The 82870-nt window shown below is 37.7% G+C and carries 71 protein-coding genes, 9 tRNA genes, 1 pseudogene and 2 riboswitches (1 of these 83 only partly in view); of the genes and pseudogenes, 27 read left to right on the forward strand and 54 right to left on the reverse strand.

The window, feature by feature from the left end; translation table 11 throughout:
• The 3 genes from B494_RS0111250 to B494_RS0111260 all read right to left on the reverse strand — a co-directional run.
• Positions 1 to 1466, reverse strand: the 5' portion of a protein-coding gene (locus B494_RS0111250; RefSeq protein WP_017472504.1) for a response regulator transcription factor. It extends 46 nt beyond the left edge of the window; 1466 of the gene's 1512 nt are visible here — the first part of the coding sequence; it begins with the start codon at positions 1464 to 1466; its stop codon lies beyond the left edge, outside the window.
• Positions 1467 to 1503: 37 nt separating this feature from the next.
• Positions 1504 to 3279 carry a cache domain-containing sensor histidine kinase gene (locus tag B494_RS0111255; RefSeq protein ID WP_017472505.1) on the reverse strand — a complete coding sequence of 592 codons (1776 nt, stop codon included), beginning with the start codon at positions 3277 to 3279 and terminating at the stop codon, positions 1504 to 1506.
• 75 nt (positions 3280 to 3354) lie between these two features.
• Entirely contained in the window at positions 3355 to 5628 is a 2274-nt protein-coding gene (locus tag B494_RS0111260) for a glycosyl hydrolase family 95 catalytic domain-containing protein (RefSeq protein WP_017472506.1), read from the reverse strand.
• Between the two features lie 540 nt (positions 5629 to 6168).
• On the opposite strand from B494_RS0111260, the gene B494_RS0111270 reads away from it, so the two are divergent.
• A complete protein-coding gene (locus B494_RS0111270; RefSeq protein ID WP_017472508.1) occupies positions 6169 to 7344 on the forward strand; it encodes an ROK family transcriptional regulator in 1176 nt (391 codons plus the stop codon).
• An 86-nt stretch (positions 7345 to 7430) separates the two neighbouring features.
• On the opposite strand, the gene hpf is transcribed toward B494_RS0111270, so the two are convergent.
• Positions 7431 to 7988, reverse strand: a complete 558-nt coding sequence (gene hpf, locus B494_RS0111275) for a ribosome hibernation-promoting factor, HPF/YfiA family (protein WP_017472509.1) — start codon at positions 7986 to 7988, stop codon at positions 7431 to 7433.
• A gap of 177 nt (positions 7989 to 8165) precedes the next feature.
• Between hpf and B494_RS0111280 the strand changes: the two genes are divergently transcribed.
• The 3 genes from B494_RS0111280 to B494_RS0111290 all read left to right on the forward strand — a co-directional run bounded on the left by B494_RS0111280 (position 8166) and on the right by B494_RS0111290 (position 10990).
• On the forward strand, positions 8166 to 9044 hold the full coding sequence (locus B494_RS0111280; protein WP_017472510.1) for a transporter substrate-binding domain-containing protein: 879 nt from the start codon (positions 8166 to 8168) through the stop codon (positions 9042 to 9044).
• Positions 9045 to 9531: 487 nt separating this feature from the next.
• Complete coding sequence (locus B494_RS0111285; RefSeq protein WP_017472511.1) at positions 9532 to 10233, forward strand: amino acid ABC transporter permease; 702 nt, start codon at positions 9532 to 9534, stop codon at positions 10231 to 10233.
• A gap of 13 nt (positions 10234 to 10246) precedes the next feature.
• Positions 10247 to 10990, forward strand: a complete 744-nt coding sequence (locus B494_RS0111290; RefSeq protein WP_017472512.1) for an amino acid ABC transporter ATP-binding protein — start codon at positions 10247 to 10249, stop codon at positions 10988 to 10990.
• Between the two features lie 361 nt (positions 10991 to 11351).
• Here the strand turns inward: B494_RS0111290 and fliT are convergent, their stop codons facing one another.
• Genes fliT through flaG form a run of 4 tightly spaced genes read right to left on the reverse strand, consistent with a single transcriptional unit; the run spans position 11352 to position 14030 of the window.
• Complete coding sequence (gene fliT / locus B494_RS0111295; RefSeq protein WP_017472513.1) at positions 11352 to 11705, reverse strand: flagellar protein FliT; 354 nt, start codon at positions 11703 to 11705, stop codon at positions 11352 to 11354.
• The gene (gene fliS, locus B494_RS0111300) at positions 11705 to 12103 is read right to left on the reverse strand and encodes a flagellar export chaperone FliS (protein WP_017472514.1); all 399 of its coding nucleotides are present in this window, start codon (positions 12101 to 12103) and stop codon (positions 11705 to 11707) included. Before fliS ends, fliT begins: the two co-directional genes overlap by 1 nt.
• A 30-nt stretch (positions 12104 to 12133) precedes the next feature.
• A complete protein-coding gene (locus B494_RS0111305) occupies positions 12134 to 13654 on the reverse strand; it encodes a flagellar hook-associated protein 2 (protein WP_017472515.1) in 1521 nt (506 codons plus the stop codon).
• Positions 13655 to 13670: 16 nt separating this feature from the next.
• Complete coding sequence (gene flaG / locus B494_RS0111310; RefSeq protein WP_017472516.1) at positions 13671 to 14030, reverse strand: flagellar protein FlaG; 360 nt, start codon at positions 14028 to 14030, stop codon at positions 13671 to 13673.
• Between the two features lie 412 nt (positions 14031 to 14442).
• Here flaG and B494_RS19930 point away from each other — a divergent pair, with 412 nt between their 5' ends.
• Positions 14443 to 14712, forward strand: a complete 270-nt coding sequence (locus tag B494_RS19930) for a thioredoxin family protein (RefSeq protein ID WP_017472518.1) — start codon at positions 14443 to 14445, stop codon at positions 14710 to 14712.
• 226 nt (positions 14713 to 14938) lie between these two features.
• On the opposite strand, the gene B494_RS0111325 is transcribed toward B494_RS19930, so the two are convergent.
• The 13 genes from B494_RS0111325 to B494_RS0111385 form a co-directional block, all read right to left on the reverse strand.
• Positions 14939 to 15619 (reverse strand): ABC transporter ATP-binding protein, encoded by a 681-nt coding sequence (locus B494_RS0111325; RefSeq protein WP_017472519.1) that lies wholly within the window; start codon positions 15617 to 15619, stop codon positions 14939 to 14941.
• Complete coding sequence (locus B494_RS0111330; RefSeq protein WP_017472520.1) at positions 15619 to 16710, reverse strand: ABC transporter permease; 1092 nt, start codon at positions 16708 to 16710, stop codon at positions 15619 to 15621. Before B494_RS0111330 ends, B494_RS0111325 begins: the two co-directional genes overlap by 1 nt.
• Positions 16711 to 17162: 452 nt before the next feature.
• Positions 17163 to 18581, reverse strand: coding sequence for a phospholipase D-like domain-containing protein (locus B494_RS0111335; RefSeq protein WP_017472521.1), 1419 nt, complete (start codon positions 18579 to 18581; stop codon positions 17163 to 17165).
• Between the two features lie 21 nt (positions 18582 to 18602).
• Positions 18603 to 19301 (reverse strand): zinc metallopeptidase, encoded by a 699-nt coding sequence (locus B494_RS0111340; protein ID WP_017472522.1) that lies wholly within the window; start codon positions 19299 to 19301, stop codon positions 18603 to 18605.
• 15 nt (positions 19302 to 19316) lie between these two features.
• The gene (locus tag B494_RS21005) at positions 19317 to 19469 is read right to left on the reverse strand and encodes a hypothetical protein (RefSeq protein ID WP_017472523.1); all 153 of its coding nucleotides are present in this window, start codon (positions 19467 to 19469) and stop codon (positions 19317 to 19319) included.
• 63 nt (positions 19470 to 19532) lie between these two features.
• The gene (locus tag B494_RS0111350; protein WP_017472524.1) at positions 19533 to 20894 is read right to left on the reverse strand and encodes a sensor histidine kinase; all 1362 of its coding nucleotides are present in this window, start codon (positions 20892 to 20894) and stop codon (positions 19533 to 19535) included.
• Positions 20895 to 21566 carry a response regulator transcription factor gene (locus tag B494_RS0111355; RefSeq protein ID WP_017472525.1) on the reverse strand — a complete coding sequence of 224 codons (672 nt, stop codon included), beginning with the start codon at positions 21564 to 21566 and terminating at the stop codon, positions 20895 to 20897.
• A 141-nt stretch (positions 21567 to 21707) separates the two neighbouring features.
• Positions 21708 to 22703 carry a D-2-hydroxyacid dehydrogenase gene (locus tag B494_RS0111360; protein WP_017472526.1) on the reverse strand — a complete coding sequence of 332 codons (996 nt, stop codon included), beginning with the start codon at positions 22701 to 22703 and terminating at the stop codon, positions 21708 to 21710.
• A gap of 119 nt (positions 22704 to 22822) precedes the next feature.
• Entirely contained in the window at positions 22823 to 23785 is a 963-nt protein-coding gene (locus B494_RS0111365) for a LacI family DNA-binding transcriptional regulator (RefSeq protein ID WP_017472527.1), read from the reverse strand.
• A gap of 773 nt (positions 23786 to 24558) precedes the next feature.
• Positions 24559 to 25212, reverse strand: coding sequence for an SDR family oxidoreductase (locus B494_RS0111370; RefSeq protein ID WP_017472528.1), 654 nt, complete (start codon positions 25210 to 25212; stop codon positions 24559 to 24561).
• Positions 25213 to 25321: 109 nt separating this feature from the next.
• Complete coding sequence (locus B494_RS0111375; RefSeq protein WP_017472529.1) at positions 25322 to 25990, reverse strand: HAD family hydrolase; 669 nt, start codon at positions 25988 to 25990, stop codon at positions 25322 to 25324.
• Positions 25990 to 26394, reverse strand: coding sequence for an NUDIX hydrolase (locus B494_RS0111380; RefSeq protein ID WP_017472530.1), 405 nt, complete (start codon positions 26392 to 26394; stop codon positions 25990 to 25992). The genes B494_RS0111375 and B494_RS0111380 overlap by 1 nt, the downstream gene beginning before the upstream one ends.
• On the reverse strand, positions 26387 to 27064 hold the full coding sequence (locus tag B494_RS0111385) for a hypothetical protein (protein WP_017472531.1): 678 nt from the start codon (positions 27062 to 27064) through the stop codon (positions 26387 to 26389). The genes B494_RS0111380 and B494_RS0111385 overlap by 8 nt, the downstream gene beginning before the upstream one ends.
• A 450-nt stretch (positions 27065 to 27514) precedes the next feature.
• On the opposite strand from B494_RS0111385, the gene B494_RS0111390 reads away from it, so the two are divergent.
• The 12 genes from B494_RS0111390 to B494_RS0111445 all read left to right on the forward strand — a co-directional run bounded on the left by B494_RS0111390 (position 27515) and on the right by B494_RS0111445 (position 39271).
• Complete coding sequence (locus B494_RS0111390; protein ID WP_017472532.1) at positions 27515 to 28681, forward strand: glycosyltransferase family 4 protein; 1167 nt, start codon at positions 27515 to 27517, stop codon at positions 28679 to 28681.
• A 372-nt stretch (positions 28682 to 29053) separates the two neighbouring features.
• Positions 29054 to 30070 (forward strand): alpha/beta hydrolase family protein, encoded by a 1017-nt coding sequence (locus B494_RS0111395; protein WP_206536220.1) that lies wholly within the window; start codon positions 29054 to 29056, stop codon positions 30068 to 30070.
• A 193-nt stretch (positions 30071 to 30263) separates the two neighbouring features.
• On the forward strand, positions 30264 to 30512 hold the full coding sequence (locus tag B494_RS0111400) for a hypothetical protein (protein WP_017472534.1): 249 nt from the start codon (positions 30264 to 30266) through the stop codon (positions 30510 to 30512).
• Positions 30513 to 30768: 256 nt separating this feature from the next.
• Positions 30769 to 30870: riboswitch (glycine riboswitch) on the forward strand.
• A gap of 3 nt (positions 30871 to 30873) precedes the next feature.
• A riboswitch (glycine riboswitch) is annotated at positions 30874 to 30949 on the forward strand.
• Positions 30950 to 31119: 170 nt separating this feature from the next.
• Complete coding sequence (gene gcvT / locus B494_RS0111405) at positions 31120 to 32226, forward strand: glycine cleavage system aminomethyltransferase GcvT (RefSeq protein WP_017472535.1); 1107 nt, start codon at positions 31120 to 31122, stop codon at positions 32224 to 32226.
• 52 nt (positions 32227 to 32278) lie between these two features.
• Positions 32279 to 32665: a glycine cleavage system protein GcvH gene (gene gcvH / locus B494_RS0111410; protein ID WP_017472536.1), complete on the forward strand. Its 387-nt coding sequence runs from the start codon at positions 32279 to 32281 to the stop codon at positions 32663 to 32665.
• A gap of 1 nt (position 32666) precedes the next feature.
• Positions 32667 to 34010 (forward strand): aminomethyl-transferring glycine dehydrogenase subunit GcvPA, encoded by a 1344-nt coding sequence (gene gcvPA / locus B494_RS0111415; RefSeq protein WP_017472537.1) that lies wholly within the window; start codon positions 32667 to 32669, stop codon positions 34008 to 34010.
• Positions 34011 to 35468, forward strand: a complete 1458-nt coding sequence (gene gcvPB, locus B494_RS0111420; protein ID WP_017472538.1) for an aminomethyl-transferring glycine dehydrogenase subunit GcvPB — start codon at positions 34011 to 34013, stop codon at positions 35466 to 35468.
• Positions 35469 to 35664: 196 nt separating this feature from the next.
• On the forward strand, positions 35665 to 35967 hold the full coding sequence (locus B494_RS0111425) for an iron-sulfur cluster biosynthesis family protein (protein WP_017472539.1): 303 nt from the start codon (positions 35665 to 35667) through the stop codon (positions 35965 to 35967).
• Between the two features lie 218 nt (positions 35968 to 36185).
• Complete coding sequence (locus B494_RS0111430) at positions 36186 to 37382, forward strand: site-2 protease family protein (RefSeq protein WP_017472540.1); 1197 nt, start codon at positions 36186 to 36188, stop codon at positions 37380 to 37382.
• A gap of 285 nt (positions 37383 to 37667) precedes the next feature.
• Positions 37668 to 38006 (forward strand): ArsR/SmtB family transcription factor, encoded by a 339-nt coding sequence (locus B494_RS0111435; RefSeq protein ID WP_017472541.1) that lies wholly within the window; start codon positions 37668 to 37670, stop codon positions 38004 to 38006.
• A 14-nt stretch (positions 38007 to 38020) separates the two neighbouring features.
• Complete coding sequence (locus B494_RS0111440) at positions 38021 to 39022, forward strand: permease (RefSeq protein ID WP_017472542.1); 1002 nt, start codon at positions 38021 to 38023, stop codon at positions 39020 to 39022.
• An 18-nt stretch (positions 39023 to 39040) separates the two neighbouring features.
• Complete coding sequence (locus B494_RS0111445; RefSeq protein WP_017472543.1) at positions 39041 to 39271, forward strand: thioredoxin family protein; 231 nt, start codon at positions 39041 to 39043, stop codon at positions 39269 to 39271.
• Between the two features lie 218 nt (positions 39272 to 39489).
• Here B494_RS0111445 and B494_RS21730 read toward each other — a convergent pair.
• A pseudogene (locus B494_RS21730) lies at positions 39490 to 39590 on the reverse strand (23S rRNA (adenine(2058)-N(6))-methyltransferase Erm(K)); the annotation flags it as partial.
• Between the two features lie 117 nt (positions 39591 to 39707).
• Between B494_RS21730 and B494_RS0111450 the strand changes: the two are divergent.
• Genes B494_RS0111450 through B494_RS0111470 form a run of 5 tightly spaced genes read left to right on the forward strand, consistent with a single transcriptional unit; the run spans position 39708 to position 44272 of the window.
• Positions 39708 to 40286 carry an RNA polymerase sigma factor gene (locus B494_RS0111450; protein WP_017472544.1) on the forward strand — a complete coding sequence of 193 codons (579 nt, stop codon included), beginning with the start codon at positions 39708 to 39710 and terminating at the stop codon, positions 40284 to 40286.
• Positions 40252 to 41091: a hypothetical protein gene (locus B494_RS0111455; protein ID WP_017472545.1), complete on the forward strand. Its 840-nt coding sequence runs from the start codon at positions 40252 to 40254 to the stop codon at positions 41089 to 41091. The genes B494_RS0111450 and B494_RS0111455 overlap by 35 nt, the downstream gene beginning before the upstream one ends.
• On the forward strand, positions 41075 to 41968 hold the full coding sequence (locus tag B494_RS0111460) for an ABC transporter ATP-binding protein (RefSeq protein ID WP_017472546.1): 894 nt from the start codon (positions 41075 to 41077) through the stop codon (positions 41966 to 41968). Before B494_RS0111455 ends, B494_RS0111460 begins: the two co-directional genes overlap by 17 nt.
• A complete protein-coding gene (locus B494_RS0111465; protein WP_017472547.1) occupies positions 41946 to 43100 on the forward strand; it encodes an ABC transporter permease in 1155 nt (384 codons plus the stop codon). Before B494_RS0111460 ends, B494_RS0111465 begins: the two co-directional genes overlap by 23 nt.
• A gap of 17 nt (positions 43101 to 43117) precedes the next feature.
• Complete coding sequence (locus B494_RS0111470) at positions 43118 to 44272, forward strand: ABC transporter permease (protein WP_017472548.1); 1155 nt, start codon at positions 43118 to 43120, stop codon at positions 44270 to 44272.
• Between the two features lie 229 nt (positions 44273 to 44501).
• Here B494_RS0111470 and B494_RS0111475 read toward each other — a convergent pair whose 3' ends face one another.
• The 10 genes from B494_RS0111475 to B494_RS0111520 form a co-directional block, all read right to left on the reverse strand.
• Positions 44502 to 45881, reverse strand: a complete 1380-nt coding sequence (locus tag B494_RS0111475; protein WP_017472549.1) for a sigma-54 interaction domain-containing protein — start codon at positions 45879 to 45881, stop codon at positions 44502 to 44504.
• A gap of 223 nt (positions 45882 to 46104) precedes the next feature.
• Positions 46105 to 47058: a DUF561 domain-containing protein gene (locus B494_RS0111480; RefSeq protein ID WP_017472550.1), complete on the reverse strand. Its 954-nt coding sequence runs from the start codon at positions 47056 to 47058 to the stop codon at positions 46105 to 46107.
• 27 nt (positions 47059 to 47085) lie between these two features.
• The gene (locus tag B494_RS0111485) at positions 47086 to 48333 is read right to left on the reverse strand and encodes an L-lactate MFS transporter (protein ID WP_017472551.1); all 1248 of its coding nucleotides are present in this window, start codon (positions 48331 to 48333) and stop codon (positions 47086 to 47088) included.
• A gap of 49 nt (positions 48334 to 48382) precedes the next feature.
• Positions 48383 to 49966 carry an acyl CoA:acetate/3-ketoacid CoA transferase gene (locus tag B494_RS0111490; RefSeq protein ID WP_017472552.1) on the reverse strand — a complete coding sequence of 528 codons (1584 nt, stop codon included), beginning with the start codon at positions 49964 to 49966 and terminating at the stop codon, positions 48383 to 48385.
• A 974-nt stretch (positions 49967 to 50940) separates the two neighbouring features.
• A complete protein-coding gene (phnE, locus tag B494_RS0111495; protein WP_017472553.1) occupies positions 50941 to 51744 on the reverse strand; it encodes a phosphonate ABC transporter, permease protein PhnE in 804 nt (267 codons plus the stop codon).
• Positions 51745 to 51760: 16 nt separating this feature from the next.
• A complete protein-coding gene (gene phnE / locus B494_RS0111500; protein WP_017472554.1) occupies positions 51761 to 52576 on the reverse strand; it encodes a phosphonate ABC transporter, permease protein PhnE in 816 nt (271 codons plus the stop codon).
• On the reverse strand, positions 52566 to 53351 hold the full coding sequence (gene phnC, locus B494_RS0111505; protein WP_017472555.1) for a phosphonate ABC transporter ATP-binding protein: 786 nt from the start codon (positions 53349 to 53351) through the stop codon (positions 52566 to 52568). The genes phnE (B494_RS0111500) and phnC overlap by 11 nt, the downstream gene beginning before the upstream one ends.
• A gap of 415 nt (positions 53352 to 53766) precedes the next feature.
• A complete protein-coding gene (locus B494_RS0111510) occupies positions 53767 to 54849 on the reverse strand; it encodes a phosphate/phosphite/phosphonate ABC transporter substrate-binding protein (RefSeq protein WP_017472556.1) in 1083 nt (360 codons plus the stop codon).
• Between the two features lie 432 nt (positions 54850 to 55281).
• Complete coding sequence (locus B494_RS0111515) at positions 55282 to 56109, reverse strand: formate/nitrite transporter family protein (protein ID WP_017472557.1); 828 nt, start codon at positions 56107 to 56109, stop codon at positions 55282 to 55284.
• 265 nt (positions 56110 to 56374) lie between these two features.
• Positions 56375 to 56998 (reverse strand): ECF transporter S component, encoded by a 624-nt coding sequence (locus B494_RS0111520; RefSeq protein ID WP_017472558.1) that lies wholly within the window; start codon positions 56996 to 56998, stop codon positions 56375 to 56377.
• A 772-nt stretch (positions 56999 to 57770) separates the two neighbouring features.
• Here B494_RS0111520 and B494_RS0111525 point away from each other — a divergent pair.
• Together B494_RS0111525 and B494_RS21585 are read left to right on the forward strand one after the other, a co-directional pair.
• Complete coding sequence (locus B494_RS0111525) at positions 57771 to 58409, forward strand: DUF1349 domain-containing protein (protein ID WP_017472559.1); 639 nt, start codon at positions 57771 to 57773, stop codon at positions 58407 to 58409.
• Positions 58410 to 58736: 327 nt separating this feature from the next.
• On the forward strand, positions 58737 to 58862 hold the full coding sequence (locus B494_RS21585) for a hypothetical protein (RefSeq protein WP_017472560.1): 126 nt from the start codon (positions 58737 to 58739) through the stop codon (positions 58860 to 58862).
• A 252-nt stretch (positions 58863 to 59114) separates the two neighbouring features.
• Here the strand turns inward: B494_RS21585 and wrbA are convergent, their stop codons facing one another.
• Positions 59115 to 59726 (reverse strand): NAD(P)H:quinone oxidoreductase type IV, encoded by a 612-nt coding sequence (gene wrbA, locus B494_RS0111535; RefSeq protein ID WP_241211418.1) that lies wholly within the window; start codon positions 59724 to 59726, stop codon positions 59115 to 59117.
• Between the two features lie 239 nt (positions 59727 to 59965).
• Positions 59966 to 60586 (reverse strand): nitroreductase family protein, encoded by a 621-nt coding sequence (locus B494_RS0111540; protein ID WP_017472562.1) that lies wholly within the window; start codon positions 60584 to 60586, stop codon positions 59966 to 59968.
• 615 nt (positions 60587 to 61201) lie between these two features.
• On the opposite strand from B494_RS0111540, the gene B494_RS19280 reads away from it, so the two are divergent.
• A complete protein-coding gene (locus B494_RS19280) occupies positions 61202 to 61555 on the forward strand; it encodes a nucleoside/nucleotide kinase family protein (protein ID WP_144032224.1) in 354 nt (117 codons plus the stop codon).
• A 541-nt stretch (positions 61556 to 62096) separates the two neighbouring features.
• On the opposite strand, the gene B494_RS0111555 is transcribed toward B494_RS19280, so the two are convergent.
• The 10 genes from B494_RS0111555 to B494_RS0111595 all read right to left on the reverse strand — a co-directional run bounded on the left by B494_RS0111555 (position 62097) and on the right by B494_RS0111595 (position 77693).
• Positions 62097 to 62654 (reverse strand): hypothetical protein, encoded by a 558-nt coding sequence (locus B494_RS0111555; protein ID WP_017472564.1) that lies wholly within the window; start codon positions 62652 to 62654, stop codon positions 62097 to 62099.
• Between the two features lie 237 nt (positions 62655 to 62891).
• Positions 62892 to 63518, reverse strand: coding sequence for a hypothetical protein (locus tag B494_RS0111560; protein ID WP_017472565.1), 627 nt, complete (start codon positions 63516 to 63518; stop codon positions 62892 to 62894).
• Between the two features lie 364 nt (positions 63519 to 63882).
• On the reverse strand, positions 63883 to 67101 hold the full coding sequence (locus tag B494_RS20170; RefSeq protein WP_017472566.1) for a leucine-rich repeat protein: 3219 nt from the start codon (positions 67099 to 67101) through the stop codon (positions 63883 to 63885).
• Between the two features lie 96 nt (positions 67102 to 67197).
• Entirely contained in the window at positions 67198 to 68553 is a 1356-nt protein-coding gene (locus tag B494_RS0111570; protein WP_017470474.1) for an IS1182 family transposase, read from the reverse strand.
• A gap of 152 nt (positions 68554 to 68705) precedes the next feature.
• On the reverse strand, positions 68706 to 69299 hold the full coding sequence (locus B494_RS0111575) for a TetR/AcrR family transcriptional regulator (protein ID WP_017472567.1): 594 nt from the start codon (positions 69297 to 69299) through the stop codon (positions 68706 to 68708).
• A gap of 441 nt (positions 69300 to 69740) precedes the next feature.
• A complete protein-coding gene (locus B494_RS0111580; protein WP_017472568.1) occupies positions 69741 to 71033 on the reverse strand; it encodes a TIGR02679 family protein in 1293 nt (430 codons plus the stop codon).
• A 16-nt stretch (positions 71034 to 71049) separates the two neighbouring features.
• Positions 71050 to 73713: a TIGR02680 family protein gene (locus B494_RS19935; protein WP_051128245.1), complete on the reverse strand. Its 2664-nt coding sequence runs from the start codon at positions 73711 to 73713 to the stop codon at positions 71050 to 71052.
• Positions 73706 to 75052: an AAA family ATPase gene (locus B494_RS20175; RefSeq protein ID WP_144032225.1), complete on the reverse strand. Its 1347-nt coding sequence runs from the start codon at positions 75050 to 75052 to the stop codon at positions 73706 to 73708. Before B494_RS20175 ends, B494_RS19935 begins: the two co-directional genes overlap by 8 nt.
• Positions 75052 to 76215: a TIGR02678 family protein gene (locus tag B494_RS0111590; protein WP_017472569.1), complete on the reverse strand. Its 1164-nt coding sequence runs from the start codon at positions 76213 to 76215 to the stop codon at positions 75052 to 75054. The genes B494_RS20175 and B494_RS0111590 overlap by 1 nt, the downstream gene beginning before the upstream one ends.
• Positions 76215 to 77693, reverse strand: a complete 1479-nt coding sequence (locus B494_RS0111595) for a TIGR02677 family protein (protein ID WP_017472570.1) — start codon at positions 77691 to 77693, stop codon at positions 76215 to 76217. Before B494_RS0111595 ends, B494_RS0111590 begins: the two co-directional genes overlap by 1 nt.
• Before the next feature lie 571 nt (positions 77694 to 78264).
• On the opposite strand from B494_RS0111595, the gene B494_RS21010 reads away from it, so the two are divergent.
• Positions 78265 to 78402, forward strand: coding sequence for a hypothetical protein (locus tag B494_RS21010; RefSeq protein ID WP_017472571.1), 138 nt, complete (start codon positions 78265 to 78267; stop codon positions 78400 to 78402).
• Positions 78403 to 78490: 88 nt separating this feature from the next.
• Here the strand turns inward: B494_RS21010 and B494_RS0111605 are convergent, their stop codons facing one another.
• Complete coding sequence (locus B494_RS0111605) at positions 78491 to 79681, reverse strand: GNAT family N-acetyltransferase (protein ID WP_017472572.1); 1191 nt, start codon at positions 79679 to 79681, stop codon at positions 78491 to 78493.
• Between the two features lie 868 nt (positions 79682 to 80549).
• Between B494_RS0111605 and B494_RS0111615 the strand changes: the two genes are divergently transcribed.
• Positions 80550 to 81884, forward strand: coding sequence for an ISL3 family transposase (locus tag B494_RS0111615; RefSeq protein ID WP_017470787.1), 1335 nt, complete (start codon positions 80550 to 80552; stop codon positions 81882 to 81884).
• A 157-nt stretch (positions 81885 to 82041) separates the two neighbouring features.
• Here the strand turns inward: B494_RS0111615 and B494_RS0111620 are convergent.
• From B494_RS0111620 to B494_RS0111660, 9 genes are all read right to left on the reverse strand, one after another.
• Positions 82042 to 82125, reverse strand: a tRNA-Leu gene (locus tag B494_RS0111620).
• A 6-nt stretch (positions 82126 to 82131) separates the two neighbouring features.
• Positions 82132 to 82205 (reverse strand) — tRNA-Cys (locus B494_RS0111625).
• A gap of 30 nt (positions 82206 to 82235) precedes the next feature.
• A tRNA-Gly gene (locus tag B494_RS0111630) sits at positions 82236 to 82310 on the reverse strand.
• 6 nt (positions 82311 to 82316) lie between these two features.
• Positions 82317 to 82391 (reverse strand) — tRNA-Gln (locus tag B494_RS0111635).
• 28 nt (positions 82392 to 82419) lie between these two features.
• Positions 82420 to 82495: transfer RNA gene (locus tag B494_RS0111640), tRNA-His, on the reverse strand.
• A 14-nt stretch (positions 82496 to 82509) separates the two neighbouring features.
• Positions 82510 to 82580, reverse strand: a tRNA-Trp gene (locus tag B494_RS0111645).
• Between the two features lie 29 nt (positions 82581 to 82609).
• A tRNA-Tyr gene (locus B494_RS0111650) sits at positions 82610 to 82695 on the reverse strand.
• A 16-nt stretch (positions 82696 to 82711) separates the two neighbouring features.
• Positions 82712 to 82787: transfer RNA gene (locus B494_RS0111655), tRNA-Thr, on the reverse strand.
• Between the two features lie 3 nt (positions 82788 to 82790).
• Positions 82791 to 82866 (reverse strand) — tRNA-Val (locus B494_RS0111660).
• Positions 82867 to 82870 lie beyond the last annotated feature (4 nt).

The following is an 82870-nucleotide window of genomic DNA, read 5'->3' on the forward strand; positions in this document are numbered from 1 at the left end:
ATTCCAACATATTTTTTGAATTTTTTATAAAAGTAATCCATATTACTATAACCGACTAGCTCAGAAACTTTATAAACTTTATAAGGTTTATCAGAAAGAATCTGTTTCGCTTTTTCTATTCGAATCCGTTCTAGATAAACATGAAAGTATTCACCTGTATGTTTTTTAAACTTCTTCCCTAAATAGGAACTATTATAATTAAATAAGTCTGCCAATCGTTTCAAACTTAATTCTTGATAATAATACTGATCAATATACATGGTGATTTTTCCAATGTTATTTTCAGGTGTAACAACAAAACCCTCAATCTGCTTGGTAACGGTCCACCATTCTTTCAATAAGCGATTAATTAAGGCTTCCAGATTATTTGAATGATAGATGATAGCCAACCATTCATTCTTGTTAGGTAAATCCAGCTCTGGGTATTGCTTTTTGATCCGTTGCAATATAGACAAGACAAATTCAATCATTTCTGCTTGCACCCTAGCTTTCTCAAGTGCACAGCCTTGGAAATACTCGATAATTAATGTCGCTTGTTGCTCCAACGCTTGATAATCTTTAAATTCAAGTGCCTGAATCATTTTTGCTCCGATCAACTCACCATCAAAGGCTGGCACCGTTTCCTTAGCTTTCAAGGGATATTTAAATAACTGATCAGTACTAAAACTGTACGATCGATCTTGCAAATCTTTAATTTGTCTAACCGCTGCCGGCGTTTGTAGGAGGGTTTGATACTGTGCTGATAAATAAACCGATAGCTTTGAATTGAACTGTCGTTTACAAACATGAAAAAGTTGGTTAATTTCACCTTCTATTTCTTGCTCCAATTGCTTATTAAAAAACAAGTACATCATTGAATCTTTAATAATTAGTTTTTTAAAGGCATAATCGGTTGTCGCTAACTGCTGCTTTAGCGCTAGTCCATCCTTCGATCGATTAAAAGAAAAACAAGCGATTTGAAACGGGCCTTGATAGCGCCCGATATTAGGAAAGTTATTTTCATGTTCAATCCGTCCTTCAATTAAGGCTTTCCAGGCCTCTTCTTCAGACAAATCGTGATAAGCTGTTAACTGTGATGATACTTTGCGTTCATCTGCAATGACTGCTCTTATTTCAACTAAAATCTCAATTAACTCCTGCTCATCAATCGGTTTTAACAAATAAGAATGAATCCCTAACTTAATCGATTCACGTGCATAATTAAAACTTGAGTACCCAGAAAGTATGACAAACTTTGCATCACACCCCGCTTGTTTAGCTTGTTTGATAAATTCCATACCTGACGTACCGGGCATACGAATATCAACAAAGATAAGATCTGGTTTTGTCGCATCAATCAATTGCAAGCCATCACGTGCATTTTCACCATCACCAGAAATGGTAAAACCATAATCTTCCCAACTGATTACATGTTTCATGCCTTCACGAATAATCGGCTCATCATCAATTAATAAAACTTTATACACCGATCTCCCCCCTTTAATTTATTTACCGATTTAACACTTATTTTACTATTGGAAGTGTGAGTGTGACGATTGTGCCTTGGTTGAGTTGACTAGAAATCTGTAATCCATAGACTTTACCATAGTATAATTGAATCCGTTGATGAACATTTCTAATGCCAATCTTTTTACCATCATCACCTTCCCCTTCATCAAGACAATCTAGAATCTTTGCTAAACTAGTATTTGACATGCCAACGCCATCATCTTGAACGACAATTTTCATACAGTCTTGCTCACGAAAAGCATTAATTTGCAAATTCCCCATACCTTCCTTTGCCTCCAACCCATGAATAATGGCATTTTCAATAAGTGGTTGAATTAATAGAGGGAAAATTCTACAGCTCGATATTTGCTCATCTATATCAATCGTATACGTTAATTTATTTCCAAAGCGCATGACTTGAATCTCTAAATAAGTTGAAATAATCTCAATTTCATTTACGAGTGGAATAGGTCGGTCTGTCCGTTCCAAGGCAGACCGCATCATTTTACTTAATTTTTGAATTAAGACAGCTACTTCTTTATCTTTATTAACAATCGCCTTCATTCGGATCATTTCTAGTGTGTTATATAAAAAGTGTGGGTTAATTTGACTTGATAGCATTTTAAACTCAGATTCTTTTTGCTGACGACGCCAACGTTCCTCTTTTATTTTATGAACATAAACTTCGTCAATAAGCTGTTGAATACTTTGTGATGTTCGATATAATTCATCATATGCTTCTCCAATCTCATCCTTACCAGCAATAGCAGGCTTAATATTAAATGTGCCGTGAGCCACTTTTGCCATGGCCATCTTTAACGTTTTGATTCGTGAATTAAAAATTTTAATAAATATTTGAAAGGCAACAATTGAAATCGCGAGTGCACCAACCATCATCCAATAGCCACGGTTAAAGATTTGATTCGGCTCTTCCATTAAACTTTCCACTGGAATAATCGTCGCAATTTGGAACTCATTAACGAGTGTTTTATTTGGTTTTAAACGATGAAGATTCACTTTAACATCTTCACCACGGTAACGATGGTCAAACAATATATTATCCGGATCTTCTTGTTCAGGAACAGCAGAAATAAAGCCAGGATATCGGTACATTAAATTATCATCTCGGTTATAAACGATTTCTTGTTCATCAAGAATAATAAAGACATCATGGATCTCACTATCAACCATCTCTTTTAATTTATCTGTCGATAAGTATATTGCTAGCACACCTAACAGTTGATTTTCTTGATCATAAACAGAGCGCGTTAAAGTAAGGAAGCGTTCATTCGTCCAGTGTTCACGCTTAACCATCCATGAAATTCTGCCTTGGTTATCAACGGCTTGTTGATACCATTCTTCTTCAGTAAACGCTACACTCGCATGTATGAAATGTGAGTTAGTGATCATTGGGCGTTTCATATAAAATTGGATATTGTCAATTTCATCATAGTATTTAATATAATCTTCAACGATCGGATATCTTGAATAAGCATTGTACATGTCTAATGTACTTTCATAGTCTGTATTTAATAAATCATCCATATCACGACTTAAATAAATCAAATCGGAAATATGGGTCATTCGATTTAATACCGTCTCTAATTGAATCTCTATTTTATCTAGATTAGATTCTGTTTCAAAAATAGCATTATTCAACATGACATCACGCATCGCTAAGTTCAAGTAGGCGCCAACAAATATTAATGGAATAGCTGTGACAATCAGATAAATCCCCATTAGTTTGTAGCTAATCTTTAAGTCTAATATTTTTCGCCAAAGCCACCTCATCTTGCTTACAACTCCTCTATTTAGGCAAATCTAGATCTAGTCTTTGTCCAGGTTTGATGCTAATGCCATGCATTTTTATAGCTCGATTTCAATATGACTAGGCTGATTCTTATCCAATTGGATAACAGCTTCAGCTTGCGTTTGACCGTGAATGTTAGCTTCTGGGAATAAGGGTAGCTTTACTTTTAACTGATGGTCCAGGCAACTGACGAGTGTTAGTTTAATCACACGTTCAGTTAAATGCCAAGCTAAATCGACAACCTCTATTTGATCTGGCAATTTCACGCCTTTAATAACACCACGATCTAAGTCAACCGGCAAGGCTTGGAGTAAATATAATGTGTCATGATGATAGTCGACTAACATTTCATGTATCACCTGCGGAAAGGCACCATTGCCATCGACATTGAATACTTCCAAGTTATGATAATGACTCATCATTAATGAAGGGTAGAAACAATTATTTTTAATCACAAGCATGATAACTTCTTTTACTAGTTCCGGCATATGAAATTGAGTCGCACATAATGCGGTGTGCATACGTCCATGTGTTGATGTTGTATCACCATCATCGTTTAATAACCAAGCATCCAACCGTTTTTGAAACGCCTGACGACTTGCTTCAAACAGAATTGGATCTGTCTCCGCTGTAAATTCACGACTTTGAAAAATCGGATATAAATGAGAAAAATGACGATGATTATAGTTTTCAGCCTTCGCTGGAGTTGACCATTCTTTTAGAGCACCATCTTCATTGATCTGATACGCTGGTAATTTATCAAGCATTTGACGCCATTTTGCTATTTTTTCTGAATCAATGGCTAGCACTTGATAGCCCTCAATTAAATGGGTCAACACTTCTTTAGCGACGGCAATATCTTGTGTCGCGTTATCACCACAGCCATTCTCGGCAGAATATGAAGGAATAAAGCGGTAGTTACCATTTGGATCTTCAACTAAGAAATCTTCATAAAACTTAGCGACTTCTTCAAGATAAGGGAGTGTTACCTGTTGTAAAAACTGTTGATCACCAGTATAGCGATAATACTGATAATACCAATGTCCAATCCAACCAGCCCCACATGTCCAAAAATGAAGTGGCCATTCTAGATTCCAGTGAAGATGTTGTCCACAATTACTTGCATGAACAGGTATCATAATGCCCTTACAACCATAATAATACTTGGCATTTTCCTTAAACCCAGGTAATAACGAATCAATCAGCTTAAATAAGCCATGTAGCCCTTCGGAAAGATTACTTGATAAGGCAGAAGCAATTGATAATTGTACATTGGTATCGAAAGTATAATCGCCACTCCAAGCCGGTTCAAACGTACCACTCCATATCCCTTGTAAATTGGGGGTCGACTCACCTGAGCTACATATATACATAAATCGACTGGCATCGTAAACTTTTTCAACAAATACTTTAGACAAATTCGGTTGTTGTTTTGCTTCTTCTAGCAAAGTTGTAAAATTCTTAGCTCTTTCATCGTTATCTGCTAGATCTAATTGAACACGGTCGAATTTTTCTTGATGAATCCGTTGGTGGGCTTGATATAAGAGTTGAAATGATGCTGGTTGATCTGCTAACCATTGATCGGATAAATTGGGTATAATCCTTATAAGTAATCTGACTTTATGGGTATTTGTTATCGTTATCACTTGCCCTTGATTATCAATTGAAGCATGCGGTGCAATAATTTGCCCTAAAACCGTATAACCACCACTTCTTTTTGTATATTGATATTGCCATTTAAAATGATTATCTTGAATATAAAAGCTCCCATCTAGTTGTGGTATTTTGTAAATATCTCGTTTAAGCTTTAATTTAAGTGTTCGATTAAAATTTTCAATTTGATAAACAATCAAATGATCTGCTTGCGAAACAAAAGCTCGACTTTGATAGTCGTCATCGTCACCTCGATAACTAACAACCATTTCACCGGTTTGATAATTTAAGCTTCGCTGATAATGATCGACTGCTTTCACACCTGTTTCAATAAATAAATGAAAGGCCGGATGATAAGGATCACTCATCGTTAAACCTTGATACCCTCTTGCCCGTGCTTGTTGATAATGAAAAGCTTTCCCCGCTTGATATCCTTGTTCAGTTATGATTTTTCTTAAATCGGATAACACGTCACTTAAATGAGGCACCGCAAATGGATGCCCCATCGGTAAAAATAATTTGTAATGATTACCGATCAAGGTTTCCCGAATCGGATCGCCATATGTAATTAAACCCATCTTCCCGTTACCTGTTAGATAACCTTCTTCCCACTTGTCTGCTGGTTTATCATGCCATATTCCCTTTAGTGGAAGCTGGTGCTCACGTTTTTTTGTCATGACTTCTACTCCTCGTATCATCAGTTTTCGTTACTGTTTGAACCCATAAAGCGAACCTACACTCAGCGAGCGCTTTATCCGATGGGACGTTGCGTGAATCAGGTCATGTGCGGACGTTATCACCCACCACAATAAATTGGGTCTACGCTCTATTTGATGGTGGATTGATGGACAAAAAGGTTTGCACAGACTTATTAATACCTCCGTCATCAGTAAAAAAATTAATTGATAGCGCTTTCATAAACAACCCTTCAATTAGTGGGCGTTTGCGTTCTCCCCCCACAGGTGGATCTTTGTGTGAATCACAGGACATGTGCACCGTTAACTCCTTGCCCAATAGCTGAAATACGCTCGATTTTGAGGCGGACGTTTGATTGACGATTCTCTATAATGAATGGATGACCTAATGTTTTTCTTTCAAATTATAGCAAGCCTCGTTAACTTTGTCCATATGACAAACAAAGTTTATAGAATTGTCGCTACAATTATGATACAGTATTTATATACTAATAATTTTATAAAGATAGTGAGTGAATAAATATGAATCGAACTTGGAATCAGTACGTCGTCAAGCAAGAGAATAAAACATTAGTTTTATCAACGATTATCGAGCAAACCCCCATATCTAGAGCAAGTGTAGCACAAGTTACTGGTTTAAATAAAGGGACAGTCTCATCTCTTGTAAGTGAACTAATTGATGAGGAGCTCGTCGAAGAATCCGGGCCTGGTGAATCAAATGGTGGCAGACGGCCTGTTATGCTTTTATTTAATGGAAAAGCAGGTTATTCTTTAGCCATTGACCTTGGTGTTGATTATTTATTGGGGACCATTATCGATTTAGATGGTAACATTTTTTATGAAAAAAAACGTCAACTCCAATCAACTGATTTCGATGTGGTATTTCCATTTCTTACTGATTTCATCAAACATTTAATGGCACAAGTACCAAAAAGTCGTTATGGAATTATCGGGATTGGTGTCGGTGTTCCAGCAGTCATTAGTAACCAAGGGGAAATTTTATTAGCTCCTAACTTGAATTGGAAGAAGATTAAACTCAAAGAACAACTAGAGCAACAGTTTAATTTGCCGATCTATATTGAAAATGAGGCGAATGCCGGTGCGTATGGTGAAATGCGTTACGGCTTTGAACAAACGCCAAAACATATGGTTTATGCAAGTATCGGGATCGGCATTGGCGTAGGAATGATTCTTGATGGACAATTGTATAGTGGTTTAAATGGCTTTGCAGGTGAAGCAGGACACATGACGGTAGTAAAGGATGGACGCACTTGCCGTTGTGGCAATCTTGGCTGTTGGGAACGCTATGCTTCTGAACAAGCGCTTATCGATGAAGCGATTGATCGGAAATTAATTGAACACAATCAAGAAGAACCTTTTCATAATCTGATTGAATTAGCCGATCAACACAATCAAGCAGCCATTGATCTTTTTAAAGAAATCGGCACCTACATTGGCATTGGATTAACGAATACAATTAATATCTTCAATCCAGAACATGTGGTGATTGGCAACCAACTTATTGATGCGGAACAATGGATTGCCCCAACGATTGAAGCTTATATCAATGAGCATACCATTGGCTTTCATCAAAATGACCTTAAAGTTAGTTTCGCTAAACTACAAGCTTATTCGACTGTTTTAGGTATGGCAGCATTCACCATTGAAGGGTTCTTACTTAAGCAGCGAGATGCTTGACTAGACGCAAGAAGATCAAAAAGAGAACTGAACACAAGTGTTCAGTTCTCTTTTTGATCTATTATTTCTAAGTATATACTTTACTTTTAGTTTGGCTCAATTAAACCATATTTACCATCATGTCGGCGATAAACAACATTTGTATCACCTGATTCTGCATTTGTAAAGACATAGAAACTGTGACCTAACATATCCATTTGAAGAACGGCTTCCTCAGAATCCATCGGCTTAAGGTCAAAACGTTTAGTACGTACAATGTCAAGACCCTCATCTTCAAACGTTTCACTGCTTTCATCAATTAAATCTTTCTCCATCTCAGCAAAAACATGTTTAGGTGCACCTTTTTGACGTGTTCTTCGATTGATCTTTGTTTTATACTTTCGGATTTGACGCTCTAACTTATCTACTACTAAATCAATTGCTGCATATAAATCCGTGTGCTTTTCCTCTGCTCTAAGTAGTAAATTAGGCATTGGGATTGTAACCTCAATCTCTTGCTCGTCATTATAGACACTTAAATTAACATTTACATCTGATGTTGGAGGTGTTTGGAAATAGCGCTCTAATTTGCTAACTTTTTTCTCAATATAGCTTTTTATAGCTCCAGTCACCTCGATGTTTTCTCCACGAATGTTATATTTCATAAAAGTGTCCTCCTTTCTATATCTATAATTCTCTATTACCCTTAAAATGTCCTGCCTAAACCTTAATATGTAACCGTTTTTTAATATTTATGAATTGACTTAAAAATTATGCCATGATATGATTAAACCTCATTATTCTGATTAAATAACTCAGAATTGAACGAGGGGGAAAATAAAATGAAAAAACATTATTTACTAGCTACCTTTATCGGGTTGCTGTTGACCGGATTAATAGCTTGTAGTATTGATAATAATGAAGTGGAAGATAGTCAAAGACCGACAAATAAACAAGATACAGAAGGTGATGACTCATGGTCGGCAGTTGAAGAAGCTGGCGTACTTGTGGTCGGAACATCAGGCACTTATGCGCCCGTTACTTTTTTTGATGAAGATAATGAACTGACAGGATTTGATGTTGAATTATCAAGAGCAATAGCCGATTATTTAGAAATAGATATTGAATTCTCGACAATGGATTTTGACGGCATTCTACCTGCCCTTCGTAATGGTCAAATTAATATGGCTATTAACGACTTTGCCATAACAGAAGAGCGCCTTGAAACATTTGACTTCACCGATCCATATAAATACTCTTACGGCTCTATTATCATTCGTACTGATGATCTTGATGATTATCAAGATGCACATGATTTGGAAGGTGTGCCTGTTGCTTTAGGGTCATTAACAAGTAATTATGCACGTTTTGCTGAACATATTGGGGCAGATGGCGTTGCATACGATGGAGGTGTTGAGGCTATATTAAGAGATATTCTAAATGGTAATCAAGACGCTTATTTAAACGATCGATTAGTGTTACAACGAACCATTGAAGAATTTGGTGATGACGGGCTCACTGTAGCTGATCAAGTCAAATACCATGCTACGGAAAGTGCAATTCCTGTCTTACAAGGTAATGATGCACTTGTCGACAAATTAAATGAGGCGATTAACGCACTAAGAGAAGACGGGACAATAGCAAAATTATCTGAAGCATTTTTAGGTGAAGATGCCTCAGCACCCGTTAATTCATCCGAAGTTGTTGAATTCGACTTTTAAAAACATTTATCACAGATCCCCCCTGCAAATAGAGAAAATCTATTAAGGAGGGTAATGTTCGACTAACAATTAGTCCGAGGAGAACGACAGCATCCACTGATTGAAATGTCGCGTGATGAGATCTTGAAAAACAACAATTATTAATATAGATGTTACTATTTAGCAGGGGAGATATGTGTAGACTCCTTTGGGAGTAGCGTGAGCTTGAGATCCACTTTGACAAGTGGTTTTGACTTGGCAAAGTTAGCTCAAGCCACGCCCACGGAAAGCGGAACATATTTCCCCTACCCGTCTAAAACGAAAGGTTTATCCCTATGCTTTCTTGGAAATTCAGATGAGAAAGTTGAGTGACTAACTTAAAATCAATGCACTGGGTGATTGACTGAGACGTTGTTTCCTCGGTCAATCACCTTTTTCTTTACATGCAAAAACGAACACATTTCCACGGATACGTCTGTTGGAATCATACAGTAAAGGAGGAATAACAATGTTTGATTGGTTTTATCAAATACAGTGGGAATATCTTTATAACCCAGAACTCGCTTGGCAATCTGTCCCTTTGCTAATGGAAGGCTTAAAAGTCACTATGATTATTGCACTATTTAGCATGTTTTTTGCTCTTGTACTTGGTTTGCTGATTGGAGTAGCCCGAATGTCAAAGTTTTGGCTATTTAAATTACCAGCAAAATTTTATATTTCTTTTATGCGTGGCACGCCTTTACTTGTGTTTATCTTTATTCTATATTACGGTCTCCCTGTGATCGGCATCCAGTTTAACAGCCCAATTGTAGCAGGAATTGTTGGTATTAGTTTAAATTTTGCAGCGTATAATGCCGAAGTGATTCGTTCTGCAATTATGTCTGTTCCACGTGGGCAATGGGAAGCAGCTCAGTCATTGCAAATGAATTACCCACAACTGATGCGACGCATTATTATTCCCCAGGCCACACGTATTGCATTACCACCTACATTTAATATTTTTATGGATATCGTAAAAGGGACGTCGCTCGCTTCTGTTATTACTGTCCATGAACTGCTCTATTCAGCCCGTATTGTTGCTGGACGCACCTACGAAAGTATGACAATGTATATTACAGCAGCACTTATTTATTGGAGCGTTTGTGTGGTTATTGGTTTTTTCCAACAATACCTTGAACGTCGTTACAATCGCTATCTGAATAAACAATGAAAGGTGTGAGATGATGATAAATGTTAGTAATTTAAAGAAAAATTTTGATCAATTAACCGTACTTGAGTCCATCAACTTTTCAGTAACCAAAGGAGAAGTGGTTTGCTTAATCGGCCCATCAGGCTCCGGTAAAACAACACTGTTAAGATGTCTAAACCTTTTAGAAAAGCCAGATGATGGAACGATTCAAATTCATCAAGATCAGCTCAGCTTTTCAGGGGCACCTTTAAAAACAAAAGAGCTGATACGTTTGCGCAAATATACGGGCATGGTATTTCAAGGCTTTCACCTTTTCCCTCATAAGACCGTGATGGAAAATATTATTGAAGCACCCTTAATTGTAAAAAAATACACAAAAAAGAGATTAGTCGAACAAGGTGCACAATTACTTAAAAAGGTAGGTATGCTTGATCATAAGGATAAATATCCGGATTCATTATCTGGCGGTCAACAACAAAGAGCTGCTATAGCTCGTGCTTTAATGATGGAACCAGAAGTCATGTTATTCGATGAACCAACATCTGCTTTAGATCCTCAGCTTGTTCGAGAGGTATTAAAAGTGATTGAAAGCTTAGCAAAGGAAGGACAAACGATGATCATTGTCACACATGAAATGAACTTCGCTCGTCGCATTGCTGATAAGGTTTTATTTATGGACGAAGGATTTATCATTGAGGAAGGATCAGCTGAGCAAGTGCTTGACCATCCAAACGAACCACGAACGCAAGCTTTCCTACAGCTCCTTGACGATGAATAATACACGTATTACTAATTGTATATTTTAAGAACGCTTATCTGTGATAAAGCGAACCTTCAATTAGTGAGGACGTTTTCCAACCAGTGATTGGTGGTTAAGTGAATCAGGACATTGGCGACTGTTAACGCCCACCTTACTCACTATTTACAGGCAGGCATTTTATGGAGGCCTATCTGTAATAAAAGTGAATACAAGACTCACTTAAATTTAGCAAATGGTAGCATCGCTCGCATCACCTAATAGCTTACTGTTGTTAAATCTTGCGTTAATGACATAATAGACTTTCTAAATTCTCTCTCTAATACTACCTTACGCAGAAAAGGCTTAAATGTTTGTTAAAGCAAACATTTAAGCCTTTTCCTTACTTCTTCTTATCCCAATATGAGCCATCATTTGTTGCAACATTTCGATAAGGATCCAGATATTGCTTGGTTGATGTCGTTTTCTTTTTATTATTACGAATATCACTTTTAAGTTCTAAAAACAAATGGTTAAGCCTTAATTGAATCACTTTATCTTGCTCCATAATATCAAGACCCAATTGTTGTTCTTCTTTAGTATAAGGAGGTTGAATAGCCTTTAACAACTGTTCACGGCGATCAAGTTTTTCCTGAACCTCAAGTAAGATTTGATCACGGTTCTTAGCTGAAACAGGTTGTTCAATTAATGCCGCTAAAGCTTCTGTTACATCTTTCAAATCCGTTAGTGCTTCCATTAGGCTTTCGCACCTTGTGTATATTGCTGGGTTCGTGTTTGCTTTAACACTTCTTTCCATGTATCACGAAATTCTTCTACGACACGATTAGCTTCCATTAGTGATTCTAAATCATTTTTAATGTTGGCTTGGATTAAACAATGATTAACATAATCATAGAGTGGCAACATTTCTTTCGCAATTGGCGCACCTTGATCTAACGTCACCATAAGTTCGTTAATGATATTTTGTGCTTTTTGTATATTTGTGTTTTTTAATTGAATATCGCCCTGTTCAATACCTTTTTTAGCATATTTAATAAATTTCAAGCAACCGTTATAGAGCATTAATGTTAATTCCCCAGGAGAGGCTGTATTAACCGAATTATTCTTGTATGCTTGATAGTGTTGTTGCACCATTAAAAGACACTCCTTATCTTATTGCATCACTTACATTTGATTAAACTGTTGGAACATATAATTAGATTGATCATTCATTTGTTGAATCGCACGTTCCATTGCGGTAAACTGTCGCCAATAGCGATCTTCTGTTTGTTGCAAACGTCTTTGAAAATCGACCATGCGTGTGTCCATTTCCTTTAGACGACGTCCTAATGAATATTGCTCTAAATTCGATGTACTACGACCCGCACGCTCATTAATTTGTTTTGCTGTCCGATCAACAGCATCATCTAAGCGTTGGGCAATCCCTCTTGATCCATCATCAGAATTGTTGGTAAATAAGCTTTGAACAGCACGAGAGTCCGTTCTAAGTGCGTCACGCAATTTATCTTCATCAATCTCTAACTTACCACCATCCATGTAATTAGATGTCGTAGTAATCCCTATTTGTGACAAATGGTTAAATGCGCCATCCGTTTCAACAACGCTATTCAAGCTTGAGCGCATTCGACTTAAAGAGGTCGTTAAAATTGAACTACTTCTAAGCATACCACTTTTTGCTTGCTCTTCCCACTGTTCAATCTCAGACTCTGACATTTCTCTTCTTTGTTCAGTTGTTAATGGCGGATAATCACGATTACGTTTTTCTGTTGTCTTTCCATTAACAAACTCAACAAGCTCATTATATTTCTCTACAAACTTCGTAATCGATTCTACTGATTTATCAACATCGTTATCAACAGTAATATAAGCTGGAGAATCCATCACATTGGTAAAGTTATAGTTAATTCCGTTTAAAGTTGCTGAATTCGTTGTTGATGAAAAACCTGTTACACCATTATAACTATATTCAGCATTTGTTCCACCTGTTTCACCATCTTGGGTTAGCCCCAATACTTCTGTGAAGAAATTACTTGATTCATTGCCATCAAAATCAAATTCAATCTCATAGCCACCTTGATTATGATCACCTGTCTTAATTGTTTCCATCACGACTTTATCAGAATTCGCATCATAGAAAGCGCGCACACCATTATTCTGATCTGTTATTTTTTTCAAAATATCATTAAGCGAATCGCCTTCATCGATAGTAATCTCGTGGGTTTCTTCGCCATTATGATAGGTCTTAAAACTAATCGTTTCAGGAAGCTCACTTATATCACCATTTAAGTTGCCCAGTTGGCTTGCCAAATCATCAGATGCGTCAATCTTCGTTCCACCAGAAATACCTTGTTGAGATGCGTTGATCGCATTTCTCGCTAATTGTGTGACTTGAATACTATAGCTTCCGGGTTCAACACCTGAAGATGCTGTAGCAGAAATTGCATCTGGTTGTGAAGAAATAGCTGTTTTACTATTATACGTACTCGGTCGCTTCATAACATCATCTAATAGTAAATTTAACTCTGCATATAGTGCATTAACTTCACGATAAGCATCACGTTCCCATTCTAACAAGGTTTTATCCTGTTCCATCTTATCTAATGGTATACGTTCTGCCGCCATTAAATCTGCAACAATACCATCAATATCCATTCCAGTTGCTAATCCACCGATTCTCATACCCATTTCTTAACACCTCTTCTTAAATTTTTTCGTCAACAATTAATCCCATAAACTCAGCCATAGCTGCATACATATCTAACATTTGCTCAGGCGGAATTTCTCTAATAATTTCATCAGTTGATGAATCTACAACCCTTACATAATATTTCTCTAGTTTTTCATGCATTTCAAACTTAATCGATGTTCTAACAGGCTCTAGAAATTCATTAAGCCCTTCAACCATGCTTTCCAATTCGACACGATCGACAATTTCTGCATGACTACTAACAATGGTTGAGCGAGCTTGATGAGTTGCTTTCTCTCCTGCTTCGCTCACAAGATCGTTTTGGCCCGATCTTTGTGTTAAGCTCGCTCCAGGAACTATTCTACCGACATCCATCGCAATGCCATCTCCTCTACATGTTTACTTTTCCTTTATATCGACACATCTCAAAAATTATTAACTTTTTTTATTGATTTTTATGGAAATCGATTGAGAGTAGCTGGACTAGAAGGCTTAGACGGAGTCTAGTACCTTGAATTGAATGGCTTATGGAATATCATTTAAAAAACCAAAATAGAATAGGAATCATTAATATAATAATTGTTCCTCCAGCAGTTAGGAATATAACTTTAATTAATTTTTTTTTCAAGAAAAAACACCACCTATAAGGATTATTTTAAATGTAATACTATCATTGTTTTTAAAATATTCCTATCTCAGTATATGAGCCACTTTTGGTCAACCTTCGCGATCACGTATCTATTTAGATAGTCAAAATATTGAAGAACATATAAAAAATAAATAGAATATGTGGATATATATCGGGAGACCAACATGTCCAGAATGTGAGAAACTTTCTCCTGTTTTAAAAGAAGGTCTTGAAGAAAACAACAAACATGTTTATTATTACAACACTGATAAAGCAAGCGAAGAAAATGAACAAGAAATGATTACCTTGCTTGAAAAGTTAGAAGTTAAATTAGTTCCTACCATAATTCACTTAAAAGAAGGTGAAATTATAAAAACCAGTGTCGGTTATCAAGATAAGACTAGTCTGGAAAAATTGTTGATTGAGTAGAAATTCTATCTATAAGGATTTCTTAGTTTATTGATATGATAAACTATGGGCGTTGCCAGCAACCTTTCATTACCTTTGCTACTTTTTGATTAGTCATCATTAATAGTGGAATTTTTATTGGGCTGGCAAAGCCTTTTTTCTATGCTCATTACAATAGCAAGATTCTAAAGTTTTCTTTCTATTTTGAGCTGAGTGTTTTATGGACGGTTACCTATGATAAAAAGCGCTATTTTCCCTTTATTAATTTGCCTTGTTCCATCCGATACACGCTGTCACAATACTTTAATAAACTTTCATCATGAGTGACCATTACTGCAGCCTTTTCTTTCTCTTTAACCTCTCTTGCAATTAATGCAACAATTTCATCGCTGCGAGCTTGATCCAGGTTTGCAGTCGGTTCGTCAGCTAAAATAATCTCAGGATTATTCATAAATGCCCGCGCAATCGCAACACGCTGCTTCTCCCCACCTGAAAGTTGATGTGGATAATACTCAGCACGTGCTTTCAAACCAACGCTTTCAAGCAGCTGGCCTAACCACTGTTTGGCTTCACGATCCCAGTTTCCTTTCATCTGAGCAACAAGCTTTAATTGTTCGTTAACCTTTAGATAAGGAACAAGATTAGCTGCTTGAAAGATATAACCAATTGAAGTTAAGCGGACATTGGCTAACTGCTTATCTTTGTAAGAAGCGATCGATTGACTATTGACGAAAACCTCACCATGATCAGGCGTTAACAATGCACCAGCAATTGACAGAAACGTACTCTTTCCCGATCCAGACGGGCCAATCACGGCGGTAAACTTTCCTTTCTCAGCTGTGAAGGAGATGTCTTGGAGTATATTAATGTATTGTTCGCCATCTTTAAATGCTTTCGTCACATTTTCTAACACTAGTGGTGCGATCATTATTCCGTCCTCCCCATTGCTTGTTGTGGATCAACCTTAACAATTCGTATACTTGATAGTAATGAGCCTAATAACGAAACGATTAAAATCATAATTGAATAGCTTGCGATCAATGACAAATCAAATTCAAACGGCATGCCTTCTGGTAAAATATTCGAAACAAATATGGTAAAAGCTGTAGCCAAGATTAAACTAATAACAGTTAAACAGAAGACTTGTAACAATGTTGTCCCGACCAAAAATAAATTTTTTGCTCCAATTGCCTTTAGTACACCAAATTGATTAAGCTTCTGAATGGTTAATATATAAAAGAATGCAGCTAACACAAAGACTGCGATAATAATGAGGAATGCAATCATCATCATAAGGGACATTTGCTCTGAAGAATGACCGGGTACCGCTTGAATAATAGCATCTTTTTCAACCCAAGTCCCATCATTGAGCGTTTGATGAATGTCAGTTTGTAATTCTTCGTTCACTTCTTCAATCACAATCGCATTAGCGACTTGGTGTGGTGTTAAATCTAAGTTATAAAATGCCGTTTCAGCAATATAAATAATCGGTGAATGGCGGTATGTTTGATTTTCAGTAAACCCTACTACGGTAAAAGTTAGGTCTTGATCTGCTTCGTAGAGCGTATCACCAATATTTACTCCATCGGCTTTCATCGTTCGATCAACAACGATTTCTAGCATGTCCGAATCATTTAAATCTTCGCCTTCGATAACACTAGGATAGAGGAAAGCTTCAGGATCGATTGGGATCAATGTGACATCTAATAACGTCTCACTCGATGCTGCATCAAGACGATACATTTGTGTGAGAAGGGGTTGCCACCCTGTATCGCGGGGTATTTCTTCCTCTAATTCATCAATGATATAACCCGATTGATCAAGCCTATTCTCTGCATCTTCCTGCAAATAAAAACGAGTAGCTGCCATATCCTCCAACGCTGCAATATTATCATTTGACAGCCCTTGTGCTAGCCCACTAACAATAAAAACAAGTGAAGCCATTAAAAATAGAATAAATCCAATTAGACTGTATTTCAGTTTGAAAAAATGAATTTCTTTTAATGCTAAGGAAAACATAAACGAATCTCTCCTTTTTAAAACGTTTAGTCATAACGAAACAGTTTAATAAAAATGGGATCATAAACACACAAACATCTTACAAACTATTTTAACCTTTATATATATAAAATGCGAGGCAAACCTGATCGTCATGAATGTTTATCATAAAACGAGGGGCTGGGACAAAAGCGTAACAAGATAAGAAAAATCCAAACATTGTCTGATACATGTAGCGCTTCGGTAAAACACTTCGCTTTGTTCAGAATGTTCGGATACGCCATTTCATTATTTAATTATGTGCCAAGCTCTTAGTGAATCAGGACATTAGCCTCCGTTAGCTACCGCTCACATAGATGAACTCTATTTTCTAATTTGAGTCAGGCATTTTACGGTCACTTATCTGTGATAGAATCTTTTAAAAAACATGATTAAAAGCATGATTTAACAGACGACGTCCATTCTATATTTTTTTAAAGAAGAAATTCTATCAAACGGGTGAACGGCCTAGCCACCAAGGTCATGATACGCTTGATTAATGGAGTCGATTCAAGCTGATTTGTTAAGCTTGCCTCTCCTTGATTTACGAGTAAGCTATTGGAAAGGTAGTCCTCGTTTATCAATGTCATGACCTCATCTGCCAAACCGGGGCTATCGATTACAATCATCGATTCAGTATTGAGAAAAGCACTGCGTGCATCTAGATTAAAGGAGCCAACTGCGGTGATTTGTTGATCAATTATTATTGATTTCATATGTAGTGATTGATCAGGTCCTTGAAACTCATATAATGATAAATCGGAAGCAGCCAGAGCTTGGCGATGATTACGATAACCACTATGCGCGATCATATTAGGAGTAGCAGCTAAGCCATTGGTTAACAGTTTACCATCAACCCTATCCATTCGAAGCTTACTTAAATCTTCACGGATGAGCCGACTCGGGATTACATACGGGCTCTGCACGAGCGCTTGTTGCTCTGCCTGGTCAATCAGTGCTAACATTTCTAGCCAAACATTAGGTTGCTTATAAAATCGATCAATTGAATTATGGACAAAGAAACCACCATTTATCTGATGCGCCTGATCACGCCACTCACTCATCCGCTCACAACGCTCATGTGACGACGTCTGATAGCTCTCGTATGAGGTTTCAAGGTTTGTTTTTTCCGCTACCGCCCGTCGTTCTCCCCATCGAGTCAAGTCTTTATCCGTTTGCAATACTGTAAATTCATGTGACCAAAGATAGTCAAAGTAATCGCTGATTTCCGAGGTTAAGGATGACTGCTGTTGATTTTCATTAACAATTAAAACATCTCGATCATTAGAGCTTCCTTGATAATGATCGGGTGCAAAATATTTGTCACCAATATTGCGCCCCCCGATTAATGCGTATGTTTGATCAGCGACGATAAATTTATCATGAAGACGATTATGCCAGCTCCATGGGCGAGTGGGATCAAATGGCTCATAAAAACTTAAAGACATATTAGGGTGTTCATTAAAGACACGAATAATGTCCCGATCACCAAACCTTATATTATGAAAAATACCATCAATTAAAAAGCGAACCTGTACCCCTCGATCAGCTGCTGCAAGGAGATGAGCATAAAAAAGATCAACAGTCTCCCCGCCTTGCATCGCATAATAAGAAATATCAAGTGAATGTTCTGCTGATTCAATTAAATCAAGCCTCACCCGCCAAGCATCTTGACGATCCTCAATTAAGACAACCTGTTCTGATGTTTCACTGATCCATCGTTGCTGAGTAGAGTCCAAATCGCGTTCAGGTGGCGTGTAAATACCAAAGGCAAATACAGCAGTTAGCAAGACATAAATAAAATAGCCTAACAAAACGTATTTTGTTAGGCTTTTCAAATGTAATTTCTTCACAATATAATCCCCTTCTGCGCTTTAACGACGGCGCCCAAAGATCATAATAAATTTAAGCAACTGTAACACAGCCATTAATGTACTTGCTACATAAGTTAAGGCTGCTGCATTCAATACTCGGCTAATTCCTGCTTGCTCATTATTAGTGACAAAACCGAGTTCCAACAATTGATTTTTCGCTCGCCGACTCGCATCATATTCCACAGGTAAGGTAACCAACTGAAACAATACAGCAGCAGCAAACAAACCAATTCCGATACCAATCACCTGATTTCCTAGCACCGAACCTACACCAAAAAACAGGAAACCAACTAAGAATAAGAGCGGTGCCATTCTTGACCCTAATTGAGCAGCTGGAAATAACGCTGTTCTAAATTTAAGCATCGCATAGCCACGCCCATGTTGAATCGCATGTCCCACTTCATGGGCTGCGATCGCCAAGGATGAAATTGAAGAACCACTATAAACAGGACCTGATAACCGAACAGTTTTAGCCCTAGGATCATAATGATCAGATAGATCACCTCGATTAGAACGTTCAATCGTTACATCATAAAGCCCATTCTGATCTAAAATACGACGAGCGACTTGAAGTCCAGTAATTTGCGCACTCGCTTGGATCCGAGCATATTTATGAAAATTATTTTGTACTTTTGACTGTGCCCACATTGCTAAACCAAATGCGATAAATATTAAAAAATCCATGGGATGAAAAAACATCTTATATCACTACCTTTACTTATTTTTATTTTTTTTACAAACGACAGCATCAACGCCTTCTTCCTCACATAACCATGCTGCAATTCGTTCCATTAAAGACTTTTCTTCTGTTATTAAGTAACCTTTATTATTACGCTCTAGACTTATCATTAAGTCAAAGTTAGCCAACTCAGTCACCTCGTTTTATTGATTTGCTATTAGTATATACGACAATTATGAACTAAGTATGAACTAACGTGAATTTTTTAACTCGGAAGGCAAACGGATAAAGAACGTCGTTCCAACACCAATTTCACTGACTACATCAATGGAACCTCCATGTAATAAAATAATCTTTTTGACAATTGATAAACCTAAACCATTACCTGAACTATTGTTAGAACGTGCCTGATCAACTTTATAAAAGCGATCAAACAAATAAGGAAGTGAATCTTCAGGAATACCGACACCTGTGTCATTAACCCGAATCACATGGTTGTGCTCTTCTAGATAATTAGAGATATGAATGTCTCCACCCTGATGATTATATTTTATCGCATTAACAAGTAAATTCAACCAAACTTGCTCCATCAAATCTTGATCAGCCATAACATCATGATCCATTAAATCAAGATGGATGGTTATATTTTTTTCTTGCCATAATAGCTCTGTTGATAATACAACACGTCTAATCTGTTCAGCTAATCGATAACGCTCTGGTTGATAAGGATGCTTTTCAGAGTCCAATGACGCCATTCTTAGCAAATTATCCGATAATCTTGATAAACGATCGGCCTCTTGGTAAATAATTCGCAAATATTCTGTTTGATTTTCTTGGTCGATTAGTCCATCTTGCAATGCACGAGTATAACCTTTAATTGATGTTAACGGTGATTGAATTTCATGAGAAACGTTACTAACAAATGTTTCACGTACTTCATCCATATTCGCTAATGCCTGAGCCAAATCATTAAAGCTTCTCATTAAACGCCCAACCTCATCTTGTCTTTCAGTCGATAAACGAACAGTAAAATCTCCCGTCGCTAATTGTTCTGCAGCCGTTGTCACTGAACGAATACTTGCCACAAAATAACGTGACACCCAGATAATAAAACTACTACCAATTAAAAGCACAAGTAATAATGCATGTAGTGTACGTCGCCTTGAGCCTGCCATATCATCAGTAAAGTCAACGTTAACAAACAATAAATACGGCTGATCTTGATAATGAATCGTGGTCCCGATAAATCGTTTCATTTGCCGGCGATCTGGAATAAATGTCGTAATCTCAGAATCATCAATAGACTTGACCTGGTCAATCATCTCTTCATTAATAAAGTCGGTATTCATCTCAGGTAAATAAGGCTGCCCCGTGTAATCAAGAATAACGGTTTCAACGCCAGCATCCTCTAACAATTGTAACAGCCTCGGCAAATCCTGGGTATCGACTAATGTTAATAGTTCAGCAATATAATCCGAGGTTTGTTCCATTTCTTGTTGATAGATATATTCATCTTGAAAGAAAAGAGCAGTAATTAAATATGAAGCAAGCAAGCTACCTATTACCCCTGTTATAAAAGTAAAAACAAATTTCCAATAAAGACTTCTGCTCATTTAAGTCACATCCTCTAATCGATAGCCCAACCCTCTAACTGTAGTTATTTTCAATTGCTTAAAAGGCTCCAATTTTTCGCGTAACCGTTTAATATGAACATCGACAGTCCGCTCATCCCCTTCATAATCAAACCCCCAAATTTTCTCAACAAGCTGAGCCCTTGTGAAAATACGCCCCGGCTCATGTGAAAGTTCAAAAAGCAATTCACATTCTTTCCGTTTTAATGCTACCGACTGGCTCTGATCAGATACAGTCAAACGATCTAAATCGACTTCTACATCACCAATGCGATTCCGTTTTTCTAAACTTAAATTGTATCTTTTTAATAACGCATTTACACGCAGTACCAGTTCGACTGGATCAAATGGCTTGACAAGATAATCGTCAGTCCCTGCTTGGAAACCTCTCACCTTATCTTGTGATTCACCTTTTGCCGTTACCATTAGAATTGGAATTTGGTAAAAGTCTTTAATTTCTTTCGTTAAAGTAATACCATCGACCTCAGGCATCATCACATCAATAATGGCAAGATCAATTGGCTCTCGCTCCATTATTGTTAAAGCCACCTCTCCATTTACAGCTTCTAGTACGTGATGTTGTTTATCTGTTAAATATAATGAAATTAATTTACGGATATGCGGATCATCATCTACTACTAATACAACTGCCACCATTCACACTCCAATCGTATCTTCTCTATTTAGATTATCATGACTTTAAATAAACTGCTATTGTTAGCCTATCATCACATTTCATTTAACAGAAAAACTCGCCCAGAAGTTCCGGGCGAGTTACTTAAGGAAAAATTTATTTTAATAACCTTTTAGCTTATCTACTTGATTCAAAAGGGGTTGACCGGACTGATAGCGAATGATATTTTCTTTAAACAACGCCATAATTCGGTCAATATTTTGTTGAGATAAATAAGCCTGATGCGGTGATATGATGACTTGATCCATATGCCAAAACGGGTGGGTAGCTGGTAATGGTTCGACTTGGAAGACATCGAGTGCTGCACCGCTAATTTGACCATCATTTAAAGCATCAACCAGGTCTGATTCAACAATAGCATTCCCTCTACCTACATTAATAATAACCGCGCCCTCTTTCAACTGGCTGATACGCTCACTATTTAAAAAGTCATCGGTTTCTGGTGTTGCTGGCAAGGCCAATACAATATAATCCGCTTCTTGGATTACCTCATCTACACGGTCCATTCCAACAATTAAGTCAGTAAATGAATCAGATTGATCAGTTGGACGGCGACGACAGCCACTGACCTTCATCCCAAACGCTTTACATCGTTTAGCAATCTCATAGCCAATTTGACCATAACCTACAATACACACATGTGCATTTAGTAAATCTCCAACGGGTTCTTTCTGCCACAATTGACGTTGCTGATTAATACGAAGCTCTGGAAGTCGCTTAGAAAACGCAAGAATCATTGCCATCGTGTGCTCTGCAATCGGTACAGATGTGCACCCTTTTGTATTGGTAATTATAAGATCATTATCTTGAGTGTACGTATTGATCAAAGCATCAACGCCGACACTTAGCGATTGCACCCATTTTACGTTAGGTGCTTGAGTCAATATTGATAAATCATCGATAAAACCTAGTGTAAATATAACTTCACAATTCGTTAAATCCGCCTCTGAAATCGGCTCTGCTTCTCCAATATTCCAAGGTTCTACAATAATTTGTTTACATCTTTTCTCAAAATACTGACGATAATGTTCTGGAATGTTAACACGAAAATAAACGGAGGGCCATTGTTTCGTTGTTTCTGTTAAAACACTTTGCATAAGCCTTTCCCCCTAACCTATTCTGTTATCCTCTATACTATTATGATAAGTTTTATTGCAAGAATAACAACATGTTTGTTAAGGAAGTTAACAAGGTTTACCCTAATTAGGTTAATCATCTACACAGTCTGACGTTCAATTAACGAAGTGACAAATTGATGCTCACTAATATGATCAGGTTGTAATGCTTGTTGAAATAATTGTTGTCCCATTTGCAACAATGGGAGGTCAATCGTAGTTATCTCCATAAAATTAGCAATCGGTTGATTATCAAAGCCAATCAAAGCTAATTGATGAGGGATATCAACATGATGTTTTCGACAAACCGTTACCATCCCAGCAGCAATTTGATCATTTGCGACTAATAGTGCTTCCGGCCTGTTTTTTTGTTCTAACCACTTCAAGGCAATGTGTGCACCATCTTCAAATTGATAGCAACCGTAATAGGTATAATCCCGATTGTATTCTAGTCCATTTTCTTTCAAAAAATCTTGATATGCCTGCCACCGCTGTTTACTATTTGCACCGTTTTGGCGACCTACACAATAACCAATCTTGCGATAACCTTTGTCATACAAGAACGATAGCGCCTGACTAAACGCTTGATAATGATCAATATAACTCGCAGAAAATGTTTGTTGGCTCGTTTTTTCTGCTAAAACAATTGGCCCGTATTCTCGATACTCCAGCAAGAATGGCCAATCAATCTCTCTAGAGCAAAGGATTAAACCATCCAATTGCTTATACTTCAACATATCTAACGCCTCTCGTTCACGTTCTAACCGGTAATTTGTTTGAAACAAAATAATTTTATGATTGTCCTGTTCCGCCTGTTCCATCATACCTTCAACTAATTTCCCGAAATAAGGATGATTGGTAAACGGCACCACTACACCGATAATATTTGTCTTACCCGTACTTAAATGAATAGCATTCATATTCTGATGATAATTTGTTTGGATCACAGCTGTTTCAACAGCCCGTCTTTTTTCTTCACTCACATAAGGATGATGATTTAAAACACGCGACACAGTCGAGACGGACACACCAGCAATTTTGGCAATATCTCTAATGTTCGTCATATTATACACCTACTTTAATCATGGGTTCATTAACCATTATAACGAATTTCCATTAATAAAACGAACCTTCAATCAGAGATGCTTTCGTTGTTTGCTCACTGATTGCTAGTTGACATAAATCATGCCTAAATCGATTTACCTCTGTTCTCTATTTTGAGTTGGTTAGCTGTGAAAAATAATAATAAAATTTGAACTGAAACGCGTTTCATACGCTATAATGAGAGCTGTGTTGCTAGATAAGTGAGCGTTACGTACTAACGGCGTTATGATTTATCTAGCAACCCTTTTTTAATAAGAAGTTGGACGCCAGCATATCCTTTCATAAGATCGCTGCTTGTTTACATGCGAATTTCTCTTCTTTCGTGCGATCACAGCTTGTTTACGTGCGAAATTCTCTTCTTTCGTGCGATCGCAGCTTGTTTGCGTGCGAATTTCTCTTCTTTCGTGCGATCGCTGCTTGTTTACATGCGAACTTCTCTTCTTTCGTGCGATCACAGCTTGTTTTCGTGCGAACTTCTCTTCTTTCGTGCGATCGCTGCTTGTTTTCGTGCGAACTTCTCTTCTTTCGTGCGATCGCTGCTTGTTTTCGTGGGAAATCCCCTTCTTTCGTGCGATCGCACGAAAGAGATAATCAGCTAAGTCATAAGTAATTTACCGAAAATAAAGTCTGGTAAATATCAAGCAGAACGAGTGGAGATGAAAATGTTGCTAATTAAAGTGTAACATTAAAAGAAGAGCCATTTGCTTTATGAAAAAGCAAATGGCTCTTCTTATTATATCGACTTAATCGCCTGATCAATGGGCTGTGAACCAGAAATAACTTGGAATTCTTTATTTATCGTCGTATCATTGATTAAACTTGCTAAGATAACTTCAGCTATATCTTGACGTGGCACTTCTCCTCGATCAACGGTTTCTGCTAATTGAACTTCTCCTTTGCCGGAATCGTTCGTTAAGCCACCTGGATGAATAATCGTGTAATCTAAATCACTTGCTCTTAACCACTCATCCGCATAATGTTTTGCTACAACATAAGGAGCGAATGATGCCGGCGAAGATTGGATTGCTTCTCTTGTCGTATCAAATGAACTAATCATAATATAACGCTTTACACCAGCCTTTTTAGCTGCTTCTATCGTTTTGACAGCACCATCCAAATCAACCATAATCGTTTTATCTTTCCCTGTATGCGGTCCTGATCCAGCTGTAAATACAATTGCATCTACATCATCAGCCGCTTGAGCCATCGCATCAATACCACCTTCTAAATCGACCACTACCGTCTCAGCACCTAATTTTTCAAAGTCATCCGCCTGTTCAGCCTTCCGAATCATTGCTTTCGCTGTAAAATCATCACTACTTTGAATTAAGGAAACAAGGTGTTTTCCGATTTGACCATTTGCTCCAATGACAAGTACTTTACCCATTAAAATCATCCTTTCTAAACATAACAAACGTTCTCTTGTATTATATATCCATTAAAACAATAGACTAAACATAATCCATCTATCCGTTTAACGGACATTCCCAGCGTTTTCATGTAATGAATGTGCCTTGTTGAATCTTTTCCAGACAAGATATAATATCATCAGTTACGTGATAGGTCTTCATTTTTAACATTTCGGCCGGTTCAATATCATTAGTTAACGAATCACCTACCATTAGCGTCTGTTCCGGTTGAAATTGATTAGCTGACATAACATGTTCAAACGCCTGTAAGTCAGGTTTCTCATAGCCAATTGCTTCTGATATATAAATCGGGCAAATATCTGTTAAACCTAATAACTCTACCTTTGCCTGCTGTTCTTCGATTAAACCGTTCGTTAAAATGACTAGATCATAATCCACTTTCAATTTCTTTAAACCATCAATTACCTGTTGATTAGGTTGAAGTTCCGCTAGTAATAACTGAAAAAAGTCTTGATAGAAAGCATCACCTTCTAGTAAAGTGAAATCCAAATTAAAGGTCTGTAGAGTTAAAGAAATCCGTTGCCTTCTTAGGTCTGCCAAAGTGATTTGTTTTGCTAATAGCTTCTCCCATAACAATGCGTCTATCTTGCGGTAAATCGTCATAAAACCATCATATGTGGTAAATTGATCAAATCCACGTTCAAAAAAAATCTGACGGTGCGCTTTTTCCCAACACGCATTAAAATCAAATAGCGTATTATCTAAATCAAAAATAATATTTTTTACTTCCGTCATCAATAACTCAGCTCCTTTTTTATTAGTTGACGTGCTATAGGTAAAGCAAAGTCTTTAATGCCACTCGCTAGATCATTCCTGTTTCCACCCTTAATAGCCACCCATTCAAATGATAAAATTTCATTAGCAACTTCCAATCGTGCTACATGCTCAACCAAGTATAAATGTGTAGTTAATTTTACATCTTCAAATTGTGAAGGTGTAGTAAATGTTTGTAAAAAAGTAAGATTTTCCATACTAACCCTCAAGTTTAATTCCTCTGCTAGCTCTCGTATTAATGCTCGCTCTGGCGTTTCATTCTTTTTTAGTTTTCCACCAGGTAATATAAAGTGAGAGGGGTGTAGCTTCTTCTTGACCGCTAAAATGGATTGATCTTTTATAATAAGAGCTGAAGCTTTAATCATCACAGATAACCTCCTCTTCCTTTAAACCCTCAGTTAATAGTGTTATGTACTCATCGCATAGATGTATTTTTTCACTCATATATTCATAAATCATCTCATCGGTCGGTTCAGAAAATGAATCACCAAAAATAGATACACCTTCTAGAGATTTATTTGATATACCAAAGTCTAATAACGCATACTTTACTTGCTTCCTTGTGCCAAAGTGATAAATTGGAGAATCATATGCAATGCCGTATTTATACTCATAGTTTTTTAAAAATTGCATGGCTACAGTTTTTTGTTCGACAAGATCATCTTGATATTTAACAACACCATCTACTAAACGATAGATCTGATTTTGCAAGCAATATACGGTAGCAGCTGCATGAATAGCCATCTTGTCACCTAATAAAACCATATTTACTCCCCATCGCTTTATATCTGATTCAATATCTTTAATGGCTATTCTCCTAAACAAGCCACTTGTCATTAAAGTAACTCTTGATATAGATACACTAGGAAAACGATCTACAATTTCATTCACTCTAAATTGTGATAATTCACTTTTAATACCAATCCCGCTATTACACGTTATTAAATGAACCTCCCTTCCTTTTGTTGCTTCTAAACATGCTACTAACGATGAATCTTTCCCTCCAGTAAACAAAACAGCGACCTTTTCATTCATCGATAACACGACCCTCTTTCCAATTTTAAACATATCCTTAAATTAACATATACTCTTTGTGCTAGTCAATTCAAAAGCGAATGAATTTGTTAATTAATAATTTAACGTTCATATTTCGACAATTAAATATTAAAAAGAGTTAAAAAATATATTAATACGTCATTAAAAGTCGAATAATATCAATGAATGCCAAGTATTAAATAATCATAAAATACACCTTCAATCAGTGAATGTCTTCACCCTCCTTCCACTGATTGTTAGTTAAGTGAATAAGGACTTTAGTGGCCGTTAACACGAGACATCTACTCCCTATTTTGAGTGGGTATTTTACGGACACTTATCTGCGATAAATGCATTTTTTCAATTTCTTAACAATGACTTTACACGTACTCCAAATTGATTTGATATGGTAAAAGTAATTAAATCATACATCTATAGAGGAGTGTTCATATGCGCATCGCTATTTTCACTGATACCTATACACCTGAAGTTAACGGTGTTGCTCTTACTTTGGAACGCTATGTTGACTATCTAGACAACCAAAATATTGACTATCGCCTCTTTGCCCCGGCCCCCTCTGTCCCTGTTCCAATCGTTCCAGAAATCCTCCGTTTAACAAGTATTCCCTTTTTATTGTACCGCAATTGTCGCATCGCCCTGCCCAATCCAGCGCCTATCAAACACGTTTTAGATGATTTCAAACCCAATTTAATTCATATTGCAACACCATTCACTCTCGGACTATCTGGTCTGCATTACGGGAAAAAACACCAAATACCTATGGTAGCTTCTTATCACACGCATTTTGATAACTATCTAGATTACTACCAACTCCATTTCCTTAAAAATTACGCCCAGAAATACTTGGATTGGTTCCATCGCCCTTTTGAAAAAATTTATGTCCCTTCTCAAAGTACGAAAGAGAAATTGATGATGCAAAATCCAATTCAAAGCTATGAAATATGGAGTAGAGGCGTGGATCACACCCTTTTTTCACCACTTAAACGTTGTAAAGACTTATGGAAGCAACGCTATCAAATCTATGAAAATAACATTATCCTATACGTCGGCCGTATAGCAGCTGAAAAAGATATTGATGTTGTGCTAGAAACCTTTGATCACCTCCCCCATAAAGTGAAGAAAGATAGCCACTTAGTAATGGTTGGAGACGGCCCTTTATTTTCTGCATTATCTAAAGTACATCGTGATAAAGTGACATGGACAGGATTTATTAAAGGAGAAGCGTTAGCACAAATTTATGCATCTAGTGATCTATTTCTGTTCCCATCTCCCACTGAAACTTTTGGAAATGTTGTGCTAGAAGCGCTTGCTTCAGGATTACCTGTTATTACTGCAAGTACAGGTGGCGTCAAACATTTAGTAACAGACAAGGTAACTGGATTTTTATGTGAGCCAAAACAGGTAGATATGTTTGTTGAACGAACAACACTTTTATTAGATTCCCCTTCTCTACGCGATCATTTTGCTCAGGCTGCTCGACAGTTTGCTATGTTCCAATCATGGGAACATATTTTCCAACAACTAATCGCAAGCTTTAAAGCTATTACAAAAGAAAATCAAGAATTCCCGCCTATTGTAAAGAAAATCAGCGTTTAGATTTATAACATGTCTAGATAATTTGCACCGTTTAACAATCTTCTTATCTTATTATAAGTTAGGCTGACGCTGAGCAATTAAAACAACTCTCTTACGACTAATAAAACATCTGCAAGTATAAGCTGTCTTAGCAGGATTTGGTTTTAATTCTATCTTACGTGTCTCAGTGGACATCTCATCGCTTCTCATCTTCAGATTTCTAAAGTGCTTCAATTATAACAATTGAAAGAAGCCATCAATTATAATCTTAATTGTTTAATATATTCAATCCATCCTAAAATCTTTATTATCATTTAAAACACATTTAAAATTCTCATTTTATTTTTTTGATATAGTATACATATAACTAGTTCTACAAAGAAAAGAAAGGAAGTGTACCTTATCAAAATGCACGGTTTACTATTTATTAGTTTAATGTTTTTATTACCTTTGTCCTCCTGTTCTGATCAATCTATTCAGGAAGAAGAAGTTATTATTGGTGAAGACTCGGACTATCCCTTGGAGGGTACCTTAACCCTACCTTCAGCTCATCAAGAACCTATTCCAGCTGTTGTGTTAGTGCATGGTTCAGGACCAAGCGATCGTGATCAATCTGTTTACAGCTACACCATATTTAAAGATTTAGCCCAGGCTCTTACAACACAAGGAATCGCCGTTTTGCGCTATGATAAACGGACTTATACCTATCAAGATTCGTTCACAGAAGAAGACTTACTCACCTTTACCGTCTATGAAGAGACCATTGAAGATGCTGTTCGAGCAATCGAACACTTATTAAATGATTCGCGTATCGATAATGAAAAAATCTTTCTTATTGGACACAGTCAAGGAGGAATGCTAGCCCCACGCATTTATGACATTAGTGAAAACCTAGCAGGATTAATTATCATGGCTGGATCACCAAGGCCTTTATGGGAAATTATTTACGATCAGAATCTAGATGTACTAGAAGACTTAGATCCGGATAGCGCGCTTTACGAAACAAATCACCAACAGATCATTAAAGAATACGAAAAAGCACAGCAACTTGCTGACCTAACACTCGAAGAGAGTATGCATGAGACAATCTTTGGCTTACCGGGCTATTATTTAAAAGAAATGGAAAGTTTCGACACTGAAGAGGTATTACGAGAACAATCGATGCCCCTTCTGATTCTACAAGGTGAAAAGGATTTCCAAGTCAGTGTTGAAAAGGATTTTGAAGCTTATCAAGCCCTTTTAACTGATTATGATCATGCGCATTTTATTTTATATCCTGATCTCAATCATTTTTTCATCAATTACCAAGGAGAGGGTAAAGGAACGATAGAAGAATACCATCAGGGCGGCCATGTCGAGGATATTGTAATAGATGATATCGTTAATTGGATAAACCAAACTAGCAATTAAACCATGAGCATAAAGCGAACCATCTTTTTTATAGATGAATGTGATACAAAATAACTATCAAATATTTTCGATAAAACAAAGGGAAACACCCTTTATATCTCATTAATATTGTGTTAAAATTTATAATATTTTAAAGGCACTTATTTAATTATGTTTCATATTAAATTTAACTCGATAATCACGTAAGGGGGAGATGACGATTTCATTCGAGATGGCACCAAAAGGAAAGGTATGTCGACTCGTTGCAACGTCTAAAACAGAAGAAACAACTCAATTAACCGTTTTACACAGAGAACAGGGTTTTATTTATTTCAATCTTGCTGATTTAAGCGAACAGACACATGATGTTCAGGCTTATATTGAAGCACTAATCCCTAATATTGAAGCTGGTAAATATCAAATGGAATTAGTTGAAATGAATCAAGAAGAAGTTTGTTGTTAAGCGCCTATTTTTAGGCGCTTTTTTTCACAGACCAGAAAAATTCCATAAAATGAAATCAAAATATCTAAATACAAAAACGAACATTCCATCTGAAAATAACGAAAAAATTAATAAAAAAATATTTTTTAAGTGCGTATTTGCATTATTACAACAACAAAGTTCGGCATTTACAAATATTATTGTAAAAAAAGTTTACAAATCTATCGCCTAAATGCTAAAAGTATAGTAATATAGAAAACAATAATAAATAGCACGGATGATTATTATGGGAGAGCGTATGGTTATACCACCGAAGGAGCAAGCTCATAAAAGACACCTTATGAGACAATCTCTCAGGTAAACGAACCATAATAGGACGACACTCTGGAGAGCGCATGTAGATGCCACCAAAGGGGATGCTTTTAACAAAGCGAAAACTCTCAGGTAAAAGGACAGAGAAGGGTAGAAATAATTAGCCCTTCCCTGTCCTTTTTTTGTACACTCTATCTCACCCACACAAAAATAGAACATTGAAAAACAGAGAAAAAGTGGCATAAAACGAACCTTCAACCATTGGGCATTTTGGGGGGGATCTGTGATAAAAATAGTATTGGAGGTGTTGTCGCACATGAGTGACAAACAATTAAAACAAACACCGCTCTTTGACCTTTATCAACACAATGGAGCTAAAAAAATCATTGATTATGGGGGATGGGCATTGCCTGTTCATTTTTCCAGTATTATCGATGAACATCATGCTGTTAGGCAAAAAGCGGGACTCTTTGATGTTTCACATATGGGCGAGATACGCATTGAAGGAGAAGCTGCTGAAAAGTTGGTCAATTTGTTAATGACAAATGACATAACAAGTCTCGAAATAAATCAAGCACGGTATACAGCAATGTGTTATCAAAACGGGGGCACAGTCGATGATTTATTAGTCTACAAACTAGCAGAACAGACATTTTTACTTGTTGTCAACGCCGCTAATATTGATAAAGATCTCGATTGGATTAAGGCACATCACATGGATGGTGTGACCATTACCAATCTCTCTGAACATATTGCGCAACTTGCGGTTCAAGGTCCAGAAGCTGTTAACATATTGCAAAAACTTACAGATGTCCGTTTAGCTGATATTAAACCTTTTCGATTTGTTCAAAATGTGCAACTTGCAGATGTCACTGATGTTTTAGTTTCAAGAACCGGCTATACCGGTGAAGATGGCTTTGAATTGTATGTCTCTCACGATCAAGCACAAGCACTTTGGCAAGCATTGTTACAAGCAGATGACCGACTCCAACCATGCGGCCTTGGCGCTCGTGATACCCTTCGCTTTGAAGCAAAACTGGCTTTATATGGTCAAGAATTATCACCATCAATCTCTCCGTTTGAAGCCGGAATTGGCTTTACAGTCAAAATAGACAAGAGCAGCGATTTTATTGGAAGAGCAGCATTAATGAAAGAAAAGCAAAATCAACCGACTAGAAAGCTTGTTGGCTTAGAAATTATTGATAAAGGGATTCCTAGACATGGATACAAAGTGTTTTCTTCTAGTAATCAAGAAATTGGTTTTATCACCTCCGGCACCCACTCACCGTCTATACAAAAGCAGCTTGGTCTTGCTTTAGTTCAGGCTGAATATGGAAAACTGGGAACTGAGGTTCAAGTACAAATACGTTCTAGACTAGTGGATGCTGTCATCGTTGAAACACCGTTTTATAAAAGAAAATAAGCGACTGCGTATCATCAATACGATTGAATTTAAATAGGAGAGGAAGATAGATATGACAAATACACAATTAAGATTCACTAAAAAACATGAGTGGGTTCTACCATTAGATGAGGAACGCGCACGCATTGGCATAACCGATCATGCACAACAAGAATTAGGTGATATCGTTTTTGTCGAAAATGCAGAACTAAACCAACAAGTCACCGCCCATGATTCACTTGGTGTCATCGAATCTGTCAAAGCTGCTTCAGAGTTCTATGCACCACTATCCGGAGAAGTTGTCGCTATTAACGAGCAGTTAGAAGATGAGCCTGAACGGATTAACGATGATCCTTATCAAGAAGGTTGGCTCGTCGAAATCGCCTACACTAACCCTCAAGAATTAGAAGCACTCTTAACTGAAGCAGATTATCAAGCTTTCCTTAGCGAGGAGGAATAACATGGGATCAACATTTCGCTATTTGCCTGATACAGCACAAGATCAACAAGCGATGCTAGATGCGTTAAACATCGACTCAATCGACAACTTATTTGATGACTTACCCACTTCCATTCGTTTAAATGGTGAGCTCCCAATCGAAAAAGCGATTGCTGAACCGCTTTTAATGAAAAAGATGCAACAGCTGGCTTCAAAAAACACAAATGCAAATCAGCACAGTTATTTTCTTGGCGCAGGTACCTATGATCACTTCATTCCTAGTGTCGTCAATCATGTCATTTCACGTTCAGAATTTTATACGGCTTACACACCTTATCAACCAGAAATTAGTCAAGGTGAACTGCAAGCGATCTTTGAATTTCAAACGATGGTATGTGAATTAACAGGAATGGATGTCGCCAACTCATCGATGTATGATGGCTTTACTTCAGTTGCAGAAGCTGCCGCCCTAGCTGTTTCATCAACTAAACGGTCCAAAGTGCTGATTTCTCAGGCTGTTCATCCGGAATCACGTGCCATCTCGAGCACCAATGCTAGCGGTTTATCTTATAAAGTTGAAGAGATTAACTTATTAGATGAAATCACAAATTTAAAAGAACTCCAACAAAAGATAGATCAAGACACTGCAGCAATAATCATCCAATATCCTAACTTTTTCGGTTCTGTTGAAGATTTAAATCAAATCAAACAAATAGCCGAATCACATGGGGCTCTATTGATTGTTAGTGCAAATCCGTTAGCTTTAGCCTTACTGCAATCACCAGGACACTTAGGGGCTGACATCGTCGTTGGTGATATGCAACCATTAGGCATACCGATGTCATTCGGTGGCCCACACTGTGGTTATTTTGCCGTAAACAAAAAGTTAATGCGCAAAATCCCTGGTCGCATCGTTGGGGAAGCACTAGATGCCAATGGCAAGCGTGGCTTTACCTTAGCCCTACAGGCCCGCGAACAACATATTCGCCGAGAAAAAGCATCATCTAATATTTGTTCCAATCAAGCATTAAACGCATTGGCATCAGCAGTCTGCATGTCTGCTCTCGGCAAACAAGGCATCCGCAAAATGGCCCAATTAAATGTAGAAAAGGCAGATTATATGGCAAAACAACTGGCTAAGAAAGGATTTAACGTGATCAATCGCGCACCATTTTTTAATGAATTCATCGTTAGCTTACCAGTATCCGCTCGTACAGCCAATCGCAAATTAATTGAGGCTGGATTCGTTGGGGGATTTGATTTAAGTATTGATTACGATTTGGCAAACCATATGCTTATAGCTGTTACTGAACAACGAACCAAAGCTGAAATCGATCAATTTATAACTGTATTGGAGGCATTATAGATGAAGCCATATCATTCCCTCATTTTTGAAATCAGTCAATCTGATCGATCAGCTGTTGACCTTCCAGACAGTGACGTCGATACGATCAATTTAAATGATAAATTTCCAAACCATTTATTAAGAGAAACAGAAGCTGAACTTCCAGAGGTATCAGAACTTCAACTCATTCGTCACTACACTGCACTTTCTAACAAAAATTATGGCGTTGATAGTGGATTTTATCCACTCGGTTCATGTACGATGAAATATAACCCAAAGCTAAATGAAGATGTTGCACGTTTAGAAGGGTTTAACCGAATTCATCCGTATCAATCAACAGAGACAGTCCAGGGTGCCATGCATCTACTATACCAATTGCAAGAAGATTTAGCTGTGATCTCCGGAATGGACGCGGTCACCTTACAACCATCGGCTGGTGCACAGGGTGAATGGACAGGGTTAATGATCGCTAAAAAATATCATCAACAAAACGGAGAAAACCGTTCAAAAGTGCTTGTCCCCGACTCCGCCCATGGCACTAATCCAGCTAGTGCAGCAGTAGCCGGATTCGAGACGGTCACGATCCCGTCAAACGCTGATGGATTAGTTGATGTTGAAGCCTTAAAAGCTCATGTCGATCACGATACAGCAGCATTAATGTTAACCAATCCAAGTACACTTGGTTTATTTGAAAAAGATATTGTTGAAATTGCTGATATTGTTCACGAGGCTGGTGGCTTGCTTTATTATGATGGGGCTAATGCAAATGCGATCTTAGGCAAAACAACTCCTGGTAAAATGGGCTTTGATATCGTCCATCTAAATTTGCATAAAACCTTTACCACACCTCATGGAGGTGGTGGACCTGGCGCTGGCCCAGTCGGCGTCGTTAAAGAATTGACGCCTTATTTGCCTGTACCAAGAATTACAAAAGAAGGCGATCAGTATCGTTTTCATACAGATGAACCTTTGTCAGTTGGTCGCGTAAAAGGTTATTATGGAAATTTTGGCATTCTAGTCCGTGCCTATACTTACATTCGCACAATGGGACCAGATGGGCTCCGACAAGTATCGGAATCAGCGGTGCTTCATGCCAATTACTTAAAGAAACGACTTGAACCTTATTTTGAAGCGCCTTATCCACAAATATGTAAACACGAGTTTGTTTTATCTGGCATAAACCAGAAAAAACTTGGCGTTCGAACACTTGATATCGCTAAACGTTTACTCGATTTCGGATATCATCCACCAACCATTTATTTCCCATTAAATGTTGAGGAAGCTTTAATGATTGAACCGACAGAAACCGAAACAAAAGAAACGTTAGATGCATTTGCCGACACGATGATACAGATTGCTAAAGAAATAGAAGAGAATCCAATGATGGTATTGGAAGCACCACATACGACAGTAATCGGCCGATTGGACGAAACCAAAGCCTCAAGAAAGCCGATTTTACGTTATACAAAACAAGAATAAAGTCTTCAATCAGTGGTCGGAGGGCTGCAGGACGTGGCGGTTTTAGTATGCGATCTTCCCTACCCACTGATGGGGTGTTGAGTGAATCAAGAGTCCGCCTTAATCGGTTGAACTCTGTTCTCTATTTTGTGCCGGACGCTTTACAAACGGTTATCAATGATAAAACCTAAACATATTATCCGTGGAGGACAACACCATGAAGATTATGATCACAAACCAAGCACAAGATCAACTTAATCACTTAAATTTAACAGATGGTCTGTTGCCAAGAATCGATGCCGAACTAACTGGTGGTTGTGGATTAGCGATTAGCTATGTATTCATCTTTGATCAGCAGCGAAAGCTTGATACGATCTATCGACCTCATGGCATACCTATTCGTATGGACTATGTCACGCAAAAATATCTTAATCATACTGGCGTAACAATTGATTATAACGAAGCGGATGGTTTTTACGTCATGACTAAACTTACATTTGATAGGAATCCATGTGGTTGAAGTCAGTATAGCTTTAGCATGAAAGTCAGCGCAATACCGCTGGCTTTTTTGTATTTTGTGGATCATTTATCGCTCGATTAAATGTGCTCTTATTGCAGAGAGTACGTATTTTAAGCTTATTTGAATCCTATCTATACATAATCAAATAACATCGCTATAATAATGATTAGGAAATACATACCTTTATTTACAACATTTATCGAAGGAGATCCTGACAAATGAATAAGTTATTAAAGTACATCATTCTATTTTTCTTTTCTGCTGGAATTGGCTTTTTACTAGGCTACCTTGGCAATACGGTAGATATACCGCCAGTATTAACGATACTCCCTTGGTATGTTCAAGTGATCATTTTTGTGCTTACTTACATAATAGCTGTGGGTGTACACGAACTTGGTCACGCATTCAGCTTTTCAAAAAACGGTGTGAACATTCGAGCTATTTTTATTACATTTTTCTTTTTTGTTAAAGAAGATCAACGCTGGAAGCTCAAGTTACGTCCTAATGTTGCCACTATAATCGGGGGGATTGTTATACCAGATATAGAAGCAGTGAAAACGGATTCGACATTTAGTAAGCTCCAACAAGCACTTGCTAAAGCGATACTTACCGGCCCTATCTTTACTTTATTATGGTGGCTCTTCCTAAGTTGTGCCGGGGGTGTTTTTATGTTAATTTCATCAAACCCATTAATCATTTCATTTTGGTTGACGATCGTCATATCACTTACATTTATTACTGCTTTTCTTTTAATCACATGTTTATTTAAAAATGAAATTGCTATCGGTGATTTTCCAGCTTATAAGCTAGCAAAGCATGATCGTTTTTTTACTGCCATACAATTGTATCAATATGCCCTGTTTTCATCGGATTATCAACGTGCTCGTTCAGAAAATCAATTTTTAAGGAACATTTTAATAGCTGACCTTCAAGAAAAGCTCGCACAAAAAGACAGCCATCTCTATACGCTCAGTATCGTTGATATCTTCATTACCGAATATCTAGCGGGGACGATTGATCAGTTACCGCAAGTGGCTTGGGAATACGTCGAGTTTCTTACTGAAGATTCTGAGCGGATCGCTAACTTAAAAAGCAACGAAGCTTTATTAGGCGTGTATATACACATCGTTCGTTTATTGTATGCATCAAATGATTCAAATAAAGAAAAAGCCCTCTCGCTTTATCAAACATTTAAAGATGAGATTAAACCTTCTACGCCGATGCGAAAATATCTCTTACAGCAAACCGATCACGCTTTTGGTTTTGCAGACAATCGTGCTTTTTTAAATAACAAAGACAATATTTGTATTTCGCCTGCTCACGGGATATTTAAAAACTTCCCTGGGTATTATGCAGATGAAATCAAGCTTAATCAAAACCTCGATAATCCCGTTTTAACGAAAGGAATCGAGTAATATGCTAGCTTCAATAAAAACGCCCTTCCAAACGTGCTTTGGGAGGGCCGGTTTTTCTACTTCTCCCCTGGTCTAATCCTTCATTTTCACTGATTATCCTCTTCACGTTTTAACTTACATTTACCGTATAAAATCTTTTTGTCTAGAAACCAGTTAAAATTTACTTTTCTCCCCTTTTAAATTTTTTATTTATGGAAACCAACAGTAGTTATTTACTTTTAAAAATGTTAGTGCTAATATAAAACTATAAAATTAGTTTAATAATAATGAATGGAGGAATCTTTAGTGAATTATTCATACACCGTTAAACCTGAAGCTGAAATTAATAAGATGCTTAGACAAGCAGAGCATAGCTTCCCAATTATTAACGATGAACAACAATTATTCGAGCAGGCTGATTTTTACAAAGCATTAGCAGATCCCGTTCGTTTAAAAATTATCGCTATCTTATTAGAAGCACCGTGTTGTTTGTGTGAACTAGCTTCTGCTTTTAAAATACCAAATTCAACGCTAACACATCACCTAAAATTGTTAGAGCGCGGTCGAGTTATTGTGGCAAAGAAAATTGGTCGTTACACCATTTACGAATTAACAGATGAAAATGCTGCTAACTTTCTTAGTTGAATGGAGGGATTTATGTGGAATGGTTTCAGTGGTTAAGTGATCAGTTATTAAGAATGGAATGGCTCTATCAACTGGTTACACAATTAGTCGAAAATGTGTTTCAGCTCGATTCCGCAAGTCCGGTTGGTGCAAGCATTCATTTTTTCATTTATGACACGATTAAGTTATTTATTTTATTGGCTGTCGTGATCTTTTTTATATCTTATATTCAAAGCTATTTTCCACCTGAACGAACGAAACGCATTTTAGGTGGGATGTCAGGCTTTAAAGGAACGATTGCCGGTGCTTTTTTAGGAGTCTTGACACCTTTTTGTAGTTGTTCGAGCATTCCAATCTTTATTGGATTTACATCAGCTGGACTTCCGTTCGGGGTTACATTTTCATTCTTAATTGCATCACCAATGGTTGATTTGGCTTCATTTTTAATGTTGAGCTCGTATTTTGGTATGGAACTAGCCATACTTTATTTAATTTTTGGTGTATTACTTGCCATTGCTAGTGGTTTTATACTTGAAGCATTGCCATTATCTGACCAAGTCGAGTCGTTTGCTATGAAAGCACCACTTCAAACTCAAGATGACGCACAACTACGTTTTAAAGATCGTATCCATTTTTCTATTGAGCAAGTTAAAGAAATTGTTTCAAAAGTTTGGTTGTATGTGTTAATTGGTGTTGGTATTGGAGCAATTATTCATAACTGGATTCCACAATCATCGATTGAAGCCGTTATTGGAGAAAGTAATCCATTTGCTGTCGTGATTGCCACTATAATTGGCGTTCCGATTTATGCGGATATATTTGGAACATTGCCTATTGCAGATGCATTATTTGCTAAAGGGGTTGAAGCAGGTACAATTGTCGCATTTATGATGTCTGTAGTTGCCTTATCATTACCATCATTAATTATGTTGTCAAAAGTCATTAAAAGAAAATTGTTGTTTAGTTTTATCACGATTATCGTTGTTGGTATATTACTAATTGGATACTTATTTAATATGATTCATACCCTATTTTAAAAAAAGGAGAGGTTAAGCATGGAAATAAAAGTATTGGGACCAGGGTGTTCAAATTGCAAACGGGTTGAAAAGGTTGTAACAGAAGCCTTGAATGAGTTGAATATAGAAGCCAAAATTTCAAAAGTAACGGATTTTAAAGATATTGCGAGTTTTGGTGTTATGTCTACACCAGGATTGGTCGTTAATGGTGAAGTGAAGCTTTCCGGGAAAGTTCCTTCTTTAGAAGAAGTAAAAACATTGTTGCAATAAGACATTAAATGATTTTGGTAGCATTTACTCAAAATAAGTCACATCAACACTATATTTAAAAGAGAATTTTTAAATAAGAATACGACCAAACTTTTGTTGCTTTTATATTAAAAAACATTGATCAGCTCCTGTATTGGGGGCTGATCGTTTCATTTTATGGAACGATATCCTATTCTAGCGTTTTCTGAAAGTATCATATCCCTGCTACGATTGATTTATTATTTGCTTTTCTTAAGCTTTAGCCACAAATGATTCAACACATATTGTTTCATTGTATGAAAAAGAACCTCCATTGCCGTTCCGATAGTGCACCAATTGAATTGCTAAGAAAATTTACTTATGAATTAGATACACAAGAAGAATTTTTAAAAAATCTCTTCATTTCTTAAATCCTTTTGTCCAAAATTTCGTTAATATAAGTAGAGGTGGTGAGAAGATGCAATCAGATCATTCATTAATCGAAGAAATTAAAAGCGGTAGCCAAGCAGCAATGGAAGTACTCGTAAAAAAACACTATCGCATGATATTTGCCTATACTTACCGGAAAGTTGGCGACTATCATTTGGCTTACGATTTGACCCAAGAAATATTTATTAAAATGATGAAATCGATTAAACATTATAGTGGACAAGGAAAATTTCCACATTGGCTTCTAAAAATTGCGGTGAACCATTGTCGTGATTATTATCGAAGTCGTGATTATAAATATAAGGACAAAATAAACGAAATTGATCATCAAATCATCGATGAACGCAAAAATGTAGAAGACCTTCTAAGCAAAAAGCAAAGAAGCGTTAAGGTGAAAGCAGCTATTGATCAGTTACCACCTTATCAACGAGAAGCCATTATATTAAAGTTTTATCAAGACCTTAAAATAAAACAGATTGCTAAACTGACAGAAGTAAAAGAAGCCACCGTTAAGTCAAGGCTTAAGCAAGGAAAGGATAAATTAAAATCTTTACTAAAAGGAGTAGATCATGATGAGCCGGTTCAATTCAATCAACGAAACCGATAACGATGAGCTTGAAGAACGCTTCGATTACAAAGAAAATCAAGTACTTCAACAAGAATTAACAGATTACCTTGTCAAATTCCCTGACGAAGATGACATAGATGCTACGATAGACACCTTGCGCCAATACGTACCCACTCAAACAACAAAGTCAGTAAATCGCATAGAACGATTGATCACGTTATGTAAACGATCAGCTACAGAAGTAACTGTAGTAAGTAAAACATACTGGATCACTTGCACGCTCCTCTTTATCATAGGCTATTTAATCACTAATCTAGCGGATACAAATCCTTTATTGACGCTGATTTTCTTAGCACCACTTCCATTTATCATTGGATTACTAGAGGTGTTTAAAGGGCGGGAACATGGACTGCTTGAAATCGAACTTACCTGCAAGTTTACTACAGATCAAATCATGTTATCTCGGCTATTTTTAATCGGGATCACAAATGTTACCTTAAACACAGTGCTGACATTAATTATATCGCCAACTACTGGTAAGCCAATATTGGAAATGTTGCTCACCTGGTTAACGCCATTCACTTTTTTTGTCGCCATCGCTCTATGGTTAAGCATTCACTTTAAAGGCCAAGTATTTGTGACAACCTTCTTATCTTTATGGCTGGTATTCATTGGGCTAATCATTAGCAATAACCATTGGATAGAAGCATTGCTCAATATCAATCTTGTTATTCATTTTATTTGTCTAGGGTTTGGAAGCTTGTTAATTAGCATCCAAGTTAAACAATTGATAAACAAGTATCAAACCTATGAAGGAGGACAACGTGTTGAAATTAATTATTGAAAATATTTCAAAAACATTTAAAGATAAACAAGCAGTAACAGGGTTCTCTGCAGAACTTTCAGAAGGCGTTTATGCTCTACTGGGTCCAAATGGTGCTGGCAAAACAACATTGATGCGAATGTTAGCGGATATTCTAAAGCCCACTTCAGGAAGAATTTTGTTAGATGGTAAAGATATCTCGATCATGGGTGATCATTATCGTGATAGCTTAGGCTATCTCCCGCAAGAGTTCGGTCTTTATAGAAATTTCACTGCTGTTCGTTTTTTATCTTATTTTGCGCGTTTAAAAGGATTAGATAAACAGGAAGCCACCACTCGGGTAGACGAAGTCCTTAAGCTTGTTAACTTACAACAAGATCGCAAGCGAAAACTAAAAACGTATTCTGGAGGAATGAAACGAAGACTCGGTATTGCCCTGGCTCTCCTTAACGATCCTAAAATACTAATTGTTGATGAGCCAACAGCAGGATTAGACCCGCAAGAACGCGTTCGATTTCGGAATCTACTCTCAGAAATTGCTGGTGATCGAATCGTGTTGTTGTCTACTCATATCGTGTCGGATATTGAATATATCGCAAAAGAAGTCCTTCTCATGCGACAGGGAACACTCATTCAACGCAGTACAAGTGAGCAACTACTAGACAGTGTTAAAGATAAAGTATGGAAATGCACAGTAGAGCAACACGCATTACCCCAACTACAAAAGCATTATAAAGTTGGAAATATCCAACGCGTTGAAACAGGGATTGAGGTTCGCATTGTTAGCGATCAACAGCCTTTAGCTGATGCCGTTAACGTCACACCTACCTTAGAAGATGTGTATCTCTATTTCTTTAATGAGGAGGTCATAGACGGTGTACAAGCAGGAATGCTATAAAATTTTCACAAGAAAAAGTTTGTATTTCACTTTCCTTCTTTTTATTTTTTTCATGTTTATAACGGGAGGTTCTCACTCAATTCACCAAACAAACGCGTATCAATCGCTATATGATGAATGGCGTGGACCATTAACCTCAACAGAGATTGACATGGCTAACGAAAGATTACTGAAAATTGAAGAGCAAATTGATCGAGAAATGGCAGAAGCTGATGGGTTTGAAGGTGTTTTCCCTCAACGCATTGAGGATCAGGCGGCCCACTCTATTTATACTTCTGTTGTTCAAGCTGGTGAAAATATAGAATGGTTTGAAGGACGGAAAGAAGCCTTACATAACAAGACTTTCGATCCCACGACAACCGCTGATCAAGCCGAAGATGCACAAATGGAATTTGAGCTTCTCCAGCAATTAAATGAGCCGATTGGCTTCTACCAAACGACGACGTGGCGCAGTACAGTAGACTTTATCAACACATTTGGTTTTATTTTCTTAACCGTACTTATCATCTTAGGGTTAGCTCCCGTTTTTGCGGATGAACATAGTCAAAAAATTGCTTCATTAATCGCTTCTACCAAGTATGGGAAAAATAAAATTGCATCTGCGAAAATACTCGCTTCATTCACCTATATTGGCGCGTTATTTTTCAGTCTGCATCTCGTTAATGTTGTTATAGAAGTCATCAAGTTTGGTAGATTTGCAGATGGAACTGTGCCGTTACAAAATTTATATTTATTTATTCAATCACCTTTTTCACTAACGATTGGACAGTACTATGCCCTTGCACTTGGCATTCAATTGTTAGGGGCATTAGTGATTGGATTACTGGTGTTATTTTTATCAATCGTCACACGGCATGCGATGCTAACGTTCTTTATTAGCGGAGCAATTATTGGAACGCCTGTTTTATTCCGGCAATTAGGTTTTGATCAAGAGTTGATTCAGTATATAACACAGTTTAGTTATGCAGAGCTAATAAGAGTGAAAGGTTTGATTGATCAATTCATCGTGTTGAGGTTATTTGGTCAACCCATTCTGTATCCCTATCTTTTTATTGCCGTCTTCCTCTTGATCGCCAGTGTGAATGTCTTCCTTATTTATCGTCAATATAGAAACCAACAAATTGTAAATTAAGACAGGAGGAGAAAATAATGTATCGTCAGGAATGCTATAAGATTTTTTCAAAAAAAAGTATCTATCTCGTGTTTATTACGATTGTTTTATTATTGGTCTATGTCCATCAACTCCCAACAGATATGACGATGAGAGAATCGGTTTTTGAAGAACTCGAAGAAACATGGGGTGGGCCTGTAACAGAAGAGAAAGTAGAACGTGCTAGAGAATCGATGAACGCCGCTGATGCCGGCGAGGTCTCAAATCACACCTTTGAATTAAGGGCAACAGATTATGTGCAATTTCTCGTTACCGGTGCAGCTATGCAAAAACAAGATCAAAGTGAACGGCTTACCATGCTTGAGGCAGAAATGCACGACTTTGATGAAGGAACGTACGAGCATCGAGAAGCTGCAATAGAACATGATATGTTACAAGCATTAGATGACGTCCATGGCTTTTACTTAATTCGATCATGGCGTGAAATGTTTGAGCTTATCGAGCCTACCACACATGTCCTTTTACTATCTATCTTGATATTTTTAGGTTTATCCCCTGTTTTTGCTGATGAGTATACCAATCGAACAACGGATTTAATCTTAGCAACAAAACACGGAAAAACCAAGCTTGTCTCAGCGAAACTATTGGCTAGCTTAAGCTATATCGTGATTGTTTTTCTATCCTTACAAATCATCAATAGTTTCCTTAACTTATTGAAATTTGGTGGCATAGCGGGATGGGACGCACCTATACAAGGGATATCTTCTGGGTTAGATTCTCTTTCCCGACTCAGCTATGATGGGTCACCCTATAACTTTGACGTTTGGCAATTCTTCTTGCTGACAATCGCGCTTCAATTGTTTGCTTCCATAGCAGTAGGAGTGATTGTTTTGCTTTTATCTTTTTTAACGAAAAATACGATGATCACCTTTTTTGTAAGCAGCATCATCATAGCTACACCGGCTCTATTGCAGCAACTTGGGACAACAGATGGCTTCTTAGGCTACCTGACAGATTTTAGCTTTTTAAAATTAATGCAAGTGTCAACCCTATTTACACAGTTCCAAGCCTACAATTTATTTGACTATCCTGTGTTATATCCATATTTGCTCTTCATTCTATTCGCGGTCGTAACAGGTTTGTTAATTATGCTCACTTACCGGCTGTTTAGAAACCAGCAGATCAGTCATTAGACATATTATCATTTGACAAAATACGAGTAATGCCCATAAAACGAACTTTCAATCAGTGGTCGGAGGTCTACAGGACATGGCAGTTTTAGTCTACGATCTTACCCGTCCACTGATTGTTAATTGAGTGAATCAGGACATGAGCATCCGTTATAAAATACCAAAAATCACCTATACCCTCTATTTTAGCTGGATGTTTTGCGGACGGTTAGCTGTGATAAAATTAAGATCATCATACATCTTCTAATACTTCTTCCATTCTTTTTAACTTTCGATAAATAACTGAGCGATGGACGCCTAATCGATTTGCAGTTTTAGTGGCATTTCCATTATATGCTTCCAATACTTTTTGTATATACCGCCCTTCAACAATTGCCGTATAATCCTTCAAATTAGTAAAACGATCTTTATTTTGTTTAATAAAATAATCTAATGTAAACCAATCTGTTCCTTTTTCATCATTATATTCATTTATATCCATTTGACCTGTTACCACAAGTCGCTCAATAAAGTTCTTTAATTCTCTAGCATTTCCAGGCCAATTATGCCATAAAAGTTGTTGAAAATCTTCTGCACTTAAAATAAAGCTTTTTTTATACTTTCTATTTAAATCTTCGATAAAGGTGGATGCTAATCCGACTATATCCGATCTTCTACTTCGTAATGGTGGTATATGAATGGGAATGACATTGATTCTGTAAAACAAATCTTCTCTAAACATGCCTTTTTTAACTCTTTCCCATAAATCTCTGTTCGATGCAGAAATAATTCGACAAGTAATGGGTACGGTTTCAATGCCTCCAATTCTTCTTAACTGACTGCTTTCTATTACATGAAGTAACTTAGCCTGCATGTCCAAAGGAATTTCTGAAATCTCATCCAAAAATAAGATTCCATCATTCGCCGCTTCAATCATTCCAATTTTCTCTTCAGTTGCCCCAACAAAACTTCCTTTTTCATAACCAAACAATTCATGTTCAAATAAGGATGGTGCAACAGCGGCACAATTAATAGAAATAAACGGACCATTTCTTTTATCACTTTTTTTATGAATGTATTTGGCTATTACCTCTTTACCAGTTCCAGACTCCCCATAAATAAAAACTTTACTGTCAAAAGTAGCAATTTGGTTACAAACACTTACTATATTTTTCATCGCTAAGCTTTCTGCAACAAGTTCTACATCTTTATCCACAGTAGTCAATTGCTGATCATTAGCATTATGACGATGGTTAGCCTTATCACTCGGCAACTTTTCTTTATAATCATTAGAAGTGGTTATAACAAGACGAACCTCACCATTTTCATACATTAATGGTGTGGCTGTTGATAAGACACTATAACCTTTATTTGTTTTAATTGTACGACAAACTCTTTGTTTTGTTTTAATTGCCTCCATTGTAATGGAACTATTATAATAACCTAAGCGAACCAAGTCTTTTACATTATATTTTATTATTTCATCTAGAGTCATGCCTATGGTTAATGCAGTAAATTCATTTGACATTAAAATGTTTCCTTCTGAATCTGTAACAAATAAAGCTGAGGGAAGATCATTGATATTTTCCTGAGTATAGAAATGGTTGGATTGTGGACTAACACGGCTTTGCATTTATTTACCTCCTCTTTTCTGAAGTAATTATCTATTCCTATTATATTAAAATAACTATTATTTACAAATCCTATGTTAACACCTTTAATATTTTTAATCAGGCAAACAGGCCCTGTTTTTATCGAAGACAAAAAAGGACCCGGTTGTATGTTTCTTACTCCTTTAATAAGCTGTTCATTATACCATCGGGATGTTAGATCATCCCTGGTAATCTTTCATTACATTAAATCCATTCTTTTTCAACTATTGACAAGTCCGCCATTTGATCTAAAACGCATTGAGCTTCTTGAAACATAGTAGTAATCATTTCCTCCGCAGTGGTAATTTTATTACACAAACCAGCAATCTGCCCTGCCATAACAGATCCTTGTTCCACATTTCCTTCGTGAACGGCTTTTCTTAGAGACCCTAAGGACAGCTTTTCTAATTCCTCACGCGAAGCTTTTTTATTCTCTAATTCAAGATAAGCTTTAATCATATCGTTTTTTATACTGCGAACCGGCCCCCCTAAACTACGCCCCGTAACTGTTGTACTCGTATCATTAGCATCAATAACCGCTTGCTTGAAGTTAGCATGTGTCGGACACTCTATAGTCGTTAAAAAACGTGTGCCAATTTGAACGCCTTGTGCACCAAGTGCAAATGCGGCTGCAATCCCTCTTCCATCTGCAATTCCACCTGCTCCAATAACAGGTATTGACACAGCATCTACAACTTGTGGTAATAATGCCATTGTTGTCGTTTCACCTACGTGTCCACCAGCTTCTGTTCCTTCTGCTACAATAGCATCTGCCCCTAAAGTCTCCATTTTCTTAGCGATTTTGACTGAAGGTACAACTGGAACAACCGATATTTGATGGTTTTTAAACGTTTCCATATACGGGGCAGGTGTACCAGCACCAGTAGTAACGATCTTTACATCCTCTTCTATTATAACATCAATGAGTTCTGGAATATTTGGCATCATTAACATTAAATTCACCGCGAAAGGTTTGTCTGTTATTTCCCTCGTTTTACGAATCTCTTCTCGCAATTGATTTGCTGAGAGCCCTCCGGATGCGATAATGCCAAGACCTCCTGCATTAGAAACCGCACCTACAAGAGGGGCTAGAGCAATTTGTGCCATCGCTCCTTGAAAGATCGGATACTTAATTCCTAGTAATTTTGTAATACTCATTTTAATAACCTCCTAGATTTTCAAGCTCTATACCGCTGCCTCTGTGCTTGCAGTACCTATTTGTTTTTTATTTTCAGTTCCTTTAAATATAATCGCTAACACTAGACCGACTAATGATATAACTAAGGCAACATAAAAAGCATTGGTAAACATACCATTGTTTGCTGCTGCAAAACGATTTGCAATTCTTGGCCCAAAGAATGCTGCCCCAGAATAACCAATAAAAGTTACACCATAATTGACTCCATAATATTTCATTCCAAATTTTTCGCCGACAATAGATGGGAAAATACCCATTGTTCCACCGAAACATAATCCAATCCCGATAATTGCAATTGCAAATCCAACAACTGAATTTGATAACGCAATTACCAACATCATGGTAGACACCACCAAGTAAATGGCCATTAAGCAGTATGCGCGACCAATTCTATCAGATACTGCCCCCCAGAAAATACGTCCCATACAATTGCTAAATGAATATAAACTAACGTAAATGGCTGCTGTTGCTGCGGTTAAACCAAACATCGTCTGCCCAATTACCGAAGCATTAGCAGTCACCATCATTCCAGACAAAGCACCAATTAAAAACATCGATGCGATAATGTAAAATAAAGGTCTCTTAATCATCTCATTCCAAGGGACGTTGACAGTACCTTTGTTTCCTGAAATAACTGGAGGTGTCCATCCTTCTGGAGTATAGTCAGCTGGACTTGATTTCACAAACAAACCACAACTTAGGATAACAACTAAGAATGAAATCCCTAACGTAACCAAAGCTTGATTCACACCAAAGTTATCAATTAATGCATTTGCAATGGGTGCAATCACAATTGTTCCTCCACCATAACCAGCTGTTACAATGCCGGTGCCTAGTCCACGTTTATCAGGAAATAATTTTACCGTATTTCCTATTGTAGAGGAGTAAACAATCCCTTGCCCCACTCCAGCAAGTAAACCATAAGTAATGTAGAGCATCCAGGCGGACGTTGCAAGACCGGATAGTAAAAATCCAACCCCAAACATCGTTCCACCGATAAATATTGCTTTTTTCGCTCCACCCTTATCTACTAATCTTCCTCCTAGAATCATAGGTATTGGAGATATGGCTGCATTAATTGTGAATGCCAGCATGATCTCCCCCATAGAAGCATCGAATACATTTGTCAGTGGTAGTGCAAAAATACTAAAGGCATAAACTGCGCCGACACATAAGTTAATAATTGTAGAGGCAACTAAAATTGCCCATCGATTTAACTTGACATTATCATTCATAAAACCGCACCTTTCTACTATTTAAGTAGTAGCCAATTAAGCCATATTTTTAGGCAGTTACTACTTTATTGTTTTTATTTTCTACTAATTCCTTTAGTTTTCCCCAGGTCTCATTAAATATAGATGGATCCATTTCCTTAAGATCAGGTGAAACTGATGGAGAAAAATCCATTTGATCTAAAATATGTTCTTGTAAATCGATGCCCGGTGCAATCTCAGTTAAAGTTAATTCTCCATCTATCAATTCAAACACCGCACGCTCTGTAACATAAATAACCGGTTGCTTGATTTCTGTTGCATACGCGCCACTAAAGGTGATTTGTTGTACATTTTTTAAGAATTTCTTTGCTTTCCCCTCTTGAAGAATAGTTAATTTGCCATCAGCAACCTTTACTTTTAAGCCGCCTGCAGTAAATGTCCCAGCAAAAACTAGTTTCTTAGCTGATTGTGATATGTTGATAAAGCCACCACATCCTGCAACACGTGTACCAAACTTACTAACATTTACGTTTCCAAATTCATCTGTTTGGGCTAACCCAAGTACAGATAAATCAATGCCACCACCATCATAAAAGTCAAACTGTGCATCATGACTCAAAATCGCTTCCGCGTTATAAGCATGACCAAAATCTTTTAACCCAGCTGGGACACCACCAATCGAACCAGCTTCTGTCGTAAGAACTAATTGATCACTAACACCTTCCTCTGCTGCAATTGTTGCTACGTTTACTGGAATACCTACCCCAAGGTTTAATACTGTTTCCGGTTCAAGCTCTGCTGCCGATCGTCTGGCAATAATCTTTCTTTCATCAAGTGGTAACGTTTCTAAACCTTCATCAGGAACTTTCACATGACCAGAAAAAGCCGGATTATAGTAAGTATTTTCTGTTTGATAATGATTTTCCGGTTCGGAAACGACAATGTGATCAACCAATATTCCTGGAACATGAATATCCTTTGGATTCAACGTTCCATTTTTCGCCACTGTCTCTACCTGTGCTATGACGATCCCACCCGAATTACGTACGGCCTGGGCAATTGGAAGAACCTCCATATGTAAGCCCTCTTTTTCAAGCGTTAAATTCCCTTTTTCATCAGCTACCGTTCCTCTAATTAAACCAACTTGAATCGGAAATGACTTATAGAACAGCCATGATTCGCCTTCTATTTCAATACGTTTAACAATGTCCTCTTTTGTTGACGGGGACATTTTCCCACCTTCAATGTGGGGATCAACAAAGGTTCCCATCCCAACCTTTGTAATCACACCAGGTCGTTTTGCTGCAATTTCCCTGTATAGTTGTGTAATGACACCTTGTGGTAGGTTATACGCCTCACATTCATCATTTTCAATCAACTTAGCCATACCTGGAGATGCTATCGCAATTCCGCCTATCCAACGTTTAACTAATCCTTTATATCCTAAATGACTCATCCCTTTGTCGCGTCGATTACCTACAGCACTTGCATGCATGACAGTTAAATTTTGCGGATGACCTGTTTGCACAAATCTTTCTTCAATTGATATGCCTAACTCCTCAGCCCAACAGGACAAACCAAATCCACTAGCCGCTAGTGTGTCCCCATCCTTTATTAACGTTGCAGCCTTCTCAGCAGAAATAATCTTTGTCATATTCAACACCTCTTATTGTGAATTAGTTCACATTATTTTTCAAAAAATAGCTCGTAGTCATGACCACGATTTGTTTGTGAAACGTTTCACTTTGAACTATAGCAGATTTTCAAAACGCGTCAACTCTTGAAAAACAAGCTGATTTAACACCCATTTTTTGTTTCTTTTTTGCAACAATTAACTGACATAGATTTTAGTAATCCGGACTCAGCACCCCTGATTTGAGCTAATCTTGTTAATGTTCAGAATAATTTATAGCTTCCATTTTACTCAAATTGTTTGCAAGAGCTACGCTTGCATTGTCTTGACATTTGATATAACTTATAAAACCCACCTTCTATAAATGGGCGGAGGGCTACAGGACGTAGCCCTCCACCCGCTGATTGTGAGTTGAGTGAATCAGGATATTAGCATCCGCTATCACCTACATATACAGATTTTCTCTACTCGCTATTCTGAAGTTATCTGTGATAAAAAAGCATGAATTACACGTTTACATATTAGATCATCCATTCTTTTCATGTCGCTTTTTAACGACATAAAACGCTGGCCCTCATCTGTTTCAGCTCCAATTCATACTTGTTATTTCATAATCATTCATTCGCTATCCATTTTAGTAATAAATCACACAACAATCCGGCATAGGCGTTTATATTAAAAACCTCTTAGCTCAATAAAAAAATTTTTAAAATTTTTTATTCGCATTTTTACCACATGCTAAAATCATTATTCTGGTGGAATATAAAACGAACGATCGATTTACGGACATTAGCTACCGCCTAAATCGATTTATCTCTAAAATGACCAATAAAAAAGTAAACGAAACTTCAATCAGCGGGAGCGTTCTGCTCCCACTGACTAGTAGCTGATTGGATTAGGACATTACCGACCGTTAACGCCCGGCTAAATAGATCAGCTCTGCTCTCAATTTTGAAACCGGCTTTTCACGGACAGTCATCTGTGATAAACGCCCTTTATCCATTCACTATCTTCGCGCGCAACTTATTTGACATCAACTCAATGACTAAAATAAGTATAATCAAACCAATTAAAAGCGAGCCAACTTGTTGCCAGCGATAACCTTGCATTGCAAAAATAAGGGGCGCACCAACACCTCCTGCACCGACAAGTCCCAAAATCGAAGCCTCACGCATGTTCATATCAAAACGATAAATCATTATCGACAGAAAGATTGATAATAACTGTGGGATAAGGCCAAATCTAATTTTTTCAAATGTTGTACAGCCGATCGAAGTCATCGATTCTAACACCTTAACATCTAATTCTTCAATTGCATCAACATATAATTTAGCTAGCATCCCAATAGAGGTAATACCGATCGTCAACACACCAGCAAACGGCCCAGGACCGGTTACCCGAATAAACATTAATCCATAAACAAGTGCTGGAATGGTTCGAATGAAGATGAGTAATAAGCGCGTCATCCAAGCTAGAGGCTTTGGAACAATATTAGAAGCGGCTAAAAAAGACAATGGCACAGCGGCTACAGCACCAACTAATGTGCCTAATAAAGCAATAGCCATCGTTTCCCATAATAAATACAACACACCACTTTGTGTGAAATCAAATAAAAATTTCCAATCTGGATCTAATAGTCCACCAACAATGTTAAAAGCGATCTTCATCCCATTACTATCGAGCCTTAGACTCATTTCCGCTACAGACCAAGCAATAAGTGCGAAAACGAAAGCTAGAAGGAAAAGGTAATATCGATAAGTGCGAGGAGCAGCCAATAACTGCCGTTCTACTGTTGTCATACTAGGAACGACTCCTTTACATTAACTTTTTTCTAAAATGTTCACTAAACGTTTCTATCACATAAACGGTAATGACCAACATTAATACAATCATGCCTAAGCTTGAATAGTCGCGCCAGCCAATCGTTTCATTGATCAAATTGCCAATCCCACCTGCTCCAATATAGCCAAGAATAGCGGCATAGCGCACGTTACCTTCAAAGCAAAATAACGATGTTGATAGATAGCTTGGCAAAATTTGCGGGAAGATTGCATAACGAAATGATTGGATTCTTGTCATTCCGATCGATTGCATTGCTTGAAAAGCGCCCATGTCGACATTCTCAATTGCCTCAAACAATAATTTCCCTACGTAGGAAACCGTAAAAAGAAAAATAGCAACAGTCCCTGCTGTGGCTGGTAAAGCAAAAAGATACGTTGCAATTAAAGCCATCACTAGAGTTGGCATTGTTCTTAAAAGGCTCAGAACCATCTTGAACAGACCATAGATGATTTTATTCTTAATAATATTGGAAGAAGCAAGAACAGCTGTAGGTAAAGCAACAATTGCTCCAATAATAGAACCTAAAAAAGACATTTTCAAAGTCACGAATAGCTCCGGTAAAATACCGTCTAGATAGTTCCAATTTGGTTGAAGCATTTCTAGTACTATCGTAAAAAATTCATTAATACGTCTAAAAATAATGGCAAAGTTAAAACCTGTTGCCTGTGCAGAATAGTAGACAGCAACACAAATAATAAATAGTACAAAAGGGGCCTTCGATCGCTTTTCCAACACTGTCTTGCCATTTGTCAAAACGATCCTTTTCGGTGAAAATATTTTATTGTACATGGGCATAATTCTCCCCGTGCATCGTATGCTCTTCTTCCTGATGACCTCGATAAATCACACCCAGTATCTCATCTGTCACATCAGCTGATCGGCCATCAAATACAACTTCGCCTTTGCGCACACCAATCACTCGATCAGCATACGCTAAAGCCATCTCTACATGATGAATATTCATAATGATCGAAATATTCATATCGAGATTAATGCGTTTAAAGTCATTCATGACAAGCTTTGCCGTTACAGGATCGAGCGAAGCAATTGGCTCGTCAGCTAAAATAATATCAGGATTTTGTGCTAGTGTTCGAGCTAAAGCTACGCGCTGCTGTTGACCACCCGATAATTGATCAACGCGTGTATAAGCTTTATCAAGAATACCTACTTTATCCAAAGCCTCTAACGCTTGAATCTTTTGTTGTTTTGTATAAAATCCTATAAGATTGCGCCAAAAAGTATTATCAGGGGCAAACGAGACAAGAACATTTTGGATTACAGATACTCTTGTAACAAGATTAAAAGACTGGAAGATCATGCCGATTCTTCTACGCAAATCCCTTACTTGTTTTCCTCTAAGATGCGTCACATCTGTCTCATCTACAAGTAATTGTCCAGCGGTAATGTCATGCATTCGATTAATACATCGAATGAGTGTTGATTTACCTGCTCCAGAAAGACCGATAACGGCAACAAATTCTCCTTGCTCTATTTTCAGATTAAGGTGTTGTAAAGCTTTGATTCCATTTGGGTATGTCTTTTCAACATTAATAAACTCTATCATAGGATGACTCCAATCTATTGATAAAATCTGTCTTTTTTCTAACGATATAAATTTAAAAAATAAGAACACCGTTGGTTAATGATGTCCTTATTTCTAGCTCATCGCATTTTAAATCGCTACCGTAAGCTTATTCTAAACCCTATACCATAGACATTTCTTTCGATAAAACAACCCTTCAATCAGTGGGCGGAGGGCTACAGAACGTAGTCATGCAGAGGTTGCCGCAGGACGAACGGTTTAGACTACGATCTTACTCGCCCACTGAGGAACACAAGCTAACGTCTTCGCGTCCTGCGAAAACGCTTGTGTGACCAACATCCTGTTGCCCTGAGTGAATCAGGACATGAGCGTCGTTAACTCAGGCTATACGCGTTTTACGGACGATTATCTGCGATAAAAATATAGTGATCAGAAATTAATTATTAAGCCCTCTTAAAAATTCCTGTGCGTCTCTTTCACCATCATAATCAGCAGCTGTAGCATTTTGGTAACCTTCGTGGCTATACACACTAATGACTTCTTTTCCTTCATCTGTTTGCGCGATATTAATAAAAGCTTCTTGTAGGGCAGCTGTTAACTCTGGCGTGATCACTTCTGAACTTTTACTTACAGAAACGGTATCGTTATAAATCGGTTGTGTCACACCTATAACATTTGTTTCATCCCAGATCGACGCTGAGCGCGCAAAGTCATCTGTCCATATATCTTCATTGTCTCGACGCGCATCGGCATAGGTAACCACAATATCTACTTGTTGGGAGGCTAATTTGGCAAAAGCATCCCCATAGCCATTAGATTGAACCGCATTATCTAAATCTGTCATGCCTTTTTCAAATTTATCTTGTAGCCATAGGGTGGGATAAATATACCCAGCTGATGAAGACGTCGATTGCACTGCCCAACTTGCATCGCTAAGATCTTCCCACGTTAATTCCTCTCCATTATTAACTTTGTCTGCAAGTTCTTGACCTTTTTCAGAAGGGCCAGCAATGATTAAACTTCGATAGTATGTTGCTTGTTCATCTTCTAAGCCTTCTGTCGGTTTATTGTCGTTCCATTCTTTAGGATTGTTAGAGTCATTTGATAAAGCGGCACGTGTTGCGGTTAAAATAACTTCAGCACCATCATCATATAATACATATGTACCCCCAGGGATCAGACCCACATCTGTCGTACCTGCCGAAAGCGCTTCACCTACGGCTTCATAGGTTGTTCCCACGTTGATTTCAATTGTGCTTACATCGTAACCAAGATGACTTAGCTCCTCAATTAAAAGACCTTTTAATGGTTCTGTGATTGTAACAATTTCTTCTGGGTCACGAGATGGAACAAAATCCACCTTTAAGGTATCAATTGTTTCATTACTTAAATCCGCTTCTTCGTTCTGTGTATGACTTTCATCTGTTTCAGCATTTGTAGAATCCTCTTCCGAAGTACAACCTACTAAAAGTCCAATCATTAAAACAAACCCCAGTAAAATCATTATTTTTGTTTTCATTATTCCACTCCCCTGTCTTTGCCAAATAATTTATCTATTGAAACAAATTCCATCTTACACCTCAAATATTAAATTGGCGTATACTACAGGTAAATAATTTGTAAAACTAGAAAAAAAGACTATACTTCCAGTCCTATTTGGACCGAACTTAAAAAGACATGAAAATAGGGATGCTAAAAAAAACGAACGAACCTTCAGTCAGGACATTAGCCTCTATGATTTCCTGTCTAACTAGGTTAAACGGTGTTAAAAAATTGAATATAAAAGCACGCACCACAGTCGAATAAATACTGAGGTGCGTGCCTATAAAATATTAAATCAATATTTTAATGTATATAAAGATTTTAAGTTTAATATTTCTTAACCCGTCCAAAACCAAAGTGTCTATAGCACTCTAATTTTCGAAAAACATTTTTTGTATTTTTCAATTGCTTAGCTACTTTTTGAAAAAACATCTACGGGTTTAGCTTGGCTTTCCGGATCCGATGAAGCTTCATCCTTTTTCAAATAAACAAGCCAATAAGCACCGCCGACAAATAAGACGCCCCCGACAACATTACCTAAAAATACGGGAACAAAATTATCAAAATAAGCACCCCAGCTAAAGTAATCAGCAAAGATAGCTGCTGGAATAAGAAACATATTTGCTACAACATGTTGAAAGCCAATGGCGACAAACGCCATCGTTGGAAACCAAATCCCTAATATCTTCCCAGCCATATCTTTCGCTCCATAACTTAACCAAACAGCTGAAGCAACTAACCAATTGCAACCAATCCCCGACAGGAAAGCTTGCAAAAAGCTCGCTTCAAGCTTATGCTCTGCTAACGTTACGGTCGTTGCTAAATAAGCATTTTCAGTCAGCCCAACAACATGACCAAAAAAGTAAGCAACAAAAATCGATCCAGCAAAATTGCTTAAAGTAATTACAATAATATTTTTGAATACTTGAATCGATCGCACCTTATTTTCCATTCTGGATAATGGCACAGCTAATAAATTTCCAGTCAGTAATTCACCACCTGCTAATAACGTTAAAATAAGACCAAGCGGAAATAGTGCCGCCCCAATAAATGTAGAGAACCCTCCCCACGCCACAGGCATATTAGCAGTGACATGAATGTAAAGTAAATAACTTAAAGCAATAAAAGCACCCGCTTCAAAGCCTAATACAGAAGATTGCAACACATTGTAATTCGCTTTTTTACGCCCTGATGAAACGGTATAATTTGCAATTTCTTGTGGACTATAAAAGCCCATGTTAATCAGATCCTTCCTCGTAGTATGTGATACAATACACATATTATAGCACTTTAGTCTTATTGTTTTTGTGAAATATTTGTAACGATTTTGCATGACGCTTACAATTATAAACAAAACTCCAATTATTGGAGGTTCATTATGCCCCCTTGATTGGTAGTTGAGTGACTTAGAACATTGACGTCCGTTATGTCCCGCTAAATAGAATTAGCTCTTCCCTCTAATTTGAGATGGGCGTTTTACGGACGTGATAAAAACAATGATGTTATTTCTCCTTTGATAGTTTAACTAATGGTGGGACAATTGCCACTGTAATAAACGCCGCTAATACAGCTTCAGCCAGACCATTTGTTAAAAATACAGTGAAAACAGCAATAATAATCGCTCCGATGCCGTCCGCATCAATAGCTAAAGCATAAGCATCATGAAATAATAAAGCGATAAATCCCATTACTAAAAAGGTATGAATAATGGTTGCAAATAATCCTGACAAAAATAAGGCGGTTTTTTGATTAGCTTGTTTTTTTGTAACTCTATCGATCGATTTAAAAAGGTAATAAGGAATGACACCAATAATCACTCTAGGAACCATTGCTATAAATAATGCCCAAAAACTCCCTTGACTTGTCCCCAATACTGGAATAACTGGCGTAAATGCAAACGATAATAATGACGGTGTCAGTGTATTTGTTATCATACTCGTCATACCGAATGAAAATCCAAGTATAGCGCCAATTTTCGGTCCTAATACAATCGAGCCAATAATAACCGGGATATGAATAATTGTTGCTTTAATAACCCCTAAATGAATAAAGCCAATAGGTGTAAAAGCAAATAATAGTATAATGGATATGAATATAGCAGTTAACGTAAATTCTTTTATCTTCACTTCAAACGCTCCTAACCATAAATTAAGTCTGTAAGTTAAGCCGTCAAGCTTGACCACTTAAACTACATCAAACTAAAGACATAACATTATTCATTTTATTACAAAATCTCAATTAATCAATCTATTTCTAATAATTGCTTCGAAATCAGTCGATCTTTCAGTAAAGGTATTATAGCTTTTGTCTCTGCTTTAAGTTAGAAACTCAACTATCGCACACTGAAAATAGTGATTCAATCTTGATCGTGTTCAATAGACTCGGTATTCAATATACTTGTTGACTTTACTCCTGCATGGATGTGCCACTATTAGCATAAGAAGTTTCTTATTTTGAGACGTCATTCCGATGTCTTCATGATCTACATGGGGTAAATCTAATTTTCAATTTATATATAATAAACCTTTCGTTTTAGACGCGCAGGTGAGCTATGTTTCGCTTTCCGTGGGCGTGGCTTAAGCTAACTTTGCCAAGTCAAAACCACTTGGCAAAGTGGATCTCAAGCTCACGCTACTCCCACAGGAGTCTACACATATCTCACCTGTAAATAGTTATTTCTATCTTAATAATTGCTATCTTTCAAGATTTCATCAAGCGACACTTCAGCTCCCCTTCCTTAATTAAATTTTTTGCTAATGCTCTATCATGCCAAAAAATAACATTTTTTGTTGATAAGACGGTGACTTTCTATTGAATGTAACGCTTACTTCCATTAAAATAAAATATAAATACTTTTTTTGTCATCTAGTATTTATATTAGTTAGAGGAGGTAATCGTATGGAACAAAATTATATTTTAAATGAAACATTTGAGAGTGAAAGTTTAAATAATACGTTAGCGTGGCGATGCGAGCCCAATAAGTGGTTTATAGACAAAACATCTTCTAAACTTGTTTTGGAAACTGATAAAAACACTGACTATTGGCAAAAAACACATTATGGTTTTCAGGTTGATAATGGACATTTCTTGTATACAAAAACGAAGGGGAATTTCCGAATGGAAACAAAAGTTGAAGCATCGCCAAAATCAAAATATGATCAAGCAGGTTTGATGATTCGCTTTTCTGAAGATACATGGGTAAAGACTTCATTGGAGTACATCCCATCTAAATTAAGTAAACTTGGAGCAGTCGTTACAAATAGGGGTTATTCTGATTGGTCAACGCAATATGTTGAGGTTAAAGAATTGCAAATATACTATCGAATCTCCAAAATAGAACAAAATTGCTATGTTGATTTTTCATGGGACGGAATGAGTTGGAATCAAATTAGAATTGCTCATTTAGACATTCCAAAAGACTCAAATATATTAGTAGGCGTTTATGCATGCAGTCCTCAAGGGGAAAAACAAGAAGTCCATTTTGATTTTCTTAAAATAGAAGCGCTTTCTAACAATCCAGAAGAAGCTTATTTATAACAATTTAACAGCTTTCATTACTTCGCACTCGCTCCCAAAGCGACCAATCGATTTTTGTAACATAAATTACTGTTATGAAAGAGAAATTACCTGAAGGAGAAGCTGATTATCTCGGATTTTTGATGTCTTCTTTAGGGTTTGGTTGTCATACATGTCAAGAAACAGTAGTCGAAAATCCTCTTGGAATAACATGTAGAAAAACGGTTAGGAAAACGTACATTCTTAAATTCCGCGCTTTTTCAATTACTCTTGTCCATACAGCCTCCTCTTATCCTACATATTGTATGCCATAAGTGACTTTCTTTTTAAAAGAAAGGAGGGCAAGTGATGACTGAAAAGGATAAAAGTTATCAGATGACTGTCAGTTTAGCTAAAGAACTATTAAAGGATAAACATGCATATTTAACAAGAGAAGGGAAAAAACGACTTGAGGCATTAGTTAGCAAAAAATAAATTATAAGTAGTGTAACTAAAATTTGTCATGATGCTTTACGTCCTATTCGTTGCAGATATAAAGAATGGCTAATGTGCTTTACAATGATATTTATTGACCACTATCATTGTAATATGAAGCACTGATCTGTTGTCCTTTTGTAACGAACATCTCCCCATTACTCTTCTTCACAAGCTTAGCTTTAATCAAGAATATGTCTGTTATTAATTAAAATGAGCCAATCAAATATACCATGATTGGCTCATCTCTTATTATTGATTGGCTTTTTTAACCCATTCAGCTACTGTAATTGTACGCTTCGCTTGATGTTTAACAGCTGCATGTACGTCTTCAACCATTTTTCCATCTTGACCTACAGTTACACTAACTCCGTATGGATTTCCTCCAGAAGTAAATTGAACAGGGTCAGTGTAGCCTGGTGATGCAATTAAGGCACCCCAGTGATGCATGGTCGTGTATAGACCTAAGATCGTTGCTTCTTGACCACCGTGTGGATTTTGAGCAGAACTCATGGCACTTACTACTTTATTTATAAGCTTTCCGTTAAACCATAAACCACCTGTTGTATCTAAAAATTGTTTCATCTGTGCCGGCATATTTCCAAAACGTGTGGGTACACTGAAAATAATCGCATCTGCCCATTCAAGATCATCTAACGTTACTTCAGGTACATCTTTTGTTGCTTCAACATGTGCTTTCCAATCTTCATTTTCATCGATGACATGTTGTGGAGCAAGCTCAGGCACCTTTAATACTTTCACTTCAGCACCAACTTCTTTCGCACCTTCTTCTGCCCATTTTGATAATTGATAGTTTGTTCCACCCATGCTGTAATAAATAACTGCTAATTTGACGTTTGACATTTCATTCGACTCCTTTGTTTTTTTAAATATTTTTTTAAATATGCCCATATTAATCTCTCCTTTATTGATTAATTTATTCCAATAAGAACCACCTCCACTAAAGATAGCCATCTTCAATGTTCAAATGTTCTTTACCCTGTGTTTCAAAATACACGGCTCACCTCTCATTCCCTTTTCTCTATTTCAAGATAATCAAGAAAGCTATTGTCTTTTTTACAACTTTACATTTACAACTATTTTTAAATGTATGTTACAAATTCACTAACAGACCTTCGATAACCACGTGGTTTTCTACTCTCTACCTTTTCTTTACCGATTGTAATCATCATGACGACTTCATAATGATCACTTAACTGCAAAACTTCTTTAACCTTATTAGGATCAAAACCAATCATTGGACAAGTATCCCAGCCTTTTTCTTTCGCTGCTAGCATAAATAACATGGCTGATAAGGATGCATTCCTTATCGCTTCATCCCTTATAAACCCTTTACCTCTAGACTGATAAAACGAAACTGTATCATTAACCATATGATCATATTCTTGCTTATTTACCATTCCTAACAGCTTCAAACTTTCGTAGATATCTGAAGCTTGTTCAAAAGCTTTTTTATCTCCCAAAACGATGGTTACAGCAGATGCACTCAATACTTTATGTTGTCCGTATGCAGCTTTTTGCAAGCTTTCTTTAACTTCTGGATCTAGCACTGTTATATAGTTTGTATGCTGAAGATTAAATGCTGAAGGCCCTAATTTAACTAAATCATAGATTTCATTTAATTCCTTTTCCGTAATTGGAACATCAGGTAAAAAATTACTAGCTGAACGTCTTTCTTTTACCAGTTGAATAAACTCAGACATATTTTACTCCCCCTCTAGTTACAATACCCATCAACAATGACATTTTGATAAAACAAACCCAATCAGTGGGCATTTCCGTTCTTCTTCTATTGATTGGTAGCTGAGATTAGCCTCCGTTAGCTCCCGCCTAAATAGATACGCTCTATGCTAAGGCAGGCGTTTTTCGGACACTTAGCTGTGATAAATCACTAATTCATATATTATGAATTCGAGATATATTGTTAAAAAAATAATTCTAGGTTATTGATATGAATGTGCAACACTTTAAATTACTCAATTACCTCAATTTTTTTCATCTCATCCACTACCTGTTTCATCAATGGCATCTCAGTGCTTGGAAAAATGTCATTCATTATATGTATTCCCTCTTCTTTAATTGCTGCACATCTGATACGACGCTCCCTAAGTCAGCTGTTTCTATATTCTATTTGCTTGTTGTCTTGAATTTCTTAAACCACTATCCCTGCAAAAAATATTATCTTGAATTCAAGATAATTTATATAATACATTATTCTAATGTACCAAGTCAAGCGATAAAAATAAATTACTGATTGGATTGATAAGGGAGCTAATTATAATGAATGGAATTTAGACCGACTAATCCAAGATATTAAAATGTTACTTTCTGAGCCTTTAGACTATATTTTACTCGACTATCCGTTTGCTTATAAGCATAAGAAGGTAAGTATTTTGATTGATTTAGCTATATACATTGATACACCTTTGGATATTGCAATGGCACGGCGACTAATAAGGGATTTTAAAAATAGTTCTACTGAAAATATCCTCTTTGATTTGGAAAATTACGTTTTACGTGGGAGACGTGGATATCTTGAGATGTTAAAAACGATTAAACCCAATTCGGATATTATAGTAGATGGCACTCTATCTATATCCAAAATTACAGATGAGATATACGATAAAGTTTCAGCCCAATATCATTACATAATGGTATTGATATTGGACTAACAGGAGAGCGTTAATTGCAGAAGATAAGACATCCATCATAAATAGCCTCCCAATTCACGAGGCTATTTACGATAATGAAATTATACCAAATAAATATAAAACATACAGAATAACTGCAAAATAACATATTAATATAAGAATCACTTCTTTACCAAACGTCTTTTTATTGGTGATTAAATCAAATCCAGTAGATCCCAAAGCAAATATGGTCAATGCTACTAATACCCATCCTTGTACAAACTTAGTGCTATATACAGTCAAAAAGACATAAAAAACAGGAAAAATAAAATAGAAGAATATGTCTTTTATCCTATCAAAATCCATTCTCTCTAGCAAACTATTTTTTTTTCATATTTTTATCCTTTCGTCACTTTTTAATTATACAACAATTTATCATTTAAGAGATCGCTTTAGGGTTAGAGCTTTGAAAAATATCATATAACTTGTAAATTTACTCATTTAAAAACTGCACCTCCAATTGTTAGATCGCGTCTAATAATTGGGGTGCAGTTCACTAAGAGTGCTTAAAAAAATTAATTTTTTAGTTATTAAAATTAATAATTACGTCAACTTCATCTCTAAATTCATAATCATCTCTTGAATAAACGGACAAAATAAATTCTAAGTTTTCCTCCATTGCTGGAAGATCACCATCATAATTTTGAATTTTCATGGTTGCGTCTGAGATTTTCCCACCAGAAACAGTCTCACTGAAAAATACCATGTCATCAATCATTCTACCATCCGCTGATACCTCTTTAGTTTGAACCTCTAATGTTTCTTCTTGTTTGTTTTCTACCTCAATGTTAACGCCATAGTACTCTTCGTCAAAAGTAGTGTCTGTTACTTTTTCAATACTCACAAGCGTTGCTTTTATATTCTCAGTATCAGCAATAACCTGATTAAATTCTTCTGAGTCACTTTCTAAGTCTTCTAAGGCTTCATCATCTTCTTCACCGCTATCGGTATCTGTAACTTCATCAGCTTTTCCTGATGTTTCTACAGAACTGACATCCTTCTCCTCGGCTCCTGATTCTCCACAGGCTGCTAAAACGAATACAACAAATAATGATAAGATTAAAACTAAAAACTTTTTCAATTGAAAACCCCCTATAAAAATATAAACATATTATCTTATATTTTGTAATATTATGCAATAGTAAATCCGTTCTATGACAAATGTTTGGGTAGGAGAACTTGCTTCTATCCCTTAATCGACACGAAAATCTAGTTATTTATATTGATGATGAAGTCATACACGCAGCCTTAATCGATCATACCCTTTAAAGCCAAAGGCATGACGTTTACTAACATTAGTTTGGTTATTAAATCCTTTTTACAAATCCAATTTTTTAGTATTAAAATCAATAATTACGTTAGTATCATCTCTGAAATCAAAATGATCGGCTGAAGAAACTGACAAAATAAATTCTAAGTTCTCCTCCATTACTGGAAGATCGCCATCATAATTTTGAATTTTCAAGGTTGCATCTAAAATTTTTCCACCAGCAACAGTATCACTGAGAAATGCCATGTCATCAATCATTCTGCCATCCGCTGATACCTCACTAGCTCTAATCCTTATTGTATCTTCTCGTTTGTTTTCTATCTCAATGTTAACATTATAGGCATCTCCGGCCCAACTAGCATCTGTTACTTTCTCAATACTCACAAGCGTCGCTTTTATATGGTCGGTATCAGCAATAACCTGATTAAATTCTTTTGAATCACTTTCTGCGTCTTCTGTGGTTTCGTCTTCATCGTTACCGGAATCTGCAACTTCAAAATCTTTACTTGATGTTTCTACAGAACCGATCCCCTTCTGCTCGGCTGATGTTTCTACAGAACCGATATTCTTCTCCTCGGTAGAACGAATATCCTTTTCCTCGGCTTCTGATTTTTCGCAGGCTGTTAAACCTAATACAACAAATAATGATAAGATTAAAAATAAAAACTTTTTCAATTGTAAACCCCCTATAAAAATATAAGCACATTATCTTACACTTTGTAATATTATGCAATAGTGAAACGGTTCTGCGTCAAATGTCGGGGAAGAGGAACTTGATTTTGGAGTAAATCTATTTAGAAAACACCATTACAAATAGATATTAGGATTATCGGATGGGCATTATGACCTGATACTTAAAAGGCTGTCTTCTCTAAAGAGAACATTTTAGGGCGCCTTTTTTCCATTTCATTCAATAACAAATGCAACTAGGAAAATCAAATTAATAACGGTTTGAGAAATGATTGATAGCTTGTTTGACCAACCATATATGATTAACCCCCACACCAATTTCTTTGAAGTGTGGGGGTAAGTACGTTATTTAGACTTTAGATGATTCATCATTCATTTTCTTTCTCCAAATGCCATACATTAACATCGTAATACCAAGAACTAGTAATATTATGCTAATCAGTATAATATTGTAATACGATGTCGCTGTATTTGGAAGCGTCTCTTCCATTCCAGAGGTTTCTGAAGGGTTTGAACCAGATGGTCGATTCTTTTCCACAGTTCCGGACACCGCTCCAGATTCAGAGCCTCCTTCTTCCTTCACATCTTTTTCTGGTATTTCTTCTTCCTCTGTAACATCTATCGTTTCAAGCGTGAGCGTTCGCTGACTTGTGTTACCCAGCGGATCAACAGCAATCAGTTTGTAAGTATAGGACATGTCCTCTCTCAAGCCTTCATCGACGTATTCCTTGGCATCACCATTCAAGGTATCTATACGGGTGCCATCCCGTTCGATGTGATAGGCGGTGATACCGGAGGCATCTGACGCGTCAAAGTTTAACGTGACACGATCGGTGTTGGCCACCGCATCAAAGGTGTGAATGTCCGGTCCCTCAGTGTCTTCGAACACACCATATGTTGAAAAGTGTGAGACGTTAATGGTCATGGTCTGATTCGCTGCATCCACCTCACCGCCTCTGTACGCCCATACTGGCGATTCATCTGATTCGTTCAAATAATACACCCCGATCTGATGCTCACTCACATGTTCATCATACGCCATGGTCAATGTGAACGGATCGGAATCATCTGGCGCATCACCACTGCCATAGTCAAAGGTGAACGTCAGCACCGGTCCTGCTTGATTTAAGCCATGGCTGTTATCTTCATTAACGTCATATGTTTCAACACGGACGGATGTATGCTCTGGCAAGTCGCTTGGCATCGTGATAACCACTTCACGCTCTAAACCGTGAATGCGATAGGTCAATCTACCTATGATATCTCGACGCTCCCCAGTATTTATAGTCGGATAATCGACAGCGAACATAACCTTTTCTTCAAGCGGACCATAGGAGACGGTGATCTCCACATCCCCTCGGTCATGAAAACTGATGTAACCCTCGCCATCAACCGTTGCAATAGTGCCATCACTACTTTCATAGTGCATGGAATAGGTGATATCCGCTGTGATATGGTCAGCATAGATCGGTTCGGCTACAAGTGCCACCGTCTCACCGATAGCCACATCACGGGTATGCTCATCAATGTCTAAACCGAGAATGTCTACAACATGGATCGTACGTTCTTGCACCGTGGTATTACCAGCATCATCGGTCACTGTATAAGTAATTGTGTATTCACCCGGTGTATCTGGATCAACGCTTCCGTTTACCTGAACGGCATCGGTCAGATCCATCGTCTCCCCTTCACGCTCATCAAATGCAGTATAGCCGGGTTCATCATATCTGGTTCCAACCTCCATCACGATCTCTTTTGCACCTGCAAGTGCAAGGGCGGGTGGGGTTTGATCAATTTGGATCGGTCCAAAAACCGCTTCAACAACCTCGCCATCACCATTGGTTATGCGAACGTGCAAATCTAAGGCACCATCGCCTTCAATGCTATCCATGACCGCAAGCCGCTCCCCGTTCCATCCTGATTGCCAGTCGCTAACGCTTTCTCCTTGGGGAACAAACGCATATTCATACGTATCGTCTTCATGACCGTCTACAGTAACATCGACATACAAATCCTGAGTAAACCACACTTCATCCAATGAGCTATCTTGCAATAGGTTATTACCTTCGTGGTCTTGCAGCTCAAAGTCTATATTATTTGGTAGTGGATATCGCGTTTGTTGATCAACTACCGATGCCTCACTTGCGCCACTGGCGTTCACCGCCACTAAGCTATAGTTATATGTTGTGCCAGGGTCTAGCCCGATATCTTCATATGATGTCGATGTGCCTCTATACACTTGCTCACCATCACGAACGAGGATATATTCTTCAGCAAACGAGACACTGTTCCAAGATAGTGACACTTCGGTTTCTCCGATACTGTCTACACTTATACTAGGCGTACTCGGTACAGGGGGCATAATAGTGATTTCCACAGATGCCTCACCGACTGCTCCGTATTCAGTTTCAACGTGTAATTCGATAGCCAATGATTGTGGGGTCGATGTGTAATCGGATATGTCCAATGTCTCATTCGTGCTTGCTTCTGAGCCATTGACTATCCAAACCACCTGTTCAATATTGGCAATCGGGTGATTATAATTAGCTTCTAATTGTCCGATTTGCTCATAATTAAGTGATAACTCGTTGCCAACTTCTTCCTCATCATACATGATCGTGACATCAGGTTTAGCATCCACAGCAAAGAAGGTATACCCTCGGTTGTTAGCGTAGTCTTCTGTTGTAGACCCGTCCCATCCGTATAGGTTGAGAGGCATAGCGTTGTCCCGGAATACATTAGAGCCAAAATCCACCGCATCATTAAGAATGGTGACTGATGTCAGGTTGTTCTCTTGAAAAGCATAATTCCCAATATTCGTTACGCTGTCAGGAATAGTGACGGATTCAAGGCTGTTCTCCCTAAAAGAACTTTGCCTAATTTCTGTCACACTGTCAGGGATTTCTATCGATTTTAGGTTATTTCTATAAAAAACGCTCCCCCCAATAACTGTTACACTATCAGGGATGTCTACCGATGTCAGGTTGTTAGATGAAAAAGCAGCATTTCCAATCTCTGTAACGCTACTAGGAATCGTTAATGATTCTAAGTTATTATTTTGAAAAGCACTCGCTCCAATAGTCGTTACACTATCAGGAATTATTAAAGATTCTAAGCTGTTGTTAACAAAAGCACTACCGATAATTTCCTTCAACCCATCGGGTAGGACCAATGATCTTATCTCATTATCCATAAATGCTCTCAAACCAATAGCGGTTACATTATCCGGAATTTCTACTGACTCTAGCTCATTATCCATAAAAGCATAACTTCCGATATATTCTAGAGAATCGGGAAGCGTTAACGTTTTGATTGAAAGACTTTTAAATGCACTGTTAAGATAATCGCCATCCCTTATACTCGTCACCGTCAATCCATTTAATTCGGAGGGAATGACAATATCTCCGCCCTCAGAACCGTTATACCCGGTAATCGCCGCTGTCCCATCCCCGTTGTCGATGTATTCAAAATTATGATCAATGGCATCCACTGTCACCTTTGGGATCATTAATCCCAGTAACGCAATAATCACCATGATCGCAATCGTCGAGTGTCCTTTAAATTTCATCACTTTTCCCCTTTCTCTTGAATCAATTTCATAATTCATCTTTTTAAAAATTTAAAGACCTACAGAATTTTAGTGATATCGTTTTAAAAAGTTTTTTTAAGCAACTTGTTGCTGATTTAACACTAAATTCACACGATCACTTGCTAATTTTGATGCATTATAAACAAGCGTGACGATGTCAAAATGAACTTTTGCTCGTTTTCCAGTTCGATAACGCACATTGTCCAGTTGAAAATATTCCTTTAGATAACCATTGACGCGTTCTACTGCTGAGCGGCGCTTTGATATATGTTTCCACGCTTTTGACCCACGAGCTGGGGCTGTATATTTTCGGAGATCTGTCGTGATTTTTACTTTATAAACCTTTTGGCAAATACTTTCGTTAGCTAAAGGACAGTCGCTACATTCTTTTGGTCTTGTGTATTTCAACGTTTCATACTTGGCATAAAAACTATCATAACGATAGGAATGTTCCCTAAAACAGGTTGGGGCAAAGTGTTTATCAAACCCAATGGGTTCTGCTTCATTTTTCTTATTATAAGCAATGACAGATTGGTTTCCCATTCGATGAACTTGAACATAAATAGGGGCGTAGTCATATCCTGCATCCATTGTCTGGTAGGTCAAAAAAGGCAAGGATAGGCATTCATCCACTCCCTTTAATAAAGGAATAGCTGCTTTTCCATCATTGAGACTGCCAGAAGAAAAAAGAGACTGTAAAATGTACTGACTGGATGTTCCAACAGCTAAGTGACCTTTGTAGCCGTACCAAAAGACATTTTTTCCTTCGCTGTTCTTTTTCACACCCCATTTAGGGTCTTGAGGAACTTCCGAACGTAACTCATGTAAAGGAACATCCAACTGAGCTTCTATTTTCTTTTCGTAAAGGGGAAGTTTTGCTTCCTTTTCTGCTTGTTCCATCAGCCATTGTTCTCGCTCGTCTTTTGGTTTGCGCCCGCGCTTGTTAGGCTCTGCTTTTGGCTTTTCTTCTTTTGGTGGTGCTTGATCACGTGCTTCAAAATGGGTGGCGTCAATAGCGACGGTGTCATCCATAATAAAGCCTTCAGCAATGGCTTGAAGAACAACTTTCTCTTGTGACTTCTCTAACACATCAGAGGCACTCAGTTTCGTTATAAGTCGTGAATAGGCAGCTTCAGAGGGAGTGTTGTCAGACACAAGAAACCCACAATTCAACTTAAATAGAACGTCATCATTCAGACGTTTGATCAGGTCCTTCATCGTCGGAATGCGCTCAACGATTCGTACAAACATAGAAATAATCATCGCCGCATAATTCAACGCTACGGGTGCACCAAGTCGGGATTTTTTGTTTATTTCATGGTAGATAGCATCCAAATCTATTGCTGAAATAATGGCTTCATAACGTTGGGTAGGTTCCATCTCGTATAATTCTTGGATGCCAAATAAGTTTTGTTGTCGTATAATGGTCATAAGGGGTACTCCTCCAGTCTTTTTTTGGTTGTCTCTCAACTACCATTATACAAGATTTGGGGAGGTACTTCCTTTTTTATCTCTCAAACTCGTTGGGGCTCAAGGACTCTGAATTATGAAATTCACTCTATTAAATAAAAATAAAATTTCTGTTATTTTAAAAGATTCATTATTGCTTTTGTCATATCATCCGGATCAACCTGATTGCCGCACATATGGTAATGAATGATAGCACCTGTGATGATATCGTAACACCGGACAGCCAATCTATTAGCATCCGCCCCCGACGCTATCCAACCTTTCTGTTGCATCCCCTGAATAATACGTGAGACATCTTTAATCCATTTTTGATGATAGCCATGAAAAAATGCTTGGACTTTTTCATCATGTCGATTTTGTATATAGAAATCATAAAACACCAATGTCCAAGTCGAAGCGATATAGCGATTCAATACTGCACGACTCCAATAACTGATGGTGCTTTCAAAATCAGATCCAATAATTTCAAGCTCATCCTCGGTGTGATCTTCTTTAAAAAAGAAACCTTGATCGCTTAGAAGGTGAAAAAAGAAATCCTGTTTGTTTTTAAAATGCACGTAAAACGCACCTTTGGTATAACCTGCTTCATTAGTAATATCTTCAAGTCTAGTCGACGCATAGCCATTCTCACAAAATACTTTCATTCCTGCATTTAATAGATTCTGATAAGTTTTTTCTCGTTTTAGTTGGAATTTATTCTTTTTCACTGCCTCCACCTTCCTTTAATTAAATACTAACCGATTAGTATGTATTTAGCAAGCTACTTATTGTTTATTGCATACTGTAGCCATCGGCATTTAATTTAGGTTCTAAATCAAGTGTTGAGGATGAGCTACACGCTTGCTTCAACATTCGACTTAAACCCATTATTATTGCTCAACTAAGTGTGGTTATTCAAATATCTTAGGTGAGGAACTCTATTTCGTTTTGAATCATTCAACTTACCAAGATTTCTTTAGACAATAGTAGCTAACCTACAATTCTACCACTATTATTTGTAGAGACCTCACCATCGATAAGTCCATTGTATGAATCATCATGAACAATTCGGTCAAGGACGCCTTAAATCACTATTTTTAAACAAGGGCAAAAACCATCCTTTTTTTAACATTTTTATCAGATAAATAAGATAAGAGTTCTTCCCGCTTTTATCTAGAATTCTTTTTGCCAATTTCACGCCTCAAATCAGAGACCATCTGATCCACCAGTGCTTCTTGATAACCCGCTTTTTTCTTGATCTCCATAGCTGACACAACTGGTGCTAATGCTATATTTGCAATTGAAGCCAATTTATTCATTCTTTCTGGAGGTAAGTCGACGTCAGCCTGAGACCGTTTGTAAGAAGCTTCATCCATATTCCACAACCTCGCATTTTCTGGATAGCGCTCCATTAATCTCGCCGCCATACTCAATCCTTCCGGGTCAAAATCCCCTGCATAATACAACTCGCAACCATTTTCCACTAACCGATCCATTAATAATAAAGCAGCTAATTTAAACTGACCATGGGTACAGATTATTGGCGCATACGGTACGTCATCTAGGATACTGGAATAGACACCAGAGTTCTCTACAATCCAAACTTTCATAAGTCCATTTTCTGGATAAACAGAGGTTAACGTGACAAGTTCGCGCAAAGGGGCATTTAATACACTTTCCGTTGAAGTCGCTGCTCGCCACATGGAATGTACTCCGCGTTTTGTTTCTGCTAGTAAATTAGCACATGTGACATAGTTGGTGATATCATCACGCAAAATGTTGTACTGCAACAGTAAATCATTAATACCTTCACTATCTGTTGGGATGAACACTGTCCCTTCTTCCTGTCGATGAACAGCTAATACATGAATCCAGAGCTTCCCTAAGTTCGTGTTGCGGTCAAAAGCATGTGGATTACGTATCATTCGCTGACTAAACATAGGGAGTCGCTCTAGCTTTTCAGGTAAAGAGGTGATTGCCACGTTTAGTAGTTCTACTGTTTTATAAAACTCCTGCTCACTCTTCTCCATCCACCTATAGATCCAGTACGTATCCGCAGATTTGTTCTGCAGATATTGAAACCAGAAATATAAAGCAGGAAAATCATTTTGCAGGCTTTTCAGAAAGGTTTGTTGTTGTTGATCTTTTAACGCTTTTGCTTCTTTTTTAGAAACAAGTGATTCTCCAAAATACGCCTCTAATAATTCCTGAAGACCAATATGCTCAAATTTCGTCCTTTTTAACTGTTGTTCAAACTGATCTAGTGACACTTTCCCTTTCTTCTTCAGTTCACTTTCTGATAATCCAAAATAGAACGCAATGTCGGCTAACTCCTCGTCTTTCCAATCAGTGAGTTTAACCGTTCCACCAACTCTTCCAAGTGATTCGTATCTTTTCTTAAAAAGAACGAAGAGGCGGTGAAATCCTTTACCGCCTCGAAAATAGTCTATTGCTTCTTTCATGATAGAAGGCTCTCCTTTACATGAGTGTATTATCTTCTATTTCTTCCTGTGGCAATTGTAAATCCAATTGCTTGCCATCCCAATGATATCGAATAACACTAACAAAATCAGCATTTTTCGGTCTCACAAGCTCACTAACGGCAAGCTGTGAAATCGTATCATAATCACCCCAAAGTACTTGAGAATTCATAATATAATCAAATCCTAATTGCTCGACGACTTCAAACATTTCGCGAATATTATTTTCATCGACACCAGCAAAGGCTTCATCTAGGGAAATGATGTAAGGGGCTTCTTTCTCCGCCTCTTGATAGCGGGAATAACATGCGGTGAACAACGGAATATACATCGCCATCGCTTTCTCTCCACCGCTAAACTTATAAAATTGATTGTTCGTCAGATCACGCTTAGACTCACCTTCTCGTTGGAAATACAGGATAAACGAAAACCATTTCCGATAGTCGAGAACCTCTTTCAATACTTGAAGAAGTGTTTGAATTTCTGTTTTTCCATCCATGAGCTCTTTTGCCTTGGCGATTTTCGAGCGGAAATGCGTCGTTATTTTTTCTAAATCTTCTTCTTTTAATAAGCGGGCATCCTGCTTTAACAATCGCACCAAATCAATAGTATCTAATTCTGTCTCTGCATCAGCTGTTCTCGGCTTCCAGCGAATAGAGAACGATAAACCGGAGGACGTATCTCGTGTTGTCATTAGCTTATCCATTTTTTTTGCCCACTGCTCTGCACGACGAATGCGAGCGCGAAGTTTTTGACCCACTGATTTGTATAAAATTTCTTCATATAACGCTTTGTCTTGGTCATTTAGGAGGCTTTGTTGCCTGTTTTGGTCTTCCTCAATTTTGCGTTGCACCGTGTATGGGCTAACCTTTTTACCGAGATAATCCAACTCGATAATTATCCGATTCCCTTTTTGTTTCCATTTCTCGATGTGGGGAAACTTCTCTTCGTCTGTTTCATCTTCCATCCATGCTGGAATATGAACCGGTGCATTTAGCGTGTGGATCCGATATTCAAGTAGGTTGCTTTGCTGTTTCAGAAATTCCTGATTTAATTGATTGCTAAGCTTACTCAGATCTTTTTCCTGTAGCAATATGCCATGTTTTTTGGTAACTGCTTTTGCAATTTCTATGACTTCCTGTTCTGTTTCTTCTACTTCCCATGCATGGCCCCGTTTTAATTCCGCTTCAAATGAAAGCGCCCATGCCTCGTACATTTTTCCCCAGAATGTAACTTGATCTCTTTTTGCTTTGATCTCACCTATGGCATATTTTTTATCCGTTTCTTTACTCGGTAAGGTAGTTTTCTTATCAATTAACGCCTCATCAATTTCTTTTAATTTCTGCTGTACGTGTGCAATTTGTTTCTGAATATCTGTGACACCTTCCCGCTCCATCTGATGCTTTATTTGTTCGATATCCTGACCCAGACGTACCGCACGGTCTTGGACAATGTGAATGTCACCTTGCAGCTCATCCATCTCCTCAAACAAGTCTTGTAGCTGATTGCCCAGATCCTTTTCTCTTATCTGCCCATGCACATATTGAATATGCTCTTTCTCTAATTTAGATAGATCTTTCTCATATCGTTTAATGACAGTAATTGCATCCCCGTAAGCTGGTAAAGTAGCCGCGATATTATACAATCTAGTCTGTTGATCTAGCTTACTCTTCACTTTCGAAAGTTGATCATGGATATCCCTTAGCTGTTCGGATAATGTCTGCATCCGTGCTTTATGCTGTTTCATGTTAAAACGGGCTTTCGCTATTTCATCAAAGCTTGCTTGCAGGTCGTTGTCACAAGGGAAATGCGCGAGTTTGTCCTCAGCAGCTTTAATTGTTGTCTCCAAGTTTTCAATCGATTGAGTGATTTGCGTATGCTGTTGCTTTAGCTCCTCTATTTCCGTCTGCAATCGCTCTATCTGTTCTTGTTTAAACCGTTTCCGCGCGGTTCGACCTATATAGCGGATCGTCTCTACAGGAACAGCATGTCCTTTTAGTAAGCCAAGTTGATAATCTCCATTTTCACTAATAGAGAATGTAGAAGAGCTATCTTCAGTGATGGCCATACTGCGTAACACTTCATCAATACGACTGGCTGATACATTTGATTCCACTTCTACATCAGGTCTTAAAAAGTCAGCCATTGTGTAGCCCATAATGCTCGGTTCTGGAAGTAAAATCCGGTCGTGCTGGATGTAAATTTCTTCCGAAGTAATGAGGGCGTCTAACAAACCACTATCAATCATCGCCGCTTCGATACGCTTTTGCACCTCTGGGTCCACGTCATCTTGAAATTCAACTGCCGAATAAAACGGGAGGAATGACACATTTTTGTCACGTAGCTTTTGACGTGCTTCTTTAGTGAATAGATCCATTGCAGGCTCTGGATCTTTCTTTTCTTTCCATTCCTGCAGTTCTCTTTCCTTCTCTTTCAATTGATCTTCTAGTAAATCGCGCTCTACTTTCCATTTGGTCAAGTTTTCACCTTGCTGTTGCTGGTAACGGAAAACTACTTCCCGAAATGGGCTCTTTACTCTATCATAGTCATGGACTTCATAAAGCGCTTGTAGGGAACGAGATGCTTCTTGAAATGCTGCTTCCTCAACCGTCAGCCACTCCTTCTCCTCAGCCCACTGATGAATTTCGTTAATTTTAATCAACGGCAATCCTTTCTAAATCACTCATGTGTTCAGCCGTCTCTTTCATCCAAACAGAAAAATCAAAGGATTCCATTTGGTGCCGCTTAAAATCAGTCTTGTTCATATCATGTTGGGCGAAAGATGCCTCGTCTGCGTCATTATCCAAGTCAATCAACATATCCTCCATCGTTCGCAGACGGTGGCCAATCTTTTCCTCCACTTGATTTTTTTCGACCGTCAGTTGACTCTCTTTTTTTCTTTTTCCAGAAATTTGCTCATTTTTCCGCCGTAAATCATCCTGATTGCTGGATAATTTCTGCTTCGCATCATTCAATTCCTTTTGTAAATTCCACACTTTATGAGATTGGAGCCGTTCGCGTTGTTTTGTAAATGTTTCTTGTTCTTGACTCAACTTTTGAATGTCATCTGTTAGTTCCGTAATTTCTTTCGAAAGCTTCGCACTCGCTTGTTCTAATTCAGAGAGTGCTTTTTCTTCTTTTGCCAACTTTTCACCCGTCATGATCATTTCATTGGCATGGTCCGCTAACATGCGTTGGTTGTATGTCGTATAAACGCGATTCAAACTCGTGATTGCTTCCCTCTCCCGCTCCAGCTGTTCGATTTGCTGCTTTGTTTGGTCCATTTGTTCAATCGTATCGGACAAATGACGCAAATCATCATCAGTCAGGGGTGGGAGGGCTGCTTCTAATATTTCATAGATTACAGTTGGGCGAAAATCCTTAGAAAGCTTCGGACTTCTTAACTGAATTAATAATTTTATTAAATCCTCGTATGCTTCGTCCGTTTCAAAGCCAAAAATATATTTGTTGACTAGTTTCATATATTCACCTTTGGTTTGGACAAGGTGCCCACCATCGTCAATGACATTTTCCAACTCTACACGTGAACGCGGAATTTTTTGTTTTTTACCAGCATTTATCTCATATTTATATAGTTCCAAATCTTGACCAATTCGTCGGTTGTCGGTAATGACAAAACCCCAGAAATTCATTGGCTTATTCCGTTTTGCCTGCAAGCCAATGCCGATTGTCATAAATTGCTCGGTCTCCTTTCGCTTGAATTCAAGGTACAAGTATCCGGTTCGCTCATCCCGATTGACTATCTCTTTTTCTCCAAGCAAGTAGTCCTCCATGCGACGTGCTCTTGAACCGAATGGATCCAAGCGATCTGGTGATGTTTTACCATCCAAAAGCACTGGTAAAAAGCTTTGCATCGTTACCGATTTTCCAGATCCATTGCTTCCTCTTAACAGCAGTTTTCCATCAGAAAAATCAAAAACTTCTTCATCATAATACCAAAAGTTTAATAACCCTGCGCGGTTCATTTTCCATTTGTTCATCATCGTTCCATCCCTTCCTTATCAAAATCAGCTGGATATCTGCCGATGACACGTCCAATCGCAGGCCTGATAATCAGCATACCTGTATCACATTCTTCCTCCATTAGTTCCCATTCTTTGAGGACTAGCCGTAATTCATCAGCAACGGCTGCATAGCTCATATCCCGATATTGCTTACTCCAACCTGTACCATACTCATCTTTAATATTTTCCACTATCGTTGCAAAATCTACAGTTGTCAGTTTTATTTCCCCAAATGCATTGACCACATATGTATGGAGATGCTCACGCACATAACTAGAAAAATGAAGTGCAATACTCATGATCGCTTTCTGATTAGGAAACAGACTATATCGTTGCTTCCGCTCTGGTAATACTAGGAGAGCTGCATTTTTAAACACCTCTAATTGAAATGGCGTATGCGCCTCTAAATCGTCACGCAGACGGTTCCGGTAATTACGGATATAGGCGAAGTCTGGGTCCTGTTCACTTTCCCGATATACTACTGGTGAAAACATTAGCTTACGATAGACTCGCTTCCTACGCTCGTCCGTCTGCTGACGTTGCCATTCACTATCTAAAATTTCTCTTGCTGTCTGGTAGTGAAATAAATCCTCCGGATAGGAGCGCATGAAGTACCGTGCATACACAGTGACTTCATAAAGCACTTCTTGATCCTCGTTTGCAGCGAAATTCTCAATATCCCCATCTACTGCCTTAATAATTTGAAAATTCATCATACACTTAAGCGCCCGAACGAGTGCCTTACGGTGTTGGTAATTCGTCCAATCAAGCGGAAGCTCCCCGGGAAACAATTCTCCTATTTCTTCCGTTATTTCCGATAATAAAAATTGCTCATCGACAGAGCGACGTTCAGTAAATGCAAGTCCACAGCAAAATATTGCGTAATCTCTTGGCGTCGTGAATTCCTGAATGCCCATCCATGCTTTTGGATCCACAGGTATTTTTTCCATTTTAATAAAGTGTTGATGAACAATTAAATCGAATCCAAGCCGCTCACTCACGTATTTCCTTAGTTTTTTCTCTCGCTCTCTAATCATTTGATACGTGGTTGGGTCTGTCGCACGAAGCACCCAAAACTGCTCGAATAATATGCTTATTGCTTCTTGAGTTTGATCATCAAACGTTGCTTGTTCGATCACTATACGTTCACCTCTTCATCGATAAAAATAAATGTGGCATCTGGCATTTCAAGCACCCCATCCTCTGCGTGGAGATGGACTCGTTCTTTACCAAGCACGACTTTGACGTTTCTTCCAAGCTCTGTCTTGATAGTTCGGTCTTTTTTCGCCATTGCTTTTCCTAGCCACGATAATAGTAATTTTCGGACATGCGCTTCTACTAACGGTAAATTTGCTACTTTTATCTCATTTCCCTGTATATATTGATCGATCATTTTCTTTTCACGTTGCTTTCGCTCTAAATGGATGCGCTGCATCATTTCTTTTTTCTCTTTATTACTTGTTACTGCACCGGCTTTTGTTTTCTCCCGGTAGTTTCGCACAATTGGCTTCGTCTCATGTACCATTGGTTCCTCTTCCCACACATCGGTGTAGATATCATCGGACGGAACGTGATCAATGAAAAAGTGTCTAGTATGAGAGACTCCGAAAACTACAGAGGACAATTCGTGCGCCTTGTCCATTTCCACCATGGCATCGAACCACTTTGCTAGGTGAAGATAATCTTTTTTTCGACTACGAAAATGTTGGTGTCGCTCCCCAAGCCGCTGTACTACACGGGTAATACGACGAATCGTTTCATTTGTTCGTTGCTGCAGCATTTCATATTCGCTCTCTCCGTGCTCATTGCCAAGGAACCATGCCTTTAAGCTTAACCATCTTTCTCCATATTCCTCCATTGGGTTCGTTTTGTTGTCGTCTGTGACGCGAAAGGTTTGGTCTTGGTGTCGGCTAACCTGTTTGAAAAAGACTTGCAGGTCATCTATCGATAAGTCGAGCAAAAGATCCTGAATTTGTAATGCCGTCCCCTGAAGAGAGATAATAAAATCGCGCAAATACGTAGTAAACTGATCCTTGTAAATCAGAAAAGCTTCTGTCTGCATGCGCTCCTCGACTTCCTCACTGTTGATATACGCCATATAATCCGATGTATTTTGGATAATTGCCCGTAAATAAGCCATGACGTCTTCCCATACTTGTGCACATTCTTCATCGGATTCTTTCGTCTTATTACGCACCACTTGTTCAACTTTTTGTAATGATTGATACAAACGCTCAAACTGCGTACGCTCTAATGATCCACCAAACGATTCACCCATATTTTCTAGCTGTAGCATCATCCGTTCAAATTCCACCGTATACGGTGTGCATTGGTACCGAAATCTCTTTTTCTTAAATTCTTCAATCGTCCTTGATTTTCCGGACTCCTGCCTCGCAATGAGATTGCCCCACTTTACAAGAACATCCAAATCTTGATGCAACGAATCCTCAGTGTAGTCATGAAATGCTGGTGCCTCTTTCAAACTAGCGAAAATTTCTTCAGGAAACAAAAACTCACGCATGCGCTCGTGCTGGATATAAAAATAACGCAAAATCGCCCTGTAACTCCAAGCCTTTTCTGCAGTTAGATAAGTTGCTTCTTTTACACGCTTGTACATCATATCGCTCCTTAGATTGGAATACTATTTATTTGCTTTTTTTGTTAATTCGTAACGTCATCCACATTGATAATTTCTACTATTATTTTATATTTTATAAGGAAAATAGTCTAATAAAGAAAAGACGTGCTACGAGAATGAGATAATTAGTATTATATAGGATAATCTGTAGAACTAAAACAAAATTGAGAGCTTTTTTCATTGTTCCAGAATCGCGGATTACCATGGAAAGAAGGCTTTGATGTTTATGCGATATAGCTAGATTTTCACGCTTCGGCATGTTTAAGCGAATAGGTAATGTATTTGAATCGATCCAAAACATTTTCTTTTGCAGTTAGTATAATGCTAAAGGTAACTGTGCTTGACTTACTATTAGAACTCGTTGGATAATATTAAATTTTTCGTCCAACGATTAGAAGAGAAATGTTAAGCTCAACTAAATTGTTCGATAAATGCAAAATCCTATCTAATAATTTTTGCTATTTAATTACATGACCCTAATTATAATTGGAGATTGATCTAGTTAATGATTTGGCACATACGTTAAATAGAGGAGGGGCGTAATTATTCCATGCAAAAAACGACCCTCATTGCTGAGAACCGTTCATTTGGTATGTCAAAACTAAACTGGGCAAAAATTATAGGGACAGTTGTTTATATTCAATTGGTATTAAATAGTCTAAAGTTCCATGAATTCCAATGTTATTAAGCCAATAGACAACCAATCAAGCATCGCTCTTATTTGTGCACCTATTCGACAAAAAACAGGAAGTGACAAGCACCGCACCACTCTAACCTTAGAATGAATCCAATATGTGCGGTTGATTTATTTCACTTATGTCTTCCCACGCCAAGATCTTTTCTTCTACTTGTAGCTTGCCAAACGCTCGTAAGTTATCAAGGGACTCACTTCCTAATAACCATGCTGATACCATATTTATGTTTCCACTAACAACAATATCTGCAGTAGACTCTTCCATATAATCTACCTTGTTTATCGTTACACACATACCATTTTCAAATGTCACTAACCACACCCCCGTATTCCATGATGCATGCGTATCTTCTATCTCAATTAAAAGTTTTACCCGTTTCTTTGTCGTAATATAAGGGTATCGGTTCATAAAACCAACAAAATCAACAATTCGAGACATAAAATATGCCTCCTTTGTATATGGAATACTCGGGTTATCTAGATAAAAAGCTAACGTCTCATTAGGTTGCACATGTAAATCAACATCGTCCACCATTGAATCGTGATTTTTTATCCATTGAAGCAGACCTTGACATGCTTCTTTCGAATGATATACAAACTCTTTTACGTACAATGTTGATTTTTTTATATTTGCTATTAAATAGCCGCTCGGTTTTTCATTTCCATCATAATAAATAATGACACTATCTCTTTCTGAAACCACTCGGTTTTCCCACCACCAATCATCACGGTCGATCATTAGACCATATTGCTGGGCTGCTTGATGATATAATGTAGCTAATTCGACTAGATTCGTTTCTATACTAACACGTCGACAATAACCTTCTATATGTTGCAATGATATATCTTTTGGTACAAGTTTATATTTGTATGTATAGTGAGTTACCTCGTAGCCAAAAGATTGATAAAATTTAATTAAAAATGGATGAAGCATAGACAGAACCTGTCCTTTTCTCTTCATTTCTATAAATCCTTGTCGTATTAACTGATTGATATGACCGTTTCTTCTTAATTCCGGCCAAGTAGCAACACTTGCAATACCACCAAAATCAATTGAGTCCTTTCCTATAAAAAGTTTTAAAGGCAGAATGTGCAGCTTAGCTGCTAGATGATTATTTACAAATGAACCTAACACAAATTGTTGGCCTTGCAACTCCTTTTTCTTCTTTTCGCGTTCGTAGTCTGAGAGTGTATATTGAAAGGCATACTCATCTAAATTTAGTGCAGCATCAAAGTGGGCTGACTCTACCTGCTTAATCTGAAAATGATTCATTACTCAACACAACCTTTTAATTGTAAGAATAGTTCTTACTTTTATTTTGATATAAAATCCATTTTTTTGCAACTTCTTTTTAATTTATCTCCCTTATAATGAAAATATAATAATCAATAGTATCATTCAACAAAAAACGGGAGGTGACAGGCACCGCCAAACCTAGTAAAATAAGATGCTATGAAAAGAGAAAATTTAAGATATGTCATATAAAATGATTAAGTTAGATTTAGATGATACATTACTACGTGAGGATTAAACAATTTCTGAACGAACTAATGACAGCGCAGGAAAAAGGTGTGAAAGTAGTACTTGTCTCAGTGTTAAGCCTAAAGCAATTTAAGCAATTACAAGAGATGATGTGGTTAGTTCGAAGGAAAGAGTCACCGGCTCAAGTACAGAGAATCATTTTTTTGAGCGAAAAGTGTTCAGAATTAATGAGCATAAAGTGTTCAAAAGTACTTGACGGTGACAGCATTACAGACGGATCACTAATTAATTTATTATAAGGCGTGCCAAGATATTTTTGTAAATCTCCTACAGTGTTAGAACCAAGTAGACCATCGTCTTTGGATCCGATTTTGCGTTGCAACCTTCATACCCCAACATATATTAGGGCCTATATTGTTCATTTTTCTGGCTCTAAAATATATGTTGGGGTAAAGAAAAAATTCAGAGAAAAAAAACACGCAAGCTCCTTATTTGGGTTGTACAATATTTGACGTAGGTGAAGAGAAATCTCCCTTTCATAATTATGTGAAAAGGAGATCGAAATTCACTAGCGTCTTTTCTATGTATATAGATAGAAAACAAGTGCGTTTCCCTGTAGAATTAAAGTCGACGAAAACCAATCCAGGAGGGAACGCACTTGTCATACTCTAATGATATTAGAATGTTACTCGATATTCAAGACCGAAATATAACTTTTGAGGAAGGATGCCTCTATGATGGGGAATTAAAGGGAAAACCGTGTCGCTATGTAGAAGGAAAGTTAACGTATACACCAGAAGCTTGCATAAGTTGTGGCGTTAAGAATGAAGATTACACGATCTATAAAAATGGCACACAATGCTCACGTATTACCCTTCCGATTGATGGGGTGAAGAAAACCTACCTGAATTTGAGAAAGCAACGCTTTAAGTGTAAGGCGTGCGAGGGTACGTTTACCGCAACTACCTCTCTTGTAGAAAAACATTGTTATCTTTCGAAATATACGAAGGCATGTGTTTTAATCAAGGCGACAGAAGCGCAGTCTTTACAGGATATCGCAAAAGATACGGCCGTGTCTGCGACAACGGTTCAACGGCTCATTACGGAAGAAGCGAAAGGGTATAGCTTTCATCATTGCTTATTACCTAAACATCTTTCGTTTGATGAATTTAAATACGCCAAAGGATTGATGGCCTTTGAATACATTAACGCGGAAACGGGCGATATTCTTGATATCCTTGAATACCGAGACGCTCGAAAGATTAAGGATCACTTCATCGCGAATTATAGCTTAGCTGACCGCAAAAATGTGGAAACCATCACCATTGATATGAATGCGGGATACGTGAATGTCATCAAAGCGATGTTTCCTCAAGCGGAGATCGTTATTGATCGTTTTCACCTCACGCAATTAATCAATCGTTCCATGAATAAGACGCGTATTCGTGTGATGAATAGCTTCCATACTTCTAACGGAGAAGATCTTAAGAAATACCGTCGCTTAAAGCGTTACTGGCGTCTGTTATTAAAGCGTCAATCGGATTTATCGAATACAGAATATAAGTATTTTCATTTATTTGGGCAACGGTTGGAAACCAATGTAGTAGAAGAACTACTTCGTTTCTCCTCTGAATTAAAAGAGAATTACGACTTGTATCAGCGTATCTTGTGTGCGTTTGAGCAAGCAGATCAGGAGGCACTGCGGACGCTCTTAAACCACCAGCATAAAGGCCCAGTCTCTAGCTATATGAAGACAAGTATGAAAACCTTACGCCAACACCTGCCTTACATTAAAAATAGCTTTACGTACCCGTTTAACAACGGACGCATCGAGGGGATCAACAATAAGATTAAAGTGCTTAATCGTGTGGCCTATGGTTATCGCAATTTCAGAAACTATAAATACCGCATCTTACTTCATTTCAAGTTAAGATCAGTTGAATCAAAATCAACAAAAATGGTGCCAAACCAAACAAACATTCAAGCAGTATAACCCTACTTAAATGTTTGTGAAATTCAACTATAAAATTGTCGACAAAAATTCTGACCAACGTCATTTGACAAAGAACCAATTTATATAGAAATGGGACAAATTTGGGACAGAATACACAAAAACAGCCTAACCGCAAGGGCTAAGCTGTTATAAAAGATACCGGTGGTCGGGGTCGAACCGACACTCCTGTGAGGGAACGGGATTTTGAGTCCCGCGCGTCTGCCAATTCCGCCACACCGGCACAATATGGAGGCGGTAACCGGATTTGAACCGGTGATAAAGGTTTTGCAGACCTCTGCCTTACCACTTGGCTATACCGCCATCTTTTTATTATATGCTTAAATAAAAAAATGGAGCGAAAGACGGGATTCGAACCCGCGACCCCCACCTTGGCAAGGTGATGTTCTACCACTGAACTACTTTCGCATTTAATGGCTGGGCTAGCTGGATTCGAACCAGCGCATGACGGTACCAAAAACCGTTGCCTTACCGCTTGGCTATAGCCCAATACTATAATAATAAATAAAATCACTAATGGGGCGGCCGATGGGGATCGAACCCACGAATGTCGGAACCACAATCCGATGTGTTAACCACTTCACCACGACCGCCATAAAAGCAAAAGCAGGGGTAGTAGGAATCGAACCCACACCGGAGGTTTTGGAGACCTCTGTTCTACCGTTAAACTATACCCCTATGTGAGAATTGAAATTTAATAAAGAAAATGGTGGAGGGAGTAGGACTCGAACCTACGAACCCGATGGGAGCGGATTTACAGTCCGCCGCGTTTGGCCAACTTCGCTATCCCTCCAATTATAATAATCAACTGGTGCCGGCCAGAGGACTTGAACCCCCAACCTACTGATTACAAGTCAGTTGCTCTACCAATTGAGCTAGGCCGGCATATGGTGGAGGATGCAGGGCTCGAACCTGCGACCCCCTGCTTGTAAGGCAGGTGCTCTCCCAGCTGAGCTAATCCTCCGTCT

Source organism: Amphibacillus jilinensis Y1, from assembly GCF_000306965.1.
Classification (GTDB): domain Bacteria; phylum Bacillota; class Bacilli; order Bacillales; family Amphibacillaceae; genus Amphibacillus_C; species Amphibacillus_C jilinensis.

What these genes read in the sequence shown, in the direction of transcription:
- B494_RS0111255 (WP_017472505.1), bottom strand. Translation starts at nt 3,279, where the DNA reads ATGAGGTGGCTTTGGCGAAAAATATTAGACTTAAAGATTAGCTACAAA.
- B494_RS0111260 (WP_017472506.1), bottom strand. Translation starts at nt 5,628, where the DNA reads ATGACAAAAAAACGTGAGCACCAGCTTCCACTAAAGGGAATATGGCAT.
- B494_RS0111270 (WP_017472508.1), top strand. Translation starts at nt 6,169, where the DNA reads ATGAATCGAACTTGGAATCAGTACGTCGTCAAGCAAGAGAATAAAACA.
- hpf (WP_017472509.1), bottom strand. Translation starts at nt 7,988, where the DNA reads ATGAAATATAACATTCGTGGAGAAAACATCGAGGTGACTGGAGCTATA.
- B494_RS0111280 (WP_017472510.1), top strand. Translation starts at nt 8,166, where the DNA reads ATGAAAAAACATTATTTACTAGCTACCTTTATCGGGTTGCTGTTGACC.
- B494_RS0111285 (WP_017472511.1), top strand. Translation starts at nt 9,532, where the DNA reads ATGTTTGATTGGTTTTATCAAATACAGTGGGAATATCTTTATAACCCA.
- B494_RS0111290 (WP_017472512.1), top strand. Translation starts at nt 10,247, where the DNA reads ATGATAAATGTTAGTAATTTAAAGAAAAATTTTGATCAATTAACCGTA.
- fliT (WP_017472513.1), bottom strand. Translation starts at nt 11,705, where the DNA reads ATGGAAGCACTAACGGATTTGAAAGATGTAACAGAAGCTTTAGCGGCA.
- fliS (WP_017472514.1), bottom strand. Translation starts at nt 12,103, where the DNA reads ATGGTGCAACAACACTATCAAGCATACAAGAATAATTCGGTTAATACA.
- B494_RS0111305 (WP_017472515.1), bottom strand. Translation starts at nt 13,654, where the DNA reads ATGGGTATGAGAATCGGTGGATTAGCAACTGGAATGGATATTGATGGT.
- flaG (WP_017472516.1), bottom strand. Translation starts at nt 14,030, where the DNA reads ATGGATGTCGGTAGAATAGTTCCTGGAGCGAGCTTAACACAAAGATCG.
- B494_RS19930 (WP_017472518.1), top strand. Translation starts at nt 14,443, where the DNA reads ATGTGGATATATATCGGGAGACCAACATGTCCAGAATGTGAGAAACTT.
- B494_RS0111325 (WP_017472519.1), bottom strand. Translation starts at nt 15,619, where the DNA reads ATGATCGCACCACTAGTGTTAGAAAATGTGACGAAAGCATTTAAAGAT.
- B494_RS0111330 (WP_017472520.1), bottom strand. Translation starts at nt 16,710, where the DNA reads ATGTTTTCCTTAGCATTAAAAGAAATTCATTTTTTCAAACTGAAATAC.
- B494_RS0111340 (WP_017472522.1), bottom strand. Translation starts at nt 19,301, where the DNA reads ATGTTTTTTCATCCCATGGATTTTTTAATATTTATCGCATTTGGTTTA.
- B494_RS0111350 (WP_017472524.1), bottom strand. Translation starts at nt 20,894, where the DNA reads ATGAGCAGAAGTCTTTATTGGAAATTTGTTTTTACTTTTATAACAGGG.
- B494_RS0111360 (WP_017472526.1), bottom strand. Translation starts at nt 22,703, where the DNA reads ATGCAAAGTGTTTTAACAGAAACAACGAAACAATGGCCCTCCGTTTAT.
- B494_RS0111365 (WP_017472527.1), bottom strand. Translation starts at nt 23,785, where the DNA reads ATGACGAACATTAGAGATATTGCCAAAATTGCTGGTGTGTCCGTCTCG.
- B494_RS0111370 (WP_017472528.1), bottom strand. Translation starts at nt 25,212, where the DNA reads ATGGGTAAAGTACTTGTCATTGGAGCAAATGGTCAAATCGGAAAACAC.
- B494_RS0111375 (WP_017472529.1), bottom strand. Translation starts at nt 25,990, where the DNA reads ATGACGGAAGTAAAAAATATTATTTTTGATTTAGATAATACGCTATTT.
- B494_RS0111380 (WP_017472530.1), bottom strand. Translation starts at nt 26,394, where the DNA reads ATGATTAAAGCTTCAGCTCTTATTATAAAAGATCAATCCATTTTAGCG.
- B494_RS0111385 (WP_017472531.1), bottom strand. Translation starts at nt 27,064, where the DNA reads ATGAATGAAAAGGTCGCTGTTTTGTTTACTGGAGGGAAAGATTCATCG.
- B494_RS0111390 (WP_017472532.1), top strand. Translation starts at nt 27,515, where the DNA reads ATGCGCATCGCTATTTTCACTGATACCTATACACCTGAAGTTAACGGT.
- B494_RS0111400 (WP_017472534.1), top strand. Translation starts at nt 30,264, where the DNA reads ATGACGATTTCATTCGAGATGGCACCAAAAGGAAAGGTATGTCGACTC.
- gcvT (WP_017472535.1), top strand. Translation starts at nt 31,120, where the DNA reads ATGAGTGACAAACAATTAAAACAAACACCGCTCTTTGACCTTTATCAA.
- gcvH (WP_017472536.1), top strand. Translation starts at nt 32,279, where the DNA reads ATGACAAATACACAATTAAGATTCACTAAAAAACATGAGTGGGTTCTA.
- gcvPA (WP_017472537.1), top strand. Translation starts at nt 32,667, where the DNA reads ATGGGATCAACATTTCGCTATTTGCCTGATACAGCACAAGATCAACAA.
- gcvPB (WP_017472538.1), top strand. Translation starts at nt 34,011, where the DNA reads ATGAAGCCATATCATTCCCTCATTTTTGAAATCAGTCAATCTGATCGA.
- B494_RS0111425 (WP_017472539.1), top strand. Translation starts at nt 35,665, where the DNA reads ATGAAGATTATGATCACAAACCAAGCACAAGATCAACTTAATCACTTA.
- B494_RS0111430 (WP_017472540.1), top strand. Translation starts at nt 36,186, where the DNA reads ATGAATAAGTTATTAAAGTACATCATTCTATTTTTCTTTTCTGCTGGA.
- B494_RS0111445 (WP_017472543.1), top strand. Translation starts at nt 39,041, where the DNA reads ATGGAAATAAAAGTATTGGGACCAGGGTGTTCAAATTGCAAACGGGTT.
- B494_RS0111450 (WP_017472544.1), top strand. Translation starts at nt 39,708, where the DNA reads ATGCAATCAGATCATTCATTAATCGAAGAAATTAAAAGCGGTAGCCAA.
- B494_RS0111455 (WP_017472545.1), top strand. Translation starts at nt 40,252, where the DNA reads ATGAGCCGGTTCAATTCAATCAACGAAACCGATAACGATGAGCTTGAA.
- B494_RS0111470 (WP_017472548.1), top strand. Translation starts at nt 43,118, where the DNA reads ATGTATCGTCAGGAATGCTATAAGATTTTTTCAAAAAAAAGTATCTAT.
- B494_RS0111475 (WP_017472549.1), bottom strand. Translation starts at nt 45,881, where the DNA reads ATGCAAAGCCGTGTTAGTCCACAATCCAACCATTTCTATACTCAGGAA.
- B494_RS0111480 (WP_017472550.1), bottom strand. Translation starts at nt 47,058, where the DNA reads ATGAGTATTACAAAATTACTAGGAATTAAGTATCCGATCTTTCAAGGA.
- B494_RS0111485 (WP_017472551.1), bottom strand. Translation starts at nt 48,333, where the DNA reads ATGAATGATAATGTCAAGTTAAATCGATGGGCAATTTTAGTTGCCTCT.
- B494_RS0111490 (WP_017472552.1), bottom strand. Translation starts at nt 49,966, where the DNA reads ATGACAAAGATTATTTCTGCTGAGAAGGCTGCAACGTTAATAAAGGAT.
- phnE (WP_017472553.1), bottom strand. Translation starts at nt 51,744, where the DNA reads ATGACAACAGTAGAACGGCAGTTATTGGCTGCTCCTCGCACTTATCGA.
- phnE (WP_017472554.1), bottom strand. Translation starts at nt 52,576, where the DNA reads ATGTACAATAAAATATTTTCACCGAAAAGGATCGTTTTGACAAATGGC.
- phnC (WP_017472555.1), bottom strand. Translation starts at nt 53,351, where the DNA reads ATGATAGAGTTTATTAATGTTGAAAAGACATACCCAAATGGAATCAAA.
- B494_RS0111510 (WP_017472556.1), bottom strand. Translation starts at nt 54,849, where the DNA reads ATGAAAACAAAAATAATGATTTTACTGGGGTTTGTTTTAATGATTGGA.
- B494_RS0111515 (WP_017472557.1), bottom strand. Translation starts at nt 56,109, where the DNA reads ATGGGCTTTTATAGTCCACAAGAAATTGCAAATTATACCGTTTCATCA.
- B494_RS0111525 (WP_017472559.1), top strand. Translation starts at nt 57,771, where the DNA reads ATGGAACAAAATTATATTTTAAATGAAACATTTGAGAGTGAAAGTTTA.
- B494_RS21585 (WP_017472560.1), top strand. Translation starts at nt 58,737, where the DNA reads ATGACTGAAAAGGATAAAAGTTATCAGATGACTGTCAGTTTAGCTAAA.
- wrbA (WP_241211418.1), bottom strand. Translation starts at nt 59,726, where the DNA reads ATGTCAAACGTCAAATTAGCAGTTATTTATTACAGCATGGGTGGAACA.
- B494_RS0111540 (WP_017472562.1), bottom strand. Translation starts at nt 60,586, where the DNA reads ATGTCTGAGTTTATTCAACTGGTAAAAGAAAGACGTTCAGCTAGTAAT.
- B494_RS19280 (WP_144032224.1), top strand. Translation starts at nt 61,202, where the DNA reads ATGTTACTTTCTGAGCCTTTAGACTATATTTTACTCGACTATCCGTTT.
- B494_RS20170 (WP_017472566.1), bottom strand. Translation starts at nt 67,101, where the DNA reads ATGAAATTTAAAGGACACTCGACGATTGCGATCATGGTGATTATTGCG.
- B494_RS0111570 (WP_017470474.1), bottom strand. Translation starts at nt 68,553, where the DNA reads ATGACCATTATACGACAACAAAACTTATTTGGCATCCAAGAATTATAC.
- B494_RS0111580 (WP_017472568.1), bottom strand. Translation starts at nt 71,033, where the DNA reads ATGAAAGAAGCAATAGACTATTTTCGAGGCGGTAAAGGATTTCACCGC.
- B494_RS20175 (WP_144032225.1), bottom strand. Translation starts at nt 75,052, where the DNA reads ATGAACAAATGGAAAATGAACCGCGCAGGGTTATTAAACTTTTGGTAT.
- B494_RS0111595 (WP_017472570.1), bottom strand. Translation starts at nt 77,693, where the DNA reads ATGTACAAGCGTGTAAAAGAAGCAACTTATCTAACTGCAGAAAAGGCT.
- B494_RS21010 (WP_017472571.1), top strand. Translation starts at nt 78,265, where the DNA reads ATGCAAAAAACGACCCTCATTGCTGAGAACCGTTCATTTGGTATGTCA.
- B494_RS0111605 (WP_017472572.1), bottom strand. Translation starts at nt 79,681, where the DNA reads ATGAATCATTTTCAGATTAAGCAGGTAGAGTCAGCCCACTTTGATGCT.